The sequence below is a fragment of the Colwellia sp. 6_MG-2023 genome (genome assembly GCF_030547765.1).
GTDB lineage: Bacteria > Pseudomonadota > Gammaproteobacteria > Enterobacterales > Alteromonadaceae > Colwellia.
Genome location: NZ_JAUOPP010000004.1, coordinates 115,344 through 196,586, shown reverse-complemented (window position 1 = coordinate 196,586; position 81,243 = coordinate 115,344). Strand labels below are relative to the sequence as shown.

The following is an 81,243-nucleotide window of genomic DNA, read 5'->3' as shown; positions in this document are numbered from 1 at the left end:
GTGAAGGTGGTCGTACTGTTGGTGCTGGTGTTGTATCTGCAATCATCGAGTAATTAACACTTTATTGTAGTTAACCTGTTGGTTAGCGAACACAAAAGGTTAATGAATAAAAAAGGTCGCTTCTGCGGCCTTTTTTATTTTTAAAAAAGAAAATATAAAAGCTAATAAAGGATCATCATGTCTTGGCAGTCAACTCTCTCTTGGGAGAATGCACAAAAACGTGCAAAGATATTACAGCAAATCAGGGATTTTTTTGCAGAACGTAATGTTCTTGAAGTGGAAACACCTTCTTTATCTCAAGCAACGGTTACTGATGTACATTTAGAGGGATTAAGTTGCCGTTACAACTTCCTTTCTGACAGTCCTATAAATCAAGCAATTCCTTTGTATTTGCAAACGTCTCCAGAGTTTCACATGAAGCGTTTATTAGCTTCTGGTTATGGTTGTATTTTTCAAATAGCTAAAGCATTTCGTCATGAAGCATTTGGTAAATATCATAATCCAGAATTTACTTTACTGGAATGGTATCGAATTAATTTTGATCACTTTGACCTAATGGCTGAAGTAGGAGAGTTGTTAAAAACGACTTTGCACTGTGCTGAGCCTATCAAGAAAACGTATCAAGAGTTATTCATTGAATATACCGCTCTTGACCCATTAACTGCTTCTCGTGATGATTTACTTACGGTCATTAGTCGTAATAATAAATTAAGCGATTGGTTAGTAAATGAAGATGACAATGATATTTTACTACAGTTTATTTTTTGTGAAATAATTGAGCCAGTAATAGGACAAAATGAGCCGTGTTTTGTTTATAATTTTCCAAGCTCACAAGCATCTTTAGCTAAATTATGTCCTGATGATAATAGGGTGGCACAACGTTTTGAATGTTATTATCAAGGGATAGAATTAGTGAACGGTTTTAATGAGTTAACCAGTCATGAAACTCAAGTCCAACGTTTTCAAGAAGATAATAAAAAAAGAGCAGTGTTAAGCTTGCCAGAGAAAGTTATTGATGAAAATTTTATTTCTGCATTATCACATGGTTTACCTCAATGTGCAGGTGTCGCATTAGGTGTTGATCGCTTAATTATGTTGGCTTTGAAGATAGAGCATATTGAACAAGTGATAACTTTTCCCATAGGGAGTGCTTAGTAATTTATCATCAGAGTAATTTTATTAATGTTATAACATATCAATCGTGGTATTATAGTAAAGTGAGTTACCGTATTGTTCATCAGTGTAATATTTGTAGGAAATAGTTTTCTATACCATAGTGTCGTCTGACTCTTATAGACAGCAATGTATGAACGTTAGTATTGTTTATGTTTTATTTGAAAAGTGAAAAACCATGTTAGATCGAATAGGTATTACAGCAACTTCATTATGTGCATTACATTGCATACTTTTGCCTATTTTACTGCCCATTTTACCATTATTAGGTTTGAGCTTTTTAGCTGATCATACTTGGGAGCATGTCTTTTTACTAATGACTGCTGCTTTAGGAACAATAGCCTTGTTTTCGGGGTTTAAACGTTATCATAGACGATTATACCCCTTTTACTTGCTCTATTTAGGTATTGCTCTTTATTGGATAAAACATGATTTTTCGGAAGCATTAGAAATCTATTTTATTGCGGGTGGCGCAAGCCTAATCATCGCCGCACATTTTATTAACCTTAAGTTATGTAATAATTGTAAGCAATGTGACGATGAGACATGTAGCCCTTCTTAATTACTTATAAATCTAATTCTTTTAGTTTTCTGGTTAATGTATTTCTTCCCCAACCTAATTTCTTGGCTGCATCTTGTTTGTGGCCTTGAGTAAATATCAACGCACGCTCTAACATTATTTTTTCAAATTCAGGCATAGCTACTTCTAATATTGCATTACTTCCTTGTGCTAATTCTTGATCCATCCAATCGCTAAGTGCTGATTGCCATGATGTGTTATTGCTGTTTGTTGGTACTGTTTTTTCAGTAAGCTCGCTTGGCAAATCTTCTAATAGTATTTCCTGACCACTGGCCATTACCGTAAGAAATCGACAAATATTTTCGAGTTGTCTTACATTGCCAGGCCATTGAAATTGCTCTAAGAATGCTGCTGCTTTCTTGCTGATGGTTTTAGGTTCAACGCTCAGTTCGTTGGCAGCTTGTTTGAGAAAGTGTTGACTTAGTTGGACTATATCTTCCTTTCTTTCTCGTAAGCTAGGAAGCTGAATACGAATTACATTAAGGCGATGAAATAAATCTTCTCTAAATTCATTGCTATTAACACGATCCTCTAAGTTTTGATGAGTTGCGGCGATAATACGTACATCAACCTGGACTGGTGAATGCCCACCAACGCGGTAGAATTGACCATCTGATAGTACGCGTAACAAACGGGTTTGAATTTCCAGTGGCATATCACCAATTTCATCAAGAAATAAAGTCCCACCATGTGCTTGCTCAAACCTTCCTTGACGCACAGAATTGGCTCCGGTGAATGCGCCTTTTTCATGACCAAATAGCTCAGACTCAATAAGATCTTTAGGTATAGCAGCCATATTTAAAGGAATAAAGGGAGCTTGAGAACGAGGGCTATGAGAATGCAAAGCGTGAGCAACTAATTCTTTACCTGTACCTGACTCACCATTAATTAGCACACTGATACTTGAGCGTGATAAGCGACCAATAGCTCGGAATACTTCCTGCATTGCTGGTGCTTCACCAATTAACCCTGCCGTAAGCGGGGTCACATCATTTTGTTGATTTTTTGCATTTTGCTCTTGTGCATGGGTTAGTGCCCGTTTTGCTAGGGTAACGGCTTCATCCATATCAAAAGGTTTAGGTAAATATTCGAAAGCCCCACCTTGATAGGCATTAACTGCACTATCTAGATCAGAGTGAGCCGTCATGATGATAACCGGGATATGTGGGTGATCCTTACTAATAGTATTAAGTAGGGTCATACCGTCGATATCAGGCATCCTTATATCAGATATAATAACCTCAGGTTGATCATGATCGAGCGCTATTAATAAATTACTAGCGCTTTCAAATGAAGCCGTACTAATATTAGCTTTAGTAAAGGCTTTTTCTAAAACCCAGCGAATTGAGCTGTCGTCATCAACTATCCATACTTGTTCAGTGATCATTGTGTATTCTCTTGCGTTAATTTTTAAAGTTGTGTTAGTAGCGTCCTAATAAAAACTTAGTCTCAGCTTAAGGGGAGAAGAATTATAAACTCTGTATGCCCAGGACGACTTCGGCAAGAGAGCTTGCCTTGGTGTTGATTTATTAAAGTTTGTGAAATAGATAAACCTAAACCGGTTCCATTTGAGCGACCGGATACCATAGGGTAAAATAAAGTGTCTTGTATTTTTTCAGGAATACCTGGCCCATCATCAATAATGCTAATTTTTACCGCTAATTTTATTTGTTTACCATTAATAGTTGCATTACTGGCTATTCGTGTTTTTAGGGTAATTTTATTTTCGGGGCTTATTGCTTGAATAGCATTATTAACAATGTTTAATACTGCTTGCTGTATTTTTTCTTGATCACATTCTATGTTAGGAATTGAGGGATCATAATCACGTTTTAACTCTATTTCTTGCTCACTTGAAAAATTAACCACTTGGCATACTTTCTCTAGCACAGAATGAATATTATAGCTTTTAACTTGTGGTAATTGATTTGGACCTAATAGCCGATCAACTAAGTTAGTTAACCTGTCAGCTTGCTCTATGATCATGGCAGTGTATTCTTGTTGTTCTTCATCAAGCTCTTTATTTAACAGTTGAGCAGCACCACGAAGACCGCCAAGTGGGTTTTTAATTTCATGTGCTAACCCCTTAATTAAGTCACGAGCAGCAATCCATTGCTGCTGTTGAAATATTTCAAGGCTGATTTGTTTTTGTTGGTCAATTTGTTTGAACTCAATCAGAATGTGAGGAATGCGATAAAACTCTACTGACGACGCGGTTACTTCTGCGGTGAAGCGGTGAGTTTTATTAAACTCTATCACTATTTCGCTATCAGTAAATTCTTGCCCTGTCGTGAGCAGCTGTTCTAAACGTGATTTAGTTATTGACGTATTTTCGAAAATTAAATCAAAAGGGCTGCCATATAGTTTATACAAACTTTTTATTAACAAGGCTTCAGCCGCAGGATTTAAGTAACAAATATTTAATTTTTGGTCGAGTATTAGTACCGCAGTCACTAACTGATTCGCGAGTGTTTGTTGGTAACTTAATTTAAGTCGTTGGATATCTTGTCTTGTGTGCAACATAAAGTCTCATACTTATACTGGGGTGCACTGATTTGGTGCTTTAAATTTAGTATATTCTAGAAAGGTTTTATTTGCAGGGCTAAATACGGCTATTTAGTGCTAATTTTCACTAATTAATAGATGCTCGATGCATATAAAACGTTATAGGGTCAGATAATGCAATTACCTTGCCTTCTTCGTTAAATACTTGCATTTTTATTTGGTGTTCACCGCGATCAATATTTCTAAGAGAGAATTGGGTGTGATTTTGAGGAGTTTGATAAGCTTCACCGTCTAAAATTAGTTGTACTTTTAAACCACGTTTAAATCTTGGTTGTATCATAGCGCTAATAAGGATAGAGCCGGTATTATCACGAATTGTGTCATGATTTTTAGGGTGATTAATAATGATTTGATAATCTTCAGGTACTATCTCTTTTTGAATATCAAGTAGTTGTATATCTATCGAACTAGATGATTCAATAACATGGCCTGGATTAGTTTTTACTTCTTCTGCGCCAGGTGAAGGGGTGTCTGAGTAGACTAGTTGGCCAGCTTCATTACGCCAAAGATATATTTTAGTGGTACTCGCGTTTACCGGCGCAATTATGGATATAAGTAATATTAGTAATAAAAATTTAATCATAATTTATCAAGTATATCTTGTTCCTTTAGATATATCCAAACACACGATAATGTGAGGCATCAGTAGTTATAATTTATACAAAAACTTGTAACTTTACTACTATAAATATTTTGAGCACAAAAAAGCTCACCGAAGTGAGCTTTTTGATTTAAAGCCAAGGCTCTAAAAGTATAACTACCAGGGCTTAAACGCTGTAGTACATACCAAATTCTACTGGGTGAGTTGAAGTATTTAATAACTCACAATCAGCACGTTTAAGGTCAATGTAAGCATTGATCATATCGATATCCATAACGCCACCAGCAGTTAAGAATTCGTTATCTTCAGCTAAAGCATCTAATGCTTCAGTTAATGATGTTGCAACTTGTGGTATTGCTGCTGCTTCTTCAGCTGGAAGGTCATACAGATCTTTATCCATAGCATCACCAGGGTGGATCTTGTTTTTGATACCGTCAAGACCAGCCATTAACATAGCAGAGAATGCTAAGTAAGGGTTAGCTGCTGGATCAGGGAAACGAACTTCGATACGTGTTGCTTTTGGTGTTGGAACTACTGGGATACGAATTGAAGCTGAACGGTTAGCCGCTGAGTACGCTAGCATGATAGGTGCTTCAAAATGTGGAACTAAACGTTTGTATGAGTTAGTTGCAGGGTTAGTAAATGCATTAAGTGCTTTAGCATGCTTGATGATACCACCAATGTAGTAAAGAGCCATTTCAGACAATCCACCGTATTTATCACCAGAGAATAAGTTAACACCATCTTTAGCAAGAGATTGATGAACGTGCATACCAGAGCCGTTATCACCAACTAATGGCTTCGGCATAAATGTTGCTGTTTTACCGTAAGCATGAGCAACGTTATGAACAACATACTTATATACTTGTACTTCATCAGCCTTTAATACCATAGTATTAAAACGACAAGCGATTTCGTTTTGACCAGCAGTTGCTACTTCATGGTGATGCGCTTCAACAACTAAGCCCATATCTTCCATTACTAAACACATAGCAGAACGAATATCTTGTGAAGAATCTACTGGAGAAACTGGGAAGTAACCGCCTTTAAGGCCAGGACGATGTCCCATGTTACCTTCTTCATATTCAGTACCTGAATTCCAACATGCTTCTTTATCGTCAACTTTAAAGAAAGAACCACTGATATCAGTGTGGAAACGTACGTCATCAAATAAGAAGAATTCTGGCTCAGGACCAATTAATACAGTATCAGCGATACCGGTAGAACGTAAGTATTCTTCAGCACGTTTCGCTACAGAGCGAGGGTCACGGCTGTAACCTTGCATTGTATCTGGTTCTACTACATCACAACGAATGTTTAATGTAACAGCGTCCGCAAACGGGTCTAACACAGCAGAATCTGCATCAGGCATTAATACCATGTCAGATTTGTTAATTCCTTTCCAACCTTGAATTGAAGAACCATCGAACATTTTACCGTCTTCAAAAAAATCTTCGGTTACTTGATGATGAGGGATAGAAACATGTTGTTCTTTACCTTTAGTATCGGTAAAACGAAGGTCAATAAACTTGACGTCATGTTCTTTAATTAAATCGAATACTGCTTGTGACATTTTGTCTCTCCAGTGAGGGTTAGTTTTAAATTTCTTTTGATGCAAACCAAAGTTTTGACATATACAAGCTAATATTGTGCCAATAATAAATCATAATCAAAACAATGATTTAGAAAGTTTACAAAAAACGCTTTGCACGGTTGTAGTGCGTTGTGGGATCTTTGTGGTGCAAAATACTAGTTCGAAAGCCACTATATCTTATTTTGAGCAATTTTCATGTACTATTTGTACCATTTTGACACAAATCAGTCACAAAGTAGGTTTATCATAAAAAATATCTTTTAATATAAAAAAACTGTATAATACGCGCCCAATTAAAGCCTTAGTTATTTAAGCCCCGCGTATTGTTGTGGTATTAAATAATAATAAAACAGCGAGACGCCTGTGTTAGATAAATTAAGAAATGTGGCAATTATTGCTCACGTTGACCACGGAAAAACGACTTTAGTCGATAAGTTATTAGAGCAATCAGGTACATTAGATGTACGTGGTGGCCTAGAAGAACGTACAATGGATTCAAATGATATCGAAAAAGAACGTGGTATCACAATCTTAGCTAAAAACACGGCTATTAACTGGAACGGTTACCGTGTAAATATCGTTGATACTCCGGGCCATGCCGATTTTGGTGGTGAAGTTGAACGTGTAATGTCAATGGTAGATTCAGTTTTACTTATTGTTGATGCGCAAGAAGGTCCTATGCCACAAACGCGTTTCGTAACGAAAAAAGCGTTTGCTCAAGGTTTAAAACCAATTGTTGTTATCAATAAAGTTGATAAGCCTGGCTCTCGACCTGATTGGGTTATGGATCAAGTTTTTGAATTGTTTGACAACCTTGGTGCTACAGACGAACAATTAGATTTTAAAGTTGTTTATGCTTCAGCAATTAATGGTTGGGCTACACTTGAAGAAGGTGAAACTGGCACAGATATGACGCCATTGTTTGATACTATTCTTAAAGAAGTGCCTTCACCAGAAGTTGATCCTGATGGTCCATTTCAAATGCAAATTTCTCAACTTGATTACAGCTCATATTTAGGTGTAATTGGTGTTGGTCGTATTACGCGTGGTTCTGTTAAACCAAATCAACAAGTAACTATTAAATTGGCAAATGGTGGCGTACATAACGCTAAAGTTGGCAAGGTATTTGGTTACTTAGGACTTGAACGTCTTGATGTTGCAGAAGGTTTTGCAGGTGACATTATTGCGATTACAGGTTTAGGTGAATTAAAAATCTCAGATACGATTTGTTGTCCTACTTCTGTTGAAGGTTTACCAGCATTATCAGTTGATGAACCTACGATCAACATGACTTTCCAAGTTAACACTTCACCATTTTGTGGTAAAGAAGGTAAATTTGTAACGTCACGTAATATTAAAGATCGTTTAGATAAAGAATTAATTCATAACGTTGCATTACGTGTTGAGCAATTAGAAGATGCAGATAAATTTAAAGTATCAGGTCGTGGTGAGCTTCATTTAGGTATTTTAATTGAAAACATGCGCCGTGAAGGTTTTGAGCTAGCAGTGTCTCGTCCAGAAGTTATTATTCGTGAAGTAAATGGTGTATTAGAAGAACCATACGAAACAGTTACTATTGATGTTGAAGAACAGCATCAAGGTCCTATCATGGAAAGAATGGGTGTTCGTAAAGCTGAATTAACGGATATGGCACCAGATGGTACTGGTCGTATTCGTATGGATTTCATTATGCCAAGTCGTGGTTTAATTGGTTTCCAAACTGAATTCATGACATTAACATCGGGTTCAGGTTTAATTTATCATACATTCTTTGAATACGGACCTCATAAAGGTGGCGAAATTGGTCAACGTAAAAATGGTGTAATGATTGCTAATGCTACCGGTAAAGCATTAACTAACGCTATCTTTAACTTACAGTCTCGTGGTCGTATGTTAATTGGTCACGGTATTGATATTTATGAAGGTCAAGTTATTGGTATTCATAGTCGTGATAACGATTTAACTGTAAACGCCCTTAAAGGTAAGCAGTTAACTAACGTTCGTTCTTCAGGTACTGATGAAGCACAAACATTAACGCCGCCTATCATTATGTCGTTAGAGCAAGCATTAGAATTTATCGATAATGATGAATTAGTAGAAGTAACACCAGAAAGCATTCGTATACGTAAAAAGTTCTTAAAAGAGAATGATCGTAAACGTGAAGGTCGTTCAGGTAAGTAATTAATTACTTAAGTTAACCTAAAAAGGCCGATTGATGCTAAATCAATCGGCCTTTTTGTTAGAAAAATATCAATACATTATGAATGCTGATTAACCATTACTGTTAAATGTCGCAGCATCAAGAATAGAGTATAAGTGAAATATAGCGGCTATAATTGCAGGAATAATAAGCCACCACAGCGCATACCCACCAACACAAACAATAGCGAATATAATTGCCGGTAAAAGTCTTCCTTGTACTAATTGGCCTAGACCTGGAAAAAAGATATTACAAATTGCAGCAATAACATTGCCACCAGAACCTTGCTTTGACATAACACACCTTGCTAGTAAATTAGTTACTGATATCATAATATAATATTTACTATTAAAAAATCAGTAAATTAATGAAATATAGAATAACTATGATTAAATGGTTTTGTTTATTTTAAGCTTACTCATATCTACTAAAATGAGTAAAAAATTAGCCTATTGGTATATATATGAGTTCCGTATACATATTTTTTGAAAAAGTAAAACAGTCACTACCTTGGCGATATTATTTATCGTTTTTTAAATATTTATTAAAGCGTATCAAACAAGCACAATTACCTGTGGTTGCCGGCCATCTTTCCTATGTTAGTTTGATGTCGCTGGTTCCTTTGATGGTGGTTGCCTTATCAGTGGCAACGGCATTTCCTATTTTTGCCGATATTCATAAAAGTGTTGAGCAATTAGTTTTTGACAACTTTGTACCAGCAGCTAGCGGGGTAGTGCAAGAATATTTAGCGTCATTTGTAGCTAATGCTTCTAAAATGTCAGCCGTGGCGATCTCTTTTTTATTTGTTGTTGCCTTATTACTGATTTCTTCTATTGATAAAACGTTCAATAATATTTGGCAAGTAACGCAAAAGCGCCGTGTTATCACCTCATTTTCTATGTATTGGATGATACTGACATTAGGGCCACTTTTAGTGGGGGCTAGCATTGCTATTTCTTCTTATATTGTATCCCTAGTAGCAATAGGTGTTGAGGATGATTTTGGTATCACTGATCAGCTTTTTAGGTTATTACCTATTTTGTCTTCTATGTCAGCTTTTGTACTTTTATATATGTTAGTGCCTAATAAAGCAGTACCATTTAAATATGCTTTTTTCGGTGCTTTAGTTGCGGCTATTTTATTTGAATTTGCTAAAAAAATATTTGCAGAATATTTAGCTGCATTTCCCTCTTATCAAGCAATATATGGTGCGTTAGCTATAGTACCTATTCTGTTTTTATGGGTATATTTATCTTGGCTAATTGTACTAGGTGGCGCTGTAATTACAGTGTCGTTACAAGAATACGAACTAGAAAATGAATTGGAAAACCCACAAATATGATTGCGTTAATTCAAAGAGTAAGCTCAGCAAGTGTTACCGTTGACAATGAAGTAATAGGTGAAATAGGCCAAGGTTTACTGGTATTTTTAGCTGTTGAGCCTGAAGATTCCCAAGCAAAAGCTAAACGTCTTGCCGAGCGAGTTGCTGGTTATCGGATTTTCAATGATGAAAATGGAAAAATGAACTTGAATGTCAAACAAGCAAATGGCGAGATCTTAGTTGTCTCGCAATTTACTTTAGCGGCAGATACCAGTAGTGGTATGCGACCAAGCTTTACTTCAGCAGCTAAGCCTGACTTTAGTAAGAGCCTTTATCAATTCTTTTGTCAGCAGCTACGTGATAAAGGTTTTAGCGTACCAACAGGTGAATTTGGCGCAGATATGAAAGTGCAATTATTAAATGATGGTCCAGTAACATTTACGTTAACCATTTAATTTTTCATGGTCTTCAGTCATTAATTGCTTAAAAATTAATTACCTAAATATTAATGATTAGAAAAACTCGCCTGTGTTTTTATTCATTAATCATGTCATTTTTATGGGTGGTGTACTGTAAATATGCTTAGCATATTATTGAATTGCTACCCTATACAACAATACAACCTTGAATTAAACCTCAGTTTAATTCATCAATTTTTATAAAAAATGATGAATTTTGATATTTTTTTACGATTTTTAGGAAAATTGTATTTCTCATAAAGGCCTTTTTTAGGCATAACTTTTCTCTAAATTTGATTTCACAATACTCTTGGGTTATTTTGTTCTAAAATAATTACAATAAGTAGTACAGAATGCACTTAAATGATATAGATTTGCGGCTTATTGCTATTCTTCAGCGTGATGTTAGTATTGCGATTGATGAATTAGCTAAGCGTGTTGGATTAACTAAAACTCCATGCTGGCGTCGTCTACAAAAACTAGAGAAAAGTGGAATTATTAAACGTAAAGTCGCCTTGCTTGATGCTAAGTTATTAGATCTAAGCGTGTCGGTTTTTGTGCAAGTAAAAACCAGCAAGCATGATAGCGATTGGTTGGCGCAGTTTTCTAAAACTGTATCAGCTTTTCCCGAAGTGGTTGATTTTTATCGCATGAGTGGTGAATATGATTATTTACTACGTGTCGTGGTTAAAGATATTGCTAGTTATGATGCTTTTTATCAGCGTTTTATTCGAGCGACTAGCTTGACCGATGTTACCTCTAGTTTTGCCATGGAAGAGATTAAGCGCTCTACAGAATTACCATTGGTGATATCTTAAAGATTAGTTTACCAGTCTCTTGCTTATTTATAACTGATTACACTCACTTTAGGTTAATCGAACAGGGGACAATTATGTCGTTAGAACAGCACTTTTCTAAATTTCGTCAACACATTATAGGCCAAAACCTTGAGCATGAAATTAATGGAAAACAGCAAAAAATTATTTATGCTGATTGGACTGCAAGCGGTCGTTTATATCAACCAATAGAAAATTATATTAGCCATACACTTGGGCCTTATGTTGCCAATACTCATACTGAAACTAACTTAACCGGTAGTACGATGACATTGGCGTATCATGACGCACAAAAAGTGATTAAGCGCCATGTAAATGCATGTGATAACGATATCTTAATTACCTCTGGTGCAGGAATGACTGATGTTGTGAATAAGTTTCAGCGTATTCTTGGGTTGAGAATTCCGGAGCGCATGGCTGAGCAAGTCAGTTTTAGTGAGGAAGATAAGCCAGTCGTGTTTATCACTCACATGGAACATCACTCAAATCAAACAACTTGGTATGAATGTGATGTTACGTTAGAAATTGTGGCTAGTGACGAGAATGGTTTACCTTCTTTAGATAATTTAGAAGCGTTATTAGTGCAATATAAGGATCGCAAGGTCAAAATAGGCTCTTTTACTGCTTGTTCAAATGTGACGGGTATAAAAACTCCTTATCATCAGTTAGCTGAGATTATGCATAAGCATGGCGGGCTGTGTTTTGTCGATTTTGCTTGTTCAGCGCCCTATGTAGATATAGATATGCACCCTGTTGATAAGCTACAAACGTTAGATGCAATCTTCTTTTCGCCACATAAATTTTTAGGTGGACCTGGGAGCTCTGGTGTTCTTATTTTTAATAAAAGTTTATATAAAAATAAAATTCCTGATCATCCTGGCGGCGGTACAGTAACTTGGACTAACCCATGGGGCGAGCATAGCTTTTTCAATAATATTGAAATACGTGAAGATGGTGGAACACCAGGGTTTTTACAATGTATTCGTACCGCGTTAGCTATCAAAGTAAAAGATGCGATGGGGACAGATAATATTGCTAAACGAGAGCAAGAGCTAACAGAATATGTCATGTCAGAGCTAAGCAAAAATGAACAAGTAAATATGCTTGAACCTACAATTACAGATCGTTTAGCCATAGTGTCATTTTATATTACCAATGTGCATTACAATTTAGTTGTACGTTTACTTAATGATAAATTTGGTATTCAAACTCGAGGGGGGTGCTCATGCGCAGGTACTTATGGTCATATTTTACTCAATGTTGATCAAAATACATCACAACAAATTACCCAACAAATTGACGAAGGAAACTATTGTGAGAAGCCAGGTTGGATTAGGGCTTCTTTCCACCCAACAACAAGCAATGAAGAAGCAAAGTTTGTTGTTGAGTCAATTAACAAGTTAACTGACAATATGGCTGAATGGTCGAAAGAATATCGTTTTAACCCTGCAACAGGTGATTTTGAAAAGAATATTACCTCGGAAGGTAAGTTACAAAGTTATGTTGGAATAAATGGTTTTAAACCGTTGTATTGTGGTGAAACTATTGTAGAATCGGGAGTCAATAAATCTATGCTAAAAAGATTCTTCCGATAAATGACAGAAAACACTATTATCTTAAAATTACGGCAATGGTGGAAAACTGAGTGTAAATATTGCAAAAGAGCACGTTTGCTTTTGCTGTGGTTTATCTTAATGTTGATAGTCGACTATTATTGGTTCCATTTATTATTTTAGTATTCGTTTACACGTTAATAACCCATAGGATAAAACATGAATACTTCTGCAGGACTAAAGTGGATTGACTCATTAGAAATTGCGCTTGATTTAATTGAGCTCTATCCTGATGTAGACCCACTAACATTAAATTTTACGGATCTTCGTCAATGGGTGCTTGATCTTGAGCGTTTTAATGATGATCCTGCGCACTGTGGGGAACGTGTACTTGAAGCTATTCAATTAGCTTGGATAGATGAAGCTGATTAATTAAGTGGGCTAGTGCAGTGAGCTTAAGCTGAAGTAGTAAGCCGTATAGTATTATCAGTTATTCCACCATGAGCATTTTCATCGCTTATGACATATTTATCATACTTTCCTGTTCAATATTTTATTGGCATACAGTGGCAATCGCTTTTTAAGCGTTTGCTGTCACTCATCATTTTATTGATTTCCTTTGATTGTACACTTTATATTGTTGAGCACAGTAAATTTCCACTACTCGGTAATATAAGAAGAATAAGCACAGGGCTAGTTTAATTTACTCATTATTTATTGTCATCTATGCCAAGCTAAAAATATTCTATATGCTGCAATCAATATCATTTTAGTGTATTTTCAGTATTCATAAAAATAATGCTTTATATCTTAAGCCTTCACACGGTAAAATTTGAATTTAATAAGTATAAACATCAACATAAACCTCAACATAAGCAGTAAGTGAAATGACTCAAAGTAAGCGCTCTTTATATATCCCCTATGCAGGCCCAACATTATTAGAAACACCGCTATTAAATAAAGGCAGTGCTTTTGATCCACAAGAACGTATAAACTTTAATTTAACTGGTTTATTACCGCCGCGCTTTGAAACCATAGATGAGCAAGTTGCTAGAGCGTATCGACAGTATTGTTCTTTCCATACTAATATTAATAAACATATATACCTGCGTGCTATACATGATAATAATGAAACATTATTTTTTAAATTAGTACAAAATCATTTAGCAGAAATGATGCCTATTATATATACACCAACGGTTGGTGACGCTTGTGAACAATTTTCAGATATTTATCGGAGCTCACGTGGTTTATTTATTTCTTATGATGATAGATATCAAATTGATGATATTTTAAGAAATGCGACTAAAAACAAAGTAAAAATAATTGTGGTTACTGATGGAGAGCGAATTTTAGGCTTAGGTGATCAAGGTATTGGCGGAATGGGTATTCCAATTGGTAAACTCTCTTTATATACCGCCTGTGGAGGGATTAGTCCGGCCTACACTTTACCTGTCATGTTAGATGTTGGTACCAATAATCAAAAACTATTAGACGACCCTATGTATATGGGAGCACGTCATAAACGTATTGGTCAAACTGAGTATGATGAGTTTTTATCGTTATTTATAGATGCAGTGAAACGTCGTTGGCCTCAGGTTCTTTTGCAATTTGAAGATTTTGCACAACCGAATGCAATGCCGCTTTTAAGCCGATACCGTGATCAAATATGTTGTTTTAATGATGATATACAAGGTACAGCCTCAGTAACCGTAGGGACTTTACTCGCGGCTTGTCGAAGTAAAGGTGTTAAGTTGTCACAACTTAATGTTGCTTTTGTTGGGGCAGGATCTGCTGGATGTGGTATTGCCGAACAAATTATCAGTCAAATGATCACTGAAGGTATTTCACCATTAGAAGCAAGAAGCCAAGTATATATGGTCGATAGGTTTGGTTTGTTAACGCAAGGTATGGATAACTTACGTGATTTTCAGCAGAAATTAGTGCAGAGTAAAGTTGCTATTGAGCAATGGGATATTGAGGGTGAGTATGCCACGCTTTTAGAAGTGGTGCATGGTGCTAAACCCGATATTTTAATAGGTGTATCAGGACAGGCAGGTTTATTTAGCGAAGAAGTCATTAAAGCGATGAAACAGCACTGTAATAAACCTATTATTTTCCCGTTAAGTAACCCGTCAAGACAAGTTGAAGCAACACCAAGCCAAGTGATTAATTGGACTAATGGCGAAGTTATCATTGCAACAGGTAGTCCTTTTGATCCTGTCGAATATCAAGGCGAGATTTTTCCTGTAGCTCAATGTAACAATAGTTATATTTTTCCTGGTATCGGTTTAGGGGTTGTTTCTGCGAAAATTAGTAGAATTACGGATAAAATGTTGCAAGTAGCCAGTGAAACTTTGGCAGCTGCTTCACCGTTAGCGAACACAGGTAAAGGTGAATTATTACCACCGTTAACTCAAATAGCTCAGTTAAGTAAAGAGATTGCTTTTGCCATTGCTAAAGTTGCTTATGAGCAAGACTTAGCGCTTGAATTATCTGATGCTGATTTATTGGCAAAAATAGAGCAAAACTTTTGGAACCCTGAGTATCGTCAATATAAGCGTATTAGCTTGTAAGTGAAAAAGGTTAGAACTTGGCAGCTAGTGGTCTACTGCCAAGTGACTTCTAAGGTAAAGATATAACCAGCACCGTAAACTGTTTTTATGATTTTTGGATGTTTATGATCTTGCTCTATCTTCTTTCTTAATCTCGACATTCTTACGTCTATACTACGATCAAAAGAGGTTGCATCAAGGCTCAGTAAACGCTCTCGTGATAATATCTGTCGAGGTGCTTTAAGCAATATCATCAATATTTCAGCTTCTGCGGCGCTTAACATAAAGCTATCGCCCTTATTATTTTCTAAAGTAAGGGTTGATTGTTCAAAGGTCCAGTCACCAAAGCTGGCGGTTTGCAATGTTGTCTCAGGTAATTCACTTACAACAAGTCGACGAATAATGCTGTTTACCCGCGCTACTAACTCTCGTGGATCAAAAGGTTTACCAATATAATCATCTGCGCCTAATTCTAAGCCTAATACTTTATCGGGTAAGCTATTGCGACCGGATAAAATTATCACGCCAATTTTTTTATTATCGAATAGTTCTTTTACTAATGATAAGCCATCCATATCAGGTAAACCAAGGTCAATAATACAGAGCGAAGGTAACTGTTTTCTGATCGCTAATAAGGCTTCTTTTCCAGTACAAAATGCTTGGGTTTTAAAGTTATAACGTTCAAGCTCTTGGCAAACTAAGCTACATATCTCAGGTTCATCATCAATAACATAAATTAATGGTTTGGTGTTCACAAGTGTCATTACCTCGATGCTTTTTATTGTAATGCTTGAAATAATTTATTTGCCACAAAGGGCTTTTTTAACAAAATCGGTATGTCTTTATTTGGCTCAGTTGCTGGGTGAAAATAGCCACTCATCAGAACAATTTTACAGCTAGGTGAGCGAGTTTTTAACAGCGTAGCTAGTTCAAAGCCATCTTTATTGCCCGGCATACTAATATCTGAAACCATACCGTATAAATCATCAATAGTATCAATTAGCTGCTCAGCTTCGTCGCTGTCATTTGCCTCGATAACGTTTAGCCCAAATGCTATTAACTGCTTCCTAATTATAGCACGAACATCATTATCATCTTCGACTAATAAAACAAGCTTATTGGAAAAGTCTGTTGTTATGACGTTTTCATTATCGTCATGGAGAGAGGCAGATGACAGCTTGTCGTCTTGCTGATGAATTAGTAAGGGTAATAAGAGTGATATTTTAGCACCGCTAACTTTTTGATTAGCAATGCGTATATAACCTTTTGATTGTTTAATAAAGCCAAAAACAGTACTTAGGCCAAGACCAGAGCCTTGGTGCGTTTCTTTAGAGGTAAAAAAAGGTTCGAATGCTTTATTTATTGCTTGTTCCGAAAAACCAGAGCCATCATCTGTAATGGTAACTTCAACGTAATCAGCAAAAGTAACTTCTTCATCAAATTGTAAAGGATGCTCTACTGTTTTTTTATTGACTGTTATTGTTATATCACCACCGTTTGGCATAGCATCTTTGGCATTTAATACTAAATTAATTAAGCAATTTTCTAGTTGGTTAGCATCGACATAGACATGCAAATTATTATCTAAATAATGAGTCTTTATGGTAATTTTACTAGGTAATGATCCTTTTAACAGCGTAATGGTTTCATCAATCAGTACGGTAATATCCACTTTACAAGGGCGTAAATACTGTCGTCTTGAAAAAGAGAGTAAACGGTTAGTAATGTCGCTCCCCTTACGTGACGCTTTTATTGCGGGCAGTAAATGCTGTAATAATGCTTCATTTTGTTCATTATCTTGCTTAGCAGCATGTAGATTACCTAAAATAATAGTAAGTATATTATTAAAATCGTGAGCTAAGCCTCCTGCAAGCTGTCCTATTGCATTAATGTGTTGTACTTGGGCTAGTTGTTTTTGTGCTTGTTGGCTTTCACTCATAGCTTGCTGAAGTTGTGCGTTGGTGGTGGATAGGGTTTGGGTGCGTGAGGCTACTTTTAAGTCTAACATCTCGATGTTTTCACGCATTTGTAGCACCATATCGTCAAACGCTTTACCCAAAATGCCTAATTCATCTTTGCGTGATATACCACTGGTGACATTTAAGTCACCTTGACTTACTTTTCTGGCAATTAATGCGAGAGTGTTAATTGGTTTTGTTATCCAGGAAGAAAAAAGGAGCGCTAAAAAAATAGCACACATAAAGGTAATAAAGCCCATGGTTAAAATGCGTTGGCTTAGAAGTTTACCGCTACTTTGCAATTCATCGATATAAACAGAAGAGCAAATATACCAGCCTAACTCAGGTAAATGACGTACTAACGATATTTTATTATGGCTGTAATTATTTGCGTCAGTAGGCTTGTCCCATTTATATTCAAGTTCTTTTCCTGTATCGGCTACAGATATAAGCTCTTGTAAAATATATTTACCATTATGGGTGTTTTTAAGTTTTACTGCGTTGGTACCATTAATGTTGGGATTAGGGTGGTATAGCATATTGCCTTGTTCATCAAAAATGAAAAGATAGCCGGTTTTCGCTATCACACTTTTTTTTATTATTTGTTGCAGTCTGTCTACTACTTCTTTTTTAGGGGGCTTTAAATCTAATTGCATATTGCTGGCTAATTCAAAAATATTATTTAATACCAGACGACTCGCATTTTTTTCAATTTGGTATACTTCTTTATTAATTAAGGGGACTGAATACCAATAAATGCCAACAAACAACAGCAGTAAGGTAGCGGTGATGGCAGAAAAAAAAGTACGGGATAATTTTTGCTTAAGAAACATTCGTCACCTGTATTTACCGAGTTTTTAAATCGGACAATGGAAGCTACAAAATACTATAAAAAAAGGGCTGGCGTGAAGCCAGCCCAAAATAGTAGCGGAAGGACGGTTGGGTAGCTACTATTGGATAAAGACTTTCTTATTACCTATTCGCCTGCTCACGTAAAATAAATTTTTGTATTTTACCTGTTGACGTTTTCGGTAACTCACCAAAGATAATCGTCTTTGGTGTTTTGAAGTGTGCCATATTATCGCGACAAAAAGTTACTATTTCTTGCTCTGTTATCGCTATATTCGGTATTGGTGTAATGAATGCGCAAGGCGTTTCTCCCCATCTATCATCTTTCTTGGCTACCACGGCAACTTCTTGCACTTTAGGGTGACGATATAAGATGTCTTCTACCTCGACGCTTGAAATGTTTTCACCCCCCGAAATAATGACATCTTTTGAGCGATCTTTTATTTCAATATATCCGTCACTGTGCCATACCGCTATATCGCCAGAGTGGAGCCAACCACCTTTGAAAGCAGATTGAGTTGTGGAAGGATTTTTTAAGTAACCTTTCATTACCAAGTTACCGCGCATAAATATTTCTCCAACAGATTTACCATCTTTAGGCATCGGTACTAAAGTGTCAGGGTCTGCTACCATCAGTTGATCAAGCATGGGAGAGCGAACTCCTTGGCGAGATTTCAACTTAGCTTGTTGTTCAGTGCTTTTATCATTCCATTCATCATGCCACGCACAAACAACAGAAGGGCCGTATGTTTCAGTTAACCCATAAGTATGTGTGACTTTAAAGCCCGAAGCTTCTATTCCTTCAATCACGGAAGCCGGTGGTGGCGCACCAGCCGTCATTACTTTCACTGTATGGTTAATGTCGGATTTTAATGAATCATCCGCGCTATTTAGCATATTTAATACAATAGGCGCTCCACAGAAATAGCCGACTTGTTCGGTTTTAATTAACTCAAATATAGGCTCTGCTCGTACATGCCGTAAACTAATACTAGTGCCGGCGGTTGCAGCTATCGACCAAGGAAAGCACCAGCCATTACAATGAAACATAGGTAGCGTCCATAAGTACACTGGGTGTTCGCCCATATTCCATGAAATAACATTGCTCACCGCATTAAGATAGGCACCACGGTAGTGATAAACAACCCCTTTAGGATCACCTGTTGTGCCTGAAGTATAATTTAACGAGATTGCATCCCACTCATTGTTAGGTCGTATTGCTTCAAAAGTATTGTCGCCTTCTTCAAGTAATTGATCATAGGTTAACTCGCCAATCAATTGACCTTCATGAAAGTTAGGATCATCAATATCGATCACTAGCGGTTTATGCGGAATCATACGTAATGCTTTTTTGACCAACGAGCTAAACTCCTTGTCGGTAATTAATACTTTGGTTTCGGCATGTGTCAGTATAAAAGCAATTGCTTCAGCGTCTAGGCGTGTATTGATCGAATTAAGCACAGCGCCACACATTGGTACCCCGAAATGTACTTCAAAATGTTCACTAATGTTTGGTGCTATAACCGATACAGTATCACCTCGGCCAATACCACGTTTTGATAACGCACTTGCAAAACGTGTACATCGTTGAAAAACCTCTAGCCATGAATGGCGAATGTCGGCGTTAACGGTTGCTGTTTTATTTGGATAAACAAAGGCTGCTCTTTCTAAAAAAGCAACGGGGCTTAGTGCTGTATAGTTAGCTTCGCTAGGCTCTAAATATTGTTCAAAAATGTTTGCTGTAGTCATTTGTCTGTTCCCCTATTGCTAAGTGTTACTCTTTGGTTTGCTTATTTCTTCCTGCGTTTCGTCAGAAAAAATAATATTGTCTTTACTGTGATGTTTTCCCATAAGCTTCGGGCGCTCAATAAGAAAATATAATACGATGCCGATACACACCGCATACATAGTAGATTTAGGATCTGGCATGGCTAAAGTAACGGCAACAATACCGGCAACGCCTCGTTCGGTTGAATTTTTTAGTTGTTCCATGCCAACCATGATACAAATATAGGCTGTGAGTACTAAGGTTAAAGAGAGTGCTATCGGTAAAACAGGTTTAAATAATGTCACTAGAGGTAATGCCAATAGTGCTAATAAGCCGCTTATCCAAAACGTACCACCGCCACTGTAAATTGATTCCATCGATTTACGTCCCATAGCGTAACGCTCTGCAACTGTTGCATGTGCAGCTGTCCATACTGGCCCTGCTAAACCTGGCCATGGCGCAAAAAACGCATGTAACGCATTTCGAATAGCTGTAACCAAATGGACACGATCAACATTCTCTTCAATTTTTTCATCATCACGTAAGTGATCAACACGTTTAACTAAGGTAAAGCCAACAAGAATGTCGCCAAAAGCGATAACGTAAGCAATGATAGCGGTTGGAATAGCGAGTAAGAATATTTCCCAATCTGGGTAACCAACAGTAAAGGGGAGGTATTGCCACATTAAGCTAAAATCTGGGCTTGTAATGCCCCATTCTATTTCAGGTAACGGATATTCACCTACAAGCCAACCAATAATCATGGCAATGATCATTCCTGGAACCATACCAAAGTTGGCAATTCTTCGGGCGAGGGCATTTTCATTAATGACATTTTTAAAAGATAACGAAAATAATATATAAGCTGAAATGATAGAGCCTACAATTAATGAGATGGGGGGTGGTATCGATACGGCCACCTATCTTTAATTCTCCCATCATAGCCGCCATACCGGCACCAATGATTACGCCGCACTTGAGAGAATTAGGAATTATATTAACTAAAGTGGAGCCTAGGCGAGTGATGCCCAAAATAAGAAAAATGATTGTCACTTCAATTTGTAATGCAAATAATGCTCTTATCGCTTCAGGGCCAGGTTCAAAACCTTTTAAATAAAGTAATACCACTGGAATAGCTGGTGTTATCCAGCCAGGAACGAGTGGTACACCAAGTAAGCCTGGTAAGATATAGCCAATACCAGCAATAAAAGTAAAAGCTAAAGCGGCTTCATAAGGCATACCTAAATAACTTTCCAGTAAAGGGATCATTGCCAAGCCAACAACGAACATAAAAAAACCTTGTATCATTTCTGGCAATTCCCAGCGGTAATGTACAAAAGGTAATCTAATTTTAAATGGTCCTGCTGGCCAATATGGTTGCTCTTCCCCGTGAATTCTTTTAATTAGTTGCATCAAAATTCCTATTATTGTTTTTTATTTTGATGCGCAGTGAACTATGAAACTATTGCTGAATTTTTTCGACAATGTGACCAAATGTAACAAGCTAAAATGTTATTTGCTTAGCTAAATAGCCTAATTGTTTTTATTTTTATTAAGGATAAATTTTTCCGGTACTGACAGGCTTGGGATACAGCTTGTTTTATGTGCTTTTTTATTTGCATTTAAATACCAAGATAAAAAATGGGGCATATTTTCTGTCTTTACCTTACTTACGACTAAAGGACCAAAAAAAATTAAACATTTTAGTCGGTCTAAATAATTATTAACGAGTTAATATAGGAATTTACCGTGACTTGGTTTATAATCGCGCCAAAATTTGTAGGTGTCAGTCTATTGTGCCGATATCTATTTAATTACACTAAAATTTAAATCTATTAAAAGGGCTTATCATGGCTATCGAACGTACTTTTTCTATCGTAAAACCAGACGCAGTTGCTAAAAACTATATTGGTCAAATCTACAATCGTTTTGAAACTGCAGGTCTAAAAATTGTTGCTTCAAAAATGTTACACCTAAGCAAAGAGAAAGCTGAAGGCTTCTACGCAGAACATAGCGAACGTCCTTTCTTTGGCGCTTTAGTTGAGTTTATGACTTCTGGTCCTGTAATGGTTCAAGTTTTAGAAGGCGAAAACGCTGTTCTTAAAAACCGTGAAATCATGGGTGCTACTAACCCTGCTGAAGCTTTAGCTGGTACTATCCGTGCTGATCTTGCTGATAGCATTGATGAAAATGCTGCTCACGGTAGTGATGCATTAGAGTCTGCAGCACGTGAAATTGCTTACTTCTTCACTGAAGAAGAGATCTGCCCACGTACTCGTTAATTCATTTTTAATTTTAGCAAAATCAATGTATTTATTTTCGGCTTTACGCTCGTATTAACATACGCATGGTGAAGTCTATTAATATTGAGTTTGTTTTCTTGATTAAATAATGAATTAAATTAGAAAGGATTTTACTGAGTAATCAGTAAAATCCTTTTGTGTTTTATCTTTACGGTAAAATTGCGGGTTTCGCGTGAAAAGCGTACAATTCGTAACCTTGTTTTATCTTTTTTCTGTTTTAGTATAAATTGTGAGAGTTTGTTGTATGAGCGACCCTATCGTGAAAGAAAGCGCCAAAGAAAATACCAAAGTAAATTTATTGAATTTGGACCATCAAGGGCTACGTGAATATTTTGCCTCAATTGGCGAAAAACCTTTTCGAGCAGATCAAATAATGAAATGGATTTACCATTTTGGTTATTCTGACTTTGAACAAATGACCAATATAAATAAAAAACTGAGAGAAAAGCTACAACGAAATTGTATTATAAAATCCCCTGAAATTTCTCAAAAACAAGTTTCTAGCGATGGCACTATCAAATATGCGCTTGTGTTAGAAGGCGGTCAAGAAATTGAAACCGTATGGATCCCTGAAAATGATCGTGCTACTTTATGTGTATCATCACAAGTAGGCTGCGCCCTTGAATGTACTTTTTGTTCTACAGCACAACAAGGCTTCAATCGTAATTTATCGATGGCCGAAATTATTGGTCAAGTTTGGCGTGTTGCAAATGATATTGGCGCAACGCGTATTACAGGAAAGCGCCCGATTACGAATATTGTTATGATGGGAATGGGCGAACCGTTACTTAACATGAAGAACCTTATTCCTGCGCTTGATACTATGCTTAATGATTTAGGCTATGGACTTTCCAAACGTAGAGTTACGGTAAGTACCTCGGGTGTTGTACCTGCGCTAGATATGCTTAAAGAAAAAATTGACTGTGCATTAGCTATTTCAGTACATGCCCCAGACAATACCTTACGTGATGAATTGGTGCCAATTAACAAGAAGTACCCATTAGAAGAGTTTATATCTGCGGCCGCTCGTTATATTGAAGGCTCAAAAGCTAACAAACAAGCAACTATTGAATATGTGATGCTTGATCATGTTAATGACTCAACAGAGCAAGCGCATGCTTTGGCACGAGTGTTAAAGGATCTACCGAGCAAAATTAACCTTATTCCTTTTAATCATTACCCTGGTTCTCCTTATAAGCGTCCAAGTAATTCACGTATAGATAGGTTTGATAAAGTACTACAAAGCTATGGTTTAACTGTGATAACGAGAAGACCTCGTGGTGAAGATATTGATGCGGCTTGTGGGCAGTTAGCTGGCGATGTGTTAGACCGAACAAAACGTACTCAAGAGTTGCAAGATGTTCAAATAGAAAAAAAACAAGCTAAAGCTGACGAAATCTCGGTAAAGATAGTCTGAACGCGTTACTATCAAACTTTACTAACATAACAACTAATGAAGTAACTTCACTATATTATGGATAAACATTTGATTAGCAAAAAAGCCGTTATCGCAATTCTGATATTGCTTCCTGCTTTCTTATCAGGTTGCGTAACACAGAACTACGAAAATGATGATACACCTGTGGTCCAAAACCAAGCTAATACGGATGATATGGCTGCAACACGTATTTCGTTAGGTTTAGGTTATCTGAAAATGGGTAATATGCCCCAAGCTAAGCAGAATTTAGAAAAAGCAAAAAACTTTGCTCCTAATATGGTGCAAGTATATACCGCATTTGCGCATTATTATGAAACGGTTGGTGAGCATAAGTTAACCATTTCATCCTATGAAAAGGCATTATCAATAAAAAGTGATGATGCTGATACGCTAAATAACTATGGTGTTTATCTTTGTAGGCAAGATCGGATTGAAGAAGCTGAAAAACAGTTTTTAAAAGCAATTGCCGTACCTAGTTACCTTTTAGTGGCTAAAAGTTATGAAAATTTATCATCATGTTTTTTACAAAATGATGATTTTATTAAAGCTGAAATGTATTTACAAAAAGCAATTTTACACAGCCCTAGTAGCTCATCGATATTATTCCAAATGATACGATTGCAATATGCTATGGGAGACTATAAGCAAGCTAAATCATTTAATCAGCGTTTCGAAAAAGTCACCCGTCGTTTTACTGCTCAGTTTTTAGCCTTGTCTTATAAAGTGCACTATAAACTTGGTGAGCGAAGCACGGCAAAAAATTACGGCACTATGTTAGTAAAAATGTTTCCTCAATCATGGGAAGCACAACAATATTTACTTAATGAGTTAGCATCGATAGAAGCGGATAATCTGGCTAAAAGATATGCAGCCTTAAAAGCAGCTAATATGCTGAATAAGTCTAAGAAACGTATAGTAAAGTTGTCACCTAAAAAAAATGAAAAAAGTGGGACTCAAACACCGCAACAAGTTGTTGCTGAAAAAGAAGTTAATAGAGTACACTTATCTGCACTTACCCCAAATCGGGTAAAAGAATTAAAAACCGCAGAAAATCCTGTTGTCATTCAGGAAGAACCAAAGTCTGCAACACCAGAGCAGTCTAAAAAGTTGCCAAGTTTCCATGTCGTTGAAAAAGGCGATACTTTGTATAGTATTTCAATGAAATATAATATAAAAATTGAAACGTTGCGTCTATGGAATAATATTAGTGAAAAACTTTATATTAAAGATATAATTTTTTTGGAAGATCCAAAGTTGGTAAATCAGTAGATGAGTGAAAAAATAATAGACGCAGTTGATAATAATCAACTTGATGAACTTAATGAAGATATGGAAATGATTGGTCCAGGCCAAATATTGAGTGAAGCAAGAGAAAAAGCATCGTTTACTGTGGAGTATGTTGCTAATACCTTGAATTTTAAGGTTAAGTTAGTAGAGAGTATTGAGCGAGATATATTCGATAATAAATTACCAGCCACTTATAATCGCGGTTACCTGCGAAGTTATGCCAAACTTGTTAATGTTGATGTAAGTGAAGTACTCAGTGCTTATGACATGCTTGGCGTTGCCGAAGTTCAGCGAAGTGAAATGCAAAGTTTTTCTAACTTAACCGAGAAACAAGCAGAGCATAGTCGGATAATGTGGCTGAGTTACATTATTGCTGCGATTTTGTTTGGTTTAATGATAATGTGGTGGTTACAAGAGCCAAAGCAGGGCGTAGACGAAAATATTGTTAATGAAAGCCTTGTCACAATTCCTACTAGCGAAACAGTTAATCAAGACGGTAATATTGAAGAGAGTAATGCTGATAAAGCGAGTGCTGAATTAAATGATGCGTCGAAAAGTGACTCAGTACCAAACGATATTATAGAAATCATCTCCGAAGATGAAAGTATCCCGCAAGAAAATACAGATTCGATTATAAACAATCCAAGCCCCGTAGAAACTCAAGTTAGCACAGTAGAGGATACCACTTCAGAAGAGTTAACTAATACTGCTCCTGTATTAGCGCTTGATGAAAACCTTGAAGAAAGTGTCGCAATCGACACCGCTATGTTTACTTTCTCAGGTGATTGTTGGGTTAATATTTTTGATGCAAATGGCGATCGTATTGCTTGGGGGGTTAAAAAATCCGGTTATGTAATGACGGTTACAGGTCAAGCACCGTTAAAGATTACTTTGGGGAAACCCGAATTAGCTGAGATTGAATTTAATGGTCAGGCTGTCGACTTGTCTGAGTTTAATGCGGGTAATATTGCTAAATTTACCTTACCGCTAACGTTATAAATTGTTTGTTAGATAAGTTTAAAATATGTTTAAAGAATCACCTATTATTCGCCGGAAATCACGTCAAATTATGGTAGGCAATGTACCTGTTGGTGGCGATGCACCAATAACTGTACAGTCTATGACTAATACTGAAACGACTGATGTTGCTGCTACCGTAGCTCAGATAAAATCGCTTGAAGCTGTCGGGGCCGATATTGTCCGGGTTAGTGTGCCAACCATGGATGCAGCTGAAGCCTTTCGTGAAATAAAAAAACAAGTGAATGTGCCACTCGTGACAGATATTCACTTTGATTATAGAATTGCATTAAAAGTTGCTGAATATGGCGCAGACTGCCTACGTATTAATCCTGGGAATATAGGTCGAGAAGATCGTGTTCGTAGTGTTGTAGAGTGTGCCCGTGATAATAATATACCAATTCGTATTGGTGTAAATGGCGGCTCTTTAGAAAAAGATATCCAAGAAAAGTACACTGAGCCAACACCTGAAGCACTACTTGAATCGGCCATGCGACATGTCGATATTCTAGACCGACTTAACTTTGATCAGTTTAAAGTGAGTGTTAAGGCTTCAGACGTATTCCTCGCGGTTGAGTCATATAAATTATTAGCTAAACAAATTGATAACCCACTACACCTAGGCATTACTGAAGCTGGCGGTTTACGCTCGGGCTCAGTAAAATCGTCAGTTGGCTTAGGTTTATTATTAGCACAAGGTATCGGTGATACTTTACGTATTTCCTTAGCTGCTGATCCTATTGAAGAGATTAAAGTGGGATTTGATATTTTAAAATCCTTAAAACTACGCAGTAGAGGTATTAATTTAATTGCATGCCCTAGCTGTTCTCGTCAAGAGTTTGATGTAGTTGCTACTGTGAATGCTTTAGAGCAACGTATTGAAGATATTATGACTCCGATGGATGTTTCTATAATCGGCTGTATTGTTAATGGCCCCGGTGAAGCAATGGTATCTGACTTAGGATTAACAGGCAGTAGTAAGAAAAGTGGTTATTATCTTGATGGTATTCGCCAAAAAGAACGCTTTGATAATGGCAACTTAGTTGATCAATTAGAGCAACGTATTCGCGCTAAAGCGAAAGCAATGGATGAACGTTTAGCTCAAAATAATCAAATTGATTTTAAAGCGCTCGATTAAGAGTGTTATTCTTCGATTTGAGAATGAGTATATATTCGAGATTATATATTCGCTATAATGCGCGCTGCGTAAAATTAATGTTTTTTTAAGAATAAAGAGAGATACGATAAGTGGCTAAAAATAAAGCGCTACAAGCAGTTAGAGGTATGAACGATTGCTTGCCAAGTGAAACGAATGTTTGGCAAATGGTAGAGGATATACTGCGCAGAGTCGCGAGTAATTACGGTTTTGCTGAAATTCGTATGCCAATTGTTGAATCAACAGCACTATTTAAACGCTCTATTGGTGAAGTAACCGATATAGTTGAAAAAGAAATGTACACCTTTGAAGACCGTAATGGCGACAGCCTGACACTACGTCCTGAAGGAACAGCAAGTTGTATACGTGCAGCAAATCAACATGGACTTTTATATAACCAAGAGCAACGCTTATGGTATATGGGGCCGATGTTTCGACATGAAAGACCACAAAAAGGGCGTTACCGTCAATTTCATCAATTTGGTCTGGAAGCGTTTGGTATTGCCACTCCTGATATTGACGCAGAAATTATTTTACTAACTTCTCGCTTATGGCGGGAACTTGGCATCAATGAATTTGTCACACTAGAGTTGAATTCATTAGGTAGCAATGACGAACGAGCGAATTATAGAGATGCATTAGTTAGTTATTTAACTGAACGTGAAGAGTTATTAGATGATGACTCGAAACGTCGCATGCACACGAATCCATTAAGAGTATTAGATAGTAAAAATCCGCAAGTGCAAGAAGCGTTGGCTGATGCACCTAAATTATCTGATTATTTTGGCGAAGAAACGCAGGCACATTTTGACAGCCTTTGCCAAAGATTAGATGCAGCCGGTATTAACTATGTATTGAATGAGCGTTTAGTGCGTGGATTAGATTATTATAATCGTACCGTTTTCGAATGGGTTACCACAAGTTTAGGCGCTCAGGGTACTATTTGTGCCGGTGGACGTTATGATGGTTTAGTAGAACAATTAGGTGGTAAAGCAACACCAGGTTTTGGTTTTGCATTAGGTATTGAACGCTTAGTATTAATGTTAACTAATACAGAAGTTGCCGCTAATGCTCGGCCACAAGTCGATGCATATGTCGTTATTTTAGGTGATGATGCGCAAATTAAAGCAAATGAGCTTGCTGAGCAATGGCGTGATCAAGTGCCAAATATTCGTTTGCAATGTCATTGTGGTGGCGGCAATATGAAGAAACAATTGAAGCGCGCTGATAAATCAGGTGCTCAAATCGCGTTAATTTTAGGTGAAGATGAAATAGCACAACAAAGTGTTATGGTTAAATATTTACGCGGACAACAAGAACAACAAAACGTGGATTTTGAAAAAATTCCTAGTTTGTTAAGTGATCTAATTTAAAAGTTTTAGTCAAGGTGATGTAGTGGAAATTTATCAAACAGAAGAGCAACAAGTAGAAGCTATTAAAGGCTATTGGGAAAAGAACGGCAATATGATTATTGTCGGTATTGCCCTTGGTTTTGCTGGCTTTATTGGTTTTAACTTTTATAAAGATGGCAAGCTTGAAGATGAGCTAGCAACTTCTGATAGCTATCAAGCATTAATGGAAGAAAGCACTAAAGATAAGGCTGCATTTACAGAAAATGCGACAAAATTTATTAGTGAAAATTCAGCCACAAGCTATGCATCGTTAACTGCTTTAGCATTAGCGAAAGAGGCGGCAGAGCAAAAAGATTGGCAAAGTGCTCAAACTCAACTGTCAATCGCAGTGGATAAAGCACCAAGTGATGGTATCAAAGGTATTGCAAGTGTACGTTTGGCGCGTGTGCAAATTCAACAAGAGCAGTTTGATCAAGCTTTAGCAACCTTAAGTAAGCCTATCCCTGAGTCTTTTACAGCAGCTGTTGAAGAAATAAAGGGCGATATTTATTTATTACAAAATAAAACAGAATTAGCACTTAATGCTTATCAACTTGCTATTGCTTCTGATGGTTTAGCTACGAGTCCAAATTTACAAATGAAAGTAGATGATTTAGCGACAACCGTTAATTTAACCACTACAGTTCCTGTTGCTAAGTAAAATAAGGTCATTTAATGCTTTTTTCTAAAAAACAAACAAGTAATGGTTTACTCGGTAAATACGCAAAAGTATTTTCTGTGTTTTTGCTCTCTAGCACTTTATTTGCATGCTCTTCTACTGATGAAGATACCAGTGATTTACCTGCCGAGTTAACAGAGATCGAACAAAGTTTTGAACCTAACGTGTTATGGGAAGAAAGTGTTGGTGACGGAAGTGGTGATTACTTTTCACGCCTTAAACCTGTGGTTGCCTATGGCAAAGTCTATAGTGCGAGTCGTGAGGGTGATGTTATTGCTTTCGATCCTAAAACAGGTAAAGAGCTTTGGGAAACTGATTTAAGTGATATTAATAACGAGCGCAGTTTTTGGGATAGTAGAGTCCCAGCGCTACTTTCTGGTGGCCCAGCCGCAGGTTTAGATAAAATTTTTATTGGTAGTGAAAATGGTAAAGTATACGCCTTAGATGCACTAACCGGTAAAGTGTTGTGGGATGCTAATATCAAAGGTGAGGTTATTAATACGCCTGCTGTTGATTCTGGTGTTGTGATTGTTAATACATCTTCAGGTATTTTAAAAGCCTTAAACTCTGATACGGGTGAAGAATTATGGAAAGTGGAGCAAGATGTACCAGCATTAACATTACGTGGTATTAGCGCACCAGTTATTGCTTCTGGTGGAGTATTAATTGGCACCAGTAAAGGTGGTGTAAGTGTTTACTTGTTAGATAATGGTCAACAAGGTTGGTCTACAGAAATAGGTGAAGCAACTGGCTCTACAGAGCTTGAGCGTGTTGTTGATGTTGATTCAACGCCGGTGATTTTTGGTGATAAAGTCTATGCTATATCATCTCGAGGTAACCTAGCAGCAATTGAACTTCAAAGTGGTAGATTACTTTGGAAGCGTCAATATTCATCTTACCGTCAATTGTCTATTTACCGTAATACTATTTTCTTAACAAACTTGCGTGGCCATGTTTATGCTATTGATCGAATTAATGGCATTGAACGTTGGAGTAACTTAGATCTTGAAAACCGTGGTGTAACCGGACCAGCATTCATTGATGACTATGTTATTGTTGGTGATTTTGAAGGTTACTTACATTGGTTAAATCAGGAAACAGGTAAAATTGTTGCTCGTCATAAAGTTGATAGCAGTGGCTTTAACACTTCACCAACAGTATTTGATAATATCTTGTACACTCAATCACGAGATGGTGATTTGCAAGCCATTGAAACACCAAAGATTATAAAGCCGAGCGAGTAAATCAGCTTTAACTAAGCAATCTATTTTAATTAAAGTAGGGTTGTTTATATGTATACGCGGCTCCGGTGCTTTTGCATGTGGGGCCGTTATTTGTTTTTACGCTCTTAGTTTTAATTAGATCGAATCTACTAAAGCTAAGTGACTATTTTTGAATTTTGAGGTTTTCATGCTTCCAGTCGTTGCCCTTGTCGGGCGTCCCAATGTTGGTAAATCAACATTATTTAATCGCTTAACGCGTTCTAGAAATGCTTTGGTTGCAGATTACCCCGGTTTAACCCGAGATCGTCAATACGGTAAAGCTGAAGTTGAAGAGCATCCTTTCATTGTTATTGATACCGGCGGTATTCATGGTGATGAAGAAGGAATTGATGCACTAATGGCTGAGCAGTCATTAATGGCAGTAGAAGAAGCTGATGCTGTATTGTTTTTAGTTGATGCGCGTGCCGGTTTAACATCTGCAGATTATGGTATTGCTGATTATCTACGTAAAAAAGATAAAAAAATATTTTTAGTGGCTAATAAAGTTGATGGTATCGATGCTGACTCTGCTGTAGCAGAGTTTTATGCCTTAAGTTTAGGTGAAGAAGTTCATAAAATTGCCGCTGCTCACGGCCGAGGAGTGACTCAATTATTAACATTGGCACTTACCCCACATATTGAAGAATTAGGTCAACCTAAAGCTGATGGCACAGAGAATGATGAATTTGACAGTTATGCTGATGATGAGTTCGATGTTGAGTTAACAGAAGAAGAACTAGCAAAGCAGGTTGAAGATGCGCCTAAAGAACACGATACCATTAAACTCGCTATTATTGGTAAACCGAACGTAGGTAAGTCGACACTTACTAACCGTATACTCGGTGAAGAACGTGTGGTTGTTTATGATATGCCTGGCACAACACGTGATAGTGTTTATATTCCGATGGAGCATAATGGCCGTCAATATACATTAATTGATACTGCGGGTATTCGCCGTCGTAAAAATGTAACTGACGTCGTTGAAAAGTTTTCAGTAATAAAAACATTACGTGCGATCGAAGATTCTAATGTCTGTTTACTTATTATTGATGCGCGTGAAGGTATTACCGATCAAGATTTAAGTCTGTTAGGCTTTATTTTAGAATCAGGTCGTTCGTTAGTGCTAGCGGTAAATAAATGGGATGGGTTAGACGATCACGTTAAAGATCGTATTAAAACTGAATTAGATCGTCGTTTAGGTTTTATTGATTTTGCTAAAATTCATTTTATTTCCGCATTACATGGTACCGGTGTTGGTCATTTATATGAATCAGTTGAAGAAGCCTTTATTAGTGCGACGAAGCGAATTTCTACAGCGATGGTAACTAAAATTCTTGATATGGCAGTGTTTGATCATCAACCACCAATGCATAATGGTCGTCGTATTAAGTTAAAGTATGCTCATGCCGGTGGCTATAATCCGCCTATTATCGTGATTCATGGAAATTTAGCGAAAAAATTACCAAGTTCATATCGTCGTTATTTAATGAATTATTACCGTAAATCTCTAAAAATAATGGGGACACCTATTCGCATTGAATTTAGAGATACAACAAATCCATTTGCAGGTAAGAAAAAACTTACTTTTACCGAGCAAAAGAAAATGGCTAGAGCGACTCAAGGTTATAATAAAGATAACAAATAATGAGTTAAATAAGGGCGGTTTTCTTTTTTGAAAACCGCCCTTGTTAATACATAATTTAAGAGTTTACTTAAGAATAGTTATCCATTTTCATTGCTTTTAATTTATTCTTTGACTAGGGTGATTAGATACACTAAAAAAATTCACATTTATGTCTAACAAACCTTCAAATATTGATACCAGTACTCGTTTAGATCGGAATTTAGCATTACTTCATGCTGGTTCGACGGTTAATATTGATATTTCTACGCCTGCAGGGCAACGTGCTAAATTTAGAACAACTTTTATTGGTTATCTTCCAGGAAAATATGTATTAATACAATTTCCTGAATCGAGTAAACTTGGAAAGTTTTCTCAGCATATAGTACAAGGTACTGCTGTTACTGTGAGGGGGCTAATTGAAGGTCATGAAGGTGTTGTGGTTGCTTTTCTTAGTACTATTAAACAAACCTTACAAATGCCATCTCGTATTATGGTGTTAGACTTTCCCCGAACAGTGGGTTTACAAAACCTGCGCTCATCTATTCGCATAGAAACCCAAATCCCCGCTAAAGTCAAAATAGATGAAGATTATTGGCAAGCAACGATAGAAAATTTATCTAGCAAAGGTTGTCAGTTAAATATTATGAATGGTGAGAAGTTGGTTTTATCTGATAAAAAAGATATTCAAATTGTCATCGAAGAAGAACAAGCCTTAGATAATTTTAAGTTAAATGGCTCTGTGTGTAATTTGAAACAGCATAATGACGGTATTACTTTTGGGGTAAAATTTGAGGAGAAAAGTGAGGAACAAGTTCGTCAATTATTATTAACCACAATGACCTCATAACACTAACAGCAGAGCTCTTTTAAAATAAAACACACTTTCTTTAAGTGATTTATTTTGTTTAAGCTCATTCGCTTAACTTTTCCCTTCAATTACCTTAGCTTTAATTATACCGTCAGAAATTTGTACACTTATTTCATCGTTAACAGATATTTGTTTAACCGAACTAATCACTTTATCCTCAGTATCTCGAACTACACCGTAGCCTCTGGCAATAGTCGCTAATGGGCTGACCAATTGTAGTTGCTCAATTAAATGCACAAACAACTCACTTTTATGTTGCACATTATTTTGTTGGGCATTAATGAGGCGCTGTTTTAACTGCGTTACTATTGTTTGGTATTCCACTAATTTTCTATTGGGTGATAAACGATTAAGTCGTTGCGCTAATTGCTGTGGTTGTTGCTTAGTTTGTAGCAATATTCGTTTAATTACTTGAGTTAAGCGCAAGTTAAGCTCGTCAGACTTTTGTTGGTGTATTCGCAATTGTTGCTCTGGGTGGGCTTGTGTCAATCTATGCTGTGTATGGCTCAACTTTTGAATTAACACGTTATTATTTCTGGTAATCGCGTTATTTAATCGTAATGTTAGCATAGTGATTTTTTTCATTAGTTCATCACTATCACTTGAAACTAACTCGGCTGCGGCAGAAGGCGTTGGGGCACGTAAATCAGCGACATAATCGCTCAAGGTAGTATCGACTTCATGACCAACTGCACTAATGGTAGGAATTACGGAATCATAAATAGCTTGTACCACTATTTCTTCATTGAAAGGCCAAAGATCTTCTAACGATCCACCTCCGCGCCCAACAATAAGTACATCGCACTCTTGTCGACTATTTGCTTGTGCAATTGCGTGGCAAATATCATTACTGGCATATTGCCCTTGTACTAACGCGGGATATATTGTCACTTGAATATTTGGGTTACGGCGTTTCAATACGGTAAGAATATCTTTTACCGCAGCCCCTGTGGGGGAGGTAACAATACCAACCCGTTGAATAGTCGTTGGAATTTGTTGCTTATGGGCTTGAGAGAATATGCCAAGGGCATTTAACTTATTTTTTAATTGTTCATATTGTTGGCGTAATAAACCTTCACCGGCATCATCAAGCTGTTCAATAATAAGCTGAAAGTCACCTCTAGGTTCGTACAAAGAAACTTTGGCACGCACTAACACTTGTTGTCCATTGCGTGGCTTAGCATTGTTAGCAAGGCGAACTCTTTGGTTGTTGCCTTTAAACATAGCACAACGGACTTGTGATTTATTATCTTTTAATGATAAATACCAGTGACCAGAGCTAGCGGCGACAAAATTAGATATTTCCCCAGTTAACCACACGGTATTTAATTCACTTTCTAGAATAAAACGTACTTTGCGTGTGAGTTCACTGACTTGAAGGATATGTTGTGCTGGCATAACTAATTAATTGCTAATAGTGTAGAACTGGTTTGAATGACAGTATATCTCGATGGAATTTATTTAGGGCATTTTTTTTCTTTATATTGCATAAAATAATAATGGTTCAAAGGTAAATTTATGTTTACCTAAACAAAGAAAAGAGTTAAAATTCTGCCGCAATATTAGATACTAACTTTTAAATATTTAGTGTCTCCTTTCCCCTTAACTCTGGTGATATTGCGATGTTACGAATTGCCCAAGAAGCATTAACTTTTGATGATGTTTTGTTAGTACCGGCTCACTCTAAAGTACTACCCCACACAGCTAACCTACAAACTCGTTTAACACGAAAGATTAATTTGAACGTACCTATTGTATCTGCGTCTATGGATACAGTAACGGAAGCGCGCTTAGCAATCACTTTAGCACAAGAAGGTGGTTTAGGTTTTATTCATAAAAATATGACCATAGCAGAACAAGCGCGTAATGTTTCTAAAGTTAAAAAATATGAAAGTGGTATAGTGTCAGATCCTGTCACAGTAAGTACTGATTTTACCATTGAAGAAGTCATGCATAAAGCCGATGATCTAGGATTTTCAGGCTTTCCTGTTGTTGATAATCAGAATAATTTAGTGGGTATTATCACTGGCCGTGATTTGCGTTTCGAAACTGATTTAACAAAGTCAGTATCTTCATTGATGACGGCTAAAGAAAACTTAGTAACAGTAAAAGAAGGCGCAGCCCGAAAAGAAATTTTAGGCTTAATGCATAGCAACCGTATTGAAAAAATATTAGTGGTTGACGATGCGTTTAAATTAGTTGGCCTTATCACCGCAAAAGATTATCAAAAAGCTGAAAACAAACCAAATGCTTGTAAAGATGAACTTGGTCGTTTACGTGTGGGTGCTGCTGTTGGCGTTGGTGCAGGTACTGATGAACGTATTGATGCCTTAGTTGCTGCCGGTGTTGATGTACTATTAATTGATACTTCACATGGTCACTCTCAAGGTGTTTTAGACCGAGTAAAAGAAACTCGTGATAAATACCCAGACTTGCAAATAGTTGCAGGTAACGTTGCTACAGGTGCTGGCGCAAAAGCCCTAGCCGATGTAGGTGTAGATGCAGTTAAAGTCGGTATTGGCCCAGGTTCAATTTGTACAACGCGTATTGTAACGGGTGTTGGTGTTCCACAATTAACTGCGATATCAAATGCAGTTGAAGCTTTAAAAGGCACAGATATTCCTGTTATTGCTGATGGTGGCATTCGTTTTTCAGGTGATATTGCTAAAGCACTTGTTGCTGGCGCACATTGCGTTATGGTTGGTAGCTTATTAGCTGGTACAGAAGAAGCACCAGGTGAAGTTGAACTTTATCAAGGCCGCTATTATAAATCATATCGTGGTATGGGTTCACTAGGTGCTATGGATCAAAAAGAAGGTTCAAGTGATCGTTACTTCCAGAAGTCCGATGGTGAAGCAGACAAATTAGTACCCGAAGGTATTGAGGGCCGTGTTGCTTATAAAGGTCCTGTGGCTGCTATTATTCATCAGCAAATGGGTGGCTTACGTTCATCAATGGGCTTAACGGGTAGTGAAACGATTGAAGTGATGCGAACTAAGCCTGAGTTTATGAAAATAACATCAGCAGGTATGGGCGAGTCGCACGTACATGATGTAACTATCACAAAAGAAGCGCCTAACTATAGAATGGGCTAGTCGAATATTTCATTTCTGTGCTATTTAGCGTGATAGCGGTATCAGAAGTACTCATTGACTAAAGTCAACTCCGTGCTTCTTCTTTGCTCTAACGCTAACTAGCTTAGAACTAAAACATTCTTGATTATTTCTTTATTGAAAAACTAAAAAATTCCAACAGGCTGAGCAATAACCCTTAAGTAGGGTGCTCAGCCTTTTTCTTTAATTTACACCGTTCATTTAGAACGTAAAAGTAGGAAAACAAACATGAGTAAAGACATTCATGATCACCGCATACTGATTTTAGATTTTGGTTCACAATATACGCAGCTTATTGCACGTCGTGTACGTGAAATTGGCGTTTACTGTGAACTTTGGTCATGGGACGTGACTGAAGCGCAAATTAAAGACTTTAATCCAACAGGTATCATTCTTGCTGGTGGTCCAGAATCAGTTACGGAAGCTAACTCACCACGTGCTCCTGAATATGTGTTTAATGCTAATGTACCCGTATTAGGTATTTGTTACGGTATGCAAACCATGGCTGAACAGCTAGGTGGCAGTGTTGAGAGCTCTGACCATAAAGAATTTGGTTATGCATCAGTTGAGTTAATTGCAAGCTCAACATTATTTAATAATGTTGAGGACAACGTAGGTGAAAACGGTAATGGTTTACTTGATGTTTGGATGAGTCATGGTGATAAAGTTGCCAGTATTCCTGAAGGTTTTGTTACTGTTGGCCAAACACCAAGTTGTGCTTTTGGAGCCATGGCACATGAAGAGAAAAAATTCTATGGTGTGCAATTTCATCCAGAAGTTACTCACACAAAACAAGGTTTACGTATTCTAGAAAACTTTGTTGTTGAAATTTGTCAGTGTGAGAAGTTATGGACACCAGCGACAATCATCGATGATGCTATAGCTAAAATGAAAGCACAAATTGGTGATGATGAAGTTATTCTTGGTTTATCTGGTGGTGTAGATTCATCGGTAGTCGCAATGTTATTACATCGTGCTATTGGTAAAAAGCTAACATGTGTCTTTGTTGATAATGGTTTACTTCGTTTAAACGAAGGTCAACAAGTTATGGATATGTTTGGTGATCATTTTGGTTTGAATATTATTAAAATTGATGCTGAAGATCGCTTCCTTGAGCGTTTGGCTGGTGAAAGTGAACCAGAAGCTAAACGTAAAATTATCGGTAATGTATTTATCGATGTATTCGAAGAAGAGTCTAACAAGCTTGAGAATGCAAAATGGTTAGCACAAGGCACTATTTACCCTGATGTTATCGAATCTGCAGCATCAGCAACAGGTAAGGCACATGTTATTAAGTCTCATCATAACGTTGGCGGCTTACCTGACTATATGAAGTTAGGTTTAGTTGAGCCATTACGTGAATTATTTAAAGATGAAGTACGTAAAATTGGTCTTGAACTAGGCTTGCCATACGACATGCTTTACCGTCATCCGTTCCCAGGCCCAGGACTAGGTGTGCGTATTTTAGGTGAAGTGAAAAAAGAATATGCAGACTTACTACGTCGTGCTGATGCTATCTTCATTGAAGAATTACACAAGCATGATTTATATACTAAAGTAAGCCAAGCATTCACCGTGTTTTTACCTGTTCGTTCCGTTGGTGTCATGGGCGATGCTCGTAAATATGATTGGGTAGTAAGCTTACGTTGTGTTGAAACAATTGACTTTATGACGGCTCGTTGGTCACACTTACCGTACGACTTCTTAGGTCTAGTGTCTAATCGAATCATCAATGAAATTGATGGTATTTCGCGCGTTGTTTACGATATTTCAGGTAAACCGCCTGCTACTATTGAGTGGGAATAACATTGTTGTAAACGGGTTATAACAATCAATTTCGGCGTTGAAGGTACTCACCTATAGTCATAGGCTCCGTACTTCTGCCTTGAATTTGAATGTTCTACCTGCGTTTTCTAAGCATGTTAGATGAATACTTAAACCTCATTGTTGAAAAACACTGGGGTTTTTTATTGCACGTCAAATAGAGGCAACCTAATAATAACATTAAGTTTTCATACCAGTTTCATTAATTAAGTGAACAATTTTATACGTAGAAAAAAATGGCCAAATACAAGGTATTTATTTCAATAACTCGTTGTTCTAATTATTAAATAAATAACGATGTCGTTGGTGATTTTAGCAAGTAGGAATGATCACATAGTTAGTGAGATTGGTATAATATGTTAACAACAGGAATGTAAGTTAAAAAGTAGAATGAAAGGGGAGGTAATACATCCCCTAATTATCTAATAAAGCAAAGTCAGCAGTGAGAACCAATAACGAGAAAAGCGGGTATAACCGTAAAAGTTATATGCTCAGTGCAAATTAACGGTTGTCGTTATATTATTTATTTATTGTTTTACCAAATATAAAAGCAACAAATAAATTAGTTAACAAGCCGCCAGAGATAGCGACAAAAACCCCACCAATACTGCCATAAACGGCAATAAAGCATATTGAAGCCGCTATAAATATTGCCAAGCTTAACCAACAACTTGTCGTGCTTGCTTTTCTTAGTAATAAACTACTTATAATTAATAGTATGCAAGCTAAGGTTAGGTAAATAAATATCATACGGTCACCTCTTGATGCACAGCTGGTTCTACTAAGGCCAAGCGCTTAACATTTATGCGTTTAGTTGCATAAACACCAAATAGACCTATCACGAAAAAGCTTATATCAACCACAGTTACTAATAAATTATTTGCCATAAAAGCATGACTTGATGACAGTACAACATTTAATGGTAAAACTGCCATACATGAAACCCCTGTCACTAACAGAGTCACTTGTAAGTAACGATGATAATTAAGCGGAAATATAGCTAATAAAAACCAAGCTAGCCAGGAATAGAAGAAAAGTGGGCCAAAATACTGGTTATGTAGCTCTACCGCAACTAAGTTGTTAAGTAAAACTTGAGCAGGAAATAGAATAGCGCTTGCTAATACTAAACCACCACAACTACCAATAATAGCCCTATTCCAGCGTTGATAAGCGAGTTCAGATAATGTTGGATTACTACCTCGGCTACGCTTTGCTAACCACATCATCATGCCTGACAATGGCAATAGTGCGGTTGTTAAGCCAAGTAAAGCCCAAATACATTTAACAAAAATGCCGGCGAAATTACCAAAATGTAGTGGAAATAATAAGGTGAGCACCTTGATAGCAGGGCCAGGAATATCGCCTAAACTACTCATCGATTTACTAAATTCACCATTACCATGATATTGCAACAATTGTGACGCTACAGCATCCCCGCCAAGTAAACGTAGATAAACTTCTGCATTCGTATCGTTATGCGCCATAACCGTTAAATCAACAATTTTGGCCTTTGGGTAGCGAGTTTGTGCATCAATTAAAATAGCATTGATATCTGTTGCTTGATAATTATGAGAGATAATGGGCTCTGGCATAGCTGTAAATCGCTCAACCAATTTAGCTTGATCACCACCAAAACTTACAAAAGCAGCGGCAGGTAACAATATAATTGTCGCTAATCCTAAAAAGGCACCACTAAGTCCTATAATGCCGTGAAATAAGCTACCCCAAATGCCCATAATTTTGTGTGCGTCGCTGACAACAACATTGAGTTCCTTTTTACGCCGGAAAGTAAATAACTCTTTAATTAACTGGCGATGAATAAATAAGCCGGTTATGGTGGAGACTAATAATGTTAAGCCTAAAAAGCCTGTTAGTATTAGCCCGATAGGGCGACCTAGATGTAAATCGGCATGAAAGTGGCCAATAAATGAAGGTGCGTCTGTTTTACGATGTTCGTAAAAATAGGCTGCTGTACCATAATATTCTTTTACTAGTTCAAAATTTCGAGGATCAAATTGATAGGCATATGCTGCTTCCTCAGTATAGTTTTCATCCCCGTCATGCGATTCAAATAATAACGTGAGTAAGTGAGTGTTATGTCCTGTGGGCAAATATACATGAATATTTTCACCAAAAGCTTCAGGTACTTTTTGATGATATTTGTTAATAAGCTCAGTAACTTTTTCACTTGGGATTGTACTGAGTTGATGTAATTCAGGGTTAGCCCAAATTTTTAATTCTGGTCGGCTTAGTACAGCTAAAGCGCCGGTAAAGCAAACAATAAACAACAAGATAGCAGTAACAATACCAACCCAACTATGCAATAAAAATAGCTTTTTTAATGTAACTGATTTCATGTTTGTGCCCCTGATAATGCCATATAACTCAAACCTGCATGACTAAATAAAATAACTAACATGACAACAAAAGGGTGCCATGCTTTTTCAGCCATATAGGCATAAATAAATAAGCCTGCCCAAATAAGAGGAAATAGCATAATAGGTATAAGTATCCTTTCTTCCATCGCAAATGGCAGATAAGTCGTCATACCCGGAATCATAACTATGGCGGTAATAAGCGCTAATATACAAGCCATTAAATGCCGGCGTTTAGTCGCCGAGAATGTTCTTTTTGTCTTCATTTTTTATTTGCTCTCAATGTGTGACTAACGTTAGTTAGCCACACTGGCGGTAAGTTAGAACTCAGCTTCAAAACGTACGCTTAATGTGCGTGGTGAACTTAGGGTTTGATTGTCAAAACCGGCAGGCGCAAGAGCCACATATTCGGCGTCTAGCAAATTATCAACTAAGGCATATACACCATAGTTTTGCCACTGGTAGCCAATACGTGTGTTTACTAATAAGTGAGCGTCATTACGTGGCTCTAAACTTGTCGCTAGTCGTTGTGATGTACCGGTATAGCTAGCATTAATATTCGCAATAAAACCTTTTTGATTTGAGTAATCAACACCAAATAAGGCTGTCCATTCAGGAGCACCTTCAAAAGAAAAGCCACTGTAATCTTGTTCTTCACCGTTGAAACTAGCGCTAAACTCATCAAACTCTGTTTTAGAATATCCGATGCCACCATAAAGATTAACAGAAGAAGTTAGCTGATAACTGATCTCTGTTTCGAAACCTTGCACATGTGACTCACCGACATTATGTATTTCACGATCATATTGATTACCCGATAAAAATACAGAGACTTGTTGATCTGTCCAATCAAGGTAAAAAATATTGGCATTAATCACTAACTTGTTATCAAGCCACACCGAGCGAAACGCTAATTCGTAGTTCCATGTATATTCAGGATCATAAGTAAAAACAGTTGCTTGGGCGATGTTTGTACCTACACCGCCAGAGCGGTAGCCTTTTTGAACAGTAAGGCTGGTTGAAATATCTTGGTTGAAACGATATGTCGCACCTAGTTTGGGTAACCATGCATCAAAGCTTGCATCTTCAATAGGTTCATCACCAGAGGCCCCATCAGCCATAGCATAAAGCTGTTGGTTTATACCTGTTATTAACTGAGCAAGTACCGGATCTGCCGCAAAGTCATCAGGTTGAGGTAAGGCATTTTGTGTTCTTTCGGTAATATAGATATCAGCAGCAGTACCATTTTTTTGCTCTTCTTTATCATAACGAAAACCTGCGAATATATTCCAAGATTCGTTTATTCTATAGGTGAAATCAGCGAAAAGTGCTTTAGTTTCAACTTTTTGTGTGAAGTCAGAGAATTGACCAATATAAACAGGATCAGCGGCGCTATAAAATTGTAGTACTTGATCAGCTAAAGTATCAGGTAAAGCCAAGCCACCATATTCAGCAGGCGCGGTAAGTAAGCTACGTACACCAAGTTGTTCAAATGTTAAGCCGCGCTCACCACCACTACTATCAAAAACATCTAAATCTGAATAATAAAAACCAATCAACCCTGATAGCTTGTCACCTTCGTAAATTAAGCGAAATTCTTGTGTTGTAGTTTCATCCGTACGGGTATCAGTCAGTATAGATTGAGGTTGCTGTATACTAGCATCGCCATCCCATTCGTAACCATATTCAGCATCAGAATAGGTCGATATAGAGGTGAAAAACCATTCATCAGAAATATCATAATTCAAGTTTAAAACATATAAATCAGAGTCGATATATTCAAAGGTTGGTGAATCTAAATAAACATAACGATCATCATAAATATTATTAATAGGGTATTGATCATCACCACTTTCAACCATAACCCAATCAGCACCTTTTTCGTTTTCAGTGTGAAGAAAACTTAGCTGAGCCTCAAAATCAGAAAAAGCAGATGGTGTAAAGCGCAACTTTACTCGGTAAGACTTGTTGTTATCAAAATCTGATTCTTCACCTGTGGCTACGTTAGTGTTATAACCGTCAAAATCACGTTTTTCTGCACTAACACGAAATGCTAATTCGTCTTCAATTATACCGCCTCCAAAAGCCACTGCCGCTTCTTGTGTACCGTATTCACCTACACCAATACGAGCCTTAAAGTCATACTCTTGTACTGCATCACGGGTTTTCATCACAACAGCACCAGCGAGTGAATTACGACCTTGTAAAGTAGACTGTGGTCCGCGAAATATTTCAACTTGGCTAATATCCCAAGTTGAAAAGCCGCCTTGTTGCATTACGCGATAAGGCAAAGGAGCACCATCAACATACACACTAGCAAGTCCACCAGTGCCGCCATCAGTTACACCAAAAGCATCAATACCACGAATGTTAAAGCCAGTGCCATCAGTACCAGAAGCATTAGGAGTGCGTGCGATAACATCGTAGAAGTCGTTTAGGTTTTCTTGTTCAATTGTTTGACCAGTAATAACAGCAACACTAGTAGGGGTTTCTTGTAGAGTTCTATCTATTTTTTGACCTTTTACAATGATTTTCTCTATTTGACGCGTATTACTTGAACTTTCTGTATCGTTAGCACTGGCGTTCATTGCAACGCCTGAAATAGCAAAGGTAACAGCACAAGCTAATCGCGCTTTTAAAAAACGAGTGGTCATAAAAGGTGAACTCCAAATACGGCATTAATGTTAATGATAATGGTTGTTATTAATATTATACCTTGAAATTTTTTTACAAAACAACAACAAATGGAATAAATAGATAAATAATTGAGTCTGCAGATATCCGATAGAGCTTAGTCAGTGAGGAGAATAATGGCATATAACCGAGCTTAATTTATGCCTAAAATAGTCAGTGTTATCTATATTAGCTAAAACACTGCCTTTCGTGACCATACTACCTGTTTCAAAAGGGGCATTAATAGTGGTTACTTCACTTTCAACTTCTGATTTTAATGTTAGATCCCAATGGGCTTTCGTTTCACCATGACTACTTACACAGGCCTGATAAGTATTGGTTAGTGCTTGAATAACCGATACTGTGGGGATGCTTGCCTTAATTGTCGTAGGTTTCCGAGCTGCTTGTAGTTGATCAATCTTTTCTCCGTTATAAGCAACAGCTAAACCAATGCAGACAATGGCAATAGCAGTCACAATAACAGGGGCAGACAAAATTTTCATGACGATACTCCAAGACCTAAAGCGAGGCCTAAATTAATACGGTTAATTAAAAGGGTGTAATTGATTTACGCTAATTCATCAGCTGCTAAGTCGTACATTTATATTTCTTGGTTAAGGTAATGAAGGGAGCAGCGTGGAACTTACCGTGGTTATAGTAGGCGTTGTAAATAACGCTTGTCAGATTTGCTTAACGCTACAGTTAAAGCGTGATATGAATATACGATAGAGATTTTAATTTACTCGTATTACTTTGCATTAAAGTTTCTATTGTAGAGTACAATAGCTTTATTGTTTTCACTTACTTGAAATCAAGCTCAAACAGTGGGCTAGGTTTCACTTTGTTATATATTTAATTCACTATTATTACCCTTTTAATGAGGTGTTAGGTTTTAAATTAGCCTGGAGTACTATTTTGTTGATTGATGTTATTTTTCTTTTTATAGCAGGGCTAATTGGTGGAGTTTTAAACTCTATTGCGGGAGGGGGAAGTTTTATTACTTTTCCTGCTCTCGTTTTTGTTGGCGTGCCACCACTTATGGCTAATGCTACTAATACCTTTTCTTCGTGTGCCGGATATTTTAGTGGAGCTTATGCTTTTAGGCACAAATTAAAAGAGCACAAAAAAGAAATGTTGCTCACGATTTTATTTAGCCTATTAGGGGGATCTCTTGGTGCATTTTTATTGTTAAAAACCCCTGAAGCATCATTTGAAAAGGTTATTCCTTGGTTACTTTTATTTGCAACCTTGTTATTTATATTTGGTGGGAGAGCTAATACATTATTGCAGTCTTACTCAGAAAAAAATAAATATGCATTACAGTTTAAATCTATTTTTCTTTCTTTATCATTACTCAGTGTTTGTGTCTATGGCGGATTCTTTAATGCCGGATTAGGTATTGTTGTCTTAAGTTATTTGACTTTATCTGGTCATAAAAACATTAATGTAATGAATGGTTTAAAGTTAGTTGTTTCTTCTGCTGTATCGATTGCTGCCATATTATTATTTGTTTTGAGCGACTCTATTGCGTGGTTAGAAGGCTGTATTGTTCTCGTTGGTACTTTATTAGGCGGATATTATTCGGCTCATATTTCGATGAAGTTAAATCAGCAGTATGTTAGGTGGTTCGTGATATTTATGAGCGCTGTGATTACGGTATATTTTTTCTATGTCACTTATGCGTAGACTTTTATGATATAAGGCCATTAAATTAGTGGTGCGAGGTAAACTTAATAGGTTAAACAGCTAAAATAGTTTATTCAATTTCTCTGTGCTACTCATAGTAGCAAACAGTTTATTAGTCTCTATTGGGACGTATGTGGCAAGGAAGTAGTGAGAATGCCTATTAGTGCAATAACCGAAAATTCGTGGGATGCAATTATGAAAATTCAGGCGGAGGCATACACAGATATTTTGCCTGAAGACGCAAGTATCCTAAAAAGTAAGTGGCTGGCTTCGCCTGAAACATGTGCAGTCTATGTAGATGATGAAGATAAAATATTAGGCTATTTACTTGCTCACCCATGGGAGAGCGAAGTGCCACCTAAGTTATATGAAAAAACGCAAGTAATTAATAGTTCAACTTTATTTCTCCATGACTTGGCTTTGGCGAATGCGGCACAAGGAAAAAAGATCGCTAAACAATTAATTGAAAACTTAATTGTTTATGCCAAATGTCAACATTTTTCAAAAATATCACTTGTTTCAGTGCAAAACTCGAATATGTTCTGGGGGAAATTTGGTTTTGTTTATACCCCTAGTAAGATTATTTGTCCAAGTTACGGTGATGATGCCCAACTAATGGTGTTAGCGCTAAAAATAGAATAAATCATGTAAAATATCTGCATAACGATAGCTGTTCACGCATTCTTTAAACATAAATATTAGCACGTAAGATAACCTATGAATTATAAACTACTATTACTCATTATCGTTTTTTTATGTTCGTTTCACTCATGTAGCAAACAAAGTGAGTCTTTGAAACATCAAATAAATTCATTACTAGCAGCTAAAAATGCAACAGTTGGTGTGTCGATTTTGGCAGGGGATGGCAGTGAATATATTTCAATAAATGGTAATAAGAAGCTACCAATGCAGAGTGTTTTCAAATATCACTTTGCTTTAGCAGTGTTAGATCAAGTGGATAAAAAAACTTAAGCCTATCGGATAGAGTAAGTATTAGCCAAAAAGATTTAGATAATAATTTATGGAGCCCGATTCGTAAAAAATATCCCAATGGTACTAATTTATCCTTAGCTGAAGTATTAAATATACAGTCGCTTATAGTGACAACGTAGGCTGCGATATATTATTTAATATGGTTGGTGGTACGAAGGTTGTGGAAGCGTATATACATCAGCAAGGCATAATGGATGTTGCTATTGAATATGATGAAATAACACAGCAATTAGTTTGGAACCGAATGTATGAGAATTGGACAACGGCTAATGCAGCTATTACTTTATTAAAGTTATTTTATGAGAATAAAGATAATTTACTTTCTCAAGGCAGTCATCAATTCTTATGGGATACCATGAAAAGCTCAGCTACCGGTAAAGATAAAATTAAAGGTTCATTACCTAAAGGTACGATTGTTGCGCATAAAACCGGTAGCTCTGGTAGCAATAAATTGGGATTAACGGGGGCCGATAATGATATTGGCATAGTTTTTTTGCCTGATGGTCGACATTTTTATATCGGGATTTTAGTCAGTAACTCGACAGAAACAAGCGAGGTTAATAAAAAAATAATTGCAGATATTAGTAAAATAGCTTGGGATTATTTTAAAAACTAGTTTCGTTATGCTTGCTGTTCATAAGTCATAAGTCATAAGTCATAAGTGTATCAAAGTCGATTTACTTCAGGCGTATTATGTAGAGACTTTTACTGTGAACTATATCTGCAATAAGGTATTAGTAAACATGACCTACTGCCATTTTATAATATCAGTGTATACTTGATTAGGTACTTATATTACACAGCACCTTTATTTTTATATCAGTGACACCATTCTAATATTTATGGCATTTTCACATAAATATTAGAATGTAAGTCGTCAATATTATAGGTTTTCTAAAACTTCACGTTGTTCGGCTACTTCAATTCTTATGTCAAAATCACGAGGTAAATCGCTATTATCATAATCAAAAGTTGTTGCTTCTACTGATTGTGTATCTTGTAAAGTGTTTTGATTTTTCATTATCATAATCTCTCTTTATTTAACGTTATGTAATATTATTACGTCATTTAGTGTTTTAATGCAAGTTTTCATCATTTAAATGATCGTATTATTATATTTTGTAGTTTTATTACTTTATTTTGAGGTTTAGGGGATTAAGTTATGCTCGTCTTTATTTATGACTCTCTTTGTTATTTATCGATAGCTAGCCAATTAAGATTGACGACAAGGCAAGATGTTTTTTGTTAATAATTTGTAAAAATTTAGAGGTAATGTTGAATATTTATTTTGCTCGAATACGCTAATCAATATACCATTAACATAATATTCGCTCAGATTAAGTGGTCAAAATCACTTTAGGGAAATTTATGATTAAGTTTAGTCAAAAGTTATGCATTATTGTTAGTGTATTGGCATTAGCATCGTGTTCAACTGCTTATTACTCTGCCATGGAAAAAGTTGGTATTCACAAGCGTGATATCATGGTTGATCGTGTTGGAGAAGCCAAAGAATCACAACAAGAAGCACAAGAACAGTTTAAGTCAGCATTGGCTGAAATGACGGCGCTAATTAATTTTGATGGTGGCGATCTTGAAGAGCAATACAACGAAATTCAAGAACAGTATGAAGATTCGAAAGAGGCTGCTGATCTTGTTAGCTTACGTATTGCTAAAATAGAAGATGTTTCTGAAGCCTTATTTGAAGAGTGGCAAGATGAAATAGAAGAAATTTCAAGTGCTAACCTTAAAAGACAAAGTGCATCAAAACTAAAGGATACACAAAGACGTTATAAAACATTGATTAAATCGATGCATAAAGCAGAAAGTAAAATGGCACCAGTTTTGTCTGCCTTAAAGGACAATAGCCTATTTTTAAAACATAATTTAAATGCAAAAGCAGTTGGTGCACTACAAGGTGAAATAGTGTCAATTCAAAAAGATGTTGCTGTGCTAATTAAAGATATGAATGCTGCGATAGAACAATCGCAAAAATTTATTGATATGTTGGAGGAGTAATTTTGTCAATTGAAAGGTTAGAAACAAAACAGCGTATGAGTCGTATTGTTAAACATAACGGTACGATTTATTTATGTGGCCAAGTTGCTGCTGATGCCAGTAAGAATATTACTGAACAAACGCAAACCATGTTAGCTAAGGTTGATGAATTATTGTTGCAAGCAGGCAGTGATAGAAAGCACATTTTATCAGCCACTATTTATGTTAAAGATATGAGCTACTTTGCTGAGATGAATGCTGTTTGGGATGCTTGGGTTCCAGAAGGTTATGCACCAGCGCGTGCATGTGTTGCGGCTAAAATGGCTCGTGACGCTTTATTGGTGGAAATTTCAGTGGTCGCTGCTGAAATATAAAAACTTTTCTTTCTATATTGTAGAAATTTAATAGCTAAAAAGACAATAAAAAACCGCATTTAAAAATGCGGTTTTAGATGGTTCTGTTTAGTGACTTATCAAGTCAGTCGAGATTAAGCCTTTTTCTCTTCAATATATTCATTAACGAGTTGAGTAAGTACGTTTAATGGTACTGGCCCATTACGTAAAATTACCTCGTGATATTCTCTTATATCAAATTTGTCGCCTAAGGCTTTTTTAGCACCTTCACGTAAGGTTAATATCTTTAACATACCAATTTTATAAGCTGTTGCTTGGGATGGCATAACAACATGTCGTTCAACCATTTTAACTGCGTCAGATTTAGCGTTAGGCGTATTAGTTACATAATATGCAATGCCTTCATCTCTGGTCCATTTTTTTGTGTGAATACCCGTATCAACCACTAATCTACATGCACGCCATAGTTCCATAGCTAAACGACCAAAGTCAGAGTATGGGTCTTGGTATAAGCCAATTTCTTTAGGGATCATTTCTGAATATAATCCCCAGCCTTCGGTATGAGCAGTATAGCGTCCAAACTTTCTGAACATAGGAATGCCAGTTAATTCTTGTTTGATCGCGATTTGCATATGATGTCCAGGAATACCTTCATGGTACGCTAAAGCCGCCATTTGATAGGTTGGCATAGCTTCCATGTCGTAAAGGTTTGCATAATAAACACCTGGGCGAGATCCATCAGGTGCGGGTTGTTGATAAAATGCTTTACCCGCAGACTTTTCTCTAAAGGCTTCAACGGCTTTAACTTTTAATTCCGCTTTAGGTTTACTTAAAAACAAGCTGTCTAGGCGGCCTTTCATATCGTCAATTAAAGCAACTGCCTCATCTAAATATTGCTGACGTCCTGCTTCGTCTCCAGCGTAATAAAATTGCTTGCTGTTTCTCATAAAATCAAAAAATTCGGCCAAATCACCTTCAAAGCCAACCTTTTCCATAATCAAACGCATTTCATTATGGATTCGATCCACCTCATTTAGCCCTATTTGATGAATTTCTTCAGAAGTGAGATCTGTAGTAGTTGTGCGTTTTAAAGCATTATTATAAAAATCTTCACCATTTGGAAACTTCCAAGCACCGTCACGATCATCGGCTTTCTTTTCTAATTCCGTTAAGTAACTAATTAATTGTTCATAGCCATATTTTAATTCGTTGTTCAATGCGGATTTAATGTCAGTTAATAATGAGTTTTTTTCTGCATCAGTAATTGCTAGTTTGTTAATTTTGCTAGTGAAATCGGCTAAAAGCGTACTGTCTTTACCGTCAGAAAATGGTGCACCTATTAATATATTATTAGCATCACGAATGACATGTTCAAAAACAAATTTAGGGGCAATTATTCCTTTGTCTTCTCTTAATTTAAGTTGGGTAACAAGCTGTATTATTAACTTTTTAGCGCCTTTTACACGGGCTATATAATCTTGTGCTTCTTTTACATTACTAATTGAATGTTGGTTAATTAAAAACGCAGGAATTTGTGAGTGAGTGCCAAACATTTGATTAACAGGGTAATTATGAAAGCGCCATTGGTAATCATTGATGCTGTTTTCTAATTTCTGAACGTAAAGGCGATAGCTGATCAACGTTTGAGGATCTAATTTATCGGTATCAATCGTTTTAATTTTTTCTAAGTCTGCTTTATCAAAAGCTAACTCGATTGCGCTGTTTTCTTCAGATAGGTCATTCCATTTATCGTAATCTTTTTTAATACCAAGATATGTCTGCATAACTGGGTTACGGTCAATGCTTGCCTTGAAAATACTATCAAATAGTTGGTTGGCTTTTTCTGATTCGGATATGACTACATTAGCACTGTTTTGTTCAACTGAAGTGCTTGCGTTATTTGTTAGTGGTTGTGAACAAGCACTTAATAAGGCACTCGATATAGCAATAACGAGCAAAGATTTTTTTAATAGCATTTGATGGCTCTTTTATTAGAAATTATTTTAATCAGTTTGCCTATGTTTTAATGATGAATGCAATGAATTATCGATAGATTGGCTTATATTTACGATTAAACAGTAAGGGGTTTTGTTAAATTTAATCAAATTAATATGGCGAGAGATCAATTATTTTAGCACTGCTGGTTGGTAAAGGCGCTTGTTAAAGTAATACAGTCAAAGTACGCTTTATGTCATACTGGTTAAATACTTAGTGCTTTATGTTTTTAACGTTAAAAATAATGATAGGGCTATAATTTTTTTAGTAAATTATTTATATTGGAATGTTAATCATGAACGGAATTAATCAAAATTCATCGCTAGAAACACTTAAAACAATATTTGGTTTTGAGCAGTTTCGTTTAGGTCAAAAGCAAACAATTGAACAATTGTTAGCTGGGCAGTCAACGTTATCAATATTTCCTACCGGCTCAGGTAAAAGTTTGTGTTATCAATTAACCGCATTGCACCTGCCTAATTTAACGCTTGTTGTGTCGCCATTGTTAGCCTTGATGAAAGACCAGTTAGCCTTTTTAGCGAGTAAAGGTATTACGGCAGCAAGTATTGATTCAACGTTAAAAGGTAGTCAAACACAAGACGTTATGGCTGCGGTGCGTAATGGTGAAATTAAAATATTAATGGTGTCAGTCGAGCGTTTTAAGAATGAGCGTTTTAGGCAGTTTATTCAATCGGTACCGGTTTCAATGTTAGTGGTAGATGAAGCGCATTGTATTTCAGAGTGGGGTCATAACTTTAGACCAGATTATTTAAAATTACCTAGTTACCGTAAAGAATTGAATATTCCATTAACATTATTGTTAACCGCAACAGCGACAAAAAAAGTAAAGTTAGATATGGCTGATAAATTTGCCATTAATGAGCATCATATTGTACAAACTGGTTTTTATCGTCATAACCTCAATTTAGTGGTATTGCCGGTTAGTAGCGCTAATAAAAATAAAGTCTTAGTGGAGCAAATACAACAATACTCTAATGGTGGTCAAAATAGCGGTATTGTGTACGTTACGTTACAACACTCTGCTGAACAGGTTGCGGCTTATTTACAGCAATCAGGTATTAACGCTTGCGCTTATCATGCGGGGTTTGACAGCGAAAATCGTAGCCAAATACAAGCTGATTTTATGGCGGGAAATCTACAGGTTATTGTTGCGACTATTGCCTTTGGTATGGGAATTGATAAAAGTGATATTCGTTTTGTCTTTCATTACGATTTACCTAAATCAATTGAGAATTACTCTCAAGAAATAGGTCGAGCAGGGCGTGATGGTGAGCTGTCACACTGTGTGACTTTGGCAAATTTAGATGGTTTAAATACTGTAGAAAATTTTGTTTATGGTGATACGCCTGAGCTTGGTGGTATCGAGTCTATTATTGATAATATTAAAGTTGAGACTCAAAGTACCCAATATGAAAGTAAGTGGGAATTACAATTACTACCACTGTCTAATACCAGTAATATTAAACAATTACCGTTAAAAACGTTATTGGTTCAGTTGGAAATTGCTGGTGTCATTGAGCCTATGTATGCCTATTTTGCAGATTTCAAAATTAAGCTTTTACAGCCCCTAGAGCAGATATTATCGGGTTTTAATGAACAAAGACGTCATTTTTTATCAACAGTATTTAAAGCCACAGCGTTTAAAAAAGTGTGGGGCAGTTTAAACTTTGATACCTTATTGCAAGACCAATCAATTGATCGAAATCGTGTTGTTGCGGCGTTAGAGTACTTACAAGAGCAACAATTAATTGTATTAGAAACCTCACGAATGACAGAGGTTTTTAAGGTTAATAGTCATGAACTTAATGATCCTAAGTTAGCAACAAACCTGTATAATTATTTTCTCGATAAAGAGCAAAAAGAAATTCAGCGTATTGCTGCTCTTGTACGATTTTTTCAACTTGATAAGTGCTTAAGCTATAATTTAAGTTGTTATTTTGATGATAAAAAAGCACCCGTAAGCTGTGGGCATTGCAGCGTATGTGCAGGAAATGTCGCTCAACTTGAACATTCAGTACAGGCGCAATGGCCAAGTGATGAAGTGTTAATGGCAGATGCTGTGGCATTGAAAAGTCATTTAGCAAACAAAATTACGGTGCCATTAACGTTAGAAAGTTACTGTCGCTTTTTTGCCGGTATGAGTGTACCTATTTTTGGACGTAATAAAGTTAGACAGTTATCAGGTTTTGCTTCTTGTGAGCAACAACGTTATCAAGCAATACGAGATAAATTATCACAATTGGGAGCTTTCTAAGCTATATGTTGTTTAGAAAAATGAACAGTTGGTTATCTTTCTATTTTATTTACCTGAGTACAACAATTAATGTTTATCACCCTAAAAAATTCAGTGCCAATGAGTGTTTGGTTTATGTTGCTATCAGCATTAGGTTTTTCCTTAATGGCAGCTTGTGTCAAAGAGGTTAGCACTTTAGGTATTCCTGTTTTTGAAATTGTCGCTGCAAGGGCAGCTGTTTCAGCAGTGATTAGCTATGTTGATGTTAAACGCAAAAATATTCCGCTGTGGGGTAATAATAAGCCGTTGTTAATTGCTCGAGGTACCGTTGGTACTTTCGCTTTGATGTTTGTGTATTATGCGGTAACTACTTTACCGTTAGCCGAAGCAACGTTATTACAATACTTACATCCTGTCTTTACCGCTATTTTGGCGTTATGGTTTTTAAAAGAAACGATACAACGCTCAACTGTCGCTTGTATTTTAATCAGCTTACTTGGTTTGTTGATCATCATTTATCCCAACTTAGCTCAGGAAAGTTTAGTTCAGGAAAGTTTAGCGCAACCTAACTTACTCTTAAACCCTCGCATACAATACTCATGGTTAAGCATTAGTGCCGGTGTTTTGGGGGCTTTTGGGAGTGCCGTTGCTTATATTTTGGTTAAGAAATTAACGGTAACTGAGGATAGTTCAGTAATCATATTCTACTTTCCTCTCGTCGCTTTTCCTGTGTCGATGCTTATGCTGGGTAGTGATTTTGTGATACCTAGCTTAACAGCAACAATATTATTGATTTTAGTGGGAATATTCACACAAGTAGGTCAAGTAGGACTAACAAAAGCATTACACTGTGCTGATGCTAATAAAGCAACAGCTTATTCTTACGTACAAGTACTGTTTTCAGTATTTATAGGTTGGGCGTACTTTAGTGAAATACCTATGACGACCACCATTGTTGGTGGGGGATTAATCATGGTAGGAGCATTAATCAACGTATTGTGGAAACGATAATGAGTAGTAAAAACTTTCATTAATACGTATTTATTTTTTATCGTGGGCTAGCAGTAGCTGCTTATGTTCAGCATTATCTGTTTGTTGTAAATACAGTGATATTTCTTTGTGAGCTTGTCGAAAATGTTTATATAGGTGAGATTTTAGTTCTTTTTTTACCTGCTTAACTTCAATGCCCTTTATTACACAAAATAGCGCTAATGCGTAAACGGTTTCTAACTCGGGTAGTGCTGATTGTCGGTTTAGGTTACGGTTGTTACATGAGCCGCAACCCCCTTTAAACTGATAAGCTGTATTAGCAAAAATAACACCAAACCCCATAAAACAAGCCACTAAGTCAATGGTTTGTGGCAATACTTCTTTACCGCCAGGGGCATAGGTGTTTGTTGAGTTGTTAGCGTCATAATGAGTAGCATTATGTTGATGCACCAAAATACTTGCTTGTATTTGTACTAAATAAGCAATTAAATCTTGAGGTTGATTAAGTTGACTAGCATGAAAAGCAATGTCGATAGTTGGTGTTGTGTCATTTATGCTGCTTACTTTACAGCTAATGTGACAGTTTTCACCACGAAGTCTTGAAGCAAATAATAGTTGTGGCATGGGTTTTTGAATAAAGCGCTCAGCAGACACCAGTTTTATTGGCCAAGCGGTCATTCCAGCATACTTCATCGTATTTGAAAAAATTGTATTAGCCATTTCTTCTACGCTGCTTGAACTACCGGGATAGAAGGTATTGTTCGGCAATACTAATTTACTGTCATTTGTAAAAAACTCACCATCGAGTTCAGTAATACACCAAGCAAAGGTATCAAAAATCCATGCTTTGCTTGTTTCATCAATAACGGGTTTTGTTTTAAAAAAAGTGGATAACATTAATAATTGCCTTTAGTTATTGCTGCATATATTCAGTTGCTAATTTTTAGATTTTTTCATTAGCATCAGTATTATAAACAAGGTTTAAAAATAGTTAACTAAAGATTATTTTTTTGGGTTTGGCAGATTCAATCTCGAAGTGTATAACGATTAAGCAGCTATAGCTACCATGTACTTAGTCATTAATTGATCTGGAGTTTTAGATTGATAAATTCAATTACTTGGGGTGTCATCTTGAGTACTTCGATGTATCAATTCTACGCTGTTACACTAGCTTTTAGGTTTGCTTAATATAGTGATCTTCTTGAGGGGTGTGTTTTGGATTTTTACGATGAATCAATTGTATTATATTTCGCTATCTTGAGGGTTTTCTTATTATGGTGACCGTGTAGTCCGGTATTTCGAGATAGCTCGCTATTAATCGTTGATTGACTAACACTGAGTAGCGCTGCAATTTGATTTTGACTTATAACACTTTTATTTAAGGCATAAATCTGGCATCGTTCTTCATCGGTCAGTTATTTATTTATATGTTTTCATTGGTGCATTTCTTGCCGGAGAAAAAGCGATTAGCATATACTCAGCTGACCAATTTTTCGGCCTATTCAAGTGATGCACTTATTATTTGAATCCAAGTTTGAGTAAAACCTCTAATTATGTAAATATTATGTACTTGATAATATTTACATAATTGTTATTAACATCCATTTTCCGAAGTTAATCGTATTACAGCACAACAATGTTTAGTTCTTAGATAAGTATAAATAAGCAAATACAGAAAATTGACAGGTAGTTAGTTTTTCAATCTGTAGTTTATTAAATGGGGACTTATGCGTATTAAGGAGTACTAATGCAAGAACATGGTTCTTTTAAAATAGAAGTAATTGATCAAACATTAATTATTAAATGCTTTGATGCTTGGAATGTTGAAACAGTGATAAGGCTTTGTCGAGAATACAAAGAACATGTTGAAGGCATAAAAGACAAACCTTGGGCGTGTTTAGTTGACTTAAGCCAATGGGAGTTGTCTACGCCAGATATGTGGGATGAAATTAATAAATTAAATGAATGGGGAAATATTAATAATCAAAAATATGAAGCGGTTATTTGTAGTATGTCTCTTCAACAAATGTTGATGGAAGAGAGCCATACGGTATTAACTAATGTTGAAACAAAATTTTGTGACAATATGGAACAAGCATATAATTGGCTAAATAGTGTTGGTGTATTAAAATTTTAGCCAAAAATAAACTAAGCGAAATGTTACCATACACCAAATAAATACAGGTGCCTGACACTTAATGGTAAAGTCTAATGCTTATGGTGACTAAGAAAGTTAGATTGGTACTATCCGCGGCTTTTTAATCGTTAAGTATTATCAATATGATTATGGAAAATAAGACAAATATTATATCCCCTTGTGTAGGCCAATGTGGCTTAGATGAAAATGATATGTGTATAGGTTGTTGTAGATCCAAGTTGGAAATTACAAATTGGATGAGGAAATCTGACGAGGAAAAATTAGCAATAGTTGATAGGTGTAAAAAGGATGTTGCGCTAAATTTGCAAAATCGTTGATAACCTAATTTGTATAAACTCTTACTATTGATAATGATCTGGCAAGACCACCTTCCCATTGTAACTTACTACTTTATTGACAGGACTAACAGCCAAAAGGATTAACGTGATTTCGAAATTACCTCGTTGGGTAGAATATGGTTCATTTATACTTGCACTGGTTGCAGGGCTTGTTAACTCAATTGGGTTGTTAGGCTTTAAGCACCAATCAGTTTCTCATTTGTCAGGTACCGCGACACTTTTTGGTACTGGCATGATTAATTCAGATTTCGCTGATGTTAGCCATTTAGCGTTAGTATTACTGAGCTTTCTTTTAGGCTCTGTTATTTCCGGATACTTTATACGCAGCGGCTCGTTAAAGTTGGGGCGTAATTACAGTGGCTTGCTGCTGTTAGAATCTACTTTTTTGTTTAGCTCTATTTATTTTTTATCAGACAATTACTCTCTCGGTCACTATTTAGCTTCTGCAGCTTGTGGATTACAGAATGCGTTAGCAACGACCTATAGTGGTGCTGTGATCAGAACAACCCATGTTACTGGTATATTTACCGATTTAGGCATCATGATCGGCTCTAAGTTAAGAGGAGAATATTTTGATAAGAGAAAGGGGTTATTGTTTTTATTAATCATTCTTGGATTTATTGTTGGTGGCTGTTGTGGCGCTTATCTTTTTAGTTTTTTCCACTTTTATGCGCTTATTGTTCCCGCCAGTATTTGTTTGTTGCTCGCATTGTCTTATTCTATTTATAATGCTAAATCCATTCTAACAAAGAATAATAAATGATGAGAGCAGTATTAAGAAAAAAAATAATAGATATTTGCGATAAAAAAATCGCCAGTAAAGGTGATAATGTTGGGTTATCATTTTATGCTTTTTTTGCTAATAAAAATGATAATCCAGCACTTTTAATGGAAGCGGCAACTTGGTGGATTCAAACACATCAGTTAGATCACTTTGAGAAGGCGCATAAAATAAAAACTATGGTTGAAAATAATATCTAATTGCTATTATTTTAAATAACTTTTCTTAGCAAAGAACAATGAGCACTAATATTCAACAAGTAAACCTTCAGCTTTAGCGAAGGCTTACTTGCTTTATTAAACTCACTAAAACTTTCCAGACTCTCGTTGCACTAAAAATGCTTTAATTTCATCTCTAGAGCTTAGGATATGTTGTTTTAATTTTGCGACAGCCTTGTCTATATCGCGTGCCTGACAAAAAGCTAATAATTCAGCGTGTTCAGGACCTGCTTTAGATATACCACCAGCCCACAGCAAGTGCATGCGTATATATCGATCTGCATTTTTATTTAGAATGTTAACTAAATCAGAAGTTTGCGGTCGTTTAGCGCCGGAATACAAACAATTATGAAAACTTGAATTTAACTCACTCCAGGTATTTGCAGCATTTTCTTTACCTAAAGCGCTATCCAATTTAATTAATAACTCATTGGCCTCTATTAAAGCTTCATCCGTGATATCCACTAAAGAGGCAGCAAGTAAGTCGCCTTCAATCATTGCTCTTAATTCGAATAATTCATCGACTTGATCAAGGTTCAAGCTAGTAGCACTTGCACCTTTATGAGGCTCAAATGAGACTAAACCTTCAGCTTCAAGCTGTAATAATGCTTCTCTAACAGGGATGCGGCTAACGTTTAATTCGTCTGCTAAAGCGGCTTGACGCAGTGGTTGGCCAGCAATTATTTCCCCACTAAGTATTTTTTCGCGTAAAACTTCTACAACGAGTTGGGTACGAGTTTTGTATTCAATTGCCATTATTTTATGCCATTGTTTGCTGTTATTGTTATTAGGTTTGAAGGGGATTCTATTTTATCCAATTCATTATAAAGATATTATCAACGAAAAAAAGAGTCATGGAGAAATCTTTAACTTGACGAAGGTTTATTGAAGGAAGTTATCTTATTATTTTATTTAAATGATTCCTCATTAATTTATATATTAATATCTAGCAGAGTCTAGTGATTGATAATTTAACTTGTTACTACTGTATTTATTTCATTGGCTAGTAATAAAAAATTTTGATGATACGCAAATATCATGGTGCTGTATATTTATACAGTTAAATTGTCAGGGTATTATGAATTTATTTGAATCATTTTTAGCAGAGCCTATCAATATTCTACCTCAAGATGGTGTGGTTAATTTCTACGGCGAAATAATGACGCAAGCAGAGGCTGACTTTTATTTTGAACACTTATTGAGTGAAGTCGACTGGCGCTGCGATCAAGCTATTATTCTTGGAAAATTAATCGAAACTAAGCGAAAAGTGGCTTGGTACGGTAATTCAGGTCAAAAAGAGCCTTTTAGTTATACCTACTCAAATACAACTAAATATTCGTTACCTTGGACAGATAACCTTTATTACCTAAAAGGAGTTGTCGAGCAAAAAACAAATGAAACTTATAATACTTGTTTAGTTAATTTATATCATAGCGGTGCTGAAGGAATGGCTTGGCATAGTGATGGGGAGCAAGATCTTAAAGATAATGGCGCAATTGCTTCGTTAAGTTTTGGTGCCGAACGGAAGTTTTCTTTTAAGCATAAACATAATAAAGAAGTCGTCTCATTACAGTTAAAGCCAGCTAGTTTATTAGTAATGAAAGATGAAACTCAAAAGCATTGGTTACACCGGTTACCACCAACTAAAAAAGTGCACGAACCAAGAATTAATTTAACCTTTAGAACAATACAGCAATGAATATACGCTAACACTATGCTATTGATTATTTTCAATATTGTTACCGCGGTAGGTTGGATTACTTATTTTAATAATTCTGCGATTTTTCAAATTAGCGCGACTAATATCTTCGGCGTAATATTTATCTAATATTGTTTTAATTTCTCCATTAGCTATTAACTTACGTAATCCTATTTCTAGGCGTCGAGCAATACGAGGCTCTTGTGGTGATATATAAATATGAGTGGCCATTGGGAGGTATAGCGCTAGAGTTGGCTCTACAACAATATTCTTTAAATCGGGCTGGCGGCTTTCAAGTTCATCATAAGCTTCGTAGATCGCTCTAGGAATATAATCAAATCGAGAGCGTTTTAACATTTGAAATAAACCTTCAAAATTATGTGTTGTTGTTACTTTTAATCCATGACTTTCAAATACCTTTGTTGTTGCCCAATGGTGCTGAAGCCCAGCATTAAGTTGACTTAAGTCGTCGAGGTTCTTAACTTTGCTAAAAAGAGCAAGCTGTGACTGATGAATGAGTAATAATCGGTAGTTAAGTAGGCCTTGCCTAATAGGAATTTTAATCGTGATTACTTCGTTACCCCATGCTTCACCACTTGGTCCTATATAAGCATTAATATTTTGGTTTCTTTTAAGCGATATAAAGGCTCTTTTAGGCGTCATACTCATTTCAATCGGCTCAAATATAAAAGGGCCAAATTCTTCAGCTGTTATTTGAAGAGCGCGAATAATCACCTCGTTTTTATGCTTGGATCTTTTATCATCTACTAATAATGGCTTGAGCAATTTTATAGTATCAACTGCCACGACACTTGGAAGAAAGCAAAATAATAGGAAAGTAAATAACTTTATTGGGTTAATTAATTTGATAGTTTTCTCCTTTATATTCACGATAATTCAAGGGAATATAAATTCATAACACTGTATTACTTAGCTGCTATATATACGTATTTTTACCTACATGTAGAAAGTATAGCTCTATTATGGCAAATACGTTTAATCGTTAAGATCTATTCAGTCGTTAGTCTTTTAATCGTTTTATCAAATATGTGTTGTCGCTAGGATAAATACTCGTCCATTTATCCGGTTTTATGTTTTAACAAAGCTTTGTCTATACTTATGTATTAATGACGAATGAAGCTTTAGTTAGCTATTTTTTATTATATTTTACGTTGAGTGATGGCTGAAATTATTTATTGTGTTTATTTTCACTATATTTTATTTAATAGTACAATATTTACGCGTATAGTAACTGGTCGGATGTTTCTTTTATGACTTATAATGGAGTTAATAAGTATGTATTTTAAATTGAACAGTTTAAAAATCGCCCATAAAGTTGTTATTGGTTTTGTTGTAATACTATTGTTATTGTTTTTTTCTAGTATTAGTTCTATTGGTATTTTAAGTGATATTAAACAAGCATCAGCCAAGGTAGATGACTTTGCTTTACCTATACAGAAGTCTGCTAATACAGTACAAAAGCAGTTATTAAAGCAAGCAAAATCGTCCTCTTTTATTCCAACCTTAACGACTATTAATAAAATAGAGCAATTAAAAAAAGCATTTGCAGAACAGGGGCTTTTGCTTATTGAGCAGAAAAAAGCAATTGAAGAAATGCTTTATATGTTTCCTAATATCGATCGATTAGATCGCTTTAATAGCGCTTATGAGCAGTACTCTAATGCTGTTTCTGCAATGTTTACCCATAAATTATCTGTTATACAGCAAACGGAGTACTTTATTGAGCAGCAAAAAAAACTTGATGATGTTCTTTATGAAGCTGGCGCTGTATTGGGCGATTTAACTTACTTAGATGACCCTGATAACCAAGAAAAAATCGATAGAATTTCTGGCTCAGCCAGCCAGGTTGAGGGCTTTGTTTTTAACCTAACCGATGCAACTAAAACTATTTTAGCAATTAATACGCTCGAAGAAGTTGAGGAGTCTCAAGAGGCAATTGATTTTGCGATAAGTAATATTGAACAATATTCCAAATTCTTAATAGACTTAGGTAAAACATATAATACCAATGGTGTTATTGAAACCTTTATTGACGAGTTTGAAAAATCTAAAAAAATGCTTAAAGGTAAAGACAATCTATTTGAGTTAAAAAGAATACAACTGCAAGAAAAAAATGCGTTAAATCATGCTTTTAATAATTCAGAATTACATATTAATAATTCTATTAATGCGATAGATATATTCTTACAAACTGTAGATAAAAACTTAACACAGTTACAAATGGGGATTGTGGATAATGTTGATCAAGGCAACCTAGAAACTATCACCATTTTTGTGGTGTTATTTATTGCAGGTATTGTTGTTGCTGTGACAACTATTAGATCGATGATTTCACCGTTAAAGAAAATCAATATCGTGTTGTCTCAAATTGCTAAAGGAGACTTATCTAGAGAATTAACCGTTGCTTCTGATGATGAATTTGGTGAACTGTCTAAAAATGTGAATATTGTCGTTGCCGATTTGCGCAAACTCATTGGTAATATTTCCGAAAATACTCATGTATTAAATGATGCGGCAGAACAATCGAACCAACGCATAGAGGAAGTAACAGACTCTTTAGCCATTCAAAAGCAAACGATAGAGCAGGTCGCAGTACAAACATCTGAGTTAGGGCAAAGTGCAGATCACATCTTATCAAAAGCAAATAATGCAGAAGAAGATATGACCAATGCATTGCAACAGAGTAATGCGTTAGAGAAAACCGCAAAGACAACCAATGAACGAATGCAAAATTTAGCACTTATGTTGGATCGCACTACTGATGTTATGTCGGTCTTACAACAAGAGTCCGCTAATATTAGTAGTATTTTAGATACTATTCATAGCATTTCTGATCAAACAAACTTATTAGCATTAAATGCTGCTATTGAAGCGGCTAGAGCAGGAAACGCAGGTCGAGGTTTTGCCGTTGTTGCCGACGAAGTGCGCTTACTTGCAAGTAGAACTCAAGCATCAGCTACAGAAATTCAAAGTATGATTGAATCCTTACAACATCAAACTGAAAAAGCAGCATCAGACATTAGCCAAGGCAAAGATGAGGCGAATAACTGTCAAAGTTATACTAATGAGCTATTACAAACATTGTTATTAATTACCGAGGCAATAAAGAACATACATGAAATGAGTAGGGATATTTCCCAATCAGCGACTCAACAAAATGCGTTAAGTAATAACATAAGCCATAGTATTCAAGAAGTGTTGGGCTTAAGCCGACAAAGTAGTGATAAGTCAATGTCAACCTTAACTTATGGTAACCAAGTTGCTGAATTAGCTGAAAAATTAGAAAGTTCTATCGATACGTTTAAAATGTCATAATTGCTTTTAATATTAATTGTTGGTATCAATCTTATTGTTTAATATTAAGAATTTAATCTCATTATTGTGTAGGTTTAACTTAATTAACTGATAGGTAATGAGCTTTATGGTAGTTTATTAACAAATTTATTACTGAGATATGAAATGAAATTATTCACAACACTTACTTCTATCGTTTTCTTAGTTGGTGTATCACTTTCACCAACAACTTTTGCAAATAACGACCGAAAGCTAGTTATTGATGAACACCAAATAACGCAACATAGCACTAAGATAAATGGTCAAAAAATCAAATATAGTGCAACTACTGGTACTCAACCAGTATGGGATGAAGAGGGTAATCCTACTGCAAGCCTTTTTTATACTTACTATCAACGCACCGATATTAAAAATAATAGCAAACGTCCGTTATTAATCTCATTTAATGGTGGCCCAGGTTCAGCTTCCGTGTGGATGCATGTTGCTTATACTGGTCCCAAAGTACTGAATGTCGATGATGAAGGTTACCCACTGCAACCTTATGGCGTTAAAACTAATCCTTATTCTATTTTAGATGTAGCTGATATTGTTTTTGTCAACCCAGTGAATACTGGTTATTCAAGAGTTCTACCTGATAAAGACGGTAAAATGCCGAGTAAAGAAGAACAAAAAGCCATGTTTTTTGGCGTTAATGCTGATGTTAAATATTTAGCTGAGTGGGTTAATACTTTTGTTACTCGTAATAATCGCTGGCGTTCTCCAAAATATTTAATTGGCGAAAGCTATGGTACGACGAGAGTTTCTGGTTTGGCTTTAGCACTTCAACAACAGCAATGGATGTATGTGAATGGTGTTATTTTAGTCTCACCAACAGATATTGGTATTAAACGTGAAGGCCCGGTGAAATCAGCTAATCGTTTACCTTATTTTGCAGCTGCAGCTTGGTATCACAATGCTTTACCAGCACAATATCAAGCCAAAGACTTAGATGAATTATTACCTGAAGTAGAGCAATTTACGATAAATGAATATATGCCAGCGTTAGCAAAGGGTGGTTTTATTTCAAGTGATGAAAAACGCAAGATCGCAAAATGGGTGTCTATGTACTCAGGTTTGTCTGTTGATGCGATAATAGCAAATAATTTAGATGTAAATAATAACTTTTTTTGGAAAGAGTTATTGCGCGATAGAAAGCAAACGATTGGTCGTTTAGATTCACGTTATTTAGGAATTGATAAAAAAGTTGCCGGCTCTCGTCCAGATTATAACGCAGAGTTAACATCGTGGTTGCATAGCTTTACGCCAGCGATTAATTATTATTTACGTGAAGAGCTAAATTACAAAACAGATGTTAAATATAATATGTTTGGTAATGTACATCCATGGGATCGTAGTAATAACAATACGGGTGAAAATTTACGTTTAGCCATGGCACAAAACCCGTATTTAAATGTGATGATTCAATCAGGTTACTTTGATGGCGCAACTAATTACTTCGATGCAAAGTATACTATGTGGCAATTAGATCCTAGCGGACAAATGCGTGATCGTTTATCGTTTAAAGGTTATAGAAGTGGTCACATGATGTACCTTCGTCATGAAGATCTAAAGCAATCAAACCAAGATGTTCGTCAATTTATTCAGCAAACATTACCAGCAGAAGGTGAAGCTGCGAAGTATTAATATCATGTTGGTTGTTAGTTGATGTTAACTCAGGCATTTGAACTGAAGTTAGTTAACTAATCCAAAAAAGTTAGGCATTATTTTAGGGGCATTATTGCCCCTTTTTTTTAAACTAAATTCATATAAACAGTTTATTCTTATATCACCTGCTTCTATGTAAAAAGTAGACTAATGCGCTAAAGAATTGTTTTAGTTGATAGAAATAACGTGATTGAAAGATTATTTATTTTCATGATCTTTTATGTCATTTCTATTTACATTTTTTATGTTTTTCATACTTGCAAGCACTCTAAAAATCCTTTTAAATTGATTGTCGATTGGTTATTTATCGAGCACTTTAAATAAGGTTTTTATTAATGAGCTAACTAAGCATTATTGATGAATATCATGATAGATGAAACCTTGTTTATGATAGATAGTAACAATGAGTAGTAAACTCGACTTGTCATCACTGCTTTTTCAGTGACAATTTAAAAGATACTTTTTACGAGGTGTTAAATAATGAAAAGACAGAAAAGAGATCGGTTAGGAAGAGCGCATTCAAATGGTTACCAAGCTGGTTTAAGTGGTAAGTCAAAGGAGCATTGCCCTTATCAATGTATTGATGCTAAATCTGAGTGGCTAGGAGGATGGCGTGAAGCAGTAACCGATAGAAATATGGGCTTATTCAGATGATAGTTGACGCCAATAGCTCTACTTAAGTCTAGGTAAACAGCCTTAATTATGCTTAAGATGCTGAATATACTTTGTACAATGATTGATATCATCACGTGTTGATATCAATCATTAACGTCAATATTTACATCAACATGTATATTGATACTACCTATAGCTTAATACCTACCTATTTCCACACACATTGCAGCTTTGTTGTTTTTTCATATTAAATTGTTGCCACTGATTTGTTAAACCATCATATAAGTTTAACTGATTAATTTGAGTGTTATTTTCATTGCCGTCAGCTGTTAATATCTTTATTGCTTGTAAGGCTTGCATACCACCAATAATGGCAAGTACTGGGCCTAATATACCAAGTGTTTGGCAATTATTCGTTGGTGCTTTTATTGATGCTGGAAATAAGCAATGATAGCAAGCGCTGTCTTTATTTCGAGGGTCAACAAGTAGTTGTTGACCGTCAAACCCTGTTGCGGCACCTATTACTAAAGGCACAGTATGTGTGACACAAGCTTGATTAATTAAATAACGTGTTTGAATGTTATCCGAGCAATCTAAAACTAAATCGACTTGTGGAACATAATAATCGCACAATTCTTGGTCTAACATTTCGTCAATGGCTTCAATATTACTATCCGGAAATTGTGTACTAAGTTTCTCTGCGGCAACATCTGCTTTGTTTTGATTAATATCTTGTTCGTCGAACTGTATTTGGCGTGGTAAGTTGCTCAGCTCTATATTATCACCATCAGCAAGATATAAGGTGCCAACACCAGCAGCAGCTAAATAGAGGCTAACAGGATTACCTAATCCGCCTACACCAACAATGAGTACTTTGGCATTTCGCAGTGCTACTTGCCCTTGCTCACCAATTTTATCCATCATTATTTGTCGTGAATACTTAAGTTGCTCTTGCCTTGTTAACACTGTGTTACCTTTAAATTTTTAAGTGAAAGCGAATAATTTATTTGTTTATGTTTTGATATTGTAACGTCAATAAAGGTAAGTGCGCACAGCACTGGCTTTAAATTGTAAATATACTTGTTGATTAATATTAAGTGCCAGCCTTTGTTGTGAAAAAGTACTGATATTAATAAAGAACTCTTGTTCTATTTTACCTTTTACTGATATTGCAGTAATTAACACTTTGTTTTTCATGATATCAATTGAGGATATTTTGACAAAAAGGTGGTTCACGATGGATGAATTAATGGGCTCGGTTAATGAAATACTAATATCGCTGGCTAAAATAAAGCAACGCAGTGTTTCTTTGGTAAAGCTCTCATCAAGTGCAGGTAAATAGATATTTTCAACATCATTTAATGCTAATATTGCGAGACCTTGACCATTGTCCAAGGTTGTTATTGGTAAAGATAAACTGGTTTGTTGATGAATAATGTCATCGGCATCGCTGGTTACATCTGAATAGTTTAATTGATGGATCATGGTATGAATCGCATCATAACCAATTACCTTTCCTTGCGATAACACCAGTAATTTATCACACACTTGTTGAAGTTCATCAAGTGAGTGACTGACATAAAACATGGGTAACTGAAGCTCATCTTGAACTTTAAGCATTAAGCTTAATAAACTCGCTTTTGCTTTTCTATCAAGAGCGCTAAGTGGCTCATCAAGTAATAATAATATTGGTTCAGCTAGAATAGCACGAGCAAGTGCTACTCGTTGTTTTTGCCCACCAGAAAGTTCATGAATAGATTTATGGCGAAGGTTATCTAACGCTGTTAACTTAATGATTTCATCAAAGTTCAATCGATTATTCTTACAACGCTTAGTTGCAAACTTTAAATTATCGACCACATTTAAATGTGGAAACAAACGTGAGTCCTGAAAGACTAAGCCAATATTTCGTTGTTCTGCTTTGATGAATATGTTGCTGTCACTATTAATTAAGTCGATATTATTCAAAGTAATTGAACCGGTAATTTTTTTTTCTAAACCAGCAATAGCACGCAAAAGAGTTGATTTTCCTGAGCCAGAATGGCCAAAAACACCGGTAATACCTTCCAGTGATAGTCCCTGCTGAACCGTTAGTTGGAATGGTTCAAAACCATGTTGTTCAAAGCCAAGTTGAATATCGAGAAATAAAGGGTATGTCGTTTTTAATAAAGCATCGGTCATCTCTTCGCCTTATTCATTGTTTTTTTTCTTGGGTTATTCAATAGATAAATTGAGGCTAACAACACCATAGAGCAAATTAATAAACTAATTGCTAGCACATGAGCTCTAGCATAATCAAAGGCTTCAACATGATCAAAAAGGGCAATAGACAATACTCTGGTTTCACCAGGAATGTTACCACCAATCATGAGTATTACACCAAACTCACCTACGGTATGAGCAAAGCCTAAACTGGCAGCAGTAATAAAACTTGCCTTGGTTATAGGTAACACAATATTAAAAAATCTATCCATAGGGCCAGCGCCTAGCATTGCTCCAGCTTCTAGCAAAGGGTCGCCTAGTTGCTCAAACGCTTTTTGTAGGGGCTGCACTACAAAAGGCATAGAGTAGAGCACAGAGCCAATAACAATAGCTGAAAAACTAAAGGCGAGTTGTTGTCCTGTTGCTTGTTGCCAAAGCTGCCCAGGTAAATGTTGTGGTGAAAATGCAATAAGTAAATAAAAGCCGAGCACCGTTGGCGGTAACACTAAAGGTAAGGCGACAATTGCTTCAAGAATAACTTTAAAACGACTGCGCATTTTAGCTAAATACCAGGCTAGAGGGGTACCAAGAATTAGTAAAATTAAGGTTGTTAAGGCCGCCATTTTCAACGTGGTTAATAAGGCCAGTACATCAGAATTTATCATGCTACGGTTGCTCTATCGCCGCATAGCCAAAATTAACAATCTTTTTTTGCACACTGGGTGACAGTAGGTATTCACTTAATTTTTTTGCGTTATCGACATTTTTACTGTTTTTTAGGATGACAAGTTGCTGCTCTATTGGCTGATGATAATCTGAAGGGATAACAGCGCCAGCTAAGTTATTTAATACCAGTTGGCTATTGGCTATTAAACCGTTGCTTACTGCTTGTGTACGAATCTGTGCAAAAGTTTGGTTGATATTGATGCCAACAACAAGCTTGTTTTGGTATGGTTGCCATAGCCCTAAGTGCGCTAAAGTCTCTTTAGCAGCTTTGCCATAAGGAGCGGTATCTGGGTTTGCAATAGCAAAGCGTTGGTTTTCTTTTTGAGATAAATACTGCAAATATTCTAAACTTGCTGTTGAATTCATTGAGAATAGCGCTAATTGACCTAATGCATATGTTTTTCGGCTCTTTGCAATGATCAAATTTTGCTGTTCAAGTTTTGCTGGTCTAATGCTATCAGCAGCGAGAAAAATATCAAAAGGCGCACCATGCTGAATTTGTATAAACATAGCACCAGTTGCACCACTAATAATTTGAGTCTTGATACCGGTTTGTTGATGAAAATCTATTAAAAGTTCTTTTAATGGGGTAGTAAAGTTGGAAGCAACGGCAATGCGGAGCGGATGATTATTAGTATTGGTTTGCTCTGCTTTATTCGCACTCAGGGCTTGGTTACTCAGGATGATGCTAATGCTGAGTATAACTAGGACTATTTTATTAGTAAGCGATTGAGTAAATGAATACAGTTTCATTGATTAGTTATCCTTTACCAAACGGCTGCTTTACTTTGATCACTTGATTTAGCGTCTAACCACTTAACACCATCTTTATTAGCTTCTTTTTTCCAAAAAGGTGCCTGTACTTTTAAGTAATCCATAATAAATTCATTGGCAGCGAATGCATCTTTGCGATGTTGGCTAGTTACTCCAACAAACACAATTTGCTCACCAATAAATAGCTCTCCAATACGATGAATTACTTTTACACGTCCAATGTCCCAGCGCTCTTTTGCTTGATGAATAATGGCTAATAATGATTTTTCAGTCATCACTGGATAATGCTCTAGGGTTAAACTAGTAACACTTTTACCTTCGTTTTGATTACGGACACGACCAGTAAAAGTCACCACAGCGCCATCAGTCGCATTATTTTTTTCAAGTAAGGCAACTTCATCTGCTAGGCTAAAATCTTCGGTTTGTATTGATATTTCGGAGTAATTAGTTGCTGTCATCTTATAACTTGCTCTGCTATATAACTAAATAAGGTCATTATTGATAAATGGTTGAGTTATCCACCGGTAACAGGTGGGAAAAAAGCCACTTCATCGCCAGTGTTAACTATGTGTTCATCATTAACCATGTCGTGATTCACGGCAGACAGTAATGAATCGTTAGTAAAAACTTGTTGCCATTGCTCATCTGTACTCGCCAGTTGTTTTTTTATATCGGCGACCGTAGTTAATCCTTGGCTATTTATTGATAACTCACTGCAATTAAGCTGCTCACGTAAAGCGGCAAAAAAAACGATTTTTATCATGATGTTCTCTCTTTTTATAAAAGTAAGTAAATGATCACTTACGAATAAGATCTCATTTTAAAAGCTACTTTGAATAATTTTTCTATAAAGCCTGCCAATGTCCTGACTTACCACCTTCTTTAGTTAATACTTTAATATTGCCAATTTCCATTGCAGGATCAGCTGCTTTACACATATCAAATAAAGTTAAACAAGCAACTGATACCGCCGTTAATGCTTCCATTTCAACACCGGTTTGCCCCGTTAAACGACAAAGGCTTGTGACCTGCACTTGTGAATTATCTTCATCTAAACTGAAATCAACTTGTACTTTACTTAGCATCAATGGATGACATAAAGGAATTAAATCACTACACTTTTTGGCTGCTTGAATACCGGCAATACGAGCAACGGCAAACACATCGCCTTTTTTATGTTTACCGGTGGTAATTAATTCAAAAGTCGCGCGATTCATACTTATAACACCTTGCGCTGTAGCGGTACGTGAGGTCATCGCTTTTTCGGTCACATCAACCATATTAGCTTCACCTTGTTGATTGAGATGGCTAAGTGTTGGCGATGATGATGTTGTTGAACTACTCATTAGTTACGTGTCTCGCATTGGTCAGCGCTAATATTTAAATGAGGCACAAAGTTACACGGCTTATGGCTAGCATCTAATTGTTCTTTGATTACCTTATCCCAGGCAGTTTTACATGCGTTAGTTGAACCTGGTACACATAAAATGACAGTTTTATTTGCCATACCACCTAAAGCGCGCGATTGAATTGTTGATGTACCTATTTCACCTAATGAAACATGGCGAAATACTTCACCAAAACCTTCAATATTTTTATCAAATAATGGCATTAATGCTTCAGGTGTATTATCTCGATCGGTAAATCCAGTACCACCGGTAGAAATAATGACGTTAATACTATCATCAGCAATCCATTTAGAAACTTGAGCTCGCAGTTGGTATATATCATCAATAACAATCGCTTTATCTACTAGTGTATGGCCTGCAGTTGTGAGTCGTTCGACTAATGCTTGACCAGAAGTATCATTGTCTTCTGTGCGAGTATCTGAAACAGTTAATACTGCAATATTTAAGGGAATGAAAGTTGTGCCGCCATGTGCTGACATAAGTTATCCTTTTACGCTATCTGTTTAAATTAATTGGTTAAAAGTTAAGCTGCTGCTTTGCTTGTTGCCATTGTTCGGGCGTATTTGTATTAAATAAAACAGCTTTATCATTAATCGGTATTGCTTGATGTGGAATGTTTTTTAACAAAGCTTTGATTGAAGGGCCTTTTATCGCCTCTCCGTTATTAAGCTGTATATGTTCATTTGTTAAGTTATCTGCAAACGTGTGTGATAAAAATAATTCAACATAAGCGCTGTTCGGTAAGTAGAGAGGGATGTTATGACCTTCGAAGTATGTTGCTTTTTGGCTTAATTCACCTTTAACACGTAAGTCAGTTAAGGCTTTTGCGGTCATAAAAGGTAAATCAACAGGCAGTATTAATAATGACTTCGCATTTGGGTACTTGGTCAAGACACTGAAAATTCCTCCAACAGGTCCACACCGCTTTACTTGATCGGGGATATCATAATGATCACCACTAACAACAATGTTATTAATACCTGAATTAGTCAGTGTTTGCTTAGAAAAGGCAAGCATAGACTGCGGTGAATTATTTCCTCTAACTAACTTGGCTTTATCATTGCCCATACGAGTAGATAAACCACCAGCAAGTACGACTCCTAAGCATTCATGATTTAATAGTGTCGTGTCTATCGGTGCAGTGTTTACAATGTTATTCATACTAACCACCTAACATGGCTAAATGTTTTGTGCCGCCAGTAAGTTTATCATGTAGGAAGTGAGTTGCCTTTTTATCACCTAATAAAGACAATATTTGTGCTTGTAATGGTTCAATATCATCACATTGTAATTGTTCGCGTAAAGATAAACCGTTTTCGCTGAATAGGCACAAATGTAATTTTCCTGATGAACTCACTCGTAAGCGGTTACAACTGCTACAGAAATCTTTGGAGTAAGGCATAATTAGCCCAATACGCCCTTGATAGTCAGGATGATAAAACTCTTGTGCAGGCCCTGCAGATCTGTCTTGCAGCACGGGTAACCAGCCATCAAGAATTAAGTTTTGCTTTATGCGAGAACCTTGCACATGCTGTGCATCAAAAAAGGCTTTATTATCGCCCGTTTGCATTAATTCTATGAAACGTAGGGTGACCGGGGTATCTTTTAGCCAATCTAAATAGCTTTGAATATCGTAGCCACTGTATTCGCGCATTAATACTGTATTCACTTTAACCGTAGGGCGTCCATCAGCTAAAGCCATATCGATACCTTTTAAAATAGTATCGAGTTTGTCATGCCCTGTAATAGCATGAAACTTACGAGGATCTAAACTATCAATACTGATGTTGATAGCGTCAATGCCGGCATCTAACCAATGCGGTAAATGTTCAGGCAATTTAAAACCATTGCTAGTGATAGCAACTTTTTTAATACCTTGAGTTTGTTTACAAGCATGAATGATCTCAGGAAGATCTTTACGAAGTGCCGGCTCACCACCGGTGATCCGAATTTTTTCTGTACCTAAGCTAGCAAAGGCAGAAGTTAAACGTTTTATTTCTGCAAGAGAAAGAAAGTCACGCGGTTGATCACACTGATAACCGTCAGGCAGGCAGTATGTGCATTTGAAATTACAAACGTCCGTAATCGATAGGCGTAGATAATAAAACCTACGGCCAAAATTGTCTTTTAACATATCACCTTTCCAAATGTAGGGAGGCTAACGCGTTTCCTTGTTAACCCTGGCAGTAAATTGCTATCAATAAATTATCTAATGAAAACAATTACTACGGCTTTAAATAACATAGCCTACTTTTATAAAGTATGGAGTTAGCTATTTAAGCTCGGTGTAAAATAATTATATAGTCTTATGACTCAAGAAAAAGTATACCATTTAATAGCCTGCATAATAGCACTTTTTGACTTCCTGTCTTAATCTGTCTATAGACAATAAAAAGCCCAATTACTTTTGTCACTAATTAGGTAATAATAGTGGCAATATGCTCTTTTAATTATTGATAAATAATTAAAAGATGTTTCAAGGTATTCAAAAAATAAAAAATTAAGTGAGATTGTCATGTCTGATTGTTGTTCAGCTCCTGGTTTATTACCATTTGAGGATGCGTTAGAAAATTTATTGTCACAAATAACGCCGGTGACCGAAACGTTAACTTTACCAATTTCACAGGCACTTAATTATGTTTTAGCTCAAGAAATTGCTAGTCCACTAAATGTTCCTAATCATGATAATTCAGCAATGGATGGTTATGCTTTTGCTATTGAGAGTTTTCAAACCAGTAAAGTATTAACCTTAATAGGGCGCTCTATGGCAGGATCGCCTTTTGAAGGTGAATGTAAATTAGGGGAGTGCATTCGTATTATGACTGGCGCAAAAATGCCTGAGAGTTGTGATAGTGTTGAAATGCAAGAAAATGTGCAAGTGGATGACAACAATATTACCTTTCTTAATGAAAAATCATTTGGCTCTCATGTGCGTAAGGCTGGTGAGGATATTAAATTAGGTCAGCCTGTTTTTAGCCCAGGGCATAAACTATCGGCCATAGATATTGGTATTTTGTCTTCATTGGGTATTAGTGAAGTTCAGGTTTACCGCCGAGTAAAGGTTGCGCTAATTTCGACCGGAGATGAGCTAAAGCTCCCTGGGCAAATATTAGCGTCAGGTGATATTTACGAGAGTAATAGCTTCGTTTTACGTGGCATGTTAGAAAAATTACATATTGAAGTGATTGACTTTGGCATTATTGAAGATGATTTCGATTTAATCAAGGCGGCTTTTGTTAGTGCCGATAAGCAGGCTGATGCGGTTATTTCATCTGGTGGTGTTTCCGTAGGAGAAGCAGACTATACTAAAACGGTGCTTGATGATTTGGGGGAAATTGGTTTTTGGAAAATTGCCATGAAACCGGGGAAACCGTTTGCTTTTGGCAAGTTACCCAACAGTATTTTTTTTGGTTTACCAGGAAATCCAGTCTCAGCGTTAGTTACTTTTCATCAATTAGCAATGCTTGGTTTAACTAAAATGCAAAATGCAGAACCGCTAAAGCGTACTTATTTAAAGGTGAAATGTGTTAAGGATTTGAAAAAATCACCTGGTCGTATGGATTTTCAGCGAGGTGTGCTTAGTGTTAATGACCAAGGCGATAATGTTGTTGAATCAACTGGTTCACAAGGCTCCGGTATTTTATCAAGTTTAGTACAAGCAAATTGTTTTATCGTGTTACCCGCTGAGCAGGGCAAAGTTAAGGCGGGAGAAGTAGTAACGGTACAGTTATTTGACCAATTTATAACGTAAATCAATTACGTACAATGCCCTATAGTTTGTTATGTAGAGAAAATATAAAAACCTAGTTATTAAGGTTTAGTGATCATTATTATTGTGTGTGCATGGGGAAATAGAAATGAAATATGAACTTAGTTTTTGTTCAATAAATATTCTTAATGAAAATATAGCGGAAGTCATTGTGAATAAATCCGTTGAAATATCGATAGAAATGGTAGAAGAATATGATGAGTTTTTATCAACACACTTTTCGAGTAATTTTGGTTTGCTTATTAATAAAATTAATCATTATGATTACTCCTTTGAAGCAAAATTAAGCATTGCATCCCATGAAAATTTAAAAGTTATAGCGGTTATTAACTATAGCGATGAAAGTGAAGCCTTAACCCAAAAAATGAACGATCTAAGAGCTGTAGATCGTTGGAATTTAAAAAATTTCTCAGGTATAAACTTAGGTTGGCAAGATGGTTTTGATTGGTTAACAAAAGAGTTATCAATGATTAGTTGATAACTCTTTTGTAGCTTTATAGGTATTACCAAATAGCTAAGTTATTACAGTTGAGCAAAACACTTAGCGGCAGCTTCTAAGGTTTTTTCAATAATATCATCGGTATGTGCCATTGATAAAAAACCAGCTTCAAAAGCTGATGGTGCTAAATAAACACCATGTTCAAGCATCAAATGGAAGAAACGGTTAAATTTATCCTGGTCACATGCCATGACTTGCTCAAAGCAAGTGATAGGGGTTTCATCACTGGTAAAAAAGAAACCAAACATCGCACCAACATAGTTAATATTTAAATCAATGCCATTTCTGTCTGCAGCAGCTTTTAAGCCCATTGCTAATTTCTCGGTAGCATCGCTTAATTGCTGATGCTTATTACCTTGTGATAATTCTGTTAATGCAGCTAAACCTGCCGCCATAGCGATAGGGTTACCAGAGAGAGTACCTGCTTGATATACTGGGCCAGTGGGGGCAATGTAATCCATTATTTCTTTTTTACCACCAAAAGCACCAACAGGCATACCACCACCAATAACCTTACCTAATGTAGTTAGGTCAGGCTTAATGTTGTAATGTGCTTGCGCACCACCTAAAGCAACACGGAATCCGGTCATTACTTCATCAAAAATAAGGACAGAATTATACTGATCACAAACCGCACGTAAGCCTTCTAAGAAACCTTGTACAGGAGGGATACAGTTCATGTTGCCCGCAACAGGCTCAACAATAATACAAGCAATTTGATCCGGATATTTAGCAAATATTTCCTTAACTTCTGATAAGTTATTATAGCTAACCGTTAAGGTGTGTTTAGCAAAGTCTTCAGGAATACCTGGAGAGTTAGGTACACCTAATGTTAAAGCACCAGAGCCTGCCTTTACTAATAATGAATCGGCATGGCCATGATAACAACCTTCAAACTTTAATATTTTATCACGGCCAGTAAAACCTCGAGCTAAGCGAATAGCGCTCATCGTTGCTTCAGTACCTGAGCTAACCATACGTAAAGACTCCATCGAAGGAACTAACTCACGTACTTTTTCTGCCATGGTGATTTCTAATTCTGTTGGCGCACCAAAACTTAAACCATTTTGGGCGGTAGTAATAACAGCATCTAAAATAGCTGGGTGGTTGTGACCTAAAATCATAGGTCCCCAAGAGCCAACATAATCAATGTAAGCATTATCGTCAGCATCATAAATATAAGCGCCTTCTGCACGTTTTATAAACGAAGGTGTGCCACCAACGCTGCTGAATGCACGTACTGGTGAATTAACTCCACCTGGAATAACACTTTTGGCTTTAGCAAATAATTGCTCAGAATTACTTGTTGAAAGGTTTGTTGTTCCACTCATAGTAAAAACCCTTTTTGGTTTGTTGGTTAATGGATGGCCTTGCATGGACAAGATGCCATTCATAAAATTTGTTAATTAGCGTTTATTTGTGTGCCAGTTTACGCTTTTTTCATATTGCGTTAGTTGATCCTCAACACCTAAAGTTAACGCAAATAGTGCCATTCTTACTAAAACACCATTTTGTGCTTGTCTAAAAATCGCTAGGCTGTCTAAATCATTTAAATCAATGTCGAGTTCATTGGCCTCGGGGCGAGAATCTCTTGGTAGAGGGTGCATAATAACCGTATTTTCACGGCAATACTTTTGATAAACGCTTTTGTTTAAACTGAAATGTCCACGATATAAATCGGCTTCATCTTTACTGGCAAAGCGCTCTTGTTGAATACGAGTTTGGTAAATAACGTCGCAAGATAAATTGCCTGCCATGGTGTCGGTAATCACCACTTGATGACCTGCATTTTCTAAAGCAGAAACAACACTGTCCGGCATTTGTAGTGCAGTTGGAGATACCATAGTGACTTTAACGTTATTGTAAAGACTGAGTAGTTTCGATAAAGAATGTACTGTGCGACCGTGTTTTAAGTCACCCATCAACACTATATCAAGGTTATCTAAACCTTTTTGATAATGCATCATTTCAGACTGTATGGTGAATAAGTCCAATAATGCTTGTGTTGGGTGCTCATTAGCCCCATCACCACCATTAATTACCGGAACAGTACTACCTTGTGCAAACTGCTCAACAGAATGCATTTGTGGGTGGCGCATGGCAATAACATCGCTATAACCACTTATAACTTGAGCGGTATCAAGCAATGATTCACCTTTACTTAATGATGAATTTTCTTGGCCGACAGTTTCACGAACAAAGCCGCCTAGTAAGTTAAAAGCCGTACCAAAGCTAACACGTGTTCGGGTGCTTGCTTCAAAAAAAAGATTGCTTAAAATAGCGCCATCAAGCACAGTGCAACGCTTTTGGCGCGCAGCATAAGGTGCCATTTGTGCTGATACGTCGAGTATCTTTGCAATTGCGTCACGATCAAATTGGGATACTGAAAGTATGTGATTACCTTGGAATTTCATCATTTTGAGAAGTCTAGCCGTTAATTAATGAATCACGAAAAATTTGCAGAAATATAGCATAAATTGACAAAACTTAGAATGTTATATCAAGCTATTTCGCTTTAATTGTTTTAGATAATACTACCCATAAAACGGTTTAACATACGCCAAAATGATGACAGCTAGCAACATGAATACAGGTATCTCGTTAAATATTCGATAAAACTTGCCTGGTCGCGTATTTTTATCTTGCTGGAAGGTATTTACCAATTTAAAGCAATAACCGTGATAAATCACCAGAAGAATAACGAAAGTAAGTTTTATATGCAGCCACTTGGCAGCAGCAAACCAATGAGCGCCGTAGGTATAAATTAATATTAAGCCAAGCACTATCGTTAATATGGCAAAAGGCGTGACAAAGTAAAGTAAACGTTTCTCCATTCCTTTTAGTTGTTGTGATACTGACTCAGTGGTTGTTTCTGCATGATTTACAAATAGTCGAGGTAAGTAAAATATACCGGAAAACCAAGCGACCATAAAAAAAACATGTAAGGCTTTAAACCAGAGAATATTGCTCGCTAAAAATTCATTCATGAATCATTCTTCCTTTCAAATACTGATTCTTTTTCATCAACATATGGTGGTAATACCCCGGCAATTAATTTGCCGTGAACTAGGTATTGTCTAATTTGTTCAAAGGTTACCATACCAATCATATTATTTATATTTTCTTGGTAAATATAGACGCCACCACAGCGCTTTTTAACCAGTAGTAAATAAGCTTCAGCTAAGGTTGCTTGATGCGATAAAGGAATCAGTTGATGTAATGTCATTTTCTCTGATACTTGATATTCAGACGTATGGTGTTCTGATTGCGCATCGTCATGTAACGGGATGGTCACTAATGGTATATCCTCGTTAAACTCAGCCCAATGATAATTAACTTCGTCAATCACTTGTTTGTTCTTCATTACCTTTTTAACGGTTTTATTAACTACAGGCGTTTTATTATCAACAGTTAACATAATGCCGGCGATAGCCTTGATAGAAGCTTGCTGGGTATATTCTATTTTTTTTATCATCAAACCGAGCACGCCAATTTTTTGTAAGGTTTTTTCAATAGGCGGTTTACGATAAAGTAAACCTTGAATATCAAGCTGCATAGTAAATACTGAGCGATTTTTAAATAATTGGCCAGAAATAATACTAGAGATAGTAATAACTATCATGGCAGGTAAAATTATTTCTAATTGACCAGATAATTCAACTACTGCTAGTAATGCAGCTATCGGCGCATTTAAGCTGGCTGCCATAAATCCCGCCATTCCCATTAAAATAAAGTCATTACCGATATGTTCGCCAGGTAAAAATTGTGTTACTAGCGCACCACCTAATGCTCCTGTAATCGCGCCAATGCTAATAATTGGTCCAATAACGCCACCAGGAATGCCTAAACCTAATGCAAATGTAGTCATTAAGAATTTAGCTAATAAAAGACTGATTAATAACCCTACTTGCCAGTCATTGGTAAATGAAATATCAATAGCGCCAATACCAACACCCATAGCACCAGGGACAAAATAACCTAAAGCGCCAGTGATTACCGCAGCTAAAAGCAGTCTTGGTACAATATGATATTTATTACTATGTTTTATTACGCCAATTAAGGTTTTGTTAAAGGCGGCTGCTAGTGTTCCTAGTAAAACACCTAGAATGATCAAAGGAATATAATGTTGTGGTATTAACTCTATTTTATGAAAATATTCAAAGTCTTGAGATACATCAAAAACACTTCGAGTTACTAATGAACCGACTAAAGACGCCAACATCACAGGGATAAATATATGAACTTTATACTCCCTCATAATGACTTCCATTACAAAGAGTACTGCGGCAATAGGGGTGTTAAATGTTGCTGAAATACCCGCAGCAATACCACAAGCACATAAAATACGAATACTGTTATAAGGTAGCTTCAATACGCTTCCTACATAACTACTGGCCGCAGCGCCTAGATGTACAGCGGGTCCTTCACGTCCAACAGAAAAACCTGATGCAAGCGCTACAGCGCTGCCAAAAAATTGATTCAGTGTATTTTTAAAAGGGATAACACCATGGGCAACCTTTAGTCGATGTAGCACAAATGGGATACCTGTTCTTAAGTATTTATACCCCGTTAGCCAACCAAAAAGTAGAATGATAATTGCACCTATAATGGGTAAGTCAAAACGACTTACCCCATCTAAGGTGATATAATTATCGCGCTTAACCAAATAGAGCTGTTGGATTTGCTCTGTGGTTAAGGTAAATAAAATCACTAAGAGTGCTGACGCAAAACCTCCGACAATGGCAAGTATACAAATTTGCCATGAAGTCTTGGGTAACGCTAAGTTTTTTCTGATTGTGCTAATATAGCTCATGGTTAAAAAGTGGGCTTCTTTGTTTTGTAGATAGCATTTATCGATATCGTTTTAGTAAATAAATTACCAATAAGTTTAATTCTTTAAGGTTATTGTACGTTACAAATGAATTGCTTAGCAAAAATAAATCTAACCATTGTTACTAAGTAGAGAAGGCCTGTTAAATCGGCATTTATATCCTGATTTTCAAGCGAGAATATTAGAAAAAATCTCACCTAGCAGAGTTATATCAACAAGCAGTAAGCCAAATTGAAGCTGCTAATATTTTAGAGGCTGAACAGGCCGTTAAGCCATTAGTATGTTATCAACAAGTGATGGTGTCACAATAAAACCGATAGCGTAATTATTGATAAGGTAAAAATAACAGCAAATAATAAACCTAGATAAGTTAACATTTGCAGGTATTTCCACGAAAATAAGGAAAAATATTATTTAGTTTTAAATATTTTCACGTTATCGAAGGAATGTTTGCATTGCCATAAAAATTTATTTCTGAGAAAATACAACTGTTTGCCATGTTAGCAAAAGCCAAGTGGCAAAAATATCATAAGCTTGATAAAACACTCTCTTGGCGCATACAATAATAAAGCAATAATACTTGACTAAATTAGTCAAGCTTAAGATAATAGATACACTATAAACTTTCTTGCAAGAGAGTGAGAAAGTAGCATAATAGACTTAGTATTATTACCTTGGTTTACAGTCCCCTTTTAAAATAAAAGTAGAGTTTCATGTCTGATCCTATCTCAACACCAGAATTACCTATTAAATTTACCGATTCGGCAGCGAGTAAAGTACTATCGTTAATTACAGAAGAAGAAAACCCAGAACTTAAGCTAAGAGTTTATGTTACTGGTGGTGGTTGTTCTGGTTTTCAATACGGCTTTACCTTCGATGAAAAAATAAACGAAGGTGATATGACTATAGAAAAACAAGGTGTCACTATGGTTATTGATCCAATGAGTTTACAATACTTGGTTGATGGTGAAGTTGATTACCTAGAAAGTTTAGAAGGTAGCCGTTTTGTTGTGAATAACCCAAATGCATCAACTACCTGTGGCTGTGGTTCGTCTTTCTCTATTTAAGCCAATCTACATTATAGCGATAAGTCTATGCTTATAGACTTATCAAAGAATTACCCCTGTTTTCTTATGCATATATAATTGCTCATCAGCTTGTTTTAGTAACTCTTCCATTGTTTTTATTCCATCACTAGCGGCAGCTCCACAGCTAATGGTAATAGGTAAATGCAAACCTTGATAAGGCATCGGGTTATTTTGGAAAAATTCAGTTAACCGCTTACATGCTAATAATGCTTCCTTGTATGGCTGGCTTGCTAAAGTAATCACAAACTCATCTCCTGCATATCTAAAGCATTTATCATTTTCACGTATTAATTCTTTTAATTGTGTCGCGACATAAGTGAGTACTTTATCACCACAATCATGTCCATAAGTATCATTGATTTCTTTGAATTTATTACAATCGATAAACAATATTGAGAAAGGAACATTATATCGACGTTGACGTGTTAACTCTTCATTGATTGAATCTTCCATAAGCCGACGGTTGGCAAGCCCCGTTAGTCTATCGTAATGAGCCATATATTCTAGCTGCTCTCTAATCAATGCATTAGATAAACATAAACTTACTTTTACTGCGAGTTGTTCTAAATGCAAAGTGCCTAAGTTCGGTCGAAAGCGTGTTTTTTCATTGTCAGTAAAAACTAAACTGCCAAATAACTTATCTTCAATGATTAAAGGCACTAAAGCGATCGATTTTGTTTGTTCGGCCAGGTTTATAGGGAGTATTTTTTTTATAAGAAGTAGATCATTAGTAAGCAGTGGTTTTCGTTTAGGGTGTAATTGTTGCAATAAATCAATCGCAATATTTTTGCTGTTTTCTTTATGCCAACTTGATTGCATATTACCGCTAAGTAAATAGCTGATTGGTGTTGGTTCGGCCAATAACAAGCAAATACCACTTAAGTCAAACTTATCTTTTATCGACGCTAACAGCTCAAATAAAAGCTCTTGGCTTGTTTTGCAACGTAATATTTGCGCTTCAATTTCAAAAAGTTTTTGGGCTATATCTGCATTAATACGTGAATTTTCAATTAGACTCGCTAATTTGCGCTCTAATGCTATTTTTGTGTCAGACATATCCGTAATACCTGTTAGTACAAATGATGAAGTTAAGGATGCGATCATCAATGAACTTGCATATTAACTTTTTAATTACGTTTAACTTTTCAGTTAAGCGTATTGATTTTAAGCTTGATAGACTATAAAAATCAACCTTCCATTAATAGCATGGTAATTATAGTGTTCATATCAAGATCAAAGTCCTCAGCCCTGACGCCTTTAACAATGAAATCATCCGTTTTTGCTAAGTCAATATCTTGGGTATTCAGGTATTGATTTAACTTTACACTATAGAAAGATTTTACTTTAGGTTTTGTTAAATCATTGCAATTACGTTGCTCGACTACAGCAAGCTTTTTAGATTCTAATTGTACAAGTGTTCCCGTAGGGAACACACCAATACATCGAATAAATTGTTCGACTAACTCACCATCAAGATGATTGTTTTTAGCCAGTTCACGCAAAATATTGAATGATTTGATGTGGGAGAAACCATCTTTATAGCAACGGTTTGCGGTTAATGCATCAAAGATGTCGCAAATTGCAATCATGCGGCCATATTTGTGAATATTTTTGCCCTCAACTTGAAATGGGTAACCTTCACCATTTAATTTCTCATGGTGTAACGCTGCAACGTCTAAACTTAGTTTACTAATGCCTGGGGTTTTCTTGATGATGTCAATAGAGTGGTTGGCATGTGTTTTCATGATAGTAAACTCTTCATCAGTTAACTTACCTGGCTTATTTAATATTTCGTCAGGAATTTTTATTTTACCAATATCATGTAAAAAA

At 36.3% G+C, this 81,243-nt stretch carries 78 protein-coding genes and 1 riboswitch (1 of these 79 cut by a window edge); of the genes, 40 read left to right on the top strand and 38 right to left on the bottom strand.

What is annotated here, in order from left to right; translation table 11 throughout:
- Positions 1-177 precede the first annotated feature (177 nt).
- Both epmA and Q4503_RS04475 read left to right on the top strand, forming a co-directional pair.
- A complete protein-coding gene (epmA, locus tag Q4503_RS04480; RefSeq protein ID WP_303601488.1) occupies positions 178-1,155 on the top strand; it encodes an elongation factor P--(R)-beta-lysine ligase in 978 nt (325 codons plus the stop codon).
- Between the two features lie 196 nt (positions 1,156-1,351).
- A complete protein-coding gene (locus Q4503_RS04475; protein ID WP_303601487.1) occupies positions 1,352-1,735 on the top strand; it encodes a MerC domain-containing protein in 384 nt (127 codons plus the stop codon).
- Positions 1,736-1,739: 4 nt separating this feature from the next.
- Here the strand turns inward: Q4503_RS04475 and glnG are convergent, their stop codons facing one another.
- The 4 genes from glnG to glnA all read right to left on the bottom strand — a co-directional run bounded on the left by glnG (position 1,740) and on the right by glnA (position 6,492).
- Positions 1,740-3,140: a nitrogen regulation protein NR(I) gene (gene glnG, locus Q4503_RS04470; RefSeq protein WP_215972308.1), complete on the bottom strand. Its 1,401-nt coding sequence runs from the start codon at positions 3,138-3,140 to the stop codon at positions 1,740-1,742.
- 62 nt (positions 3,141-3,202) lie between these two features.
- Positions 3,203-4,276: a nitrogen regulation protein NR(II) gene (gene glnL / locus Q4503_RS04465; RefSeq protein ID WP_215972309.1), complete on the bottom strand. Its 1,074-nt coding sequence runs from the start codon at positions 4,274-4,276 to the stop codon at positions 3,203-3,205.
- A gap of 109 nt (positions 4,277-4,385) precedes the next feature.
- Positions 4,386-4,901, bottom strand: a complete 516-nt coding sequence (locus tag Q4503_RS04460) for a DUF4124 domain-containing protein (RefSeq protein WP_215972310.1) — start codon at positions 4,899-4,901, stop codon at positions 4,386-4,388.
- Positions 4,902-5,085: 184 nt separating this feature from the next.
- Positions 5,086-6,492, bottom strand: coding sequence for a glutamate--ammonia ligase (glnA, locus tag Q4503_RS04455; protein WP_215972311.1), 1,407 nt, complete (start codon positions 6,490-6,492; stop codon positions 5,086-5,088).
- A gap of 384 nt (positions 6,493-6,876) precedes the next feature.
- On the opposite strand from glnA, the gene typA reads away from it, so the two are divergent.
- The gene (gene typA / locus Q4503_RS04450) at positions 6,877-8,694 is read left to right on the top strand and encodes a translational GTPase TypA (RefSeq protein WP_215972312.1); all 1,818 of its coding nucleotides are present in this window, start codon (positions 6,877-6,879) and stop codon (positions 8,692-8,694) included.
- Between the two features lie 90 nt (positions 8,695-8,784).
- Here typA and Q4503_RS04445 read toward each other — a convergent pair whose 3' ends face one another.
- On the bottom strand, positions 8,785-9,009 hold the full coding sequence (locus Q4503_RS04445; RefSeq protein WP_215972313.1) for a hypothetical protein: 225 nt from the start codon (positions 9,007-9,009) through the stop codon (positions 8,785-8,787).
- Between the two features lie 167 nt (positions 9,010-9,176).
- Here Q4503_RS04445 and Q4503_RS04440 point away from each other — a divergent pair, with 167 nt between their 5' ends.
- The 6 genes from Q4503_RS04440 (at position 9,177) to Q4503_RS04415 (ending at position 15,457) form a co-directional block, all read left to right on the top strand.
- Entirely contained in the window at positions 9,177-10,055 is an 879-nt protein-coding gene (locus Q4503_RS04440; protein WP_215972314.1) for a virulence factor BrkB family protein, read from the top strand.
- Positions 10,052-10,489, top strand: a complete 438-nt coding sequence (dtd, locus tag Q4503_RS04435) for a D-aminoacyl-tRNA deacylase (RefSeq protein WP_215972315.1) — start codon at positions 10,052-10,054, stop codon at positions 10,487-10,489. The genes Q4503_RS04440 and dtd overlap by 4 nt, the downstream gene beginning before the upstream one ends.
- A 356-nt stretch (positions 10,490-10,845) precedes the next feature.
- Positions 10,846-11,310, top strand: a complete 465-nt coding sequence (locus Q4503_RS04430; protein WP_215972316.1) for an Lrp/AsnC family transcriptional regulator — start codon at positions 10,846-10,848, stop codon at positions 11,308-11,310.
- 74 nt (positions 11,311-11,384) lie between these two features.
- The gene (locus Q4503_RS04425) at positions 11,385-12,923 is read left to right on the top strand and encodes an aminotransferase class V-fold PLP-dependent enzyme (RefSeq protein ID WP_303601486.1); all 1,539 of its coding nucleotides are present in this window, start codon (positions 11,385-11,387) and stop codon (positions 12,921-12,923) included.
- A 177-nt stretch (positions 12,924-13,100) separates the two neighbouring features.
- Positions 13,101-13,313 carry a Fe-S cluster assembly protein IscX gene (iscX, locus tag Q4503_RS04420; protein ID WP_215972318.1) on the top strand — a complete coding sequence of 71 codons (213 nt, stop codon included), beginning with the start codon at positions 13,101-13,103 and terminating at the stop codon, positions 13,311-13,313.
- A 455-nt stretch (positions 13,314-13,768) separates the two neighbouring features.
- Positions 13,769-15,457, top strand: a complete 1,689-nt coding sequence (locus Q4503_RS04415; RefSeq protein WP_215972319.1) for an NAD-dependent malic enzyme — start codon at positions 13,769-13,771, stop codon at positions 15,455-15,457.
- A gap of 32 nt (positions 15,458-15,489) precedes the next feature.
- On the opposite strand, the gene Q4503_RS04410 is transcribed toward Q4503_RS04415, so the two are convergent.
- From Q4503_RS04410 to Q4503_RS04390, 5 genes are all read right to left on the bottom strand, one after another.
- Positions 15,490-16,200: a response regulator transcription factor gene (locus Q4503_RS04410; protein WP_303601485.1), complete on the bottom strand. Its 711-nt coding sequence runs from the start codon at positions 16,198-16,200 to the stop codon at positions 15,490-15,492.
- Between the two features lie 14 nt (positions 16,201-16,214).
- Positions 16,215-18,227 carry a cache domain-containing protein gene (locus Q4503_RS04405; RefSeq protein WP_303601484.1) on the bottom strand — a complete coding sequence of 671 codons (2,013 nt, stop codon included), beginning with the start codon at positions 18,225-18,227 and terminating at the stop codon, positions 16,215-16,217.
- A gap of 139 nt (positions 18,228-18,366) precedes the next feature.
- Positions 18,367-19,992, bottom strand: coding sequence for an acyl-CoA synthetase (locus Q4503_RS04400; protein ID WP_303601483.1), 1,626 nt, complete (start codon positions 19,990-19,992; stop codon positions 18,367-18,369).
- An 18-nt stretch (positions 19,993-20,010) separates the two neighbouring features.
- On the bottom strand, positions 20,011-20,931 hold the full coding sequence (locus Q4503_RS04395; RefSeq protein ID WP_303601482.1) for a hypothetical protein: 921 nt from the start codon (positions 20,929-20,931) through the stop codon (positions 20,011-20,013).
- The gene (locus tag Q4503_RS04390) at positions 20,849-21,424 is read right to left on the bottom strand and encodes a hypothetical protein (RefSeq protein WP_303601481.1); all 576 of its coding nucleotides are present in this window, start codon (positions 21,422-21,424) and stop codon (positions 20,849-20,851) included. The genes Q4503_RS04395 and Q4503_RS04390 overlap by 83 nt, the downstream gene beginning before the upstream one ends.
- A gap of 437 nt (positions 21,425-21,861) precedes the next feature.
- Between Q4503_RS04390 and ndk the strand changes: the two genes are divergently transcribed.
- From ndk to Q4503_RS04340, 10 genes are all read left to right on the top strand, one after another.
- Positions 21,862-22,293 (top strand): nucleoside-diphosphate kinase, encoded by a 432-nt coding sequence (gene ndk / locus Q4503_RS04385; RefSeq protein ID WP_215972324.1) that lies wholly within the window; start codon positions 21,862-21,864, stop codon positions 22,291-22,293.
- Between the two features lie 265 nt (positions 22,294-22,558).
- A complete protein-coding gene (locus Q4503_RS04380; RefSeq protein ID WP_215972325.1) occupies positions 22,559-23,731 on the top strand; it encodes a bifunctional tRNA (adenosine(37)-C2)-methyltransferase TrmG/ribosomal RNA large subunit methyltransferase RlmN in 1,173 nt (390 codons plus the stop codon).
- 69 nt (positions 23,732-23,800) lie between these two features.
- Complete coding sequence (gene pilW, locus Q4503_RS04375; protein WP_303601480.1) at positions 23,801-25,021, top strand: type IV pilus biogenesis/stability protein PilW; 1,221 nt, start codon at positions 23,801-23,803, stop codon at positions 25,019-25,021.
- On the top strand, positions 25,022-26,038 hold the full coding sequence (locus tag Q4503_RS04370) for a RodZ domain-containing protein (RefSeq protein ID WP_303601479.1): 1,017 nt from the start codon (positions 25,022-25,024) through the stop codon (positions 26,036-26,038).
- A gap of 25 nt (positions 26,039-26,063) precedes the next feature.
- On the top strand, positions 26,064-27,194 hold the full coding sequence (gene ispG, locus Q4503_RS04365; RefSeq protein ID WP_303601478.1) for a flavodoxin-dependent (E)-4-hydroxy-3-methylbut-2-enyl-diphosphate synthase: 1,131 nt from the start codon (positions 26,064-26,066) through the stop codon (positions 27,192-27,194).
- 110 nt (positions 27,195-27,304) lie between these two features.
- Positions 27,305-28,585, top strand: a complete 1,281-nt coding sequence (gene hisS, locus Q4503_RS04360) for a histidine--tRNA ligase (protein ID WP_303495276.1) — start codon at positions 27,305-27,307, stop codon at positions 28,583-28,585.
- A gap of 22 nt (positions 28,586-28,607) precedes the next feature.
- Entirely contained in the window at positions 28,608-29,264 is a 657-nt protein-coding gene (locus Q4503_RS04355) for a tetratricopeptide repeat protein (RefSeq protein ID WP_303601477.1), read from the top strand.
- A gap of 14 nt (positions 29,265-29,278) precedes the next feature.
- Positions 29,279-30,526: an outer membrane protein assembly factor BamB gene (bamB, locus tag Q4503_RS04350; RefSeq protein ID WP_215972330.1), complete on the top strand. Its 1,248-nt coding sequence runs from the start codon at positions 29,279-29,281 to the stop codon at positions 30,524-30,526.
- Positions 30,527-30,692: 166 nt separating this feature from the next.
- A complete protein-coding gene (der, locus tag Q4503_RS04345) occupies positions 30,693-32,189 on the top strand; it encodes a ribosome biogenesis GTPase Der (RefSeq protein WP_215972331.1) in 1,497 nt (498 codons plus the stop codon).
- A gap of 148 nt (positions 32,190-32,337) precedes the next feature.
- On the top strand, positions 32,338-33,015 hold the full coding sequence (locus Q4503_RS04340) for a PilZ domain-containing protein (RefSeq protein ID WP_215972332.1): 678 nt from the start codon (positions 32,338-32,340) through the stop codon (positions 33,013-33,015).
- Positions 33,016-33,087: 72 nt separating this feature from the next.
- On the opposite strand, the gene xseA is transcribed toward Q4503_RS04340, so the two are convergent.
- Positions 33,088-34,434 (bottom strand): exodeoxyribonuclease VII large subunit, encoded by a 1,347-nt coding sequence (xseA, locus tag Q4503_RS04335; protein ID WP_303601476.1) that lies wholly within the window; start codon positions 34,432-34,434, stop codon positions 33,088-33,090.
- Positions 34,435-34,658: 224 nt separating this feature from the next.
- Here xseA and guaB point away from each other — a divergent pair, with 224 nt between their 5' ends.
- Together guaB and guaA are read left to right on the top strand one after the other, a co-directional pair.
- A complete protein-coding gene (gene guaB / locus Q4503_RS04330) occupies positions 34,659-36,131 on the top strand; it encodes an IMP dehydrogenase (RefSeq protein ID WP_215972334.1) in 1,473 nt (490 codons plus the stop codon).
- A gap of 246 nt (positions 36,132-36,377) precedes the next feature.
- Positions 36,378-37,955, top strand: a complete 1,578-nt coding sequence (gene guaA / locus Q4503_RS04325; RefSeq protein ID WP_303601475.1) for a glutamine-hydrolyzing GMP synthase — start codon at positions 36,378-36,380, stop codon at positions 37,953-37,955.
- Positions 37,956-38,492: 537 nt separating this feature from the next.
- Here the strand turns inward: guaA and Q4503_RS04320 are convergent.
- The 5 genes from Q4503_RS04320 to Q4503_RS04300 form a co-directional block, all read right to left on the bottom strand.
- Positions 38,493-38,723, bottom strand: coding sequence for a hypothetical protein (locus tag Q4503_RS04320; RefSeq protein ID WP_215972285.1), 231 nt, complete (start codon positions 38,721-38,723; stop codon positions 38,493-38,495).
- Positions 38,720-40,330: a PepSY domain-containing protein gene (locus Q4503_RS04315; RefSeq protein WP_303601474.1), complete on the bottom strand. Its 1,611-nt coding sequence runs from the start codon at positions 40,328-40,330 to the stop codon at positions 38,720-38,722. Before Q4503_RS04315 ends, Q4503_RS04320 begins: the two co-directional genes overlap by 4 nt.
- Positions 40,327-40,614, bottom strand: coding sequence for a hypothetical protein (locus tag Q4503_RS04310; RefSeq protein ID WP_215972283.1), 288 nt, complete (start codon positions 40,612-40,614; stop codon positions 40,327-40,329). Before Q4503_RS04310 ends, Q4503_RS04315 begins: the two co-directional genes overlap by 4 nt.
- A 54-nt stretch (positions 40,615-40,668) precedes the next feature.
- Positions 40,669-43,002 (bottom strand): TonB-dependent receptor, encoded by a 2,334-nt coding sequence (locus Q4503_RS04305; RefSeq protein WP_303601473.1) that lies wholly within the window; start codon positions 43,000-43,002, stop codon positions 40,669-40,671.
- A gap of 141 nt (positions 43,003-43,143) precedes the next feature.
- Positions 43,144-43,524, bottom strand: a complete 381-nt coding sequence (locus Q4503_RS04300; protein ID WP_303601472.1) for a hypothetical protein — start codon at positions 43,522-43,524, stop codon at positions 43,144-43,146.
- Positions 43,525-43,936: 412 nt separating this feature from the next.
- Between Q4503_RS04300 and Q4503_RS04295 the strand changes: the two genes are divergently transcribed.
- The 4 genes from Q4503_RS04295 (at position 43,937) to Q4503_RS04280 (ending at position 46,316) form a co-directional block, all read left to right on the top strand.
- Positions 43,937-44,707: a sulfite exporter TauE/SafE family protein gene (locus Q4503_RS04295; protein WP_215972280.1), complete on the top strand. Its 771-nt coding sequence runs from the start codon at positions 43,937-43,939 to the stop codon at positions 44,705-44,707.
- A 153-nt stretch (positions 44,708-44,860) separates the two neighbouring features.
- Positions 44,861-45,349 (top strand): GNAT family N-acetyltransferase, encoded by a 489-nt coding sequence (locus Q4503_RS04290; RefSeq protein ID WP_215972279.1) that lies wholly within the window; start codon positions 44,861-44,863, stop codon positions 45,347-45,349.
- 150 nt (positions 45,350-45,499) lie between these two features.
- Positions 45,500-45,679 (top strand): hypothetical protein, encoded by a 180-nt coding sequence (locus Q4503_RS04285; RefSeq protein ID WP_303601471.1) that lies wholly within the window; start codon positions 45,500-45,502, stop codon positions 45,677-45,679.
- Between the two features lie 106 nt (positions 45,680-45,785).
- Positions 45,786-46,316, top strand: a complete 531-nt coding sequence (locus tag Q4503_RS04280; protein WP_303601493.1) for a serine hydrolase — start codon at positions 45,786-45,788, stop codon at positions 46,314-46,316.
- A gap of 267 nt (positions 46,317-46,583) precedes the next feature.
- Here Q4503_RS04280 and Q4503_RS04275 read toward each other — a convergent pair whose 3' ends face one another.
- Complete coding sequence (locus tag Q4503_RS04275; protein WP_215972277.1) at positions 46,584-46,721, bottom strand: hypothetical protein; 138 nt, start codon at positions 46,719-46,721, stop codon at positions 46,584-46,586.
- Positions 46,722-47,068: 347 nt separating this feature from the next.
- Between Q4503_RS04275 and Q4503_RS04270 the strand changes: the two genes are divergently transcribed.
- Positions 47,069-47,716, top strand: a complete 648-nt coding sequence (locus Q4503_RS04270) for a DUF2959 domain-containing protein (protein WP_215972276.1) — start codon at positions 47,069-47,071, stop codon at positions 47,714-47,716.
- A gap of 2 nt (positions 47,717-47,718) precedes the next feature.
- Positions 47,719-48,069 carry a RidA family protein gene (locus Q4503_RS04265; protein WP_303601470.1) on the top strand — a complete coding sequence of 117 codons (351 nt, stop codon included), beginning with the start codon at positions 47,719-47,721 and terminating at the stop codon, positions 48,067-48,069.
- Positions 48,070-48,182: 113 nt separating this feature from the next.
- Here Q4503_RS04265 and Q4503_RS04260 read toward each other — a convergent pair whose 3' ends face one another.
- The gene (locus Q4503_RS04260; protein WP_303601469.1) at positions 48,183-50,024 is read right to left on the bottom strand and encodes a DUF885 family protein; all 1,842 of its coding nucleotides are present in this window, start codon (positions 50,022-50,024) and stop codon (positions 48,183-48,185) included.
- 314 nt (positions 50,025-50,338) lie between these two features.
- Between Q4503_RS04260 and Q4503_RS04255 the strand changes: the two genes are divergently transcribed.
- Positions 50,339-52,318 (top strand): ATP-dependent DNA helicase RecQ, encoded by a 1,980-nt coding sequence (locus tag Q4503_RS04255; RefSeq protein ID WP_303601468.1) that lies wholly within the window; start codon positions 50,339-50,341, stop codon positions 52,316-52,318.
- A 69-nt stretch (positions 52,319-52,387) separates the two neighbouring features.
- The gene (locus tag Q4503_RS04250; protein WP_303601467.1) at positions 52,388-53,308 is read left to right on the top strand and encodes a DMT family transporter; all 921 of its coding nucleotides are present in this window, start codon (positions 52,388-52,390) and stop codon (positions 53,306-53,308) included.
- A 30-nt stretch (positions 53,309-53,338) separates the two neighbouring features.
- Here Q4503_RS04250 and Q4503_RS04245 read toward each other — a convergent pair whose 3' ends face one another.
- Positions 53,339-54,184 (bottom strand): hypothetical protein, encoded by an 846-nt coding sequence (locus Q4503_RS04245; protein WP_303601466.1) that lies wholly within the window; start codon positions 54,182-54,184, stop codon positions 53,339-53,341.
- A 326-nt stretch (positions 54,185-54,510) separates the two neighbouring features.
- Entirely contained in the window at positions 54,511-54,702 is a 192-nt protein-coding gene (locus Q4503_RS04240; protein WP_303601492.1) for a helix-turn-helix domain-containing protein, read from the bottom strand.
- Positions 54,703-55,034: 332 nt separating this feature from the next.
- Between Q4503_RS04240 and Q4503_RS04235 the strand changes: the two genes are divergently transcribed.
- The 4 genes from Q4503_RS04235 to Q4503_RS04220 all read left to right on the top strand — a co-directional run bounded on the left by Q4503_RS04235 (position 55,035) and on the right by Q4503_RS04220 (position 56,764).
- The gene (locus Q4503_RS04235; protein ID WP_215972271.1) at positions 55,035-55,424 is read left to right on the top strand and encodes a hypothetical protein; all 390 of its coding nucleotides are present in this window, start codon (positions 55,035-55,037) and stop codon (positions 55,422-55,424) included.
- 143 nt (positions 55,425-55,567) lie between these two features.
- Positions 55,568-55,762 carry a DUF1289 domain-containing protein gene (locus Q4503_RS04230; protein ID WP_354668412.1) on the top strand — a complete coding sequence of 65 codons (195 nt, stop codon included), beginning with the start codon at positions 55,568-55,570 and terminating at the stop codon, positions 55,760-55,762.
- Positions 55,763-55,868: 106 nt separating this feature from the next.
- Entirely contained in the window at positions 55,869-56,546 is a 678-nt protein-coding gene (locus Q4503_RS04225; protein ID WP_215972270.1) for a YoaK family protein, read from the top strand.
- The gene (locus Q4503_RS04220; RefSeq protein WP_215972302.1) at positions 56,546-56,764 is read left to right on the top strand and encodes a DUF6500 family protein; all 219 of its coding nucleotides are present in this window, start codon (positions 56,546-56,548) and stop codon (positions 56,762-56,764) included. The genes Q4503_RS04225 and Q4503_RS04220 overlap by 1 nt, the downstream gene beginning before the upstream one ends.
- Before the next feature lie 105 nt (positions 56,765-56,869).
- Here Q4503_RS04220 and Q4503_RS04215 read toward each other — a convergent pair whose 3' ends face one another.
- Positions 56,870-57,538 carry a GntR family transcriptional regulator gene (locus Q4503_RS04215; protein WP_215972269.1) on the bottom strand — a complete coding sequence of 223 codons (669 nt, stop codon included), beginning with the start codon at positions 57,536-57,538 and terminating at the stop codon, positions 56,870-56,872.
- A gap of 322 nt (positions 57,539-57,860) precedes the next feature.
- On the opposite strand from Q4503_RS04215, the gene Q4503_RS04210 reads away from it, so the two are divergent.
- Complete coding sequence (locus Q4503_RS04210; RefSeq protein ID WP_303601465.1) at positions 57,861-58,481, top strand: alpha-ketoglutarate-dependent dioxygenase AlkB; 621 nt, start codon at positions 57,861-57,863, stop codon at positions 58,479-58,481.
- 18 nt (positions 58,482-58,499) lie between these two features.
- Here Q4503_RS04210 and Q4503_RS04205 read toward each other — a convergent pair whose 3' ends face one another.
- Positions 58,500-59,288, bottom strand: a complete 789-nt coding sequence (locus Q4503_RS04205) for a hypothetical protein (RefSeq protein ID WP_303601464.1) — start codon at positions 59,286-59,288, stop codon at positions 58,500-58,502.
- Between the two features lie 489 nt (positions 59,289-59,777).
- On the opposite strand from Q4503_RS04205, the gene Q4503_RS04200 reads away from it, so the two are divergent.
- The 3 genes from Q4503_RS04200 to rmf all read left to right on the top strand — a co-directional run bounded on the left by Q4503_RS04200 (position 59,778) and on the right by rmf (position 64,154).
- On the top strand, positions 59,778-61,817 hold the full coding sequence (locus tag Q4503_RS04200) for a methyl-accepting chemotaxis protein (protein WP_303601463.1): 2,040 nt from the start codon (positions 59,778-59,780) through the stop codon (positions 61,815-61,817).
- A gap of 144 nt (positions 61,818-61,961) precedes the next feature.
- The gene (locus tag Q4503_RS04195) at positions 61,962-63,479 is read left to right on the top strand and encodes a S10 family peptidase (RefSeq protein WP_215972265.1); all 1,518 of its coding nucleotides are present in this window, start codon (positions 61,962-61,964) and stop codon (positions 63,477-63,479) included.
- 501 nt (positions 63,480-63,980) lie between these two features.
- Positions 63,981-64,154, top strand: a complete 174-nt coding sequence (gene rmf / locus Q4503_RS04190) for a ribosome modulation factor (RefSeq protein WP_215972264.1) — start codon at positions 63,981-63,983, stop codon at positions 64,152-64,154.
- A 165-nt stretch (positions 64,155-64,319) separates the two neighbouring features.
- Here rmf and Q4503_RS04185 read toward each other — a convergent pair whose 3' ends face one another.
- The 10 genes from Q4503_RS04185 to moaA form a co-directional block, all read right to left on the bottom strand.
- Complete coding sequence (locus tag Q4503_RS04185; RefSeq protein ID WP_215972263.1) at positions 64,320-65,081, bottom strand: HesA/MoeB/ThiF family protein; 762 nt, start codon at positions 65,079-65,081, stop codon at positions 64,320-64,322.
- A 66-nt stretch (positions 65,082-65,147) separates the two neighbouring features.
- On the bottom strand, positions 65,148-66,296 hold the full coding sequence (gene modC / locus Q4503_RS04180) for a molybdenum ABC transporter ATP-binding protein (RefSeq protein WP_303601462.1): 1,149 nt from the start codon (positions 66,294-66,296) through the stop codon (positions 65,148-65,150).
- A complete protein-coding gene (modB, locus tag Q4503_RS04175; RefSeq protein WP_303601461.1) occupies positions 66,293-66,982 on the bottom strand; it encodes a molybdate ABC transporter permease subunit in 690 nt (229 codons plus the stop codon). The genes modC and modB overlap by 4 nt, the downstream gene beginning before the upstream one ends.
- A gap of 1 nt (position 66,983) precedes the next feature.
- Positions 66,984-67,796: a molybdate ABC transporter substrate-binding protein gene (modA, locus tag Q4503_RS04170; RefSeq protein WP_303601460.1), complete on the bottom strand. Its 813-nt coding sequence runs from the start codon at positions 67,794-67,796 to the stop codon at positions 66,984-66,986.
- Between the two features lie 14 nt (positions 67,797-67,810).
- Entirely contained in the window at positions 67,811-68,275 is a 465-nt protein-coding gene (moaE, locus tag Q4503_RS04165) for a molybdopterin synthase catalytic subunit MoaE (protein ID WP_215972259.1), read from the bottom strand.
- 56 nt (positions 68,276-68,331) lie between these two features.
- Positions 68,332-68,580, bottom strand: a complete 249-nt coding sequence (gene moaD / locus Q4503_RS04160) for a molybdopterin converting factor subunit 1 (protein WP_303601459.1) — start codon at positions 68,578-68,580, stop codon at positions 68,332-68,334.
- Positions 68,581-68,662: 82 nt separating this feature from the next.
- Positions 68,663-69,163 (bottom strand): cyclic pyranopterin monophosphate synthase MoaC, encoded by a 501-nt coding sequence (gene moaC, locus Q4503_RS04155; RefSeq protein ID WP_303601458.1) that lies wholly within the window; start codon positions 69,161-69,163, stop codon positions 68,663-68,665.
- A complete protein-coding gene (moaB, locus tag Q4503_RS04150) occupies positions 69,163-69,705 on the bottom strand; it encodes a molybdenum cofactor biosynthesis protein B (RefSeq protein WP_215972256.1) in 543 nt (180 codons plus the stop codon). The genes moaC and moaB overlap by 1 nt, the downstream gene beginning before the upstream one ends.
- Before the next feature lie 37 nt (positions 69,706-69,742).
- Positions 69,743-70,387, bottom strand: a complete 645-nt coding sequence (locus Q4503_RS04145) for a molybdenum cofactor guanylyltransferase (RefSeq protein WP_303601457.1) — start codon at positions 70,385-70,387, stop codon at positions 69,743-69,745.
- A gap of 1 nt (position 70,388) precedes the next feature.
- Positions 70,389-71,360: a GTP 3',8-cyclase MoaA gene (moaA, locus tag Q4503_RS04140; protein WP_303601456.1), complete on the bottom strand. Its 972-nt coding sequence runs from the start codon at positions 71,358-71,360 to the stop codon at positions 70,389-70,391.
- Positions 71,347-71,526, bottom strand: a riboswitch (molybdenum cofactor riboswitch). (Overlaps the previous gene by 14 nt.)
- A 215-nt stretch (positions 71,527-71,741) precedes the next feature.
- On the opposite strand from moaA, the gene moeA reads away from it, so the two are divergent.
- Together moeA and Q4503_RS04130 are read left to right on the top strand one after the other, a co-directional pair.
- A complete protein-coding gene (moeA, locus tag Q4503_RS04135) occupies positions 71,742-72,977 on the top strand; it encodes a molybdopterin molybdotransferase MoeA (RefSeq protein ID WP_215972253.1) in 1,236 nt (411 codons plus the stop codon).
- A gap of 106 nt (positions 72,978-73,083) precedes the next feature.
- Positions 73,084-73,473, top strand: a complete 390-nt coding sequence (locus tag Q4503_RS04130; protein ID WP_215972252.1) for a hypothetical protein — start codon at positions 73,084-73,086, stop codon at positions 73,471-73,473.
- A gap of 44 nt (positions 73,474-73,517) precedes the next feature.
- On the opposite strand, the gene hemL is transcribed toward Q4503_RS04130, so the two are convergent.
- The 4 genes from hemL to Q4503_RS04110 form a co-directional block, all read right to left on the bottom strand.
- Positions 73,518-74,825, bottom strand: a complete 1,308-nt coding sequence (gene hemL, locus Q4503_RS04125; RefSeq protein ID WP_303601455.1) for a glutamate-1-semialdehyde 2,1-aminomutase — start codon at positions 74,823-74,825, stop codon at positions 73,518-73,520.
- A gap of 75 nt (positions 74,826-74,900) precedes the next feature.
- On the bottom strand, positions 74,901-75,911 hold the full coding sequence (locus tag Q4503_RS04120) for an aspartate carbamoyltransferase (RefSeq protein WP_215972250.1): 1,011 nt from the start codon (positions 75,909-75,911) through the stop codon (positions 74,901-74,903).
- Positions 75,912-76,028: 117 nt separating this feature from the next.
- On the bottom strand, positions 76,029-76,481 hold the full coding sequence (locus Q4503_RS04115) for a CopD family protein (protein WP_215972249.1): 453 nt from the start codon (positions 76,479-76,481) through the stop codon (positions 76,029-76,031).
- Entirely contained in the window at positions 76,478-78,307 is a 1,830-nt protein-coding gene (locus Q4503_RS04110; protein WP_215972248.1) for a chloride channel protein, read from the bottom strand. Before Q4503_RS04110 ends, Q4503_RS04115 begins: the two co-directional genes overlap by 4 nt.
- A gap of 743 nt (positions 78,308-79,050) precedes the next feature.
- On the opposite strand from Q4503_RS04110, the gene erpA reads away from it, so the two are divergent.
- Positions 79,051-79,392: an iron-sulfur cluster insertion protein ErpA gene (gene erpA / locus Q4503_RS04105; RefSeq protein WP_354668413.1), complete on the top strand. Its 342-nt coding sequence runs from the start codon at positions 79,051-79,053 to the stop codon at positions 79,390-79,392.
- A gap of 42 nt (positions 79,393-79,434) precedes the next feature.
- On the opposite strand, the gene Q4503_RS04100 is transcribed toward erpA, so the two are convergent.
- Positions 79,435-80,469: a DUF484 family protein gene (locus tag Q4503_RS04100; RefSeq protein ID WP_303601454.1), complete on the bottom strand. Its 1,035-nt coding sequence runs from the start codon at positions 80,467-80,469 to the stop codon at positions 79,435-79,437.
- Between the two features lie 131 nt (positions 80,470-80,600).
- On the bottom strand, positions 80,601-81,243 hold the 3' portion of the coding sequence (locus tag Q4503_RS04095; RefSeq protein ID WP_215972246.1) for an HD-GYP domain-containing protein. The gene runs 503 nt beyond the window's last position; 643 of the gene's 1,146 nt are visible here — the last part of the coding sequence; the start codon falls outside the window, past its right edge — the gene reads right to left on this strand; the stop codon is at positions 80,601-80,603.

Bases quoted from the DNA above. Each gene is read 5' to 3' on its own strand.
- epmA (WP_303601488.1), top strand. From the start codon at position 178: ATGTCTTGGCAGTCAACTCTCTCTTGGGAGAATGCACAAAAACGTGCA.
- Q4503_RS04475 (WP_303601487.1), top strand. From the start codon at position 1,352: ATGTTAGATCGAATAGGTATTACAGCAACTTCATTATGTGCATTACAT.
- glnG (WP_215972308.1), bottom strand. From the start codon at position 3,140: ATGATCACTGAACAAGTATGGATAGTTGATGACGACAGCTCAATTCGC.
- glnL (WP_215972309.1), bottom strand. From the start codon at position 4,276: ATGTTGCACACAAGACAAGATATCCAACGACTTAAATTAAGTTACCAA.
- Q4503_RS04460 (WP_215972310.1), bottom strand. From the start codon at position 4,901: ATGATTAAATTTTTATTACTAATATTACTTATATCCATAATTGCGCCG.
- glnA (WP_215972311.1), bottom strand. From the start codon at position 6,492: ATGTCACAAGCAGTATTCGATTTAATTAAAGAACATGACGTCAAGTTT.
- Q4503_RS04445 (WP_215972313.1), bottom strand. From the start codon at position 9,009: ATGTCAAAGCAAGGTTCTGGTGGCAATGTTATTGCTGCAATTTGTAAT.
- Q4503_RS04440 (WP_215972314.1), top strand. From the start codon at position 9,177: ATGAGTTCCGTATACATATTTTTTGAAAAAGTAAAACAGTCACTACCT.
- dtd (WP_215972315.1), top strand. From the start codon at position 10,052: ATGATTGCGTTAATTCAAAGAGTAAGCTCAGCAAGTGTTACCGTTGAC.
- Q4503_RS04430 (WP_215972316.1), top strand. From the start codon at position 10,846: ATGCACTTAAATGATATAGATTTGCGGCTTATTGCTATTCTTCAGCGT.
- Q4503_RS04425 (WP_303601486.1), top strand. From the start codon at position 11,385: ATGTCGTTAGAACAGCACTTTTCTAAATTTCGTCAACACATTATAGGC.
- iscX (WP_215972318.1), top strand. From the start codon at position 13,101: ATGAATACTTCTGCAGGACTAAAGTGGATTGACTCATTAGAAATTGCG.
- Q4503_RS04415 (WP_215972319.1), top strand. From the start codon at position 13,769: ATGACTCAAAGTAAGCGCTCTTTATATATCCCCTATGCAGGCCCAACA.
- Q4503_RS04410 (WP_303601485.1), bottom strand. From the start codon at position 16,200: ATGACACTTGTGAACACCAAACCATTAATTTATGTTATTGATGATGAA.
- Q4503_RS04405 (WP_303601484.1), bottom strand. From the start codon at position 18,227: ATGTTTCTTAAGCAAAAATTATCCCGTACTTTTTTTTCTGCCATCACC.
- Q4503_RS04400 (WP_303601483.1), bottom strand. From the start codon at position 19,992: ATGACTACAGCAAACATTTTTGAACAATATTTAGAGCCTAGCGAAGCT.
- Q4503_RS04390 (WP_303601481.1), bottom strand. From the start codon at position 21,424: ATGCAACTAATTAAAAGAATTCACGGGGAAGAGCAACCATATTGGCCA.
- ndk (WP_215972324.1), top strand. From the start codon at position 21,862: ATGGCTATCGAACGTACTTTTTCTATCGTAAAACCAGACGCAGTTGCT.
- Q4503_RS04380 (WP_215972325.1), top strand. From the start codon at position 22,559: ATGAGCGACCCTATCGTGAAAGAAAGCGCCAAAGAAAATACCAAAGTA.
- Q4503_RS04370 (WP_303601479.1), top strand. From the start codon at position 25,022: ATGAGTGAAAAAATAATAGACGCAGTTGATAATAATCAACTTGATGAA.
- ispG (WP_303601478.1), top strand. From the start codon at position 26,064: ATGTTTAAAGAATCACCTATTATTCGCCGGAAATCACGTCAAATTATG.
- bamB (WP_215972330.1), top strand. From the start codon at position 29,279: ATGCTTTTTTCTAAAAAACAAACAAGTAATGGTTTACTCGGTAAATAC.
- der (WP_215972331.1), top strand. From the start codon at position 30,693: ATGCTTCCAGTCGTTGCCCTTGTCGGGCGTCCCAATGTTGGTAAATCA.
- Q4503_RS04340 (WP_215972332.1), top strand. From the start codon at position 32,338: ATGTCTAACAAACCTTCAAATATTGATACCAGTACTCGTTTAGATCGG.
- xseA (WP_303601476.1), bottom strand. From the start codon at position 34,434: ATGCCAGCACAACATATCCTTCAAGTCAGTGAACTCACACGCAAAGTA.
- guaB (WP_215972334.1), top strand. From the start codon at position 34,659: ATGTTACGAATTGCCCAAGAAGCATTAACTTTTGATGATGTTTTGTTA.
- guaA (WP_303601475.1), top strand. From the start codon at position 36,378: ATGAGTAAAGACATTCATGATCACCGCATACTGATTTTAGATTTTGGT.
- Q4503_RS04320 (WP_215972285.1), bottom strand. From the start codon at position 38,723: ATGATATTTATTTACCTAACCTTAGCTTGCATACTATTAATTATAAGT.
- Q4503_RS04315 (WP_303601474.1), bottom strand. From the start codon at position 40,330: ATGAAATCAGTTACATTAAAAAAGCTATTTTTATTGCATAGTTGGGTT.
- Q4503_RS04310 (WP_215972283.1), bottom strand. From the start codon at position 40,614: ATGAAGACAAAAAGAACATTCTCGGCGACTAAACGCCGGCATTTAATG.
- Q4503_RS04305 (WP_303601473.1), bottom strand. From the start codon at position 43,002: ATGACCACTCGTTTTTTAAAAGCGCGATTAGCTTGTGCTGTTACCTTT.
- Q4503_RS04300 (WP_303601472.1), bottom strand. From the start codon at position 43,524: ATGAAAATTTTGTCTGCCCCTGTTATTGTGACTGCTATTGCCATTGTC.
- Q4503_RS04290 (WP_215972279.1), top strand. From the start codon at position 44,861: ATGCCTATTAGTGCAATAACCGAAAATTCGTGGGATGCAATTATGAAA.
- Q4503_RS04275 (WP_215972277.1), bottom strand. From the start codon at position 46,721: ATGAAAAATCAAAACACTTTACAAGATACACAATCAGTAGAAGCAACA.
- Q4503_RS04270 (WP_215972276.1), top strand. From the start codon at position 47,069: ATGATTAAGTTTAGTCAAAAGTTATGCATTATTGTTAGTGTATTGGCA.
- Q4503_RS04260 (WP_303601469.1), bottom strand. From the start codon at position 50,024: ATGCTATTAAAAAAATCTTTGCTCGTTATTGCTATATCGAGTGCCTTA.
- Q4503_RS04255 (WP_303601468.1), top strand. From the start codon at position 50,339: ATGAACGGAATTAATCAAAATTCATCGCTAGAAACACTTAAAACAATA.
- Q4503_RS04250 (WP_303601467.1), top strand. From the start codon at position 52,388: ATGTTTATCACCCTAAAAAATTCAGTGCCAATGAGTGTTTGGTTTATG.
- Q4503_RS04245 (WP_303601466.1), bottom strand. From the start codon at position 54,184: ATGTTATCCACTTTTTTTAAAACAAAACCCGTTATTGATGAAACAAGC.
- Q4503_RS04235 (WP_215972271.1), top strand. From the start codon at position 55,035: ATGCAAGAACATGGTTCTTTTAAAATAGAAGTAATTGATCAAACATTA.
- Q4503_RS04230 (WP_354668412.1), top strand. From the start codon at position 55,568: ATGATTATGGAAAATAAGACAAATATTATATCCCCTTGTGTAGGCCAA.
- Q4503_RS04220 (WP_215972302.1), top strand. From the start codon at position 56,546: ATGAGAGCAGTATTAAGAAAAAAAATAATAGATATTTGCGATAAAAAA.
- Q4503_RS04215 (WP_215972269.1), bottom strand. From the start codon at position 57,538: ATGGCAATTGAATACAAAACTCGTACCCAACTCGTTGTAGAAGTTTTA.
- Q4503_RS04210 (WP_303601465.1), top strand. From the start codon at position 57,861: ATGAATTTATTTGAATCATTTTTAGCAGAGCCTATCAATATTCTACCT.
- Q4503_RS04200 (WP_303601463.1), top strand. From the start codon at position 59,778: ATGTATTTTAAATTGAACAGTTTAAAAATCGCCCATAAAGTTGTTATT.
- Q4503_RS04195 (WP_215972265.1), top strand. From the start codon at position 61,962: ATGAAATTATTCACAACACTTACTTCTATCGTTTTCTTAGTTGGTGTA.
- rmf (WP_215972264.1), top strand. From the start codon at position 63,981: ATGAAAAGACAGAAAAGAGATCGGTTAGGAAGAGCGCATTCAAATGGT.
- modC (WP_303601462.1), bottom strand. From the start codon at position 66,296: ATGACCGATGCTTTATTAAAAACGACATACCCTTTATTTCTCGATATT.
- modB (WP_303601461.1), bottom strand. From the start codon at position 66,982: ATGATAAATTCTGATGTACTGGCCTTATTAACCACGTTGAAAATGGCG.
- modA (WP_303601460.1), bottom strand. From the start codon at position 67,796: ATGAAACTGTATTCATTTACTCAATCGCTTACTAATAAAATAGTCCTA.
- moaE (WP_215972259.1), bottom strand. From the start codon at position 68,275: ATGACAGCAACTAATTACTCCGAAATATCAATACAAACCGAAGATTTT.
- moaD (WP_303601459.1), bottom strand. From the start codon at position 68,580: ATGATAAAAATCGTTTTTTTTGCCGCTTTACGTGAGCAGCTTAATTGC.
- moaC (WP_303601458.1), bottom strand. From the start codon at position 69,163: ATGAGTAGTTCAACAACATCATCATCGCCAACACTTAGCCATCTCAAT.
- moaB (WP_215972256.1), bottom strand. From the start codon at position 69,705: ATGTCAGCACATGGCGGCACAACTTTCATTCCCTTAAATATTGCAGTA.
- Q4503_RS04145 (WP_303601457.1), bottom strand. From the start codon at position 70,387: ATGAATAACATTGTAAACACTGCACCGATAGACACGACACTATTAAAT.
- moaA (WP_303601456.1), bottom strand. From the start codon at position 71,360: ATGTTAAAAGACAATTTTGGCCGTAGGTTTTATTATCTACGCCTATCG.
- moeA (WP_215972253.1), top strand. From the start codon at position 71,742: ATGTCTGATTGTTGTTCAGCTCCTGGTTTATTACCATTTGAGGATGCG.
- Q4503_RS04130 (WP_215972252.1), top strand. From the start codon at position 73,084: ATGAAATATGAACTTAGTTTTTGTTCAATAAATATTCTTAATGAAAAT.
- hemL (WP_303601455.1), bottom strand. From the start codon at position 74,825: ATGAGTGGAACAACAAACCTTTCAACAAGTAATTCTGAGCAATTATTT.
- Q4503_RS04120 (WP_215972250.1), bottom strand. From the start codon at position 75,911: ATGATGAAATTCCAAGGTAATCACATACTTTCAGTATCCCAATTTGAT.
- Q4503_RS04115 (WP_215972249.1), bottom strand. From the start codon at position 76,481: ATGAATGAATTTTTAGCGAGCAATATTCTCTGGTTTAAAGCCTTACAT.
- Q4503_RS04110 (WP_215972248.1), bottom strand. From the start codon at position 78,307: ATGAGCTATATTAGCACAATCAGAAAAAACTTAGCGTTACCCAAGACT.
- Q4503_RS04100 (WP_303601454.1), bottom strand. From the start codon at position 80,469: ATGTCTGACACAAAAATAGCATTAGAGCGCAAATTAGCGAGTCTAATT.